The following is a 115,343-nucleotide window of genomic DNA, read 5'->3' on the forward strand; positions in this document are numbered from 1 at the left end:
CGTAATTCTTATCAACGCATTTACCCACCCTGTTACAGGCTATATCGGTTTAGTAAATTTTTATCTCAATGCTTATTCAGTTTTTTTTCAATACGTTCCTGCATCTGTTTTTTTATACTTTTCATCCAGCTTCAGTTCGGTAATCTTTGGCGGATGAAAAAGCTCTCGCACCATCCGGTTAATCAGCGCGCTTTGCTGTTCAAACACCCGGCAAACCGAGCAGCCGGCCAGATGGATCTTCAGTTCCAGTTTTTCACGGAGCGTTAAATGGTCAATCAGCTTCTTCTCAATTAAATGAGTGGCTTTGCGACAGTTGTAGGCTATTTTTGTTAATTCATCCATATTCCTCCTCTTTTAAAGAGTTAGTCGTGCGAAATGGCACTCCCTTACAGTTTTTTTGGAGCAAAGATGTTTGGAACTTTTGGAGCAAGGACTCCTGGAGTAAAGATTTAAGAACAAGAAGCGCAAGATCGAAAATCTTTGTTCCTTGCTCCTTCTATCCTTACTCCTTACAAATCCTCCAAATACCTACCTTTGCAGGCAATGGATTATTTCAAAAAACTCCTCGACCTGCTGAATAAAGAAAAAGAGGAGGATCGTAACGCTTATCTTAAACTAACGGAAAATACATCAGCTGCTGACCGCAGGGCGCAAGGTCTTAGCTGGTACCCTATCGCTATAAGAGGTACCGAGCCTGGCCGGGGCGATTATATCAGCGTGGAAGTTGAACGCACCACGCATAAAGACCTATCGCACCAGTTGCGTTTTGGCGTACCTGCTGCCCTGTTCTCCAATCATGATCCAAAGACCGACCGCGTGGAAGGCACCATCACCTACCAGGGCGGCGACCGCCTAAAGATCACGCTATACACCGATGAACTACCCGATTGGAGCCGCGATGGTAAACTCGGCATCGACCTGCTTTTTGATAACAACAGCTATGACGAGATGCAAAACGCCATTAAACAGGCTTCGGCATTGGCAGCAAAACCGCAGGAAGGGCGATTGATCCATATCCTTACGGGGGATAAAGTGCCAGCGTTTAATACTATTGCGCCTGTTTCCGTTCCACGCTTAAATGTTTCACAGACAGAGGCGGTTCAAAAAATAGTTTCGGCGCAGGATCTGGCTATTGTTCACGGGCCTCCGGGTACGGGTAAAACCACTACGTTGATACAAGCTATTAAGGCGCTCATCCAGCAAAACAGGAAACAAATACTGGTGGTTGCCCCCAGTAATACAGCGGTGGATCTGCTCAGCGAAAAACTGACCGACGAAGGTCTCAATGTATTGCGTATTGGCAACCCGGCCCGAATATCTGAAAAACTATTCTCCTTAACGCTCGACAGTAAAATTGCCGAACATAGCGATAACAAAGAGATCAAAAAACTCAAAAAACAGGCCAGTGCTTATAAAGACATGGCCCATAAATACAAACGCAGCTTTGGTAAAGCGGAGCGCGACCAACGCAAAGCCCTGTTTAACGAAGCACATAAGATCATGAAAGATGTGGCCGCCACCGAGCAGCACATAGTTGATGACCTCGTCGGCAAAGCCCAGGTGATCACGGCTACACTGGTTGGCGCCAATCATTACACCATACGCGATGTGAAATTTGATACCGTAGTTATTGATGAAGCCGGCCAGGCGCTGGAGCCCGCCTGCTGGATCCCTATACTAAAAGCACAAAAAGTAATACTGGCAGGTGATCATTGTCAGCTTCCTCCTACCATTAAATCGGCAGAGGCGGCAAGGAACGGTTTGAACACTACCCTACTCGAAAAATGCGCGGCCCTGCATCCAGAAGCCGTTGTACTGCTGGAAGAACAATACCGTATGCACGAAGCCATCATGGGCTTTTCGTCGGCGGAGTTTTACGGGGGTAAACTGAAAGCGCATGCCTCTGTAGCGCAGCGTTTATTATTTCCCGGCGATATGCCTGTTTCTTTTGTAGATACCGCAGGTTGTGGCTTCGACGAACAACAACAAGGCACCAGCGTAGCCAATCCAGAAGAGGCCGCGTTTTTATTAAAGCACCTGAATAAGTTAGTCAGCAATTTAACTGATACCACTAATTTCCCTTCCATTGCTATTATCGCGCCTTATAAAGAACAGATCAGGACGTTGAATGAATTACTGGCCGCCCACCCCGAATTGCTTCCACACAGCAATCATATTTCGGTAAACACGGTTGATAGTTTCCAGGGGCAGGAACGCGACGTAGTTTATATCAGCATGACGCGCAGCAATCCGGAGGGTGAGATCGGTTTCCTTTCAGACATTCGCCGGATGAACGTAGCCCTGACCCGTGCCCGGAAGAAACTGGTGGTTATCGGCGACAGCTCCACCCTCACCCGACTGCCTTTTTATGCCGACCTGATTGACTACACCGAACGCCTGAATGCCTACGAAAGTGCCTGGACATATGCTGGTGAGTAACACACCATGCTAACACCTTTTAGTAGCCATTTTTACACTATCAAATCGGGTTACGCAATCGTTATCGACGATAAATATTGCCAAATTGTTTCATTTTAGGCTTTTTTATAATTATCTTGTCAGCAAACCAAGGACAAATTAATACGTAAAAAACACACTAAGCCTATGGCACAAGCAAAAACATTAGGACAATTTATCATTGAAAAACAAGCCGATTTTCCTTACGCCAAAGGTGAGCTTTCGCGCCTGCTGCGTGATATAGGCATAGCTGCCAAAATTGTTAACCGCGAGGTGAACAAAGCAGGCTTGATGGATATGCAGGGAGAAGCCGGCAGCACCAATATTCAGGGTGAAAGCCAGCAAAAACTGGATATTTATGCCAATGAGCAGTTTATAACAGCCCTTAAAAGCGGCGGGGAATGCTGTATCGTTGCATCCGAAGAGAATGAAGAGATCGTGATGCTGGATACCGATGTGTCCCTGGATGCTAAATATATTGTAGCTATTGACCCGCTGGATGGATCATCCAATATTGATGTGAATGTATCGGTAGGTACTATATTTTCTATATACCGCAGGCAAAGCACTTCGGGCCGCGCAACCCTAACCGATGTTTTACAAAAAGGCGTGAACCAGGTTGCCGCCGGTTACGTGATCTACGGAACATCAACCATGCTGGTTTATACTACCGGCAAGGGAGTTAACGGCTTTACGCTGGATCCGTCTATAGGTGAGTTCTGCCTGTCGCACCCGGATATGAAAATACCTAAAACAGGGATTATCTATTCTATCAACGAAGGTTACTATGTACATTTCCCGCAAGGGGTAAAATCATATATCAAATATTGCCAGGTGGAGGATGAGGCTACTCATCGCCCTTACAGCTCGCGTTACGTAGGATCTATGATAGCCGACCTGCACCGCAGCATGATCAAGGGTGGTATATTCATTTACCCGGTTACCGCGGCCACCCCTGGTGGTAAATTACGACTGGTTTATGAATGCAACCCCATGTCCTTTGTTATTGAACAGGCTGGCGGTCGTGCCACAGACGGTAAAAACCGCATTATGGAACTGGATGTTAATTCCCTGCATCAACGTACCCCTATTTTTATTGGCTCCGAACAAATGGTGCTTAAAGCCGAAGAGTTTATGGCCGAAGCTGTGGAAGAGGAAATGAGCATGGGTTTGGCGGGGTAAAAAACAGTAAACAGATTATGTCATTGCGAGCGATAGCGTGGCAATCTCTTCGCGTTTATGTACGCGAGGAGATTGCTTCGTCGTTCCTCCTCGCAATGACATATTTTTTATTTTTCTATAAAAATAAGAAAGCCCCGGCAAATTGCCCGGGGCTTTCTTATTTGAAAAACGAACACAATTATTATCTAATATCCCGCCGTTACAACAGTTGGACCAACAGAACATAACATTCCGTCAGAAAAACCTTTGTATTGGCTGCAGTTCTTGCGAAAAAGACTCGCCAGGTGATTGGCCGTTTCTTCGTAATTGTAGGAATTGGTCCAGGTATTGGCCGGGTTCAGCAATTCTGATGGCACCCCAGGGCAGCTTTCCGGTATCATCAGATCAAAAATAGGTAGCTTTTGGTAAGGCACATCATTCAGCTGCCCTTTTAGTGCAGCCTTGATCATGGCGCGGGTATAACTCAACTTGATACGTTCGCCCGTTCCATATGATCCTCCTGTCCAGCCGGTATTCACCAGCCATACATTAAGTGGGTACTTATCCAGTTTTTCGCCCAGCATTTCGGCATATTTGGTCGGATGCAGGGGTAAAAACGCCCTACCGAAGCAAGCCGAGAAAGTAGCTTCGGGCTCGTTAATACCATATTCCGTTCCGGCTATTTTTGCCGTATACCCCGAAAGAAAATAGTACATAGCCTGCGACTTATTCAGCTTAGAAATAGGCGGCAGCACACCAAAGGCATCAGCTGTAAGAAAAAATATATTCTTCGGAACATCGCCAATTGCTGGCTCTATCGCATTGCTGATAAAATGCATTGGGTACGATAAGCGGATATTTTCGGTTTTAGACAAGTTATCAAAATCGACCGTTTTTGACCAGGGCTTAAAACAAATATTTTCCAGAAGAGCTCCCGGCTGCATGGCATGGTATATCTGCGGTTCTTTTTCGGCTGTGAGTCCGGCTATTTTAGCATAACATCCACCTTCAAAGTTAAACACTGAATTTTCGCCCCAGCCATGCTCGTCATCTCCAATCAGTTGTCGGTCCGGATCGGCAGAGAGCGTGGTTTTACCAGTGCCTGATAAGCCAAAAAAGATGGCCGTATCTCCGTCAACGCCTTTATTGGCAGCACAGTGCATGGGCAGGATATCCTGGCGTGGCAAAAGAAAATTCAATACGGTAAATACCGCTTTTTTGATCTCGCCGGTATAGCCTGTCCCTCCTATCAAAATCACCTTACGGGTAAAGTTAATGATCGAAAAATTATGCTGACGAGTACCATCAACTGTGGGATCGGCTTTAAAGCCGGGTGCGGATATAATCGTCCATTCCGGATCGATAATCCCATCGGGACGCAGGAACAGGTTATAGGCAAACAGATTCTGGCTGGCGGTTTCGGTGATCACACGCAGCGTGAGACGACTGCTTTTGTCGGCGCATACCATGGCATCACGTATAAAAATAGACTTACCGTACAGGTAAGCCATCACCTTAGTGTACAGACTATCAAACACTTCCGCATCCACAGGAATATTAATATCACTCCACCAAACAGTATCTTTTGTCACACTATCTAACACAATAAAGCGATCTTTTGGTGAGCGGCCGGTAAACTCGCCGGTGTCGATAGTTAATACATCATGATCTGTTAAATAGCCTTCTTTAAGCTCCAGAGCGGCTTTTATCAGCTCCTCCGGTGTTAATTGATAGTGAATTTCCTGGGCTTTATTGAGTTCAGGAAACTCCGTTTGTAAGCTTGTTTTTTTATTAGTGACTTGTCCCATATCACATTAGTTTTGTTATTGGTTTGGGGCAAAACTAAGACTACAAAAACGCAATTCAAAATATATATCATCTGATAATCAACAACTTGTATTCGATACACTAAGTCAGTTAATCCTACTAATCAGGGGGTTATGATCGAATTTAGCATGGAATTGTTTTTGAAATATTTATAGCTGTAATATTGACGGAAATAAGCTAAAAACGGCCATTTTGGGGTATTTTCATGTATTTTTCATAATTGAATACCCTCCTATTGTCATCTCGAATGATAGTGAGAGATCTTTTGCGTGAGATAAGTCCAGCGCAAAAGATCTCTCCTCGTACCTCGTTCGAGATGACATTTCTGAAAGCTCCGTTTATTGCTTGATGGGTACACTGATAAAACTATCATTATACCATTTAATACGCAGCGGAATTTTCCCGTCGCTTATATTTTCGGTGCTAACATCCTTACCCGTTCCGTAGTTAACCTGGGCGAATGAGTTTTTATTAATATCCAATATTACCAGCAAACGGCTGCCTTTGCTCAATTGACGGCTGACCATGCGACTACGATAAAACGGGATGGTTTCTATTTTACCCGGCTGCAATAAATGCCGGACACTCATATCCCCCGCATAACTGACACGCCCCAAAAAGTACGACAGATCAAAAAGATCGCCATTGGGCATCACCTCATACAAAGCAACCCCGATGTCCATATCCTTTTTATTGATCATAGCCTTCAAATTGCCTCCAAACATCCCGTTTACCTCAACAGGTTTATCAAAAGGCTGGCTCATAAAAAACAAACCGGTACTATGGTCGAGCTCTTTTTTGATGATAGGATAAGGATAGTAATTATTATTGTTTGAAGTTTGATGATCAGCCAGGTTTACTTCCTGGTTAAGCGCAGCCAGTGTGCCGGGCTTTTTATCAGAAAGAAGGTAGTGATCGCCCTCCTTTTTATCAGTGAGGTATAAGTTAAGTGTTGTATTGGCCATTTTGGAGATGGAGGCCGCATGCTCCCATTTGTTGGCACCCATTACCTCAAAATTCACCTTATCCTGTAATATAGCCGGCTTTTTGTCACCTTTTAATATATGATCAAGCCATTGAAAAGTGATATCCCGGGTGTTGATCAAGGCTACAGAATCAACAGCGTAATCGCGCAATATGGGATACCCGCCCCGCTGTGCCCCAAAATGGTCATAAGGGCCAATGATCAGGTAATGCTCGGCCCTGGGATTATATTTTAAATGCTCTTGCAAGTAATGTATAGCCGATATCTGTCCATCGTCATAATAACCGGTAACGGTAAGTATGGGGATGTTGATATTAGCAAAATCTTTTTGATAAGGTATCTGCTCCTGCCAATACCAGTCAAAGCCGGGATGTTTGAGCCAGCGCTGCAATAAAGGATTTGTCGTTCCGTCGACGCTGTCGAGTTTGTTATAAGCCAAGCCACTGTTATACCACCTATCATTCATCGATCGCCAGCGTTGCGGGTTGTAGTAAACCTCATTATCCAGGTATTTATTACTGGTGACATACAGGAACCAGCCATAATTAGCATTGATAAACACATTGTTTTCCATCGGCAGGCCTAAACCCGACATAGCCGCCACATAAGGCACGATGGTTTTGAGCGCCGGGTGATGGTATTTGGCTGCAGCCCATTGGGTAAAACCATTATAGCTGCCGCCGTACATACCTATTTTGCCATTGCACCAGCTTTGTTTGCTGATCCAGTCGATTACCTCATTGGCATCTTTACCATCATACTCATAAGGAATAATCTGATCCGGACTGAAACCTTTACCACGGGTATAGGCCATCACACCGGTATAGCCATGAAGAGCAGGCTCCAATATAGCTGACCATGCCGTACTATCAGCATAAATAGTATACTGCAAAACCACCGGCTGCGGATCTGTAACACCTTTTAAGCGAACAACAACAGCCGCAATGGATGCGCCATCCTTTGTTTTAATGAGTTCATTACGGATGATATATCGCTTGTTAAATTCCTCATTTAATAACTTTTTGGATATAGCCTCAACCTGTTGATAAAAACTAAGCAAGTAGTAATTTTTGCAAAGCGCTACTGCATCTTTTATATCCATGCTATCGTTTTTACCAGCATTGGTAAGTTCCTCCACAAAATCCTTTTTCACTTCACTTATCCCACTGCGGGTAATGAATGCGAGCGAAAAATGCACAGCATCCTTATTATTCAAGCCTGAAAACATATCACGGAACAGTGGTTTATATACTTCGCTAAACGAAAGACCAGCCGATTCTTGTTTGAGCTTTGTCCGCGCAAATAGTTCGTGTTGTTTATATAATAGCTGATCGGCGTTTTTTGCCATCCCACGCAAGGCGGCAATACTTTTCAAAGCATCCGCGTTCCTGCCGGCTAATATCTGCAGCCTGAATACATCATCAAGATAGTTTTTCTGATTGCCGGTATCCTGATATTTTGCCAGCACTTCATTAGCCAGCACGGGTATTTGCCGGGTGATTGCTGCACTATCTGTTTCATTTAGTTTTTGAAAATGAATACGTTGCGCGTGGCAACAAAAGCTTATTAAAAGGCATAGCAATGCCATACAGTGTTTTCTGTTCATGATTTTAATGTTTATTGTTTTTTTACCCCTTCTCCTTTGGAGAAGTTTGGGATGAGGTTTATATACGGCCCATGCTTTTCAACTTTACAGACTGCCGGTCGGAGGCTTCGAGCACCTCTCCTGTTTTCAGACTGATCTGCAGGCGGCCATTCGGAACGATTTGAATGCTTTGAATAAATTGCAGGTTAATGATCTGCGAGCGGTTGATCCTGAAAAAAGTTCCTGCGTCCAATTTCTCCTCTAACTGATTGAGGGAGCTTTTCAGGAATACATTTTTTTCCTCAAAATACAGCCGGGCGTAATTATCCATGGATTCTATCAAATGCACCTTGCTCCATTTGATAAAATGATACTGCTGCCTGTCCTTCACAAATATTTGTGGCTCGATGGTTTGCAATGCCAGTTTTTGTCTCACTTTTTCCATAGCCCGGGCAAAGCGTTCTTCACGGATGGGTTTTGTTAAGTAATCCAGCGCGTTTACCTCAAAGGCTTTCACAGCGTACTCATCAAAAGCCGTGGTAAATATCACTTCCGGTACGTCGTTCAATGATTCCAGCAGATCAAACCCCGAACGTTCGGGCATTTGCACATCCAGAAAAAGCAGGTCGGGATGTTTTTCTGTTATCTGTATCACAGCCTCATCAGCATTTCTGGCCTCTCCTACAATCTCCATATCGGGATAGAGTACCAACAGGCGTTTCACCTCCTGCCGGGCCATACGTTCATCGTCAACTATCAGTACACGCAGTTTTTTCATGAGTTAGGGATCATTATAGTGGCTAAAACAATGCCCGGCATTCGTCCGGTGATGGTAAAAGTGGCTTTACCTTTATACTGTAACTCCAGGCGTTCCTGTAAATTTTTGAGACCAACACCATTGGCAGACTCCTCCATATCCAGATGTCCCGGGTTCTGGACGCTGATATGAATATGTTCCGGAAATTTTTCGACCCGGATGCTGACAAGCCCTCCATCTTTTTGCTTCGAGATGCCATGTTTAATGGCATTTTCAACGAGGGTTTGCACGCTTAGTCGCAGGATAGCTATTTTCAGAAGTTCGTCATCAACCTTAATAGCAAACTGCAATCGCTCCTCAAAGCGCAGTTTTTCCAGTTCGAGGTAATCTTTAACCAGTTCAATTTCATTGTTTATGGATGTCAGCATCATATCGCCACTGTACAGGCTGGTACGCAGAATATCCGACAACAGATCTATACCCCGGCGTGCCGATTCGGGGTTTTCGATCACCAGGGCTTTAATATTATTGAGCGAATTGAACAAAAAATGCGGGTTCAGCTGAGCCGACAGGTTATTCAGCTGCGCCTCACGGGTAATGATGGCTAACCGGGCGTTCTCTTTAGTGACACGGATCTCCCGCTGCTCATATTGATATAAATGATAAGCTAATAACCAGATGGACATGAGCCGCACCCCTGCTACAAAGATCCCCTGCATATTCAGATGCGTAAATTCCTGAAGAGGCTGATGAAACGATGGGATAAACCCATATTTTAAAAGGTATATCTTAAACAGGGTAACAGCGGTATAAATTAAACCTAATATGAAAGCCGCAGGTATAATTCTTTGAAGCAATTGGTCAAGCCCAAGCAATTGCCATTGGTGGCGCAGTGCAAAATTGCGGTATAAATGCGTAATGAGGATATAAAAACCAACATCGGTTATAAACTGCGCCAAACCCAGTAATGGATCAAAACCATCTCCCGTAATGCCCGTGTACCCCCAATACAGCGCGGCCACCGACCAGCCGATGAGTTGACATTTCCAGTAAAGAGAGAGAGATAGCTTCTTTTTCAATTTGGCTTCTTATTTATTACCCAAAGCAACAAAATCTATCCGCAACAAAAAAATAAAGTACAGGAACGGGGTATTTCGGGGATAAACGGCGATAAAACATTCATAACAATCAAGAGATGAAGCAAAATTCAAATACACCTTATTTTATCTTCCATATCCATACTACTTAGTAATAATTATTACAAATACTACCAATAAATTTGATTTATAATGAATTAAGCGCAATGTAAATGTATTTTTTTTGATACAAATCACTATATTAAACCCAAATCTTATTAACTATGAAAATTCTGTACATTAAAACTTCGTTATTATTAGTGTTTATGGCCAGCGCTAATATATTATTTGGGCAGGGAATAAAAGGCAAAATAACGGATGCCGCAAACGGCTCAACCATGCCTGGTGTAAGTGTTTCGGTTGTGGGCACTTCGCAAGGGGCCTCATCAAACGAAAAAGGCGAGTATTCGTTAAAACTATCGCAGGGCAGTTATCAGCTTAAAGTTTCCTTCATTGGCTACGAGACCCAAACCACCAGTGTAACCGTAACCAGCGGCACCCAAACACTTGATTTTAGCTTAAAACCTTTGAGCAACGCGCTTAATGAGGTGGCGGTGATCGGTTCCCGTTCCAAACCACGCACCAATATCGAATCGCCGGTACCGGTTGATGTGATCTCGGCTAAAGAGATGCGCAGTTTTCCGCAAACGGACATTACACAGGTATTAAATTATATAGCCCCCTCCTTCAGTTCCAACCGGCAAACGGTAGCCGATGGTACCGACCACATCGACCCGGCATCATTAAGAGGCCTTGGACCCGACCAGGTATTAGTACTGGTAAATGGCAAACGACGCCATACCACGGCTTTGGTTAATATTAATGGCACCTTTGGTCGTGGTACGGTTGGTACGGATATGAACTCTATACCACTCGCCGCTATTGACCATATCGAGGTGTTACGCGATGGTGCGGCAGCCCAATACGGTTCAGACGCCATTGCCGGGGTGATCAATATTGTATTGAAGAAAGTTACCCCGTTGGTCATATCTAACAGTTACGGGCAATCTGCCACATCAACAAACGGAAATACTTATACCGATGGTAAAACCTACCAGATAGACGGCAGCAAGGGCTGGGACCTGAACGGAAAAGGCTTTGTAAACATCGCGGCCCAGTATTTGGATCGCGGCGCAACCAACCGCGGCGGTTTGGATACCCACCCGCTGATCTATTCGGCATTGCCTACTAAGGGAGCCAATGAATCAGAAGCCGATTTTGAGACCCGTTTTGCCGGCATCAAAGCCGCAGATGACGCCAAAGCAAAAGCCGATGGTTTCAAGCGTGATAATATGATGGTTGGTAACTCCCACTCCAAGAATTTCGGAAGTTTTGGTAATGCCCAGTACAGTGTGGCTGATTGGGCTACCGTTTATCTGGCAACCGGCTATACACATAAAACCGGCTCGGCCGCAGGATTTATTCGGCTGCCTAACCAGTTTACCCAGATCGACGCCACTATTTATCCTGATGGTTTCTTACCTTTTATCAATACTTCTATCAATGATATCTCCGCAAGTGGTGGTGTTAAAGGAAAAATCAGCGACTGGACCTACGACCTGAGCAATACCTTTGGCGAAAATAACCTGAGCTACACCATTGATCATACCCTGAATGCATCGTTGCCGATAGGTACAAGTCCGACCTCTTTTAAGGCCGGCGAGCTCATCTTTAAGCAAAACACGGTTAATCTTGATGTTTCGCGCAAGTATGATTTTACGGGTTTCCTTACTTCGTTGAACATGGCGTATGGTGCTGAATACCGCATTGATAACTACGAAATAAAACCCGGCGAAGAGCTTTCCTATTCTTATGGTCAGCCCTCACAAAATATCCCTGGTAGAGTAGTAGGCACCACACCTGCCGCGGCAGGCTCGCAGGTATTTCCTGGTTTTAAACCCAGCAATGCTATTGATAAATCAAGAAATAACCAGAGTTTATATGCCGATTACGAGGCTGAATTTGGCCCGCGCGTATTGTTAGAAGCTGCTGGTCGTTATGAGCATTTCAGCGATTTTGGGTCAAACTTCTCCTATAAATTTACGGGTAAAGTAAAAGTGATTGATCAACTGGCTATCCGCGGGGCGATCGCGACAGGTTTCAGGGCGCCATCATTAGCTCAACGGTATTTTAACAATGAGAGCACGCAGTTTGTAAGCGGCAACCCTACCCAGGTATTAACCGTTAATAACGATAACCCCATTGTGAGGAAGTTTGGTGTAGGATCATTAAAGCCGGAGAAATCAAAATCATATAGCTTGGGCCTGGCCGGTAAGATTGCATCCTCATTTACATTTACCATAGATGCTTACCAGATAGATATCAAAGACCGTATCGTGTTTTCGAGCCAGTTTACCCGGGCTATTCCCGCAGTGGCCGACATATTGAATACGGTTGATCCCAACGGCCAGATCAACAGCGTACAGTTTTTCACCAATGCCATCTCTACCCGTACCAAAGGGCTGGACATTGTATTGGCCGACAGGATCAGTATCAATTCTGCAAGTAGTTTAACGCTTTCCGCAGCGGCTAATTTTAACCAGACTAAGGTACGCTCGATACAGGGATCCGACATTATAGAAGGCAGCGCTGCATTAAAAGCCAAACTGTTCGACCGTACAGAACGTTCACGTTTTGAATCATCAGTACCGGCCAGCAAGATCAATCTGAGCGCCTTGTACAACATCAAAAAGTTCGACTTTTCGCTAAGGTCGGTTTATTTTGGCAAGGTGACCTACCTCAACCCGGTTGATCCTACTATTCCGGCCAACAACCTGCCGCTGGAGCTCGATCAAACTTACTCAGGCAAATGGGTAACCGATCTGGCAATAAGTTATAAGGTGATCAAGCAATTGGGCGTTACCATCAGTGCCAGCAACCTGTTCGATGTATACCCGGATAAAAACTACATGGATCCACGCAACAATGTAAATAACCTGAGCGGCAACCCAGCTAACAACTACACCACCAACCGCGATAATACTTCAAACGGTCACTTTGTGTATAGCCGTGCGGTGTCGCAATTTGGGTTTAACGGAAGATTCTTATCAGGAAAGATTGTTTATACTTTTTAAGGATTAAAGACACATAAGAGAGACGCAAATATGCGTCTCTACAAGAAAGAAAAAGAGGCTGTATCATAAATCATGATCAGCCTCTTTTTTCTTTGATCTATCCGGATACTCCATTACGAATTGATGTATAGTCCTGGGTTGGATTGACTCAATTAACAAAAAAGTGGGTTTACATGGTTTACACTTTTTATGGTTTACATTGATTTATATATTTGATAATCAATTAATTATTTATTTTTTTTCAAAAAAAGTGTAAACCCACTTTTGTACACATATTATCTACCTCCCTCTGCCGGTTAAGTTTTTGATCAACTCAGTTTCTTCAGTTTTGTAAGGCGAGCCATCCTTGCGGAAAATATCATGAAACCACAGTTTCGGTTCGCTGCCATCAGGTACAGGGGTGTCCCAGGCATAAATGGTATTAGTTTTACCCGATACAAAACCCCAGTTAATAGCGCCTACGTTCTCTTTCTTTAGCATCGGCAATACCGTGCTGAACAAACTATTGCGCGGGCGTGCCATGTATTCGGTACAGATCAAGGGGCGCCCGATCATTTTCAGGAACTGAACCGTTTTTAAATGATCACCCTCGGGTGAATAATCATGATAAGTGATTACATCTGAATTGGCTATCTGGTACTGGTTCAGGGTTTCTAAATTCCAACTCCATACCCCGGCACTTACCGGCTGACTTGGGTTTACTGCCCTTGCCCATCTAAAAACTGATTTTAACAAGGGTAAGGACTTATCGCCTTTACCCGAGTTACCGGGCTCGTTATACAGATCCCACAGCAATATGCGTTTATCAGTGGCAAAGCGCTTCAGTACATCTTTAACATATTTTTCGAGCTCAGGAAAATTGGCGGCATTTTCAGAAGCCGGCTGACCAGGATCCTGCATCCAGCCCGAATTATGGATACCCGGTTTGGGCTCGGGTTGCTTCCCTGTTTTGGGTTCCTTGTTCCAGCAATCATCAAAAAACACAAACATGGTTTGGATGCCGTGTTTACTGGATATAGCCAGGTATTGATCAACCCGTTTTTTAAACCCTTCGGGATCCTGCTGCCAGGCCAGGTGGTGCAAAAACACACGCATTACATTCATGCCTATACCCTGCGCATAACCCAACTCTTTATCTATCGTATTAGGATCGAAGGTATCGGCCTGCCACATCTCTAATTGGTTGATAGCCGTGCTGGGTATAAAATCGCTACCCACCAACCATTGATGTTTGGCATACCACATTTTTGCCTTTTGCGCCGACCATACGGGTGCTTGCGCTTTTTGTTGTGCCGATGCCATCGCACTAAACAGGACGAGGAATGCGATGACCAGTAATTTTAGTTTATTTTGCATATGTAATATGGTTATTTAATAAGTTATTTTTTATTGACTAAATGTCCCTTTATCATCCAGATGGCTGTATAACTGTTATAAGCATCGGTTGAGCTGAGGGCTATGATGGTACCATCTTGAAGTACGCACAATGAATTCCACAAGCCGTGTTTATTTAGCGGAACATTAAAAGGTGTGGCCGTATTTACAAAGTCCTCGCCCTTACTATTACCTACCGCTACCTGCATGCAGGCCAACTCCCAGTTGCCGCTCCTGCCAAAGGTGCTTTGATACGATAATATGGTTTGTCCGCCTGGCAATTGACGTAAGTATGGCGCGCCGGCATAAACAGTATCCGGGAGTTTAGGTGTTAGTGCATAAGTGCGTTCAGGATCATTGGCGCCCACCGTTTTTTGCCAGTTTTGGCTAAAACTATTACGAATGATAGACGGCTTAAACTGCCCGCCGGCATTGTCTTCAATGGAAAACAAGATCTCCTTTGTTCCTTTTAGGATAATGGGTATGGGCATGCCATCGCGATGACCCGGTGTAAAAGAAACTATTTCGGGCTTTGTAGTCCATGTTAACCCATCATCATACGATCTAAAAATGGATATATTTTGCTCGTTGGAGTGGGTATAAACCCCTTCGTTAGAGAAGTATAACTGTATTTCGCCGTTGGGTAGCTGTATTTGTGATGGTTCCCAGCAGCCATCTTCAAACTGATAGCTTGCTTCATATATCAACCGTTCATCGCGCCATGTTTTGCCCTGGTCATAGCTCTTTTTGGTTCTGATGGCAAAATGATTAGTGGTATCCCAACTGCTATTTATTTTATGAGGCCGGGGATTATAGGATACCAGCAGGGAACGATCCCTCAGCTCCAGGATGTCGGGCACAGCCATATTTATGCCAGCAACTGCAGAAGCTATAATCACAGGTTTAAGCCAGGTTTTGCCCAGATCATGGCTTTGGGTACACTCGATACCGCCTCCGCTTTCATACACGCATAACAGACTGCCATTATGTAGCTGCATCATACGGGCATAGTTAGCATCTCTGTTTCCGGATAGTGGCGCGATCTGTTTTAGTGATGATTGATCCCACACGATGGCTGCCTGCCCCATCGACATCAACGGTACAAACAGAAGAATAAACCAGGTAAACGTTTGTTTCATGATCATTATTTAATATCGTCAAGCCAAAAGTTAAATGGTTTATCTCTGTCGCAAACAAGTGTACCGTTACTAAATTCCAGCTCGGCGGCATGTATAGAAGTTCGCTTGGTAGAATAGGAATATGCGCCATCCTTATCTAAACCGCCATCATCCTGATGCGTTTTGCGACCTGGGTGAGTAAAGTAAATAATATAGGCATGATCATTAGATATAACCACATCGGCATGGGCTCCTGTGGGAGTATCCTCCTTGCGATGACCTGGCGTGTCCAGTACCAGTCCCTGACGCTCCCAGGTTTTGGCGTCATTAGAACGATAAACCCGCTGACCGTGCCATTCATCAGTGATCATCCAGTAATAATTTCTGAACCTGAATATTTTTGGACCTTCATGCGCCTTACCATCAATGGCCGGCTTATCAGCAACTTTCCAGTTGATCAGGTCGTTACTTTCGGCAGTCATGGTGATGCTACCCAGTTTCTGATCCTTGTACCACATGTGCCATTTGCCATCGGGCAGTTTGATGAGTGTTGGGTCGATGATGTTATGATCGGGTAGATTTAATGGCCCTACATATTTCCAGTCCCACAGGTTTTTGCTGGTATAATGTACCAGGTGCGAATCGCCGCCCCATTGACTGTAAACCCCGCGGATGTAAACCACAAACATGTGATAAATACCCTTTTCATAAATAATATCAGGTGCCCAAAAGGTATTCTGCCCCTGTTCAAATTCAAGCTTCAGCGCGCCTTTGTAAACCCAGGTATGACCGTGATCTTTAGAAGTGGCAACCCCTATTGCGGAGCCATAACAATATGCCACACCCTGCGACTGAACATTGGCCCTGCGCTGAGTATACATCATTGTCCATTCTTTTTCGGCATGGTTATAAGCCAGTACCGGATCAGCCGCACCGTCATAGATCGGGTCACGATAAAGCGGCGATGGCGGCTGATGTGTTATAGATACTGAATTTTGAGCCTTAAGTTGTGCTACAGACAGCAAAACCAGGGCTAATAATGTTATAAAACCTTTCAATTTCATTAATCTATATTCAATTAATTACTCCACAACCGGGAATGAGGAAATCCTTAACCTTGCCCCTCCCATGGGTACCAATGTAAGCTCCGACACCGGCTTATCCGTTTTTACAGGGCTTTGGGGCAATACACCACAAAGGCCATATTGATCGATAGTCCAGCCGGGAATTTGTTTGCCTTTTGCTTTGAGTTCAATTGGTGTGTTGGTATTGGTAAAAGGGTTATCGTCCTTTGGCCAGCTGCGGTGGATGATCTCGATAGATTTTTCCGGATGCTGCTCGTCTATCACTAAGCCATAGTTCCAGGCAGATGCCGGGTGAATTTCATACGAGGGCCATTTCTGCGGATCGGCAGTAGCTTGCCAGTGCGAATCGCCTTGGGTTGATTTACGACCGTCTTGCTTGGTGTATTGTTCTTCAATTTTTAGCGAAAAAGTAAGCGGACCGTAATTTACGCTCACACTATTCTTATTGGCTGCCCACTGACGCACTTTCAATTGCATGGGTAAATGCAGGGTTATTTTATCACCATTTTTCCAGGTTTTGGCCAGCTTTATATAATCGCCTGTACTGGTATTTACGGGTACAGCGACACCATTTACTTTTACAGTTGCTCCCCTACACCATTCGGGAATGCGCAGATAAAGTGGAAAGTTTACAGATTTTGCTGTATTCACAGTAAAGTTTACATGGTCTTCAAAAGGATATTTAGTAGTCTCTGTGAGATTGACCTGTGTACCAGTACCTACTTTGACATTTACCTGTCCTTGTGTGTACAACTGTACGGCCAGGCCATTATCCGGTGTAGCCATCCAGCTGTTCTCCGCATAGTAAACCCAACCGGCGGCGTGGTTATGCTGGCAGCAGCGGCTACTGAAGGGGTTCATCATTAAAAACGGGCCTTCGTTGGAGATACCAGGGTGATGGTCTTTACTGTCACTTACCACCATATTGGGAGCGGTTAGGTAACGCAGCGAACGGTAGTCGGGCATAAAAGCAGCGGAGAAAGTATTGAAAGCTACATCTTCACAGTTCTCGGCCCAAAAAGTATCGCCGGTTGAGCCCAGCAGCATTTGGTCTGATGTCATTTGCTCCACCATACCGCAGGTTTCAACAGCCTGGCGTGGATCGTCATAGCCTTTACGGGCATTTTCATCAGCGCCAAACATGCCGCCCGGTACCTGTCCGTAGATGGTGCGGATGAGTTTAAAATCGTTGTAAGTAGCAGCCAGGTCTTTTGGATCGTGGCTTTGCAGGTAATAGGTAGCCGGTTCGCGGAAACACTGGGCCACATTTACATTATGCCAGTTGGGTAGGTTGTTGACCTGGCGCCAGTTGGCGGTATTCCTGTCAAGTTTGGTTGCCAAGTCAAGTAAGAACTTATCTCCGGTACGGTTATACAGCCAGTACACACTGAGCATATTATCACCTCCGCGGCTATTTTCCCAATAATCCTCTAAAAAATGATCATCGGGTATAGATAACTCGTATTTAAAATATTTGGTCATGAATGGGATAACCCGTGGATCTTTACTGTATTCATAATACGATTGCAGGCACCACAGCATCGGCATGTTCGTCCACAGATCACGATTGCCCTTGTTCATCCGGGCCGGACCGAAATCACCGTTATCCCGCTGATTATTCAGTACCGCATCTATCCAGAACTTAGCCTCGGTAATCATTTTCTGATCCTTCAGCATATAGCCGATATCGGCATAGCCTTTCAACCAGTACGGCAATTCCTCCCAACCGTATTCGCCTTTACCCTCTTTGTTCAGCCAGGCATTGTTGGTTTTGGAGAGCCAGATGCTGATCTCGCCCAGGTTGCCGGTCAAACCATCACGCTGCAGTTCCAACGCCTTCTTAAGCCAGCCCCCCGCTTTGATACTACCCACAGGCAACTTGGTAAAATATTGCTTTTGTAATGGCGCGCGGTTATTAATATAAAAAGCATTGGCCTGCCCGTTATCAACCTTGCTTACGGTCGTAGCTTTCATGCCTGTTTGGGCAGTTGCCGCGACACCCGAACATACCAGAATTGTGCTGAGATAAAGTCCTTTTTTAACAGCGGTTATTTTGTCTTTAAAGTGCATAATCAGCATTGTTTATTTTACTAAAGATGGATCGTATAGTTTACTATTTACCTTTTGTAGCGATTCAACCGGCATTTTGATCACCTTACGATCGTAGGTCATAAAGCCGTTCACTTCACCTTCCACGTCGGTGGTTTGGGTGTATACAGCCGCCGAAAGACCTAATTTGATCAACTCCTGTAGCTTATCGGTAAACGTGGCATATCTTTTAAACAGGTCGTCGCCATTTTTAAAGTTTTGATAGCCCCAGTTTTTGTTAGCCTGCCAGGTATGGCCTTCTACCGGCCAGCCTAAACCACCAAATTCGCCCAATACTACAGCCTGCGTTTTGCCAAATATCTCGGCGCGTGGCATAGCCGGGTGAGGATAGTTATGCAGATCGACAATATTTCCGGTGGCATAAAAATTACCACCACTGGCGCTATTAACCAGGCGCGATGGATCTTTTTTCATTGTCCACTCGGTGATCTCTACAGTTTTGAACTGGCCCCAGGCCTCGTTAAAGGGCGTCCAAACTACAATGCACGGGTAGTTGTATAAGGCGTTGATGATGGCATTCCATTCCTTACGATAATAACCTTCAGATTCGGGTGTGCGCTGCTGATCTGTTGCCCTGTCATAAACACCCGGGCGGTTTTCCCAATGATTACCTAAGTCGCCGCTGGGCATATCCTGCCAAAGCAGCATCCCGGTTTTATCACAATAAGCGTAGTAACGGGCGGGTTCAACTTTGATGTGCTTGCGGATCATGTTAAAGCCCATGGCTTTCAGCTTGTCAATATCAAAACTCATGGCCTCGTAAGTTGGCGGGGTGTACAAACCGTCGGGCCACCAGCCCTGGTCAAGCGGGCCGTATTCAAATACAAACTTGTTATTCAATAGCATACGCTGTACACCATTGGCATCGGCACCTAATGAGATTTTACGCATAGCGAAATAGCTTTTCACTTCATCAACCGGTTTATTGTTCCTGATAACCGCTACACGCAGATCATACAGGAAAGGATTTGTTGTCGACCATAGCTTTTCATTCTTAATATCCAGCACAGCGGTTGCACCGGCATCAACAATCTTTTCATCAACCTGTGTCTGGCCGTCCCATGCGCTGATCTTCAATTGATCACCGGGCTGGCTATTGGTAACTTCTGCGGAAACCGAGAGTGTATGATCGTCAATATTTGGTGTTTGTTTGGTAGCCTCAATATGCGTTTTGGCTACACCTTCCAACCAAACGGTTTGCCATATGCCGGTAACAGGTGTATACCAGATCCCCTCTGGCTTTTTAACCTGTTTGCCGCGCGGCTGCGGACCATCATCCGTTGGATCCCAAACGCTTACTTTAATTTCCTGCTTTGAGCCTCCTTTTAAATAAGGAGTAATATTGAAGGTAAAGGGGTCGTAACCACCTTCATGAATACCTGCACTTTTACCGTTCACAAATACTTCCGTGCGCCAGTCGACAGCGCCAAAGTGCAGTAAAATATCCTTTCCTTTAACGGCTTTATTGAGCGTGATACTTGTTTTATACCACAACATGCTATCCTTGCCTACTGTTTTTCCTACTCCCGATAATGCCGATTCAACAGCAAAAGGCACCAATATCTTTCCTTCATATCTTGCGGGGCCTGTTGTTGCTTTAGGTACTATAGCATAGTCCCACAGGCCATTCAGGTTTTGCCAGTTGGGGCGTACCAATTGTGGCCTTGGGTATTCCGGCAGGGGCGCTTTGGGGTCAACCTTTTCGGCCCAGGGCGTGGTGATTCGGTCTTTGATCAAATGCCAGTCGCTTTGCTGAGCGCTGGCCGATAGGGAAGCAGAAATTAAAAGAGATAAGCAAAAATTCAGTTTTTTCATCAGGGATGATGTGTAATGGTATATGGAATTAAGATTTATTTGATAAAGATAAGGGGCCATCACTATGTATGGCCCCTTTAAATTGTAATTAATAAGATACTTTAACTACCGGCGAAAATATCATATCCTCAACCCCTGCTATCCGGATACCTACACGGGCATAAACATAGTTTTGCGTTACCGGAAACGAAGGGATAGCCACATTTAAGGACACATTTGCCGGATCGGTAATGGCTCCACCATCCAGATCGGCTTCGGCAGCGTGGTCACCTGGCGATACAAACTGGGTTTTGTTCACAAATAAACTTACCGTTTGTATGTTTTTTGCAGAAGCATCTGTGATCACTTTTTCAATGCCAAAATTGGCCGTGATCTTACCACTGGCAGCCGCTATTTGCGCGTTCCTGATCATATAATAAGGAGTCACTTCGATGCTTACAGTTTGATCACCGTTAAGGGCGATGTTTAGTGTATCTCTTCCACCTGAGGCAAGCTCTTTCCATTGAAAAGGCCCCTGCCCGCCTGGGATAGTGAATTTGTAATTACCGTTGAAGGTTAATACGGAGTAGGTACCATCCTGATCAAATGTACCGCTGATCGGCGTGTTGCCTTTATAACCTGTTTGATAAAGCTGAAAAGGAACCTGGTTATACTCCACCCCAATGGGCGAACCCTTGTACATTAACTGCCCACTCAGTTTTACTGAAGGCGGTTTAACATTATCCAGCTTACAGCCCGCGGCCGAAAGCATGAGGATAAATAGGACTATGTGATGAAATTTGATTTTCATGATCTTTGAATTATAATAATTGACTTATTGATTTGGTTGTCTCTTAATTTTTGGATTGGCAGATATGATACCATCGTTAATTTGTGAATAGTAGTTACCCAGCCTGAAATTAAGAACACCCGTTACCGGTGATGGTAAAACCTCCCTGAATACCCATTTGCCATCATTTGGGCTACCCGGGCTATAATATTTATAAGGATATAGTCCCCATGGCTGCGTATTTCTTTTTGTTGCCGAGCTGATATTGCTGGTTAAGTCGGTTAAACTTTCCGGATTGCCGTCCCAAACTTTGGTGGCTATTCTCCAGCGTTTCATATCAAACAACACGTGCCCTTCAAATGAAAGCTCTGCACGGCGTTCGTGTACTATACGATCAAAGGTGATATCACCGGCCATAAGTGGTGTGGTTAAACCTGCACGGGCCCTTACCTGGTTCATATAAAGCGCGGCATCACTGGTTTGCCCTAATTCGAAGGCAGCTTCCGCAGCATTTAATAGAACCTCGGCATAACGGTAACGGATAAAGTTAACATCGCTCTGACGCCCCCTGCGACCTGATCCAGTTGCCGGATCCAGATACTTACGAACATAAAAGCCGGTTTGAGTACGGAGCGGCTCTCCAGTTGGTGTAGGACCATCTTTACCTACAACCTGTACCTGCGCAGAGCTACCTGGCAGCGCGGCATAGTGTGTAGCATCGTCGCTGCTGATGATGTTACCGTTAGATAACAAATAACCACCCCATATATCGATGTAAGCGGTTTTCCAGAAAAAGTGCGGTAGCATTACTGTACCTGCCAAACGGGCATCTCTGCCAGCGAACGGATCCTGCTGATCTGCATAATAGATCGGGTTTCCTGCCCCGTCTTTAGTAGCTATCGGTGCAAAGGTGTTATCCAGTTTTTCAAATGACTGTACCAGGTTTAAAGAAGGATCTAAACGGCCAGCATCTGAAGCCTCGTCTGATACAGAATAAGGCTGATCATTAGTAGTAAATGAATGTACTTTACCTGCAAGCGCCTTGAAATCTTCCACCCAAATTGATTCCTGGTTTACACTGCTTTTATCTAAAAATATAGCCGCAAAATTGTCGGACAGATTAGGCAGTACCTGGTATAATTTATATGACCCGGCAGAGCCGCTGATGATCTCTTTTGCCGCGGCCAGGGCTTTGGTATAGTAGCCTGAAGCCATGCTTGATGGTATACTTACCTCACCACCCGACAAAGAAACCTGCGGTGTTGTAGCGCCATATTTTGCTATAGATCCAGCATATAAGGCAGCTCTTGCTTCCATAGCCAGGGCAGCTGCTTTGGTTGCTCTTGATTTTTCGGTTGGATCAGAAGGTAACATCCCTTTGATCGCTTCGGCTTCGCTGATCACAAAATCATAGATATCAGATTCTTTGGAGCGTGGAAATTGTAAGCCAATTACATTACCGCTATTATCATAGGTAAGTGTTTGAGTGATCAATGGCACACCGCCCATTCTTTTAACCATTTCAAAGTAGTAACTGGCGCGTAAAAAACGTCCTTCGGCCAGGAAACGGCTTTTATCAGCGGCTAACAGCTTGGTGGAAGCGGTTACATTATCAATAAACAAGTTAAGATCGCGTACATACCCGTAGTCCCAGGTACCCCAGGTACCGTAGTCCCATGATCTGTTTTGAACAAAGCCATATTGTCCATTGTCTGAAGGGAATGATTCTCCAAAATCGGCAAAGGTTGTCCAACCGTTATCCAGACTCGAAAAGTCGAGCACCCGGTTATACAGATCGCCCAATACGGATAATACCAGCGCCGGATCTGAAAAAACCACATCGGTAGTAACCACCGATTTTGGCGGCACATTTAAAAAATCGCTATCTTTTTTGCATGATTCCGCGCTTATCAGTACCGAAATCATTGCTATTGTGAATATCTTTTTCATTGAATATTTTACTTAATGTTTTAATTAAAAGGTTAGGTTAACACCAAAGTTGTAAACCCTGCTTTGCGGCGTTTGCAAACCGTTATCGTCATTAACCTCCGGGTCAACTCCATATTGACGCAGGTTATCTATAGAAAACAGGTTGTATACGTTGGCGTAGAATCTCGCCCTTTTAATTTTCACCTTCGCTAACAGGTCTTTGGGTAATGAGTAACCTATTTCAATTGTCCTTGCCCGTAAATATTTCACATTATGTAACCAGAAAGTAGAGTTTGCAGAGTAGTCATAATGATTAGTGCCCACATTGTTCCGGTTCACCGGGTATTTACCAGACACCCAGGTACTGTTCACATCATTAGGGTTGCTCAGGTGCCAGCTATCCAGGAAAATGGTATTTAAGTTGCCATTATTCTGGAAAGCCCATCTTGATTCCCAGTTTTGGTTCCATGAATAACCGGAACCACCAGAAAAGTCGGCGTGAAAATCAAAACCTTTATAAGCCAAACCCAATGAAAAACCAAAATTCATGTTAGGTTGCGCACCCAGACCATAACCAATGGGGCGGGTATCGTTACCGTCAATTTTACCATCGCCATTTTGATCTTTATAGATCAAATCGCCGGGTAATACGGTGCTGTTACCTTTTCCGTCTTCATTTACTTTATAGGCATTGATCTGGTCGGCTGAGGTAAATTGCCCTATAACCTGGTATCCCCAGAAAATATTAGCGGTACGGTTATTTTGTGAGCGGAAATACTCATCCAAAGAGTTGCTAAAAGGAGTATCAGCAAAAATCCCTGTTTTTTTGCGGCTATAAGAGAAATTTCCGCCAATGTTGTAGCTTACTTCGCCAATTCTGTTGTTATAAGCCAGGGATATTTCAGCGCCGCGTTGCGAGTCGGTATTCTCATTGATGCCGGGTAAACCAAAGCCTACTTCTTGCGGCAGCACTACGCTATAATTGTTTCCAACAATGCCGGTACGTGATCTTTTAAAATACTCAATAGCACCGGTTAACCTGTTATTCAACATACTGAAATCGGCACCTACGTTAAATATTTTACTTTTCATCCAGGATACGTTAGTAACCGGGATACCTTTATTAATAGATGTAGAAACCGGGTTGCCATCCAATATAGCTACGTTGCCGGCAGCACCATTTGCGTAATTATAGCCGGACAGATAAGCATATGGAGTTACAATAGGTGTGTTTCCGCTCGCGTCATAAGGACTCCTGTCATCACCCAATACACCGTATGATGCTCTGAATTTTAAATCATTCAGGAAACTGTTATCACCCAGCAGTTTTTTCATAAAACCTTCATTGGTAATCCTCCATCCTACGGATACACCTGGGAAATAACCTACCCGGTGAGCCGGGTCAAACAGATAGGATGCATCCCGTCTGCCCAATGCTTCTAAATAATACCGGTTATCATAGTTATAATTTAAGCGGGCTACATAACCTATACGAGCCTCTGAATCGTCACTATCCTGATACTGATCCATGGTTGGGAAATAGATCAGGGGCAGATTGTTTGATATGGGGTTAGCATGCAGCCAGTTCCTCAAGTGCTCCTTGTGGATGCGTTCGTTAACCAACGTAGCGCCGATGGTGCTTTTACCAAACGTGTTATTATAGCTTAACTGAAGCTGGGTTGTGGTGCTAAGCTCTTTTCGTTGTTCACGCTCCCGCCATGGGTTGGTAACAGAATGGGTTATATCATAATTACCGGTTTGCTGATTGTAGGTATAGGCGTTGTAAGTATACTCGTGGTTGTTTAGTAACTCATCAGCATAGTAATACGAATAGTCATACTTTGCTGTAAGGCCCTTTATTCCAGGAATAATATACTCGGCCTCAAAATTGGTTTGCAATACCCGCCAGTCCTGGTGCCAAACGCCCGAAAGCTTATCATTTAAAAACGCATAGTTTGCTTCGGTATGCGGACCATTATCCCGCAAATAAGCCGGGTTGTCATTAGCGTAAGGCCTGTCTAAAGGGGTGTTTTCCAATATCCCCAGTTTTGCTAAAAAGTAGTCGTCACCGCCGGGAACACCTGGATTTTCACGTGTTTCTATCCTGCCGTTAATATTCATGCTCACCGAAAGACCGGCTGCTACCCTTGCCTTTACGTTTGATTGAATATTGGTACGCCTGAAAAGGTATTCAGCTCCAGCCGGTGAGTTTTGATATAAACTGGTTCCTGCCACATAGTAGGTCACCCGATCGTTTCCCCCGGTAAAATCGGCATGGAACGAATTTAGCGGCGCTCCGGAATTTGCCAAAACAAATGGTTTCCAGTTAAAGCTTTGGTATCCGGGATCGGTACCTGCTTTATACTTCGCCAGTTCGGCATCGGTTATAGATGTACTACCGTTGGTAATTACCTGTGCGGCGGCCAGGGCTTTCATATAATCATAGGAATTGGTCAATACGTTCGGAAACCTGTCCCATGATTGGAATCCCAGGTAAGAGTCGACATTGATACGACCTTCACCAGAACCTCTTTTTGTAGTTACCACTACAACGCCATTACCGGCACGTACACCATAAATAGCCGCCGATGCATCTTTCAATACAGAAATACTTTCCACATCATTGGGGGCCAGATTATTAAACTGCCCTTCATCCTGTTGGATCCCGTCAATTACATACAGTGGCGTACCCATATTACGGATCTGGACGCTGGCGCTGGCACCTGGTCGCCCTTCTGATTGTCTGAAGGTTACTCCAGGTATTTTGCCTGCTAAACCCGTACTAACGGTAGAACCGCCATGCACGCGTTCAATATCCTTACTGGTTATGCTGGATATAGCACCCGTTATAGAGGCTCTTTTTTGCGTGCCGTAGCCCGTTACTACCACTTCCTGAAGCGATGAATTATTTGATTTAAGACGGATAGCAATAACCGACCTGCCATTGATCGGGATCTCGGCGGATACAAAGCCAATATAACTCACAACCAAAATACTGTTAGCATCGGGAACATTGAGGGTAAATTTCCCTTTAATGTCGGTTGTTGTACCGGCCTGGGTTCCCTGCACGCGGATAGCAACACCAGTAAGCACTTCGCCCGTGGTATCCGCTACCGTACCGCTTACCCTGAACTTATTTTGCGCGGATGCGGAGAACGGGCTAAGCAGGTAAAACATAAAGAAAAAAGCAACTAATGCTAATTTGAGGCCCCATTTACTGGGCGGCCATTGCAAGCGGAAATACCCTACTTGTTTGAGTAGTAAAAATTTTCTCATAAATGATTTATTTAATTGGTTAAGTATTTGATTTAAAAATGTAGGTTTGACAGATTTAAATCATACTGTAAAGAAAAAGCATTTTAGCCCCCACCTATTAACCAAATCATATCAATTATTAGTCAAAACGTATCATTTTTTACCGCAACGAAAACGCTTGCCGAGAATGGTTATATTTGCTTATTGAACGATTTTGAAACCTGTATTTTTAGCTTCTTTATTATTACTCCTGTCATTTAATATCTGCTGTGCACAATCGTACTATTTCAGGCATTACCAGGTAGAACAGGGGTTGTCAAACAATACCGTTTACTGCATTGCGCAGGACAAGCGCGGCTTCCTATGGCTTGGAACCAAGGACGGCCTCAACCGCTTTGACGGCTACACTTTTAAAACTTTCAGACACGAGGCAAAGGATCTAAAAAGCATTTCGGGCAATATGGTGCATACCCTTTGCCTGGATAAAGATGGCAGCTTTTGGGTAGGTACCGACCACGGACTTGACAAATACAACCCTCAAACAGAAAGCTTTATACATCTTACCTCAAACAATAACGCCATCAGGTACATGGTCAGCGATCAGTTTTATAACTGTTGGTTTGTTTCCCGGTCAGCATTGATGAAGTATGATAAAAGGACCGGAAAGATAATCGATTACAAACCATTTCAACATTTTGACGCTACCTCTGTGGCCATAAATGAGTCTGGCGATGTTTGGGTATCATCCACATCTGGCAGCTTAGAGAAACTGGATACCGTAAAATACTCCTTCAGCAGTTATAGCGTATTTAAAAACTCCAAACCCGTCGCTTCAAAATTTATTGAAAAAATATATAGCTCAGATAACAAAATATTCATCGGCACCACCAACCAGGGTATTAAAGAGTTTGATTCTTCTAACGGCACATACCGCGATCTGCTGACCTATAACCCGAATAATACCGAAATATATGTACGCGATTTTGTAAAATATAACGACCATGAATTCTGGATAGCTACCGAATCGGGCATATTCATTTATGACGTACAAAAGGGCACATTCACTAACCTGAAAAAACAGTTTAATGACCCCTACTCCATATCTGATAATGCTGTTTACACGGTTTACAAAGATTCTGAAGGTGGCCTTTGGGCCGGAACCTATTTTGGCGGTGTAAATTATTATCCAAAGCAGTACTCCGCATTTAATAAATTCTATCCGGGATCCGACGAAACCGGTTTGCAGGGCAATGTAGTACGCGAGATATGTAAAGACCAATATGGCAACCTGTGGATGGGCACCGAAGATAATGGACTGAACAAACTCGGCCCGGATAAACATACCTGGACACATTACTATCCCGGTGGTAAAAACACCATTTCAAACACCAATATACACGGCTTAATGGCTAATGGTAATGAATTGTTCATTGGTACATTGGAGCGCGGATTAAATATCCTGGATATTCCCAGCGGTAAAGTGGTTAGATATTACCTGGCAGGCAACGCTAAAAACATGTTGAAAAGTAATTTCATCATTACTTTTTGTAAAACACGTTCGGGACTTATCCTGGTGGGCACAACACAGGGACTTTACAGATACAACACTACGACCAAAGATTTTACGCAGATCACCGGTGTACCAACACATGACTTTATTTATAGCATTACCGAAGATCACAACGGAAAGATCTGGGTAGGTACGGTACATGACGGTGTCTATTTTTACGATCCTGACAAAAATTCGGGTTACAAGTTAAAAGACACACATGGCATAACCAATGCCCTGGATAACAGTACGGTCAACGGCATTTTTGAAGACAGCGATCATCAGCTTTGGTTCGCGACAGAAGGCCTGGGTTTGTGGAACTATAACCTTGAGCAAAAAACCTTTCAATTTTACGATCTCAGCAACGGCTTCCCAAGTAATTATGTCTTCCGGATATTGGAAGATGATCATAAAAACCTGTGGGTAAGCACCACCCGCGGATTGGTATGTTTAAATATTCCCACTAAAAGTATCAAGATATATACCAAAGCCAGCGGTTTGTTGAGCGATCAGTTTAACTATAACTCTGCCTTTAAAGATGCCGATGGTACCATGTATTTTGGCTGCGTAAAGGGTATGGTTAGTTTTAATCCGTCGCAATTTAAAAAGAACGATTTTGTTGCGCCGGTTTATATCACCGGGATACAGGTACATAACCAGGAGATCTCTGTTAATGGCAGCGATTCCTTGCTCCACCGGTCAATCATCTGCACCAAACAGCTCAGCCTGAACCATAACCAATCGTCATTCAGTATTGATTTCGCGGCATTGAGTTATCCCTCGCCCGAGATGACCCAGTATAAATACATAATGAAGGGTCTTGATAAGGGCTGGACTTTCTTAAAAACCAACCGCAAAGTATATTTTACCCAATTACAGCCTGGTCATTACACCTTTATTGTTAAAGCAGCCAATAATAACGGTCAATGGTTATCCAAAGAAACAAGGCTCGATATCACCATAACCCCTCCTTTCTGGGAAAGTATCTGGGCTTATATCGCTTATATGTTATTGATACTGCTTGCCATGTATTATATACTAAGACAATACCATATTAAGACCCGCGACAAGAATAAACGGCTTATCGAGATCCTGGAAAACGATAAAGAAAAGCAGATCTATAATGCCAAAATAGAGTTTTTCACCAATGTGGCCCATGAGATACGTACTCCGCTTACCTTGATAAAAGGTCCGATGGAAAAGGTGATCAAAAAAGCGGGCAGCGTTCCGGAGATACAGCACAACCTGCAGATCATGGAAAAAAACACCAATCGCTTGTTGGAATTAACTAATCAACTGCTTGATTTCAGGAAAACCGAAACCAATGGTTTTAGTCTCAGCTTTGTTAAAACGGATATCACCGAATTGCTTGCCGATACCTTTTTAAGGTTCAAACCCATGGCCGAACAGAAAAATATTCATTACGAATTTAAGCATCCACCCAAAAACTTGTACGCATATGTGGATATTGAGGCTTTCACCAAAATTATCAGCAACCTCATCAACAATGCTATCAAGTATGGCCGCTCGGTGGTTGAGGTAGAATTGCTGGAGCTTCAACCTGATGAGGGTACCTTTTCTATTGAGATCAGGAATAACGGGCACATCGTTCCTTACGAAATGCGCGAGAAAATATTTGAACCTTTCTTCCGTCTCAAAGAGTCTGAAAAACAGATTGGTACCGGCATCGGGCTCTCCCTTTCACGCTCCCTCACCGGGCTGCATAAAGGAGTATTGGTGCTTAGCAAACCTATTGATGATCTGAATACCTTTCTGTTAACCCTACCGGTACACCAGGACGAGGAATTTGATCTGTACAATATACCCGACGATTATGAACTGACTGATAAAACCAAAGAGGAGGATCTTGACTTTATGAAACCAATTATACTTTTAGTGGATGACAACCCCGAAATACTCGATTTTATTTCGGATGACCTGAGCGAAAAATATTCGGTCATTAAAGCCTTGAACGGTCAGGAAGCGCTGGATATGATCGACATTGAGAACATACAGCTCATCATCAGCGATGTGATGATGCCGGTAATGGATGGCTTTGAGCTGTGCAAAAAAATCAAGACCAACTTTGACCATAGCCATATCCCCATTATACTGCTTACGGCCAAAAACACCCTGCAAAGCAAGATAGAAGGACTTGAAGTAGGTGCTGATGCCTATATCGAAAAGCCCTTTTCGCCTGAGCATTTGCAGGTGCAGATAGCCAACCTGTTGATTAACCGTAACAAGATAAGGGAGCACTTTGCCAGTTCGCCATTGGCCGGTATCAATACTATGGCTTACTCTAAACCTGATGAAAGCTTCCTGGATAGGCTAAACGCAGCCATCATCAAAAACATCCAAAATCCCGAGCTTGATGTAGAACAAATTGCCAGCTTAATGAACATGAGCAAACCTACCCTATATCGTAAAGTAAAAGCCATATCCAACCTTACCATTAACGAGTTGATCAACATTACCCGGCTAAAAGCTGCCGCCAAACTACTGGAAGACGGCGATTATAAGATCTATGAAGTGGCAGCCATGGTGGGTTACAGTTCACAGTCGCATCTGGGACGTAACTTCCTGAAACAGTTTGGCACTACCCCTACCGAGTATCAGCAAAACAAAAAAAACCTCAAAACCCGACCGGTTAATTAAACATCCCATACCTCTATAGATGAAAAACTTATCCCTTACTTTTTGCCTTTTCATACTCAGCACCATTGCCTGCATGGCTCAGCGCACTTTTACCAATCCATTGCTGCCATCAGGTGCCGATCCATGGGTTATTTACCACAATGGTTATTATTACTATACCAACTCAACCGGTAGCAACCTGGTGATCTGGAAAACTAAACGGATAACCGATTTGAACAAAGCGGAGAAAAAAGTGATCTGGACACCGCCCGTGAGTACAACACATTCCAAAGAACTATGGGCTCCCGAACTCCATTTTTTGCAGGGTAAATGGTACATGTATTTCGCTGCCGATGACGGCGATAACAACAACCACCGTTTATATGTACTCGAAAATGCCTCTGCCGACCCGCTACAGGGTGAATGGACATTTAAAGGGCAAGTTGGCGACAGCACCAACAAGTGGGCCATTGATGTTTCCGTATTTGAGAACAAGGGCCAGCTTTACCTGATATGGGCCGGCTGGGAAGGTGATACAAACGGTCAACAGAACATTTATATCGCCAAAATGAAAGATCCCTGCACTATAAGCAGTCAACGGGTTAAGATATCAAGCCCCGAGTATCCGTGGGAAAAATATGGCGACCTGCACGACGACAAAAACCCGGCCCATGTCAACGTGAATGAGGGCCCCGAGATACTGAAACATGGTAACAAACTGTTCCTGATATACTCGGCAAGCGGTTGCTGGACAGATTATTATGCTTTGGGAATGCTCAGCTCCACTACCAGCAGCAATTTGCTCGATGCAGCCTCCTGGAAGAAATCGCCAGAACCGATTTTTAAACAATCGCCGGAGAATGGGGTTTATGCGCCAGGGCACAATTCATTTTTTAAATCACCAAATGGTAAGGAAGACTGGATCCTGTACCATGCCAATTCCAAACCGGGCCAGGGTTGCGGACACGACCGCTCGCCACGGGCGCAAAAATTCACCTGGAATAAAGATGGTTCGCCAAATTTTGGTGTGCCCCTGAAAGCGGGAGAACCCCTACCGGTACCGGCAGAGTAAAACTTTTTAAACCTTGAATTTTAACAAATTTCGACCCGAAAATGGCATAAAAATAGGCAAAAACTCATTCAAAAACATCGATTTTAACACTTTTTAACAAATTTCAACGCGATTTTGATGCGTTTTTGAAACTTTAAAAAGTATTAATTTATTGATTATCAAATAACTAAATACAAAAAAGTCTTTTTTTGACCTCATTTTGTCTTAACCAAACAGCCCGGTTCTCTAAATAAAAGAGAACCGGGCTGTTGTTTTATACAATATACGAAAATTATTGGACAGATATGGTGATCCTGTTAAAAGTGCTATCATCCTTCGCTATGCTAACCATGACGTGTACCCTGCATGTCATTGCAAGGAGATTGCCACGCTGCGCTCGCAATGACATATTTTTAAACAGAAGAATTATTAAATCTTCCTCTTCGCTCTTCCTATCGTTATTGAAGTTCCAGAATGCTTTTTTGACACGCACATCATTTTTCTATAAAATTTTATCCTTAAACTGCGGTGCTTTATATTTAAACCGAAACCGTCAATTCCTAAAAACAAACACTCTCCATATGAAAATAATTATTGTTGGTGCCAGTGGCACTATAGGTAAAAAAGTAACCGAGGCTCTTCGAGGCGAAAATGAGATCATTACCGCCGGTTCCAAAAGTGGCGATATACAAGTAGATATCACCAGTACCAAATCTATCGAAGCATTTTATAAACAAACAGGCGGTTTCGACGCCCTGGTGAGCGTTACCGGCAGCGCGCATTTTGGCCCGCTCAACACCATGACCGCCAAAGATTTTAATATCGGCCTGCAAAACAAATTGTTGGGGCAGGTAAACCTGGTACTCATCGGTCAGCATTATATCAACCCCAAAGGGTCGTTCACCCTCACATCAGGTATCCTGTCCGACGACCCTATTGTGCTGGGCTCCAACCTCAGCACCGTGAACGGAGGAATCAACGCGTTTGCCAAAGCTGCTGCTATTGAGTTGGAAAACGGAGTACGTATCAACGCCATCAGCGCGGGTGTAGTAGAAGATGCTCCGGGCTATTTCCCCTACTTCCCGGGTCATATCCCCGTAACTATGGATAAAGTAGCCAATGCTTATTACAAAAGCGTATTTGGCGCTTTAACCGGGCAGGTGATACAGGTTTGGTAAAATAAAAACATGTCATTGCGAGGAGGAACGACGCGGCAATCTCGTAGCTATGCTCTTTGATGAGCTCCCGTTGGTCGGTTGTCCACGCTATCGCTCGCAATGACATATTGAATATAAGAACAGGCTATCCTACCTACCAGCGCTGTTCGAAGTCTCTGACTTCGAACCACTATGCCTGTAGTTTGCAACTACAGGCCATTTAGGTAGTCTAAAGACTACAAGCATAGTCGTCTGAAGTCAGAGACTTCAGACAGCGCACATGTAGCTGCCTGATCCATCACATCAGCACCCTCTACCCTAAACTGGGGATATATACCATTTCATTTTAGTTTTAGGTTTAAAAAACATAAGTTTGATGTCTGTAAATCCTTTTTAATTTAATGAACCAGTTAATTGAATCTTCAACTGTTCCCGGCTTTATACGTAACGTTGTAGCCAATATCCATCCCGATAGTCATACTTTTTTAATGCACAAGGTAAAAGATACCTGGGTTGAAATCACCTATAAACAGGCATTAGAAAAAATTGACGCGATATCGGCCTGGTTCCTGCGCATGGGTGTACAAAAAGGCGACCGTCTTTCGCTCATTATCGAGAACGGTCCGGATTATGTTTACTACGATCAGGCCCTGCAGCAGATCGGCGCCATCAACACTTCCATCTACCCTACGCTTAGCGAAAGTGAGATCGAATATATCCTGAACGATTCGGGCGCTAAAGCCATTTTGGTGGGCAACCCTTTTCTGTTTAGGAAAGTTTTAAAAATTGCCAATAGCTGCGAGTCGCTGATCCGTATTATACCGGCTTTTGACGACTTTGAAAAATATAGCGACAAAGTAAGCCTGAATGCCGGTGTGGTTGGCTTTGACCAGGTGATACAGGAAGGCCTTGCCCTGGTTGAGCAGTATAAACATGCTATTGCCGCCGCCCGCGAAGCTATTTTAACTACCGATATTTCCTGCCTCATTTATACATCAGGTACTACAGGTATCCCGAAGGGGGTTATGCTGACGCATCATAACCTTACCCAAAACGTGATCAATAGTTTGATCCAGATCCCGTATATTGAGAAAACAGATCTGTTCCTGTCGTTCCTGCCGCTGTCGCACGTGTTTGAGCGTACGGCCACGTATCATATTTGCCTGTCGAAGGGTTGTACCATAGCCTTTGCACAAAGCCTGGAGCTATTGGCCAAAAACATGGCCGAGGTTAAACCAACCGTATTGTGCTGCGTACCGCGATTACTGGAACGTATCCACGATAAGGCTATCAAAAACGGAACATCTGCCGGAGGCGTAAAATCAAAAATATTCCTTTGGGCCCTGGAGATTGGTAAAAAATACCGTCTGGTTCAGGAAGCCGGTAAAAAACCAGGCATCATCTTAAAAAATCAGCATAAAATTGCCGAGAAACTGGTATTCAGCAAGATCAAGGAGAAAACCGGCGGTCGCTTAAAGTTCATGGTATCGGGCGGCGGCGCTTTGCCACGCAACATTGGCGAGTTTTTTGGCGATCTGGGTATTGTGATCCTGGAAGGCTTCGGCTTAACAGAAACATCGCCGGTTATGGCCGTTACCGAATATCACCGGGTAATTTATGGCACTGTTGGCCGTATTATTCCGGGTATTGAGGTGGCTATCCAAAATGTGGAAACACAGCATATTTATACCATACAAACGCACGATAACTTTAAGGAAGACCTGCAATCGGAAGAAGGCGAGATCATTGTGCGCGGACATTGCGTAATGAAAGGCTACTGGAACAAACCCGAAGAAACCGCTACTGTGATCGATAAAGATGGTTGGTTCCACACCGGCGATATCGGCAGGTTTTACCGCGGTAACCTGCAAATAACCGACAGGTTGAAGAACATGCTGGTAAATGCCTACGGTAAAAACATATATCCTACCCCGGTAGAGAACACCTATCTTAAAAGCCCTAAAATTGAACAGATATTTTTAGTGGGTGATAAACGCGAATACATTACGGCCATCATCGTACCATCGCGCGAAACCATGCAGGAAACTTTTGGACTTAAAGACGCGTTTTTTGAACAGCCTGATGTATTTATTGAAGATAAAGAACTGGTTGACTGGGTTGGCCAGGATCTGCGCAAACTAAGCCACGAACTGGCCAAATTTGAGCGTATCAAAGCCTTCAAGGTAAAACGCAACCCCTTCAGTATGGACGATGGCGAGATAACCCCTACCATGAAAGCCAAACGCAAAGTGATCGAAAAGAAATACGCTGCCGATATTGACGAAATGTATCTGCAGGAGACGGAGGCTGACTAGACCGTTGATTTTTCTTTTGATTACATTGATTTCGTTGATAGATTTAACTATCTATTTAACCATCACGTCATTGCGAGGTACGAAGCAATCTCTACATAGGCAGGTCAACCATAAAAGTTCACTCTGTATAGTATAGAGATTGCTTCGTACCTCGCAATGACGTGCGGAGAAGAAAAGGCTCAGAAAAATCAACGCAATCAGCGTAATCAAAAAAATCAACGGTCTTTTTTGCTAACTTTGTTAGTATGAAACGATCCGGGAGTGCCGATATGCCCTTACATTATGGTTATGTGCCGCAATGGCTTGCCGAGCGTATGGCTAAGCTGGGCCTGGCCGTGGTGGAGAACATTGTGATAGATTACGGCAAGGATGAAGTACTGCGCCGCCTGAGCGATCCTTTCTGGTTTCAGAGCCTGGGCGCAGTGATGGGGATGGACTGGCATTCGTCGGGTATTACCACTTCGGTGATGGGTGCGCTTAAACGGGCCATTAATCCACATAGCCGCGAGCTGGGGATCTATATCTGCGGCGGCAAAGGCAAATATTCCAAACAAACCCCGGCCGAATTGATGAAGATCAGCGAAACTATAGGGCTCGACGGTAATCACCTGGTTAAATGCAGTAAGTTGAGCGCCAAGGTGGATAATACCGCTATACAGGATGGTTTCCAGCTGTACCTGCATAATTTTATTCTGAGCGATACCGGTAAATGGGCCGTGGTACAGCAAGGCATGAGCGACGCCAGCAGCACGGCACGCAGGTATCACTGGCATTCGGAACAATTAACCTCTTTTGTTAACGATCCGCATACGTTTATTTACGGGCAAAATCATGGCCTTATCCTCAACATGACCGACAAGCAGGCCGATAGTTCCCGTAACGGCGTAATGCAGATAGCCTCCGAAAATCCAGAGCAGATGCTACGGGAAATTAATAAACTGGTGATGCCCAATAATCATCACGTTACGGCGAAGGATGTGGACCTGAAGCGACTGGGCGCTGTACTTTGGCTGGCCCACGAAAAGCAGCCTGCCGATTTTGAAGAGTTGTTATTATTGCAGGGATTAGGACCCCGGACATTGCAGTCGCTGGCGCTGGTAAGCGAAGTGATCCACGGAACACCATCGCGTTTTAAAGACCCGGCCAGGTTTTCGTTCGCACATGGCGGTAAGGATGGTCACCCCTTCCCCGTACCAACCAAAGTTTATGACGAAACTATCAGCACTTTGCAAAACGCCGTTTATAAAGCTAAAATAGGCCAATCGGAAAAGAACGAGGCCATCAAACGCCTGTCGAAAATAGCCGAGAGCGCCGAAAAAGATTTTACACCCAACGCCAATTTTGAGCAGGTGATAGCCCGTGAGCGCGAAGATTCCTGGAAATATGGTGGTCGCACCGTAATGGGCCGGGCCAAACCGCCGGTACAACAACAATTAAAGCTATTTTAATTCAGTCGCAATGGCCTTTGCCGAATCTAATTGTGCCTGCAAAACCGGCAGCTTTTGTTTGGCAAAATCAGCTACATTGGCGTTTGGGTAGCGGCTGGCAAAAGTGTATCGCTTGATCTCCGGTTCGTACGCATCAATTATTTCCTGTAAATAGGCCTTATCAAACTGCTTTGCCTGTTTTTTTCCAAGATCAGTAATTAATTGTTGGTGAGCGGTATTCAGGGAATCTTCTGATGTTACAAAATTATCGGTCGCAAGCTTTTTTAAATCGGCACCAAGCTGGGTGTGCTTATCCATCATCACTTTTGCAAACCGGACAACCTGTCGATCTTTTGAATTAGACATAGCCAGATCCGAAATTTTAACAACAGCCTGACTGGCCTCCGTAGCGTCTTTCAAAAAAGCTTCTTCCCTTGCATTAACGGTAGGTTCGTTGTTATAATTACTGGGGCGTTTATTATCCGTACACCCCTGTATCAAAATCAGGGTAATCAACCCTAATAATATTCCTGGTATCTGCTTCATTTAAAATTTGCATGTATTTTACATAAAGTTTAACAAAAATTAATCCTTTAGGTTTAGTAAAGCATCCGTTTATCAGGTTATCCATCCCAATTGTTACTTATTTAGTTTTTTCATTTTTCTTTTGTGTAACCAAAAGGTTTCATTTATATTTGTAACCTAACGGTTTCAAATTACTATTAACTATGCTTCAAAGAGACGTTTTTAAGGCCATTGCTGATCCTACCCGGCGCGAGATCATCAATTTGATTGCCCACAACAATATGAATTTAAACGCCCTGGCCGATAATTTTGACATCAGTCGCCCCGCGGTATCAAAACATATCAAAATATTAACCGAATGCGGTTTGCTGGTGATTAAACAACAGGGCCGGGAACGTTTTTGCCAGGCCGATCTGCGCCAGCTACAGGAAGTAACCGACTGGGCCGAACAATACCGCCAGTTCTGGATGCAAAAACTGGATGCCCTTGGCAATTTCCTGGATAAAGAAGGAAGCTAAAAGCAGAAGGCATAAAGCTGAAAGCTAAAACACCGCTTTTCAAACTGAGAACATAATTATAAACCTAAAAATGAGAATATATGAGCGCACAACCATTTGTGATCGACCGAATTTATAACGCCCCTGTCGAGCGTGTTTGGCAGGCTATTACCGACAACAACCAAATGAAGGAATGGTATTTTGACATACCTGACTTTAAACCAGAAGTAGGTTTTGAATTTACTTTCAACGGCGGAAGCGAAGATAAAATATACGTTCACCTGTGCCGCGTAATTGAAGTTATTGAAGGCAAAAAACTATCACATACCTGGCGATATAAGGCTTACGAAGGTGATTCGGTAGTTACCTGGGAATTATTCCCCGAAGGTGATAAAACCAGGCTTGTGTTGACCCATACAGGTCTGGAAACCTTCCCGCCGCTAAAAGATTTCGCCAAAGAAAGCTTTACCGCCGGATGGACCGAGATTGTTGGTCGTATGCTGAAGGAATATGTAGAAAAGGCGTAGTATAAAGTAACCTCTGAATATCGGGAGACGCAATTATGCGTCTCTACAAAAAATAAAACGTAGAGACGCATAATTGCGTCTCCCGTACAGGGTGAAGTAATTCTTATTATATTCGGGTTGTAAATTATGCTGAGCAACCTCATCAACCATATCAAAAAATTCGTAGATCTTAGCGAAGCTGATATAGAACTGATTGGCAAGGCTGTAACGGTAAAATCTGTTAAAAAGAAAACTTTCCTGCTGGAGTCAGAACATATTTGTCGCGAGCTGTATTTTGTGAGCAAAGGCTGTTTGCGGACGTATTTCATCAATAAAAAGCTTAACGAACAAATAACCCAGTTTGCTATTGAAAACTGGTGGATGAGCGATCATGGAAGTCTTGAGAGCGGCAAACCATCAAGCTATTATATCCAGGCAGTCCAAAATTCTGAGGTCATCAGCATCAGCAAACTCAAGTTGGAAGAGCTTTTTGAAAAAGTTCCCCGATTGGAGCGTTACTTCCGCATAGTGCAGCAGCGGGCATTTACCGCTTCTCAAAAGCGCATCGAATACATTTACAGCATGAGCGATGAAGAGCGCTATCGTCATTTCAGCAGTCTTTTTCCCGATTTTATACAGCGCATACCACAATATATGCTGGCCTCCTACCTGGGCTTTACACCACAGTTCATGAGTAAAATACGGGCAAAAAAAGTTTAACCAGCCCTGTATTTCTTAATCTTGATTCATTTTTCGGGGCTTGTTTTGTCCGCAACTTTGGATATCACAAAAACACAAAGAAAATGAAAGCAAGAATTTCAATCCCCAAAGCAGATCCTGAAGCATACAAGGCATTAGCTGTTTTAAGCAATTATATTGAACACAGCAGCTTAACCAAAACACATAGAGAATTGATCAAAATACGTGCTTCGCAAATAAACGGCTGTGCTTATTGTATCGACATGCACACCAAAGATGCCCGCAAAGCCGGCGAAACGGAACAACGCATTTATGCCCTGAACGCCTGGCGCGAAACCCCCTTCTTTACCGAAGAAGAGCGTGCTATACTGGCCTTAACCGAAGAAGTTACCCTGATACAAAACCATGTATCTGACAAAACCTATGAAGAAGCCGCCCGCGTTTTGGACGAACACTACCTGGCCCAGGTTATTATGGCCGTCGTGAACATCAGCGCCTGGAACCGGATAGGTATTGCTACTGGTATGCAGCCAGGTTTGTAAGTCTCCAAAAATATTCTTAAACCATTTCAGAGAGTTAATTTTTTTCAGGACATGTGCTCGAAAAAATTAACTCTCTGTTTATTTACAGCAAATAATATCTGTTATATTAGTAGGCCGCTATTTAAAGCGGTTTTTACAATAGTTTATGACCCAACCTTATCTTGCAAAGCTCCTGAAGCCCTTACGTGGCGGGCACTCTTTTCCGGGCATCCTGAAACGATGCGCTATGTTCCTGTTCTTCCTGTTTATTTCCCTGTCAACCGTTATGGCCCAGCAAAAAAACGGCTATACCTTGCTTTGGCGTATCAGTGGGAAAGGTTTAACCAAGCCCTCCTACCTGTTTGGCACTATGCACGTGAAAGATAAACGGGCCTTTGGCTTTAGCGACTCCGTGATGCTGGCTATCCAAAATTCGCAGGCTTTCGCGCTTGAGGTTCACCCGGATACGCTGATCGGTAAAATGTTTGAAACCCTACGTGAAAAAGACAGTACGCGCAGCATCCGTAAACTGCTTAACAAAGATGATTATGCCCGGCTGGCCAAACGTTTCCAGGAAAAGAACGGATATCCTATGGGCAACCTCGACCCCTTGCAGCTGGAATCAATGATGAAACCCGAAAAGAAAAAAGCCGATGACAAAAAAACCTTTGTCGACGCTTATTTATACGGCGTAGCCCGTGGTATGGGCAAAAGCATTTATGGAGTTGAGAACGCCGCCCAACAATTCGACGAACATTTTGGCTCAAAAGCCGATCTGAAATCAAAACTGGAAGATCTGCTTGATGAGGATGAAGATCAAGATCTTGAAAATACCGAACGGATGACCAAAGTATACAGCACCGGCAACCTGGAAAGTATTTTAGCATTCATGGACGAAAACAACATCAGTAATGATGAAATTATTGCCCGTAACAAAGTAATGGCAAACGGCATGATGCTGCATATGAAAGATCAATCGCTGTTTACAGCCGTCGGCGTAGCGCATTTGCCAGGTGAGCATGGTATTATTGCCTTACTCAAAAAAGCAGGTTATACGCTAACACCGGTTAACGCGAGTTTTACAGGTGTGGCCAACAACTATAATACCGATTACTCCAGACTCCCATGGCAAACTTATACGGAAGAAAATAATGGCTATTCTATAGATCTGCCTTTTAAACCCATCAAAACCAATATGCTTTTGGGCGTAAACACAACCCTTTATGCTGATATCGCAAATGATACTTTTTTTGGCGCCTTTGCTCTAAAAAAAGGTTCTGATCAAAAACCTGCAAACCAGGCAGAAGTTATGCAAAGCATGATCAACAGGTTTAAAGCAGATAAGAAAAATCATATCCTGAGTGAAAAACCTGTGGCGGTAAACGGGTTAAAAGGTACCGATATAGTTATGAGATCGAATAATAATGTTTTAAAATACAGGCTTTTATTTGATAACAACTACCTGTATTGCCTGTATGGCGGTAATGATGAGGCAACGGTTAACTCGGCTTATGCCAATCGTTTTTTTAATTCATTTAAAAGCTTTAAGCCGCTTGCTAAGCCTAATCCAGGTTGGATAACTGTAAAAAATGATACCGGTGCATTTACGCTGCATTTGCCCGGACAGTTAAAACTGATCGAAAAAGAAACACCAGACCCCAGTGATATTCACGGCGATCCTTTCCGGATGAAGATCTATTATGTAACCGACACCGTTAACTTAGAGAACTATATTATACGCTATAATGATTACCCTGCGCAAAAGTACCTGGCTTACCAGGGCAAGCTTTTTGACGTACTGGTAAACGAAATAAAAGCAAAAGGGACACCAATCGGCAAGATCAAGCAAATATCTAAAGACGGATATGAAGGCCGAGAGTTTAATTTTATGCTTTCTGATAAATACAACTGCAAGGCACAAATATTTGTGAGGGGAAACCGGATCTATCTTTTAATGAAGCAAAACCTGCAGGAAGGATCAAAGGAGCAGCCGAGTGACGACTTTTTTGAGTCGTTTAAATTTACACCTTATGCAAAACAAACGTTAACGCCATTTAAAATTGACGACGGTACATTTTCGGCAGCGGGCTTTTCAAAAATAAAAACAGCCTTTGATACTGCTCATAGTCATACCTCGTTTTTGAAGGCAGTATCCGACTCTTACTCAACCAACCCTGCATCGGGGGGCTTATATACTTTGGAGCATGATGTCATCAGCAAATACTACAGAATAAAAAATATCGATTCGCTATTCAGTTATCTGATCCCTAAGCTTGTTCATTATACCGATTCTCTTGTTAAAACAGATACGATATTAGTAAACGGGCTTAAAGGCCGTGAATTTGTATCCCAGAAAAAGGGATCCAAAGAAAAATGGCGGTACCGGGTATTTATTGATAATGCCGACCTTTTTTATTTTTTTGGTCGTATGGCCAATGAAGAGCTGTTTGATGAAAACAATAATGCTTTTTACAACTCCTTAATTAAAACGGGCACTACCCCGGCAATTGACTTAAATACTTCAAAAGCCGAATTAATAACTAACGACCTGCTTGCAACCGATACGGGTACCTATAAAGCAGCACTCGGGGCCTTGTCATACTATAAATTTGATAAGGATGAGCTTCCCTTTGTTTATAAGGCACTTGATAAAAAATACGCCGATGATACCAGCGGTAAAGGAGCACGTACAAAATTGATCAAGGCACTGGCTGAAGTAAACGACAGCAAAACCATCGACAAATTAACTTCGCTTTTCAAAAGCCCGGATACGGACGATCAGCTTAAGGTGAACATTCTGGCTACTATCCCCGAGGTAGATAAAAAACAGGGCTATGATATTTACCTCGATCTGTTAACCAATTCGCCTGAGTTAAAAACTGATAATGTTTACCCGGCTTTCAGACCGCTGAGTGATTCTGTTGAATACACGGCTGTTAATTTTAAACGTCTGCTGCCTTTATTAAAATACCCGGATTATCGTAAAAAACTGCTTTCCATTACGCAACAGATGCAGTATACCGACGTTAAGGAGAAATATTTACCATTATTAAAAACCCATTTTACCAACCTAACGCAATATGCCGAGGCAGATCTGGATGCCTATCTTTCAAAAACAGATACGGTTAATAATAAATGGTTCTCCTCAGGCTATTATTATCTCCATCTGATGCAATCCATCAAAAATCAGCCCGTAACAGAACGATTTACAGCAAAGCTTATCCGTGATGACCATGCCGGAAATCAATTGTACGAAGCTGTGACCACTCGTATAGTGAATCATTTGGTTACCGATCAAAAATTGGTAAATCAGCTTTTGGATAGTATAGAGAACCGTTATACTTTAATGGAAACGTTGAGTAATGAAAAACAACTATCGCGGGTACCGCTTAAATACAAAAGCCAGGTTGAATTTGCCAAACTCAGCCTCTACCAGTCCCTGGTTAATACCGAAGATGAAAATGTACCCAAAAACATGAGCCTGCTGGGTACCTTACCGGATAAAGGGGGTATTTACTATGTATTTAAATACAACCTGCCCTACTATGACGAAAACGCGTTATACATCGGTATATGCGGCCCTTACACCCCGGGATCAACCAAATTGGATTTCAGCAGCTATCATGCTTATTTTGATGGTTCGCCCAAGAAAACCAACTGGCAGCAACAGGCCAAAGGCTTGATGTTGAAACTTAAGCAGCAAAATAAAGAGGAGCTTACCAAAGCCGGTAAGTGATCCTCTTAACTACAACAAAAAAGCCGGGTCTTTTTCAAGAACCCGGCTTTTGGATTTGGATTTATAATTCAAATTAGAACACGCTAATTAAAATACTTGGTCAAATTGGTTAACAGCGTCTTTGCTTTCGAGCACGGAGTGCCCCATCAAAAACTCATCAACCTTGCGGGCTGTTTCGCGGCCCTCAGATATGGCCCATACCACCAGCGATTGACCACGGCGCATGTCGCCAGCGGTAAATACTTTGCTTACATTGGTACGGTAAACACCTTCTTTTGCTTTTACGTTTTTACGCTCGTCCAGTTCAATAGCTAATTGTTGGATCATACCCACATGCTGCGGATGTAAAAAGCCCATCGCCAGGAATACACGCTGGCAAGGTATTTCGCGCTCAGAACCCTCTATTATATTGAATTTTACCGGGCGACCCAGGAAATCCTGCTCCCACTCCACATCAACTACTTTAAGCGCTCTCAGGTTACCTTCTTCGTCGCCTAAAAACTCCAGGGTATTTACACCCCAGAAACGCTCGGCGCCTTCTTCGTGTGAGCTGGTGGTTTTCATCACCATAGGGTAAGTTGGCCATGGCATGTGCTTAGTGCGTTGCTCGGGCGGTTGAAACATCACCTCAAACTGTTTAATAGAGCTTGCACCCTGGCGGTTTGATGTACCCACGCAATCAGAACCGGTGTCGCCACCGCCAATCACTACTACATCTTTACCGTTAACCAGGATATCTTCACCCTGAACCTGAATATCGCTTACCCGTTTATTTTGCTGTTTCAAAAAGTCCATCGCGAAGTGGATGCCTTTAAACTCACGGCCCGGGATGTTCAGGTTACGCGGTATGGTTGAACCGCCTGCCAATACTACGGCATCGTTATTCCGCACCAGTTCGTCAGCAGCTACGTTAACACCAACCTCGCTATTGCATTTAAATACAACACCATCTTTCTCCATCACCTCAATACGGCGCTCTACAACCCATTTTTCCAGTTTAAAATCGGGGATGCCATAACGTAACAGGCCTCCTGGTTTATCGTCGCGCTCGTAAACGGTAACCGCGTGCCCTGCTTTGGTCAGCTGGGCTGCTGCTGCCAGTCCTGCCGGACCTGAACCTACTACAGCTACCTTTTTACCGGTTTTAACCAGCGGCGCGGTTTGCTTTACCAGGTTTTTCTGGTAAGCAATCTCGATAATATGTTTCTCAATTTCCTCAATAGCTACAGCGGGTTTGTTAATACCCAGCACACATGCCGACTCACATGGAGCAGGGCATATACGACCTGTAAACTCAGGGAAGTTATTGGTTGACGATAAAATATGGTACGCTTCTTCCCAGTTTTTACGATACACCGCATCGTTAAACTCTGGAATAATGTTTCCCAGCGGGCATCCCGAATGGCAAAACGGAATACCGCAATTCATACACCTGGCCGATTGCTGGTTCAGCTTTTCGTCTGTATATAAATTAACAAACTCTTTATAGTTCTTTACGCGTTCAGCAGCAGGAACCTTGGTTGGTAATTCCCTGTTAAACTCCTGAAATCCTGTTGGTTTTCCCATTGAAATTTAGCCTATTGTTTGATATTGTAATTTCTCTATTGCTTTTTTATACTCTTTCGGATACACTTTTACAAACTGTGTAGATGCTTGCGCCCAGTTGCCCAGGATCTGCTGTGCCAGCTTACTGCCGGTTAGGCTGATGTGCTTGCGTAACAGTGTTTGTATCTGCTCAGCGTCCTGTAACGATAGCGGATCAAGATCAACCATCTCTGTGTTACAGTTCTCGGCAAATGTACCTTCAGGATTATACACCCATGCTATACCACCGCTCATACCAGCTGCGAAGTTGCGACCTGTTTTGCCCAGTATCAGCGCGCGGCCACCAGTCATGTATTCGCAACCGTGATCGCCTATACCTTCCACAACCGTGGTAGCACCTGAGTTACGTACCGCGAAACGCTCACCTGCCATACCGCCGATAAACAACTCGCCGGATGTAGCGCCGTACAGGGCCACGTTACCGATGATGATATTATCCTGTGGTACAAAGGTGGCATTACCCGCCGGGTAAATAGCCAGTTGTGCCCCTGATAAGCCTTTGCCTACATAGTCATTCGCTTCGCCTTCCAACTCAAAGGATAAACCTTTGGTGGCAAACGCGCCGAAACTTTGACCGGCGGAGCCTTTGAATTTATAGTTGATGGTATTATCAGGCAATCCTGCCGATCCGTATTTTTTAGACACCTCGTTTGATAACAAAGTACCAATGGTACGGTTAACGTTGATTACATCAAATGACGCGAATACCGGGGTTTTATCTTCTAAAGCAACTTTTGCACTTTCAACCAGTTTCCAGTCAAGTATATCAGCCATGCCGTGATCCTGGCTTTCGCTGTTATACAGGGTCATGCCTTTGGTATTGGTTACCGGGTGCAGAATGCCGGACAGATCGATCTTTTTAGCTTTCCAGTTATCCAGATGGTCTTTTACTTTCAGGAACTGAACGCGGCCCACCATCTCCAGAATGGTACGGAAACCCAGTTCGGCCATGATCTCACGCAATTCCTCAGCCATAAAGCGGAACAGGTTAACCACATGCTCAGGTTTGCCTGAGAACAGTTTACGCAGTTCAGGATCTTGTGTGGCCACACCTACCGGACAGGTGTTCAGGTGGCATTTGCGCATCATGATACAGCCGCCGGCGACAAGGGCAGCCGTAGCAACACCCCATTCTTCGGCACCCATCAGGGCGGCAATAGCCAAATCACGGCCGGTTTTTAACTGACCATCTGTTTGCAATACCACACGGCTGCGTAGTTTGTTGCGTACCAATGTTTGATGAGCCTCTGTTAAGCCAAGCTCCCATGGTAAGCCCGCATGTTTTACAGAACTTATTGGCGATGCGCCAGTACCGCCATCATATCCGGCAATCAGGATCACATCGGCGTGTGCTTTGGCAACACCCGCGGCAATAGTACCAACACCGGCTTTTGAAACCAGTTTTACGTTGATACGCGCGGCACGGTTAGCATTCTTTAAGTCGAATATCAATTGGGCCAAATCCTCGATAGAATAAATATCGTGGTGCGGCGGCGGAGATATCAAACCTACACCCGGTGTAGAGTGACGGGTTTTAGCGATCCAGTCATCCACTTTATGACCAGGTAATTGTCCGCCCTCGCCCGGTTTTGCACCCTGGGCCATTTTTATCTGTAGCTCATCGGCGTTGGTCAAATAGTTGGAAGTTACTCCAAAACGTGCCGAAGCGATCTGTTTGATAGCCGAACGCATAGAATCGCCATTTGGCAATACTTCGTAGCGCATTTCGTCCTCACCACCTTCGCCGGTATTACTTTTACCGCCTATACGGTTCATGGCGATGGCCATGGTGCTGTGCGCCTCATGCGAGATAGAACCGAATGACATGGCGCCTGTAGCAAAGCGTTTCATGATGTTTTCGGCCGGTTCAACCTCATCAATGCTGATGGCTTCACGGTGGTGGGCAAAATCAAGCAAACCACGGATGGTGAAATGCTTTTCGGTTTGCTCGTTGATTTCCTTAGCGTACTTTTTATATACCTCGTAATCATTGCTACGGGTAGCATGCTGTAATAAGTGTACGGTAGTTGGGTTAAACAAATGAGCCTCGCCCCTGCGTTTCCACTGATAGATACCACCTTCGGGCAGTAAATTATCCGCAGCTTTAGCGCTAAAGCCGATGCGGTGTTTGCAAAGTGCCTCGCGTGCAATTTCATCCAGTCCTAAACCACCGATACGGGTAACGGCGCCAGAGAAATAACGATCGACTACTGATTGGTTTAAACCTAATATTTCAAACACCTGCGAACCGTGGTATGACTGTAATGTAGAGATCCCCATTTTTGAGAAAATCTTCAACAAACCATCATTAACCGATTTCACATAGTTTTTAAGCAGGTATTTGATATCCAGGCTAGTTTCCAGACTGCCATTATTTTTAACCGTTTCAATGGTTGATAGGGCCAGGTAAGGATTAATAGCGGTAGCACCAAAGGCCAGCAAACAAGCGAAGTGGTGTACTTCCCAGGCATCGCCGGTTTCTACAACCAAACCTACGGCGCCACGGCGACCTTTTTTGATGAGGTGGTGATGCACAGCAGATACCGCCAGTAACGATGGTATAGGCGCGTGCTCAGAATCAATAGCACGATCTGACAGGATCAATACCTCAAAACCGTCATCAACGGCATCTTCGGCATAGCGACAAAGCCTGGCTATACCTTTTTCCAGCGAACCCGGCATGCCATCGGCATTAAAGTAAGTTTGCAGGGTTTTGGCATGGAACAGGCCGGTATCAATACTGCGCAGTTTCTCTAACTGGTGATTTTTTAATATTGGGTGTTTCAGCACTACGCAATGGCAGTGCATTTTATCTTCATCCAACAGGTTGCCGTTGTTACCGATGAAAGTAGCCAGGCTCATCACCAAACGCTCGCGAATAGGGTCTATCGGCGGGTTGGTAACCTGGGCAAAAAATTGTTTAAAATAGCTCGACAGGTGTTGAGGTTTATCTGACAGGATAGCCAAAGGCACATCGGTACCCATAGAACCCACTGGTTCTTTACCATCAAGAGCCATCGGTTTAATGATGGTATCAAGGTCCTCACGGCTGTAACCAAACACCTGTTGGTAGCGGAACACAGCCGGCTCAGACAATGGCGCAAATGCCAAACGCGGTTCGGCCAGTTCGCTCAGGTTTATTTTATAATTCTCCAACCAACGGCCATAAGGCTGCTGTGAGGCAATCTGTTGTTTAATTTCTTCGTCGGTAATAATGCGTGCCTGCTCAGTATCGATCAGCAGCATTTTGCCTGGCTGTAAACGGCCTTTACGTAATACAGTGCTTTCGTCAATAGCCAAAGTACCTGCTTCGGAAGCGGCAATTACACGACCATCAGTGGTGATCACATAACGCAGCGGACGCAGACCATTACGGTCAAGCACAGCGCCTACCAGTTTGCCATCGGTAAAGCTGATGGCCGCAGGACCATCCCAAGGCTCCATTAAAGTAGCGTGGTATTCGTAGAAGGCTTTTTTAACCGGATCCATCTGCTCGTTGCCGTCCCATGCTTCAGGGATCAGCATCATCATTACATGTGGTAATGAACGACCAGAGTGTAGCAAGATCTCGATGATGTTATCCAGGCAGGCAGAGTCTGACTGGTTATTATCGATCACCGGCATGATCATTTCCATCTCTTCGGCACTAAAATAGGTCGAAGCATAGGATTTTAAGCCGGAGTAGAACCAGTTTAAGTTACCGGTAAGGGTATTGATCTCGCCGTTATGGGCAATCAGGCGGAATGGTTGCGCCAGTTTCCATGACGGGAAAGTATTGGTTGAGAAACGCGAATGGATCATGGCAAAGCCAGATGCGATACGCGGATCGTTCAGGTCTGAATAGTATTTACGCAGTTGATAGGTGGTAACCTGTCCTTTGTAAACAATGGTTTTACATGATAACGATGTAAAATAAAAATGCTCACCAGCGCCGGGAATAGTTTCAACGATGGTTTTGTTAATATATCTTCTTAGTATAAACAGTTTACGTTCAAAATCATCGGCATTGGTAATACTGCCCGGTCTGGCAATAAATATTTGCTCAACATCCGGTTCGGCCTGGCGGGCGGTTTCGCCAACAGCCATAGAATCAACAGTAAGCTTACGGTAACCTAGTTTGATCAAACCCAACTTTTCAATAGCATTGGTGATCACATTACGGCAGGATTTCTTTTGTGCCGAATCCTTCGGAAAAAATATCATCCCCACACCATACTCACCGGGTTCAGGCAGGCTGATCTCCAGGTTTGAGCATTCTTCCATCAAAAATTCATGTGGTAATTGTATCAGTATACCCGCGCCGTCGCCGGTTTCAGGGTCGCATCCGCAGGCGCCGCGGTGTTCCATATTTTCCAACATGGTTAGCGCGTCGTCAATTATCTGGTAAGATTTATGACCATTAATATTGGTTATAAACCCAGTTCCGCAGGAGTCGTGTTCAAATTCTGGCCGGTAAAGGCCCTGGTGGCTCTCAGTTTGATTCATCGTAAAATTTAAACCAGTTTTATAAAAAGGGTGTAACTACGAAATTACTAAATCCAACATAAATTATAAAATTATCGGTTATTTTTTAAAATATCTAAAAAATCCATTACCGAAGTAATGTTTATTTAACAAATCCATAACAAAAAATACAGAATATTATGATTAAGAAAATGAAACACTAAATTTTCTTATTTAGAATCGATATAAAGTTGCACAAACAAAGCAATATTCAATTATAGCAGCGGTAATTTTTGTTATAACAGAATTAAATTTTGTGCGATTTATCTATGTATTCTATAGGATAACACTCCATTTAAATTAATGTACTATTTACATTAAGGCATAATTCAACCTAAATTTTAGAATTGTTAACTTCGCACAAAATTTAAAACTGATGCCAGCAAAAAATAAAGCCGTTTTTTTAGATCGTGATGGGGTACTTAACCAGGAAATGGGCGACTACGTGCGCCGCCTGGAAGATTTTCATATACTGGACAATTTTGAAGCCCTGAAAACCCTTCAAGATCGCGGTTACCTGTTACTGGTAGCCACCAACCAGGGCGGCCTGGCTAAAGGCTGGTATACCGAAGGGGAGTTGGCCAAAATGCATGCTCTCCTGAAACAAACCTACCACGAACATGGTGTGGAGATAACCGACTTTTTTTATTGCCCGCATCACCCGCTGTATACCGGCGATTGTGATTGCCGCAAACCCAAACCGGGTTTATTACTACAAGGCATTGCCAAATATGATATCGATCCGACAAAATCATACTTTATCGGTGACCGTGAGCGTGACGTAGAAGCCGGAACCGCCGCCGGTGTTAAAGGTATATTAATAGACAGCGACCAGCCTATAAGTACGGTGCTGGATCAAATAAAATAAGAGTCCAATTATATATAAAACCACGTCATTGCGAGCGTAGCGTGGCAATCCCCGATTAGCAGGGCAAATATGCAAAGTTGCTCTGTAGAGTTAGGGATTGCCACGCTACGCTCGCAATGACGTGTTTATGAAATACATATTTTTAAAACATTTTCCCTTCATACAACTTTTATCCCTATTAACCAGTAAAACATCACATGCAACTAAACCGCTATTTAAAAAATTACGACACTTTTATAGCCGCGCTGCTTGGTTTTTTTGCCGTGCGTATATTTTGTAGTTATAGCGGAATAGGTATCTCGCCCGATTCTATCATGTATGTGAGCGCCGCCCGGAGCTTAAATACCAACGGCACGCTGCAAACCTTTAATCATATCCCCATCGTTGATTTCCCGGTGTTCTACCCTATTTTCCTGGGCTGTATCAAATTCATTACCCGTATTGATCCGGTCATTTACGGATCGGTGTTGAATGGTTTGATGTTTGCCGGTTTAATATATACCAGCGGATGGATCATGCACCGCTTTGTACCCACATCACGCATTTATAAATGGTTGATGCTGGTGGCCATCGTGCTAAGTCCGGCGCTGCTACAGGTGTACTCTTATTTATGGTCTGAGACCTTATTCATTTTCGAAACGCTTTTGTTCCTGGTCGCTTTCAGGCAATATCTTTTAAAACATACCCTTAAACCGCTGTTAGTAGCTGCCATTATAGCGGCTATAGGCTGTGTTACCCGGTATGCTGCGGTTACTATTGTGGGTACCGGCGGCTTGCTGCTTCTGCTGGATAGGGTATTGCCACTTAAAAAGAAGATCGTACATATTATTATATACGGCTTTGTTTGTATATCGCTGTTGGTGAGCAACCTCCTGTTCAATGCGTTCATGTCAGGTACTACCACCGGCCCCCGCGAGCCTTCTATTACCTCCTTCGGGAAAAACCTGTACTATTTCGGTACCGTAATGTGCGACTGGATGGGTTTTACTCCCAACCAATACTACCTGGCCACACCAATTGCTACCATCATGTTATTGGGTTTTATAGCGGCGCTGGCTTACAATTACTATCGCCGCAGGCTGGATAGTTTTGAGAATCTGGCTATTACATTTGCTTTGGTATATGGCTTGTTCATTCTCGTTTCCTCCACCTTTTCGCGTTACGAACGGATCAATCACCGTTTGCTGGCGCCTATTTTTATTCCGGCGCTTTGGGGCTATACCAGCTGGGGTTTGCTGATACTGAAGAAGATCAGCAACATAACCACCCGCCGCATTGTAGCCGCCGTATTTATAGTGATGATGCTGGGCTTTGTAACCAAGGAGTTTTTTATAGATAAACAGCGCTATAGCGAGCAGATAGCTGATAGTTACGGTGTCCCCGGCTATACTTCTGACGATTGGCTGGAGTCGCCCTTTGCGGCTTATTTAAAACATATTGATAAAAGCATGTTTAAGCCCAAGGTGACCATTTATACCGATGCACACGAGGCCGTTTATTTCTTCTCGGGCATGTCGTCATACCTGGTACCGCACCGCTTCTTCAAAAAAGATATTGCCAGTTTCTATAAGAAGAAACACTTTTACCTCATCTGGTTCAACGTATTGGAAAACCCAGAACTGATCAACCTAAAAGATATCCAAAAAGTAAAATCACTGAAGCTGATCAAAGATTTTGGTGAAGAAGGTGGTATTTATGAATGCGAGGAGCAGTAGAACGGATTATAATTTTGAAATGGTCAACCGTACGGAATTTACAGAATTGTAAAATAGCTAAAGTTTGAGGTCAATTATTTTGAAAATCCTAAAATTCGGTAAATTCTGATTCAAACATTTTGATTTAAAAAACATCTGTCTATATTTGCGACAGCTAATCCATAGTTTTACTATATAAAAATGAACGGTATCGCACTACATCATCTTCATCTGCATCACCACCATGTGGTGATCAGCTAATATGTATGTTTCTACGCGAAATAACAACCTCCGTTTATACTCTTTTTTATCATAGTTTCTTAAATTCAATCTTTTGAAAACACTTAAAATAGCGATCCAGAAATCTGGTCGTCTCAACGAAAAATCCGTTGAATTACTAAAAAATTGCGGCTTAAATTTCGAAAATTACAAAAGCTCGCTTATCTCCCCAGTTTCCAACTTCCCTTTAGAGATCCTTTTTTTGCGCGATGATGACATCCCCGAATACGTTCAGGATGGCATTGCCGATCTGGGTATTGTAGGTGAAAATGTGATACAGGAAACCGAAGTGGAGGTGAGCTACCTGCAACGCCTTGGTTTTGGCAAATGCTCGCTGAAAATAGCCGTGCCCAACAACAACGATATTCAAAACCTCAGCGACCTGAACGGTAAAGCCATCGCCACCACCTACCCGGTTATTTTAGGTAAATTCCTCAAACAACAAGGGATCCAGTCAGATATCCGTACTATTTCGGGTTCCGTGGAAATTTCTCCGGGCCTCGGCCTGAGCGATGCTATCTGCGATTTGGTTTCAACAGGCGGTACCCTCAAAAGTAACGGATTGAAGCCATTTGCCGATGTCATGTCGTCAGAAGCCGTGCTTATCGGTTGCAAAACTATCGAAGACAATCACCTGGTACAGGAGCTGATTCAGCGTATCCAGTCTGTTTTACGTGCCAAAGAAACTAAGTACGTGGTACTTAACGTTCATGTAGGTAACCTTGAAGCAGTAACCGCTTTATTACCAGGCGTAAAAAGTCCGTCGGTAGTGCCATTGGCCGAGCCTGAGTGGGTTGCAGTACACACCGTGATCCCTGAGCGTGATTTCTGGGACAGGATAAGTCAGCTGAAACAAGCCGGCGCACAAGGCATTGTGGTAATGCCTATTGAGAAGATAATTTTATAGTTAGTGTGCAGTTGGCGGTTTGCAGTTAGCATTTTGAAACTGTAAATAAAGCAAACTGCCAACTCAAAACTGAAAAATGAAGACATACAATTATTCAGATTTAAGTAGCACCGATATCCAGAAACTGGTTCAGCGTAATGTTGATCCGGCTAATGAGATCCGCACCATTGTTGAAGAAGTTATTGATAACGTGCAGCAACATGGCGACAGTGCCCTGTACGAATATGCCAGGAAATTTGACAAGGTTGAATTAAGTAACCTGTACCTGGACAAAACCGATCTGGAAGAACTGGCCGAATCGGTATCTGCAGAACAAAAAGCCGCGTTGGAAACCGCCTATAATAATATCTATAAATTTCACCGGGCACAGGTAAAACCCGAGGATAAAGTGGAAACCATGCCCGGCGTTACCTGCTGGCGCGAGTTAAGACCGATTGAAAAAGTGGGTCTATACATACCCGGCGGAACGGCCGTTTTGCCAAGCACTTTTTTGATGCTGGGTATCCCGGCCCGTATAGCGGGTTGCCGTGAAATTGTGGTGTGTTCGCCGCCGCAAAAAAACGGTAAGGTGAATACATTTATAGCCTATGTGGCGCTGCTATTGGGTATCGATAAAATATACCTGGTTGGTGGTTCACAGGCTATTGCGGCCATGGCTTATGGTACCGAAAGCATCACTAAAGTTGATAAGATATTTGGCCCTGGTAATCAATTTGTTACCAAAGCAAAAACCATCATCCAATCAACTACAACAACGGCTATTGATATGCCCGCGGGCCCGTCAGAAGTATTGGTAATTGCCGATGAAACCGCTACCCCGGCCTACATCGCTGCCGACCTGCTGGCACAGGCCGAACATGGTATCGACAGTCAGTCGGTACTGGTTTGTACCTCTGCTAAAATAGCAAAGGAAGCATTGGCCGAAGTGGAGAAACAATTACCAACCTTGCCCCGTGCCGAGATAGCTAAACTGGCTATTGATAACTCTTATATCGTAGTTACTTCCAATCTGGAGGAAGCTATGGATTTCAGCAATCAGTACGCGCCGGAACATTTGATACTGGCTACCGAAAGGTGGAAGGAGATCACCGGTTATATCATCAACGCAGGCTCGGTATTCCTGGGTAATTTAACCCCGGAAAGTGCCGGCGATTATGCCTCAGGAACCAACCATACCCTGCCAACCAGCAGCTATGCCCGGGCTTATTCGGGTGTATCGGTTGATTCATTTGTCAAGAAGATTACCTTTCAGCATATCACCCGTGAGGGCATTAACAATATTGGCCCCACAGTGCAAACGCTGGCCGAATTAGAGGGCTTACATGCACATGCTAATGCGGTATCAATAAGGAATAAAAATTAAAATATAATTAAAGAACAACGTTTCTCTATCAAATATGTCATTGCGAGGAGGAACGACGAAGCAATCTCGTAGCTATTCTTACCAGCTCTATATGCAACGAGATTGCCACGCTACGCTCGCAATGACATGATTAATATTACAATGTATAATATCAACAATATACTCAGAGAAAACATCAAAAACCTGACCCCCTACTCTTCCGCACGTGATGAGTACCAGGGTGAGGCCAGTGTTTTTCTGGATGCTAATGAAAACGCGTTCGGGTCGCCGTTGAACCAGCAGTTTAACCGCTACCCCGACCCTTTACAGTACCAGTTAAAAAAACGCATCACCGAAATTAAGGGCGTACCACCCCGCAATATTTTCATAGGCAACGGTAGCGACGAAGCTATCGACATCCTTTTTCGCAGTTTTTGCAATCCAGGTGTTGATAATGTGATCATCGTGCCCCCGACTTACGGCATGTACCAGGTATCGGCCAATATTAATGATGTGGAGGCCCGCAAGGTTTTGCTTACCCAAGATTACCAGCTTAACCTGGAAGGCATAGCTGAAGCTATCGACGAGCACACCAAACTGATATTCATCTGTTCACCCAACAACCCTACCGGCAACTCCATTAACCGCGAGGATGTGGAAACCCTGCTGGCTAATTTTAACGGTTTGGTGATTGTTGACGAAGCTTATATCAATTTTAGTCGCCAAAAAACTTTCATACAGGAGTTAACCGAATATGCCAACCTGGTGGTTTTACAAACCTTATCCAAAGCCTGGGGTTTGGCCGGTTTACGCGTAGGTATGGCCTTTGCCAGCGAGGAGATCATAGAGGTGATGAACAAGGTTAAACCGCCCTATAACGTGAACGAGGCCTCGCAACAGCTGGCTTTGGAGGCCCTGGCTAATATCGACCAGGTAAACGGCTGGATCAAAGAAACTTTGTTACAGCGCGACAGGCTAGTGCTTGAACTCAAGAATTTTGATTTTGTGCTGGATATTTACCCATCGGATGCTAACTTTATCCTCGTGAAAACAACCGATGCCAACAAGATCTACGACTATCTGGTGAACAAAGGCATTATTATACGCAACCGCTCCAAAGTGGAGCTTTGCGAAGGCTGTCTCCGCATTACCGTTGGCACGCCCGATGAAAACACCACTTTACTCCAAACTCTACAAAACTTCAAATGAGTAATTTAAAAAAAATATTGTTTGTTGACCGCGACGGCACCCTGATCAAAGAACCTGCCGATGAGCAGATAGATTCTTTTGAGAAGCTGGAGTTTTATCCGGGCGCGCTAACCTATTTGCCTAAAATTGCCAAAGAGCTTGATTTTGAATTGGTAATGATCACCAACCAGGATGGTTTGGGTACGGCATCTTATCCGGAAGATACTTTTTGGCCGGTGCAGAATTTTGTGCTAAAAACATTTGAGGCAGAAGGCGTAAAGTTTGATAACATTGTGATCGACCGTACCTTTCCTGCCGAAAAAGCGCCAACCCGCAAACCGGGTACTGCACTGCTTACCCAATACTTCGATACCGAAAAGTATGATCTGCAGGGTTCTTTTACTATTGGCGATCGTAAAAACGATGTGCTGTTGGCCCGCAACCTGAACGCGAAAGCCATCTGGCTTAACAATAATTCGGGATTGGGTGGTGCTGAATTTACCGAGGCCGATCATATCGGCGATACCATCGCCCTGGAAACTACCGACTGGCAAAAGATCTATGAGTTCCTGAAACTGGGCCAGCGTGTGGTTGAACACCGCCGCGCTACTAAAGAAACCGACATCTACATCAAAATAAACCTGGATGGTACCGGCGAAGCCAAAGTATCAACCGGTCTGCATTTTTTTGATCACATGTTGGATCAGATAGCCCGTCACGGCAGTATCGACCTGGAAGTAATTGCCAAAGGCGATCTTCATATCGACGAGCACCACACCATTGAAGACACCGGCATAGCTTTAGGCGAGGTTTTTGCAGAAGCTTTAGGTAATAAAAAAGGCATTGAACGATACGGCTTTTGTCTGCCCATGGACGACTGTCTGGCGCAAGCAGCTATTGATTTCGGCGGACGCAACTGGATAGTTTGGGAAGCTGAATTTAACCGCGAAAAAGTAGGCGATGTACCGACAGAGATGTTTTATCATTTCTTTAAATCATTCTCAGACGCGGCCAAATGCAACCTGAACATCAAAGCTGAAGGACAAAATGAGCATCATAAAATTGAGGCTATATTTAAAGTCTTTGCCAAGGCAATAAAAATGGCCGTAAAACGTGATGTAGATAAGATGGTTTTACCAAGTACTAAAGGGGTACTATAAGAGAGGCAAGAGATTAGAATCAAGAGACAAGATTTTTTTTCTTTCCTGATTCTTGACTCTTATATCTTGACTCTAAATAAAAAAATGACAGGCATTATTCTATACGGCGCAGGTAATATATTTTCTTTAACGGCTGCTTTGGAGCGGCTGGGCATCCCTTATGGCTTTATTAATAGCCAGGAGGATTTTGAAAAGTTCGACCGTTATATTATTCCCGGGGTTGGGCACGCCGGCGCGGCTATGCACAAGCTGGAGAAAACTGGACTAGTACCTGCTATTAAGGCGCTTAAAAAGCCTACATTAGGTATTTGCGTGGGTATGCAGTTGCTTACCTCCTACTCTGAAGAAGGCGATTCTGATCTGTTAAATATCTTCCCGATCAAAACATTAAGGTTTCAGGATAGTTCTGAATATAAAGTGCCTCATACTGGCTGGAACCAGGTGTATCCTGAAAAAGACAACCCTCTATTTAAAAATATACCGTCAGGTTCACATTTTTACTTTGTACATTCATACTTTATTGAGTATGATAAAGCATACACTTTACTATCAGCCAATTACAGTACCGAATTTTCGGCATCAATTTGGCATGATAACTTTTATGGCGTACAATTTCACCCCGAAAAATCAGGGGTATACGGCGAAACTCTATTAACTAACTTTTCAAAATTATAAAAGACATGTACATTATCCCTGCTATTGACATATTGAACAAAAAGGTGGTGCGTTTGCGTGAAGGCGATTACGGTCAGGTAACAGAATATGATGTTACATTGGAAGAAATGATTGAGCGCTACCAAAGTAATGGTACCCATTTCATCCACATCATTGATCTTAATGGAGCTAAAAACGACTTCAGCAACCAGCAATACCTGTTTGATGTGATCCGTAAAACCGATATGAAGGTGCAATACGGTGGAGGGATCCGCAGCATTGATAAAGTGAAAGAACTGATAGATGCCGGTGTTCACCGCGTTATTGTGGGTACACAAGCCCTTACCAATCCCAGCTTTTTACCCGAACTGGGTTCTTCTATTTGCGGTCGCGATAAATGTTCAGACCAGGTGGTTATTGCCATTGATGTGTTAGACGAGGTGATCAAATACTCGGGCTGGATGGAAAGCTCGCCCATTAAACTGATGGATTACGTTGATAAATGTCTGGCACTGGGCTTTTTCCGCTTTCTGTGTACCGATATTAATAAAGACGGTAAACTAGGCGGTGCTGGTATTGAGCTGTATGAAAAACTGCTTGACCATTCACCTTTTATCAAGCTTATTGCTTCGGGTGGTGTAAGTTCTATGAAAGATATTGAACAGCTTAACCGTCTTAAAGTAGAATCATGTGTAGTTGGCAAAGCCATTTACGAAGGTCACATCACTATCGAAGACGTTAAAAACTGGAATTTGGAATCTTTAATATCGATATAAGAAGCCCCCTAGCCCCCTAAAGGGGGAACTATTTGCATATGAAAAAGCGGATGTTTTTAGGTGCTGATCCATTGATATTTATAAATGCAGAGGCACTCCGTTATAGAATGACCGCAGCTGAAGATTTATTATGGGATTATTTAAAGGGTAAGCAGCTAGGTGCAAAGTTTAGAAGACAACATCCCCTGGGAATTTACATAGCTGATTTTTATTGTCATCAACATAAATTGATTATTGAATTGGATGGCAGCATCCATAATTTACCTAATATAATCCAAAATGATATTGAACGCCAAGCCAATTTAGAATTGGATGGACTAAAAGTATTGCGATTCACCAATGATCAAATATTCAACAACTTAAATAAAGTATTGGAAGAGATAAATACGCAAATCAAAAGCACCCCCTTTAGGGGGCGGGGGGGGCTCTCTAAACGCATCATCCCCTGTCTTGACGTTAAAGACGGTCGTACGGTAAAAGGTGTAAACTTTGTTGACCTGCGCGATGCCGGCGACCCAGTTGAACTGGCCTGGAACTACTCGCGCCAGGGTGCCGACGAACTGGTTTTCCTGGATATTACCGCGACCGTGGAGCGCCGTAAAACCATGGTAGAACTGGTAAAATCCGTTGCCCGGCAGATCAATATACCCTTTACCATAGGCGGTGGCATCAACGAAATTGCCGATGCCGACGCCCTGTTAAATGCCGGTGCCGACAAAATATCCATCAACTCGGCCGCGGTACGTAACCCTGCCCTCATTGATGAACTGGCCAAAGCATTTGGCGTTCAGTTTGTGGTGATAGCTGTGGATACCCGTAGTATTGATGATAAAAATATAGTGCATTTGAATGGCGGCCGACTGCCAACAGAACGCCAAACGCTAGAATGGATAAAAGAAGCCGAAAGCCGTGGTGCAGGCGAAATACTGCTCACGTCCATGGATCATGACGGCACCAAGAACGGTTTCGACAACGGATTACTAAAAATAGTTAATGATGCCGTGCATATCCCGGTCATAGCCTCTGGCGGTGCAGGCTCGGTGCAGCATTTTGTTGATGTTTTTGAAAAAACAAATGTCGACGCGGCACTGGCGGCATCCGTATTTCACTATGGCGAAATATTGATACCTGATTTGAAAGCGGTATTAAAAAGTAATAATATTGAGGTAAGGATATAAACTATAAAAGCACGGGAACGCGCGATTCCCCTCTTGAGAGGGGTGTAGGGGTGTGTTTTTACTGATGAACACACCCCTGCCAACACACAGCCCATAGCTCCCCCTCTCAAGAGGGGAATTAAAAATTGAAAATGAATATAGATTTCAACAAAACCGACGGACTGGTTCCGGTGATCATACAGGATGAGCAAACGCTTGAAGTGCTGATGCTGGGTTATATGAACCAGGAAGCCTATGATAAAACCGTACAGGAAAACATAGTAACCTTCTTTTCCCGCTCCAAACAACGCTTGTGGACAAAAGGCGAAACCAGCAGCAACTTTCTGCATGTAAAAAACATCAGCATCGATTGTGATAATGATACCATCCTGATCAAAGTTAAAGCCGACGGCCCAACCTGTCATACAGGTTCGCGCAGTTGCTTTAAAACCGAGTTTAACCAAAACTTTATCCTGGAGTTGGAGAATATCATTGCCGACAGGTACGAAAACCCGGTTGAAGGCTCATACGTCAATAAACTACGCAACAAGGGCCTCAACAAAATAGCTCAGAAAGTAGGCGAAGAAGGCGTGGAAACCGTAATAGCAGCCCTGGCCGAAACCGAAACAGACCTGATCAATGAGTCATCCGATCTGGTATTTCATTTATTGGTGCTACTACGCGAAAAAGGCCTCGACCTGAAAACAATAGCTAAGAATTTAGAAGGAAGACATAAATAGTTGGCAGTTGACGGTTAGCAGTTTGCAGTTGATAATTAAATTTATCTGCAAATTGATGGCTGCAAACTGCAAACAGAGAACTGCAAACTAAAAAAATGACCGTAGATAAAATAGCAGAGCTAACCGGACATGGCAATCCCATTTTTACGCTGGAACTTTCGCAAAAACCGGGTATTTTATTTACCGGCGGCAACGATAAGGGCCTGGTGGAATGGAGCTTGCTTGACCACGCTTTTATAAAAGTAATGTTCCCGGTGAGGGCCTCTATTTATGCTATACATGGCCCAGCAGGCTATCCTTTGTTGTTTACCGGTTTACGCAGCGGCGAGGTTTTGGTATTTGATTTTATACAGCAAAAGATCATTAAATCGCTACAACATCATCAGAAACCTGTCTTTGATATCAAGTCCGTCGCTCATAAAAAAGAGCTGCTGGTGGCCTCGGAAGATGGTACAGTTTCGGTATGGAGCCTGGATACGTTGGAGATGGTACATAGCATCAAAGCATCAGCCGATACTATCCGGCATATAGCCGTTGCTCCCGATGAAAAACAGGTAGCTTTTGCCTGCCGCGACAATACCATCAAAATTTATGATCTGGAAGATTATGCCCTGCTAAAATCATTACACGGTCATACCATGTCGGTTTTTACGCTTGCTTACAGTCCCGATGGTACCTACCTGGCATCAGGCGGCCGCGACGCGCAGATCAAGATCTGGGACAGCGTTACTTATCAACCTATCAAAAATATCCCCGCACATTTATTTGCCATAAACCATATCCTGTTTCACCCCAGCAAGCCCTATTTTGCCACAGCCAGTATGGATAAAGGCATCAAGATCTGGGGAGCCGACGATTTCAAGCTATACAAGGTCATCAGTCGCGAAAAAGGGCACCCGGGTCATGTATTATCAGTTAACAAACTGGCCTGGAACGGTGATCAGCTGATTTCTGTTAGTGACGATAAAAAGGTGGTAGTATGGGATATTAAATTTGATTGAGCAACTCCTATACATCATGTCATTGCGAGGAGGAACGACGAAGCAATCTCCTCGCATGTATTTACGCGTGATGAGATTGCCACGCTATCGCTCGCAAAGACATAGTTTTTCTTCACATAAACCTCTTAATACTATGCAGCTTATGCGTATAGCGTTTCTGCTCCTGGGAATAGATACCTTCTTTATCTATCGTGTCAATTTTAACTTTTCCCGAAGCATGGATAATGTATTCATTGTTCAGCATAATACCCACGTGGGTTACTTTACCGGCTTCATTGTTAAAAAAGGCCAGATCGCCTAAACGGGCCTGCTCCATACCGTCAACCAGGATGCCTTCCTGCACCTGCTGACTGGCATCGCGTTTGATCTTTATATTGTTCAGGTTAAATACTACCTGTGTAAATCCGGAACAATCAATACCAAAATGGGTACGGCCGCCCCACAGATATGGCGAGTTTAAAAATGATTTGGCCGTAGTGGCAATATCTTCCCGCTCACCAATTTCACCTATGATCTCAAAACGTTCGGTTCCTATACGGCAGGTGGTGCCTTCCAAAAAGGCTAAAGAACTACCCGCAGGCAAATAAACAACGCTGTTGTCGGCAATTTTCCAGGCTTGTGTTACAGCCCGATAGGTTAACGGTGGTTTTATATGCTTAAAGCTTTTGTAAGCAATATGACCGAGCATAACAAATTGCAGGCGACCTATCCAGCCTTCATAGCCATCACTTTCGGTGATGATCCTCACCCAGCGTTCGCTCCATTCCATGATCTCAAATGCTTCGCCAAACAATACCTGCGAAACCTGTTCGCTTCGATCATTGGGCTCAGCACGCAGCGGGATAACCGCCAGATTACAAATACCGTATTCCATTTATAATAGTGAAAAACAAATATAGAAATAAAAACAATTTATATATTTGTAAGTACTTACGTAACCATTATGAGTTTAATAGATGAATTAGAAGAACTGGCTGTTGGAGCAAGGCTCAAACGCTTGTATGAATACTTTGCAAAGGATGTTGTTTTGATATATAAAGATGAACAACTGAATTTTGAACCTAAATATTTTACCCTTTACTACCTGATCAGCAAACAGGGCGAGGCTGGTGTAACCGAAATTGCCGAAGAATTGGGCTGCACCCATCCGGGTGTTATTCACCTGGCAAAAGAGCTGGAAGAGCTGGGCTTTATTGAATCGGTAAAATCTGCCTCAGATAGCCGTAAGCGTATGTTGCGCCTATCAGAAAAGGGCAAAGCCTCCCTACCCAAATTTGAACGGGTATGGGCCAAGATCCTGGCCCTCAATAAATCTTTATTTAATAGTCAACAGAATAATTTACTAAGCGCCATTATGGAAACAGAAGCACAACTCAACGAAAAACCGTACTACCAGCGTTTTCAGGAAATGTTTAATCCACAGGGTAATAACCCGGTAACAGTTACTACCTATGAGCCCCAATATGCCCGCCATTTTAAAAACCTCAATATAGAATGGATCAACACCTATTTCACGGTAGAGGAGCACGACCTGGAGCAATTAAACCACCCCGAAGATCATATATTGGCCGATGGTGGCGAGATCCTTTTCGCGCACATTGATGACGATGTTGTTGGTACTTGCGCGGTCATCAAAACCAGCCCTACAGAATACGAGTTGGCCAAAATGGCTGTAAGTCCTAAATACCAGGGCCGTAAAATTGGCAACGCTCTGATGGATGCGGCTATAGCCAAAATCAAAGAATTGGGTGGTACCCGCATCTGGCTGGGTTCAAACACCAAACTTACGCCTGCCATTACCTTATATAAAAAATACGGCTTTAAGGAGTTCCAGGCGGCGGCATCACCCTATACCCGTGCCAATATCCATATGGAAATGGATCTGTAATAGATGCGAGGCTTGGCTCACCTCGTAGCTATTTCTATCCGTTAGAACGCGAGGAGATTGCCACGCTATCGCTCGCAATGACATGGGTGAAGTTATAAAGCACAAAAAAAGAGATAGCAAGCTATCTCCTTTTTAATATCATTAAAAATTAATACTATTCATTAATGTGCAGCCAGTCTTTTTTGGCTAACAATTCTTCTTTGCTTTCGCGGATATCCTCATCATCCACACAACAATCTACAGGGCATACTGCAGCACATTGTGGTTCGTCATGAAAACCAACACATTCGGTACATTTATCAGGTACAATGTAATATATATCATCAGACAGGGCAGCCTGTGATTCTTCGGCATTTAATGTATTACCATCGCCAAAATCAATAACTCCTTTAAGTCCCGTACCGTCGCTAAAGCGCCATGCCGCGCCGGCATCATAAATGGCATTATTGGGGCACTCCGGTTCGCAGGCTCCGCAGTTTATGCATTCATCGGTGATTTTAATCGCCATATTTCTAAATATCTAATATTCTCAATTAACTTTGCCTGAAATTACCAAGCGCACAAATATAACAAAAAAAGGGTTTCGGGGTTTAAAACCTTACCATATATATGTCAAAAATTAATATAAAAAACGCAATAAATTCATTTTCAGCCTTAGGAAAGCAGTTAGCTGAGCCAGATGAGCAGTTAATGGCCATTATCAACGACGAACAGTACCACAATGCCTGGTTTACACCCGAAAGTGTTTTACGCGCCGTTACCGCCATTGGCAAAATGCTTAATGAGGCCGATTTAACTACCTGGCTCTCCAAATATGACCTCTCCGGCGAGGCCCAACCCAAAAAAGTGGGACTCATACTGGCGGGCAACATCCCACTGGTGGGTTTTCATGATGTACTTTGCGTGCTGGTCACAGGCAATCACGCGCTCATCAAAACATCATCGCAGGATGCCTATCTGATCAAGCATGTACTGCACCGATTGGTTGATATCGATGGCAGCTTTGCCGATCAATTCAGCTTTATAGAGCGATTGACCGATTTTGATGCCATTATAGCTACAGGCAGTAATAACAGCTCGCGGTATTTCGATTATTATTTTGGCAAAGTACCCAACATTATCCGTAAAAATCGCAACAGCATAGCCTTGCTTACCGGCAACGAAACTGCTGAAGACCTGTTCGATCTGGGTCATGATATATTTGATTATTATGGTTTAGGCTGCCGCAATGTGTCAAAGTTACTGGTACCCGAGGGGTATATTTTCAATTTCTTTTTTGAATCGATAGAGGAATTTAAAACCATCATTCATCACCACAAATACAGCAACAATTACGATTACAACAAATCCATTTACCTGGTAAACAGCGACAAGCATTTTGACAACGGCTTTTTGATGGCTAAGGAAGACGAGCGCATAGCATCGCCCCTGGCCGTGGTATATTACAGCCATTATACCGATCTGCAAGCGGCCCAGCAATTGCTGACAGATCAAAGCGAAAACCTGCAATGTATAGTTACCAAAGCGCCTATTGACGTACAAAGCCAGGTGGTAGGTTTTGGCCAGAGCCAACAACCCGCTTTATGGGATTATGCCGACGGGATTGATACAATGGATTTCTTGGCAAATCTTTAAAATAACAATACCTTTGGGGGAAGCTGAAAGCTTAAGGCTAAAAGCTGAAAGCACAGAGCTCTTTTAAATAAGAATGATTGCTTTAGGCTTTTTGTTTTTAGCACTAAGCCCCAAAAGTTGCTTTTAGCTTTGTGCTTTAAGCCTTAAGCTTAAAAAATGTATATTATAAAAGTAAAAGGCGTTGCCAAAATACCCGATTATGTACAGCTGCGTGATGATAAGTTTACGCTGCTGGCTTATTTTAGGGTCGACAGGCCTGATAAATCACTGGATAAGGTTGGGCTGGCTGATAAGGCCGAATATATTATGAATATAATCAAGGATCTGCCTTTTGGACAGATCTTAAAATTAGAGCTATAAAAAAAGATGATCGGAAATTCTATTATTAAGCTAAACAATGTTGATATTTTTCAGCAGTCGCACCTGGTACTGTCAAACGTTAACCTGCATATTGATAAAGGCGATTTTGTATGGCTCATAGGCCAAACCGGATCGGGCAAGAGCAGTTTGCTTAAAGTAATTTATGGCGATCTGATCCCTAAGGTTGGTACCGGTCATGCCTGCGGCTACGAGCTGAGCAAATTGCCAAGTCGGGAAGTTCCCTATCTGCGTCGTAAGCTGGGCATTGTTTTCCAGGATTTCCAGTTGCTTACCGATCGCTCCATCGAACAAAACCTGTTATTTGTAATGCGCGCCACCGGCTGGACGGATAAAAAACTGATTGCCGACCGTACCCTGGATGTATTGGAAAAAGTAGGCTTGCGTTCCAAATTAAAGAAAATGCCGCATGAACTATCAGGCGGTGAGCAGCAACGCGTGGTAATTGCCCGCGCCCTGTTGAATGATCCAGAAATTATACTGGCCGATGAGCCAACCGGTAACCTTGACCCCGAAACATCCGAAGAAATTGTGCTGCTGTTAAAACAGATCAGCCAGTCGGGCACCGCGGTATTGGTGGCTACGCACGATTATCATATCATCCGTGCTTTCCCATCGCGCATTATCAAATGCGAAAACGGTAAAGTTCTGGAAGACGCGGAAATATAACCGCTGATTTTTGATGATTGCGTTGATGACGCTGATTTTTTTTTGTAGAGACACATACTTGTGTCTCTTTACGGTTATGGCTGGAGACACATGTGATGTGCCTACAACAGAAAAGCGATCAACGAAATCTGCGTAATCAAAAAAATCAACAGTCAACCTGTCACCCCTGCACAAAACGTGTCACTCCTTCCTGATATTAAAACATACCACTGACAGCTTGTCGGCTTTATGCTAATGGCAGGATACTTGATTGGCACTATCAGCTATGAAATTTAACGATATGTTGAAGAAAAAGAAGAAAGAAAATACGGACACCCCAGATATGAATACGGCAGACCAGGAAAACTTACAAGAGAACGGGCAGGAACAAGCCCAGACCGAAACTACTGAAGCAACAACAGCAGAAGTTGTATCTGCCGAAGACAAATTGAAAGAAGAATTGGCACAGGCAAACGACAAGTACCTGCGCTTATACGCCGAATTTGATAACTTCAGAAGACGTACCATCAAAGAGCGCGCAGAAGCCCGTGAAACAGAAGGTAAAGAGCTGCTAGTGGCTTTGCTGCCTGTTCTGGACGATTTTGAGCGCGCACAACGTTCTATGGAAAACGCTGTTGATGTTGCCCCTGTTAAAGAGGGCGTTACGCTGATACAGAACAAATTAAAAAACATATTGGCTCAAAAAGGCCTGAAGGAAATGACAGCAATTGGCGAGCCTTTTGATGCCGACCTGCATGAGGCCATTACCAATATACCCGCCCCTACCGATGATTTGAAAGGTAAAGTGATGGATGAAATGGAAAAAGGTTATTACCTGAAAGACAGAGTAATACGTTTTGCCAAAGTAATTGTAGGAGCGTAATAATTATTGATTTATTGAGGGATTGAATTATTGAATTTTTCTTTCCTTTTTGATAATCAAATAATTATGAAAGTTCACAAGTAATATTAAAATTGAATTATCGGGTTATGTATTCCTTTTAAAATCAATAATTCAATAACTCAATAATTCAACATTAAAAATATATGGCTAAAAGAGATTATTACGATATCCTGGGAATTGCCAAAGGTGCCGATGCCGACGAGATAAAAAAGGCATATCGTAAAATGGCTATTAAATATCACCCGGATAAAAACCAGGGCGATAAAGAGGCTGAAGAAAAATTCAAGGAAGCTGCTGAAGCCTATGAAGTATTGAGCAGTCCTGAAAAGCGCCAGCGTTATGATCAGTTTGGTCATGCGGCCAATGCCTCATCGCCAAATGGCGGTGGTTATGGCGGTCAGGGCATGAATATGGACGACATATTTAGCCAGTTTGGTGATATTTTTGGCGGTGGCAGTCCGTTTGAAGGATTTTTTGGCGGAGGCCGTCAAGGTGGCGGTGCTGGCAGACGTGTAGCACGTGGCAGCAACCTGCGCATTAAAGTGCGTTTAACTCTTGAAGAAATAGCTAATGGCGCCGAAAAGAAGATCAAAGTTAACAAACAGATAGTTTGTAAAACCTGCGATGGTTCGGGCGCTAAGGATAAATCATCATTCCAAACCTGTAAAACATGTGGTGGCTCTGGCGCGGTGCGCAGGGTAACCAATACTATACTGGGCCAGATGCAAACTACCAGCACCTGCCCTACCTGTAACGGCGAAGGCTCAACCATACTGTCAAAATGTACCGTTTGTCATGGCGATGGCGTAGTTCGCGGCGAAGAGCTGATCACTATTAACGTACCTGCCGGTGTAAGCGAAGGCATGCAGCTGAGCATGAGCGGCAAAGGTAACGCTGCCCCACGCGGCGGTGTACCGGGCGATCTGATCATCCTGATCGAGGAAGTTCCGCACGAAACACTGAAACGCGATGGCAACAATGTAATATATGACCTGCACGTAAACTTTGTTGATGCCACCTTAGGTACCACTGTTGAAGTGCCTACCATTGACGGCAAAGCCAAGATTAAAATTGATCCGGGAACCCAGGGTGGTAAAATCCTGCGCCTGAAAGGTAAAGGTGTGCCTGAGGTAAACTCTTATCACCGAGGCGACCAGCTGGTTCACATCAACATCTGGACACCAAAGGCCCTGAGCCGTGAAGAACGTGAACTGTTAGAAAAATTACAATCGTCACCAAACTTTAAACCCAACCCCGGCAAAAACGAAAAAAGCTTCTTCGACCGGATGAAGGAATATTTTGAATAAAAGCTAAAAGCAGAAGGCTTAAAGCCGAAAGCGTATATTTAAAAGCCTGGAGTTTATACTTCGGGCTTTTTTGTTTGTGCCGATTTACTCTTAAATTTAATGCGGATCATAAACACATGAAAGTAAATCAAAAGACTACCAACTACGTTATTACTGTAGCACTTATTCATTTAATACTAATTGCTTTTGTAGGCCTTTTTAAGATATCAAAGCCATTCCAAATACCCCTTACAGTCAGTTACATTTTGAATATCTTGATAGAAAGTACTTATCTTATTGTAATAATTTATTTGAGTTACGTTTTAAAGTACTTAAACGAAAAAAGATCCATCACAATAGCTTTCCACGTCTATATAGGATTTGATCTATTTGCATTTTTTTTCAGGTTATTTTTAGGACCATCGCTTAGTGGATCTTATTTTCTAATAAGTACTATTACATTTGCTGTAGCTATATATCTTATCATGCAACTATTCAGGATTAAAAACCCTGTATTAGTTCCATATTTTAAATTATTAGCTGTAATAATGCTATTTTCAAAGCTATTTATATCAATAGGTACAATTTTTATGATCCAACATTACGTTGGACGTAGTATAATCCCTTACATTGTATTTTTAGAACTGCTCCCTCCTGCCATTATAGTTCTAATCCTATACAAAACATCAATATATCTTGGCGATCAACAAATCCTATTTAAACAAACAAATATCAATGAATCCAACTGATTTATTTAACATCAAAAAATGTCTTTAAAGTCTTTCACCTTATTTTTTCTTTCGATTTTCTATTGCAGCTTTTGCTGTGCCCAAACCCCATCCATCCGCAATAACTACCAAACCGAAGCCGGTGTGCCCCGTTTAAAAATTGAGCGGAGCATGATCTACTCGCCCGATAAGGAATGGCTGTATAACCACCACCCTTCTATTATTCATTTTAAGGATCAGTTTATAGCGGTATGGAGCAATGGGCTCATCGATGAAGATTCACCGGGCCAGCGCGTGGTTTATGCTACTTCTACCGATTTTGTGCACTGGTCGAAACCCGAAGTACTGGCATCCCCGGTAAAAGTAAATGACACTTTAACCGTACTTACCGCCGCGGGATTATATCAATACAAAGGGGCTTTAGTTGCCTATTATGGCGAATACACCAAACACCGCCAAAACACGCATCTGTGGGCTAAAACCAGTACCGATGGCATCCATTGGAGCAATGCCATAGATATGCATGTGCCGCTGATCCCCAATCATGGCCCCGAGGCTACCAAAAGCGGACGGCTCATTATCAGCGGTAATTTTATGTTTCCTTATACCGATGATCCTAAGGGTATTTCGGGTTGGAAACTAAGCAGCTTTTACCCCGACTCGTTATATACCCAGGATAACTCTGCCGCCTTTTACGCTCCTGCAGCCAAACTGGGCCTTCCTCCGTTATGTGAGGGCTCATTTTTTGAAACGGACGACCACATACTGCACATGCTGCTACGCGTTACCGGCAAGGGCTGGAAAGGCCGCTTATGGCTTACCGAAAGCAGGGATAATGGCCAAAGCTGGTCGCGCCCAGTGGAAACTGCCTTTTCTGATAACGACAGCAAATTTCATTTCGGTCGCGTACCCGATAAACGCTTTTATTATGCAGGCATCCCGGATACGCTGCATCATTATGACCGTAACCCATTAGTACTATCACTCTCCAAAAACGGCGAAGCATTCGACAAAAATTACATTATTGCCGATGAGCTGTATCACCTGAAAAAAGAAGGTTTATGGAAAGGCGGCCAATATGGTTACCCGCACACCATCATTTATAAAGGCTATATGTATGTGATCATCTCCCGGCAAAAAGAGGCTATTGAAACATTGCGGTTTAGTTTAAATCAGCTACACTAATAGTACAGTATGAAGCACAGGATCGTTATTGGCTTTTTGTTCGCATGCATTTAGTTTATAAATTGCCATTAAAACCATAACCTGATGATAAACCTTAAATCAGTCCGCTTTATTACTTTAATTGTTTTTTTTAAGATTATTTTGTCAATACTTTGCCTCTATTTAGATGTAAATGATAAGATAACTGGAAGTGCACGATATTTTTTAAGCGGTTTATCCCTGGCTACTTACATAGCTGTTATAGTTTACCTGCTTGGTATTCTGAAATTTCTGAGAGAAAACAATTCCATAATTATTGCATTTAAGGTTTTTATTGGTTTTGAGCTGGGCTATATTGTATTATCCTGGGTATTGGGTTTCTTACTTAAATCCTATTACTCCAGTTTCTATCATTATTACCTTTACTGTTCCTTGATCTTGGGTACGGCCCACTTTTTTGTGTTATTATATTTAGCTATCCAATTAACTACAATACAAGATCCCATCCTTAAGTCTTCATTTGCATTTTTTGGTATTGCATCGCTCACAATCTGGATGCTCACAGCCGTTACACCATTTTATGTTGGATATGCAGTAAAATCCATGATTGTTAAACCGCCTGAGCGTACTATACATCATATATACACCTATGTAGGCATGACTGATATACTTGTATTTATAGCAGTAATTATCATCTTAAATCAAGTGCGGGAACGGCTAAACTATGCAGCAAGAATAGCTAACAAAGATTCTTTTTAACTGAATACGAAGACAACTCAGAGGAGAAATAGGCCTTTCAGCACTTATGAGGTATAAGTTTCTAATACTCTGCATTCCTGTAACATTTTGAAATTACCCGTATCTAAAGCGTACTATTAACATCATAAACCAATTAAATGTTAAGCATACGCCATATTGTTAAGCAGTACGCCGGCCACCGGGCCCTGGACGATGTAAGTCTGGAAGTGGAAAGCGGGCAAATCTTCGGGCTTTTAGGGCCGAATGGTGCGGGTAAAACTTCCCTCATCCGCATTGTGAACCAGATCACGGCACCCGATTCGGGCGAAATTTATTTCGACGGTCAAAAGCTCAATCAATCGCATATCGAGCGCATCGGTTACCTGCCCGAAGAACGCGGCTTGTACAAAAAAATGGAGATCGGCGAGCAAATGATCTACCTGGCCCGGTTGAAAGGCCTGAGCCGCGATGAAGCCAATAAACGCCTCAAATTCTGGTTCAAAAAACTGGATATGGAGAGCTGGTGGAAAAAGAAAATAGAGGAGCTATCCAAAGGGATGCAGCAAAAAGCCCAGTTTGTGGCCACTGTACTGCATGAGCCGGACCTGATCATCCTGGATGAACCATTCAGCGGGTTCGACCCTGTGAATGCCGAAGTGATCAAGGATGAGATCCTGGAGCTTAATCGTAAGGGCGCTACCATCCTGTTCTCTACCCACCGCATGGAATCGGTCGAGGAGCTTTGCGATTCGATAGCGCTTATCCATAAATCGCACAAAATACTGGATGGCAAGGTTAAACACATCCGCAACTCCTACCGCAATGATGTTTACCTTGTTGAATATTCGGGTGATCAGTTAAACTTTGAAGGCACACAACCCTTTGATCAGATCGGCGAAACCATCAGTGATGACGACAGGCATACCATCAGGATTAAACTCCATGATGGCCGTACTTCCAATGATGTGCTGCAATACCTCATCCCTCAAACCCGCATCAACATGTTGCAGGAGGTAATACCCAGCATGAACGAGATATTTATTGAAAAAGTAAACTTAATACCTTAACCATGAATAAAGTTTTGCTCATTATACAACGAGAGTACCTGACCAGGGTAAGGAAGAAGTCGTTTATCATCATGATATTCGTGGTGCCTCTGCTCATCCTGGTAATGGGTGCCGTTATTGCCATGATAGCCAAAAGCAGCGATCAGTTAACCAATCTGCAAGTGGTTAACGTGGTTGACAATACCGGCGTTTTCGCGAAAAAGCTGCATGATGTTCCCAATATAAAATTCACCATCACCAATCAGGATATTAATACGGCCAAGGCCTTGTCAAAGAAAGATGAGAATATCTCTACTTTATACATCCCTGCTGGTTATCCTCAAAAAGGGGGCATCCAAATATTTGCCAAAAAGAAATCGCCGCTACAGCTTACGGATGAGATCCAGAAGCAGATGAACGATATCGATTTCAACAACAGGATGATCCAGCATCATATTGATACCGCGGCGATCCATTCTATCAAAAAAGCCGACATCTCTGTAAATGCTGTTGAAATTACCGACAAAGGCGATAAGGATGCCAACATAGGCCCCAACATAGCCGTAAGTATTGCCTGTGCCATATTTATTTACCTGGCGCTTTTCATTTACGGCGGACAGGTAATGCGTGGTGTTATTGAAGAAAAAACCAGTCGCATTATCGAAGTGGTGATATCTTCAGTGAAGCCATTTCAATTAATGCTGGGTAAAATTATCGGTGTGGGACTGGTGGGCTTAACGCAATTTAGCGCCTGGATCATTTTATCTATTATATCATCAAAAATAGCCGGGCACGTTTTTAATACGCCGCAAAGCCCTATGGTGAGTGCCATGGCCGTAATTCAAATCATCCCTTTTGGGTATATACTGGGTTGCTTCCTGTTCTACTTTTTAACCGGATATTTGCTGTACAGCGCCTTATTTGCCGCAGTAGGTTCGGCGGTGGACAGCGAAACAGAAACACAGCAGTTCATGTTCCCGATCACTATGCCGCTATTATTCACCTATATTTTATCGGTATCGGTGTTATTCAGGGCTCCTGATAGCGCGCTGGCAGTTTGGCTCTCCATTATACCATTCACCGCCCCTGTGGCCATGATGGTACGGTTACCTTTTGATCCGCCGGTATGGCAATTAGCTTTATCTATGTGTTTAATGGTGGTTGGTTTCATGTTCACCACCTACGTAGCTGCCCGCATATACCGCGTTGGTATTTTGATGTACGGCAAAAAAGTAAGCTTTAAAGAACTGGGCAAATGGTTTTTTTATAAAGAGTAAATACTTTCAACCTTCACTTATATGTAATAAATCCCCGGAATGGCTAAACAATTTCGGGGATTATTTATTTTAGCTTCATGAGTAAACGCGTTGCCGTAATGGATTTAGGTACCAATACCTTTCACCTGTTAATTGCCGAAGGCACAGTAAATAATTACCACGAGATTGCACATGACCAGGAGCCCGTAAAACTGGGCGAAGGCGGTATCAACAAAGGTTATATTTTACCCGAGGCATTTGCCCGCGGCATAAAAACCATGCAGCAATTTCAGCAGCAGATCAGTGCTAACGGAGTACAGCAGGTACGGGCTCTGGCTACATCGGCACTGCGCAGTGCGTCAAACGGTAAAGATTTTATTAACGAAGTAAAAGCAAAAACAGGCATCAGCATCGAGATCATTAACGGCGAACAGGAAGCCGGCTTTATTTATGATGGCGTAAAGATCAGCGGTTGCTTATCCACCCAAAACTCCCTCATTATGGATATCGGTGGTGGCAGCGTGGAATTTATCCTGGGCAATGCCGATCATATTATCTGGAAACAAAGTTTTGAAATTGGCGCGGCGCGACTGATGGATCTTTTCCACCGTACCGACCCTATCCCGCCCGCATCTATCGAGGCGCTGGATGTTTACCTGCAGGATAATCTCAGCGATCTGTTTGCAGCAGTCGACGGTCATGAACTGGATACCCTGATCGGTTCATCGGGTGTATTTGAATCATTCGCCGCAATCATCGAAACAGAAAAAGGCCATTCCTTTGATCTCAAAACCACCCCAACCTACAACTTTGATCATGAAGAACTCCTGATCGAAACCAATAAAATTGTGCAATCAACTCACCTGCAAAGGGCAGCTAATAAAAACATTATCCCCGTACGGGTAGACATGATCGTGGTGGCATCGCTTATTACCCGGTTCATTATACACAAACTGGCTATTCAAAAAGTATTGATGTGCACCAACTCCCTGAAAGAGGGCGTTTTGGCCGGGATGCTGGATTAAAAAATGTGTTTTATTTTATTCCAGGTTCTTTTGGTGAACGATGGGCGTTTAAATACAACCACATCCCCCAACAGGTATTGTCGCATCATAATATCACAGGTTTGAGTTGTAGACGTATTAACTGCTATTTCTTGCGTGCTATAGCCAACAAAACTAATATTTAATAGATCACCCAACTTGGCTCCATTTAAAGTAAACTGGCCATCGGCATTGGTTACTGTACTTATGTTTGCCCCCTTAATCTTCACCATTACAGCAGGCATAGGCTGATGATTTTCATCTGTAATTTGTCCGCTCACCTTTACATGCTTAGTGGTATCTGGTGGTGCGGCTACTTTGCCCAATAATATCTTGTTATGAGGCACTGGCTTAGTCTGTTGGGTAACCACCTCTGAGGGTTTGGTTTGTGCCACGGCTTTATAAAACATGGTTTGGCTTAATAAGCCAATGACCATTACCCATCTTCGCCAGCTGTTCGGCTGCAGATTTTCTATATCAAGCCGATTGTTAAGGCTACTCAGTTGCTCCCGATCAAACCTGCCACAAACATCGTGAGTTGTTGCCAGGTAATTAGTGATCTCCTGATTGGTCATTACCGTAAAATCGGTAACGGTTTTACAACATTGCTGGCAGTGCCTGCCCTGATCAACCGGGGTCATTTGCTGCCATGATTCGTGGCAGGCTTCGGGTATGCTGATACTTTGAATTGGTGTCATAGCATTTATTTTATACTATGATGCATTCATCAGCCGGTTTCCATAAAACAGATTAAATTATAATAAAACGCGAAATCTATAGGGTATTTTTGGCAGGGATGTTGGATTAATGAGTATTAGTAAAAACAATCCAACAAGACGAAAAGCCGATGAGCAGCACCAGTCCGGCGCTTAATAAAAACTCTTTGCGGTAAACAAAAATGGCCAGTATAAGGCATAGTACTACCTGTAACCCAATAAAAACGGCCTCTCCCAATATGATCAGTTCCTCATAAGCGAATACTCTGAAATAGATGGTGTACGCCACAAGCACCGCGAGGTTAATACCCACAACAATCATTTTACGATTAGGAGCTATGTCCTTTTCCTTTAATTCCTCCATATCATTAATGCATCTACCCTATACTCCCCAGAAGCCCCACACAGGTTGAAAAACCAATAACCAGCACCAATATACCTGACAGCAGCCATACCCAGCTCCTACTGCCAACAGCCATAATGATACAAACAAACACATGTATGGCTATGATAAATGCGTCGAAAAGACCGCCACCGTCAGTAGCTGTAAACCTGCTTAACAGCGTATATATGATCAAGGCCAGTATATTGTAGCCAACTATTTTCATACCGGCATTCTGGCGTTTAGGTTGATCTGGAGGTGGATTACTCCCCCCTGCTGCAGAATCTTTATCTATATTTTCTTCTTCTGTCATATTGCCATTTCATTTCTTAATTGTTCCAGGTACTCCCGTTTATCGTCCCGGTAAAAAATGTTCATGGTTTCAAAGGGGATGATCTGCATGTCCTTATTCACAATGTGTACGCATGATTTTTTGATGGCGCGCACATCAAAGTTCTGCGCGTCGATAAACTGCATAATAATCACCCTGAACAAATTATCATAGCTCAAACTTGGTGCGTCAATCTCCGGCAGGCAGCACAGCAGCGAATGTAAATGCTCCTTAGCCTTATCTACCGAGTTACCGGTACTGAACATATTGAGCAAATGCCCCTTCAAACGTTCGTCCTGTTCGTAAACGATGGTATTTTTGGAGTTATCCAGCAGATCGTCCGGGTTGATCATCCTGGTGAGCGGTATTACTTCGCCGCCGAGTTTCAGTGCGTAGCCCATCACCAGCGCATCTGGGTTGCAGGGTACTGGGATCAGATCGTTATGGTTAAATACCTTGGTTTGCTCCAATATGGCGCTGCGTACTTCGGTCAGGGTATAACGGTCGGTTTTTTCATTAAAGTTCTCCAGGCGGCCTGCCTGCTGTGTTGGCTGAAAGGTTACACCGCGTACGCAAGGTTGTTGCAGGGCGTATTCTATAATTTTACCTATCTCATCGGTATTCAATCCTTTTTGCAGGGTTACTACCAGGGTGGTCGATAGGTTATATTTGTTCAGGTGTTCAAGCGCTTTGAGCCTTACCTCGCGCAGGTCTTCACCACGGAGTTGCTCCAGCGCTTCTTTTTTGAACGAATCAAATTGCAGGTAAATTTCAAAATCGGGCATGTATGTTGCCAGGCGTTTTACAAATTGTTCGTCCTTAGCTATGCGGATGCCATTGGTATTCACCATCAGGTGTTTGATGGGTTTGGTTTTGGCAATATCCAATATCTCGAAAAACTGCGGGTGCACGGTAGGCTCGCCCCCGCTTATCTGCACCACATCGGGATTACCCTCATTAGCCACCACCACATCCAGCATCTGCTCAATCTCTTCCAATGTACGGTGCCGGCCATAACTTGGCGAGGACATGGCATAGCAGGTTGGGCAACTTAAATTACAACGGTCGGTAACTTCTATCACTGTAAGGCAGGAATGCTGCTCATGATCCTGGCAAAGGCCACAATCGTACGGACAACCATAATGGGTTTTGGTATTAAACTTCAGCGGCATTTCGCTGCGTTTGGCATAATTGCGGCAGTTTTTATAATAAGCTATATCTGTGGCTATCAATACCTTTTCAAAACCATGCTGACGGCAGTTTTTAAGCATGTACACCTTGTCGTCCTCAAAAACTATCTTGGCATCAACCCTGCGCAAACAGGTGGAGCAAATGCTCAGCGTAAAATCATAATAAATATACGGGCGTTCAGGCATGGTTTTTCAGGAGTTTGGTTGGATATAGAAATACTTTATAATAATACAAAATCCCGCCGATACAAACTAACTGAATTACCGATAAACCAAAGCTAAAGAAGTAGTCGGGTTTAATAAACTCCACCAGCAGCCTGAACAGCAGATAGCTTACCATAAATAATTTAAAACGGGCACCATCGGCAAAGGGGTATTTTTTTTCAACCAGCTGCAGTACGATCCAAAGCAGCAGCCAAAAAATGATCTCGTATAAATTGGTAGGGTGTCTGCGGATGCCGTCGCCAAAATTAATGGCCCAGGGCAGGTTGGAGGCAATGCCATAGGTACCATCCTCCAGTCCGGCCAGGAAACAGCCGGTACGTCCGATGACCATGGCCAGTATAAGCGGATACACCATCATATCGCCGGAGGATACGGTTACCCCTATTTGTTTTTTGGTAAGCTCCACGCCTATCAATCCGCCCAGCATACCGCCAACAATGGTTTTATTACCCATAAAATAAATCAACCCAAAGTGCGACAGTAACGTAGGGTTCTCCAATACACCCACCACATGCGAACCGATAAAAGCCCCGAATGCAGCGCCTATAAATATCAGTAGCCGGTTATGGTCGCTGATCTGGTCGACCGTGTGGCGGCGCAGATACACATAATACCGGTAACCCACAAAATAGCTCAGGGTTTCGCACACAAAATGTACGGGGATGGACGATGAATGACCTATGGGAATGTTGACAGGGAAGTGCAAGATGTGTAAATGTTATAGCAAGAGCAATGTACCAATTCGTGGTATCATTTTAAAACGCTCTTATGATTTTATTGTATTGAAACGACTCAGCCCGGCATCACGCTTAAACTTATCCCATCATGTCATTGCGAGCGCAGCGTGGCAATCTCATCATTAGTAGAGGAGCGCGAGGAGATTGCTTCGTCGTTCCTCCTCGCAATGACATGGAGAGGAAACATGCAGATCGGGTGAGTCTTCGGCACCTTTTTAAAACTCCCTCAAAAAATACCCCTATCCTTTGTATATTGTGGCCTTAAAATCCCTACATGAAATTAAAATTTACCGGCTTTGCCTTATTGGCCCTGCTTGCTGTTTCGGCACAGGCCCAGCAAAGAAAGATCAACCCTAACGATACCACTTCCAACTATAACCCTGCCGACGCATTTTCGCCGCAGTTTTATACCGATAAGGGTAATGACTTTCATTCGGCCAATGGTAATCCGGGGCCACGATACTGGCAAAACCGGGCTAATTATACACTGAACGTTAAACTGGATACCGCTGCCAAAACCATCGGCGGTACCGAAACTATCGATTATATCAACAACAGTCCAGATGCTTTGCCATTTCTATGGTTGCAACTGGATCAAAACACTTATAAAAAAGACGCCCGCTCTAACTTCGTGACCGGCTTTGCACCCAAACCGGCCGACCATACCGATGGCTACCAGATTGAATCTGTTGCCGTAGAAGAAGCCGGTGTAAGCAAAGAAGTAAAATACGTGATCACCGACACGCGTATGCAGATCCGCCTGCCTAAAGCCGTATTGCCTAATAAAGGCAGTATCCGCATCAAGATCAAATACCATTATACCATTCCTGGCGCTTTTGGCGGTCGTACCGATTATACCGATACCAAAAACGGCAAGATCTTTGAAATTGCCCAGTGGTTCCCGCGCATGTGCGTGTACGATGATAGCCGCGGCTGGGATACCCTGCCATTTTTGGGCAGCGGCGAATTTTACCTGGATTATGGCGATATCGACTACAGCGTAAACGTGCCCTGGGACATGATCGTGGCCGGCTCGGGCGAACTACAGAACCCCAAAGAAGTATTGACCGCCAAACAAATAGCGCGACTGGAAACCGCCCGTAACAGCGACAAAACCATCATGATCCGTGATCTGGCCGAGGTGAACGATCCGGCAAGTCGCCCGGTGCAAAAGGGTACACTTACCTGGCACTTTAAAATGCTCAATACCCGCGATGTGGCCTTTGGCGCATCCAAAGCTTTCATTTGGGATGCCGCAAGAGTGAACCTGCCCGAAGGCAAAAAATCCCTGGCCATGAGCGTTTACCCTGCCGAAAGCTATGGTAACGATGCCTGGGGTCGCGCTACTGAATACCTTAAAAAATCAATAGAATATTTTTCGGAGAAATGGTTTGTGTACCCATACCCTGTAGCTGTTAACGAAGCCGGTATTGCTGGCGGCATGGAATACCCGGGTATTGTGTTTGATGGTATTACCGATAAAGGATCGGTATTGTATTGGGTAACTGCACACGAGATCGGCCATAACTGGTTCCCGATGATCGTAGGATCTGACGAGCGCCGTTTTGGCTGGATGGATGAAGGTCTGAACACCTTCATTGACATCTACGCTTCTGACGCCTTTAACAAGGGCGAATTTGCCCCTAAGCGCGACAGTGAGTATGCCGAAAAAGGCGGTAACCCTGCCGATGAGATCATTCCCTTTATCACCGCTCCCGGATCGCCCAGTATCATGACCGCGGCCGATGGTCTTGCCGAAAAATACCGTCACCCCCTCACCTATTTTAAACCGGCATTTGGCCTGGTGTTGCTGCGCGAGCAGATCCTGGGGAAAGATAAGTTTGATTACGCTTTCCGCAATTACATCCATCAGTGGGCCTACAAACACCCGCAACCCGATGATTTTTTCCGCTCCATCGAAAATGGTGCAGGCGAAGATTTGAGCTGGTTTTGGAAAGGTTGGTTCTATAACAACTGGACGCTCGATCTGGCCCTGATTGATGCCAAACAGGTAAATAACAAAGGCGTCAACATCACCGTAGTGAACAAAGAAAAACTGCCGATGCCATTCACTATCGAAGTAAAATATAAAGATGGCAGCAAAAAACGCACCTACCTGCCGGTTGAAACCTGGCTGCAAAACAAACAGATCACCCTTACCCTACCCGGCACCCAGGAAGCCGAAAGCGTAACCCTTGATCCGGATAACGCCCTGCCCGATTTGAACAGGAATAATAATACTTTGAAAGTGAAATAGTGAGTAGTCAGTTTTGAGTGGTGAGTTTTAAATTTTAATGTCATCTCGAACGAGGTACGAGGAGAGATCTTATACATGAGATAAACTAACAGCTTAAAGACCTACTTGCGCTCGTTTGCAACGAGTGCTTATTGTGGAGCGGCGATTGCATCGCCCTTGCGTTTTAAACGCAAACTCATGTTAAGCACTCGTTGCAAACGAGCGCAGGGGGTGGGACAAACAAGCAGACCAGCCATAAAATCATGAGAATTCTTCTAACAAATTGGATTAATGTTTTAGGCGTATTTTTGGTCGTATTTGCATTATCTTTTGTATTGACTTTAACTGATACGAACCTACCTTATAATATATTTCAGTCAATAATTGCAGCCTTGTTCTTAGTTTGTGGATTTGGGATGATGTTTTGGGCGCTGTTTATAGTTTCGTTAGTTGTTTTAGACCTACTAATCATAATTCCAAACAGAAACAATCTTAAAAAGAGGTTACTAATAGAATGGCTTATTATAAGTAGCCCATTCACTTATTGGGCAATTAAATATCAGGAATGGATATTTATAATTGCTATAATAGCTTTTTTTATAACACAGCTATTGCGCGAAAAACGCATAAAAAAATTAAGTAAATAACGTGCGCAGTATAAAGAATGAAAATAATCTCCTCTACTTGCGCTCGTTTGCAACGAGCGCTTATTGTGGCTAGGCGATTGCATCGCCCTTGCGTTTTAAACGCAAACCCATTTTAAGCACTCGTTACAAACGAGCGCAAGGTTGACAGAAAGAGGGGATTTTTAGTTCCCTCCCCACGGGAGGGGTGCGGCTGCCAGAGCGATAGCAGGGAGGGGTTTATCTAACTGTTGTTTTCCTAGTACTTATTATAGAATGATAAAGAGAAGTGTATTCTGTTTCATTATATTTCTTACCTCATGCAGGTTTGCAGAGAAAGAAAAATATTTAATTTCTGCCAATTACACTGGTAACAAATACATCTTTAGCAATCTAAAAAACGGAACGCCCAGGCAATATGATGAAAAGGGCTACAGAATTTATTCGATCCCGGAATCTGGTATATTGATCACACAGTTTAAAGAAACATACGGTATAATCAACAAGGTATTCTTCTATAAGGCTAAGGATGGAAAGCAGATTGAATTGAAAGGCATTTACTTTCAGGATGATAAAACATCCTTAGATCACAATATGATCTATGCGTTTTATGGAAACGACATGACCATCAACTTCCCGAAATCCAAAGATGCTATCGGTATACAGATCATTACCATTTGTAAACCCCAGGATTTTAATAGTCTGAATGAAGAACCATTTATGAAAGAAATAATAGCCACTCATATCACGGCCGAAGACTTTACTTATCAAAAATTGATTAACATGCGGGCTAAGTGTAATATAAATCAGCGGGTAAAATAAGGCCCCCGCCGGTTCAAGCGTCCACGCTTGAACCCATGCTTAAGTAAGCGTCCACGCTTACAGTTATCAATAGTAAGCGTGGACGCTTACCTAAAACAATATCCAGGCGTGGACGCCTGGATAGGCGGAGGTTACAAACGAGCGCAAGGTTGGTTTACCTTCGTCGAAAAGCGGGGATTCTTTAGTTCCCTTCCAACGAGAGGGGTGCGGCTGCCGGAGCAGTAGCAGGGAGGGGTTTATCGAACTGTTGTTTTCCTAATACCCATTATAGAATGCTAAAGAGAAGTGTATTCTGTTTCATTGTATTTCTTACCTCATGCCAATTTGCAGAGAAAGAAAAATATTTAATTTCTGCCAATTACCCTGGTAACAAATACATCTTTAGCAATCTAAAAAATGGAACGCCCAGGCAATACGATGAAAAGGGCTACAGAATTTATTCGATCCCGGAATCTGGTATATTGATCACGAAGTTTAAGGAAACATATGGTATAATCAACAAAACATTCTTCTATAAGGCTAAAAATGGGAAACTAATTGAAATTACAGGCATCCCCTTTCAGGATGATAAAACATCCTTAGATCACAATATGATCTATGCGTTTTATGGAAACGGCATGACCATCAACTTCCCGAAATCCAAAGATACTATAGGTATACAGATCATTACCATTTGTAAACCCCAGGATTTTAATAGTCTAAATGAAGAACCATTTATGAAAGAAATAATAGCCACTCATATCACGGCCGAAGACTTTACTTATCAAAAATTGATTAACATGCGGGCTAAGTGTAATATAAATCAGCGAGTAAAATAAGCAACGATTGCAAAAGCCAACTCACCCGACCATCACTGCGCTTGGTCACCCTCTCTTTTCCTTCGGCGGAAAGAGGGGATTTTTTAGTTCCCTCCCCCACGGGAGGGGTGCGGCTGTAAGAGTGGTGGCAGGGAGGAGGTTATTGAACTGTTGTTTCCTGCTGCAAAGATTTCGCACCTATATCACCAAATCTTCCTCAAAATTTTCGTATATTGTATAAAATAACAGCCCGATTCTCCAATCCAAGAGAACCGGGCTGTTTAGTTAAGGATAAAAAGGCAACAAAAATAGGCCATTTTACATTCAGTTATTTGACAATCAATCATTTAATACTTTTTAAAGTTTCAAAAACACATCAAAACCGTGTTAAAATTTGTTAAAAAGTGTTAAAATCGATGGTTTTGAATGAATTTTGAGCCGTTTTCAGGTTGTTTTTGAGTCGAAAAGTGTTAAAATTAGAGGTTTAAAAAGGTTTCTTTTGAGTAAATTTATTTAAGAGGTTAAGGATCTTAAAAATTCTTTTCAAAAACAGCAAACTCATTAATTTGTCAATCTTACAATCCACATGAAACTATTCATCATCTAAAACTTTATCTTTGTTAAATGAACACAGCCGATCTGTTGCAACGCGCTTTGCGGTTTGAATTTTTAACCCAGGACGAAGGGGTTTACCTGTATAACAATGCCTCTACCGCCGATTTGATGTACACCGCCAACGAACTGCGTAAAAAACAGGTTCCGCATGGTAAGGTTACCTGGCAGATTGACCGTAATGTGAACACGACCAATGTTTGTATAGCCAATTGTAAGTTCTGTAACTTTTTCCGCAGGCCTGGCCATGAGGATAGTTACATCACTGATATTGAGACTTATAAAAAGAAGATCGAGGAAACTTTCCGCTATGGCGGCGATCAATTGTTGCTGCAGGGCGGTCATCACCCCGATCTGGGTCTTCAATTTTATACCGACTTATTCAGGGAATTGAAACAGCTGTATCCTAAGCTAAAACTGCATTCCTTAGGTCCGCCGGAGATCGCTCACGTAGCCAAACTGGAAGGTATGGCTCATATTGATGTACTGAGAGCCATGAAGGAAGCCGGCCTGGATTCATTGCCTGGAGCCGGTGCCGAGATACTGAACGATCGGGTTCGCCGCCTGATATCTAAAGGCAAATGCGGCGGTAAGGAGTGGCTGGATGTAATGCGTGCGGCCCATCAGCTTAACCTACCTACATCAGCTACCATGATGTTTGGGCACATTGAAACTATCGAAGAGCGTTTTGAACACCTGGTTTGGATCCGCGAGGTACAAGCCGAAAAACCAGAAGGTGCCCATGGTTTTGTGGCCTTTATCCCCTGGCCTTTCCAGGATGATGGCACATTATTACGTAAAGTACGTGGCATCACCAATAACGTAACCGGCGACGAATATATCCGCATGATAGCGCTGAGCCGTATTATGCTGCCTAATATCAAGAATATACAGGCCTCATGGCTTACCGTAGGTAAACAGGTGGCGCAGATCTGTTTACATGCCGGCGCCAACGACTTTGGATCTATCATGATCGAAGAAAATGTGGTATCTGCTGCGGGTGCGCCACACCGGTTTACAGCCAAAGGCATCCAGGATTCGATCAAAGAAGCTGGTTTTGAGCCACAACTGCGTACACAAAAATACGATTGGCGCGACGTTCCCGCCGAAATTGAAGAACAGGTTATAAATTATTAGTAGGCGGTTGGCAGTATTCAGTTTGCAGTTAGCAATTATAGTATATATCCCGCAAATTGATCACTGCAAACCGCAAACTGAATACTGCTAACTGCAAAACTGAACACTGCAAACTGAACAAATGGAGCATCATATAGAGGCATTAATTTTCGCGTCGGAACAGGGTATTCGTATGGAGGAGATCATGTACTGCCTTCAGGCTGCGTTTGAGCGCGATTTTACTACCGATGAAGTCAATGAAAGTTTAACCGCTATCAAAAACAAATACAGTGCTGATAGTCTGGCTATTGAGTTGGTCAAAATTAACAATGGGTACCAGTTTCTGACCAAAAAGCAATATCACCCGGTTATTAATTTGCTACAGTTACAGCGTTCCAAAAAAAGATTAAGTCAGGCCGCTTTAGAAACACTGGCCATTATTGCCTACAAGCAGCCGGTAACCAAAACTGATGTTGAACAGATACGCGGTGTAAATTGCGATTACTCGATTCAAAAATTGCTGGAAAAAGAACTGATTGCCATCATTGGGAAGTCAGAAGGCGTTGGAAAACCGATTTTATATGGCACCAGCAACATGTTTATGGACTATTTTGGCATAAATAGCATTGATGAATTACCTCAAATTAAGGATTTTACGACTAATACCGCAACCATAGGCGAACAAACAGAATAATTTTAAAAGATATTTTTAATAAAAATGATTTTAATTATTTTTACTACTGAATTAGCCGCCAGAAGTAAAAAAGTAACCTAAGGCCAATTTAAATTATATTGATAAAGTTTTACTAAAAAAATCCGTTACAATGGGAACGCCAAAAAAACCGAGCACTAAAAAGATCGACAACTCAGAAGACGAAAATGATGACGATGATGATCAATCGCTTACCCCGAAAAAGAAAAAGGTGATTGACGAGGATGAGGACGATTATGACCAACCCCTAGATGATGATTTGGGCAGAGGAGGGTACGAATCTTTTGACGACGACGACGACGACGACTTTTAATTTTTAAGATACAAATTTTAAAAAAGCATTCAGAGGCATGCCCTGGATGCTTTTTTTTATATTTGGCCGTCAGCAACATCCCTATGACTATTACAGAAGTAAAAGACACAAGCACAAAAAAAGCATTCTTAAACGTAGCCCGCATTATTTATAAAGATGATAAAACCTGGGTTTGTCCACTTGATAATGATATAGAGGCCGTATTTGATCCGGCAAAAAACAATTTTCATCAGGATGGAAAATGTACCCGCTGGATACTTACCGATGATAATAACCAGTTAATTGGTCGCGTTGCGGCATTTATCAATAACAAAAAAGCTTATCATTATGAACAGCCGACAGGCGGCATGGGCTTTTTTGAATGTATTGATAACCAGGATGCTGCCTTTTTACTATTTGATACCGCTAAAAAATGGCTACAGGATAACGGTATGCAAGCCATGGACGGCCCTATTAATTTTGGAGAGAACGATAATTTCTGGGGTTTACTGGTTGAGGGTTTTACCCATCCTTCATATGGGATGAATTATAATCCCCCCTACTATAAGGCTTTTTTTGAATCATATGGTTTTAAAACACTCTATGAGCAGATCACCAATCATTTAGATGTACACAAACCATTTTCAGAAAGATTTACCAAAATTGCCAATTGGGTGATCAAAAAAACAGGTTATGATTTCAGGCATTTCAAGGTAAAGGAAATGGAGAAATTTGCCGCCGATTTTATAGAGATATATAACGATGCTTGGCGTGATTTTGAAAATTTTGTTCCTATAACACACGCTACCATAGCCGAAAGTTTTGAGAAAATGAAACCCTTGATGGACGAAAAACTGATATGGTTTGCTTACATCGATGATGAACCAGCATCATTTATCATCATTTTGCCAGACGCTAATCAGATGCTCAAACCACTTAACGGAAAGTTAAATTTTATAGGCAAACTCAAATTTTTGTATTACCGGTGGAAGGGTGTATCCCGCATGCGAGCCATCGTAATGGGCACCAAACAAAAATTTCAGAAGCATGGTTTGGAGTCGGCCATATTTATCAAATTAAAGGAATATGTTTTACCCTTAAAGCAATATGACGAACTGGAATTATCCTGGGTTGGAGATTTTAATGAGAAAATGATTGCCATACACAGTGCAGTTGGGGCTACATTTGGCAAAAAGCATTTAACAATGCGTTACATTTTTTAACTAAGCCCGGCATTACACCGGGCCTTAAATTATGCAGTAGCTTTTGAATGTCTTAGTTCTTCAAATAGTTCAATCACCTTTTTTTGCAGATCGATAACTTCTGTTTCCCGATCCATCAACCGTTTATTAACGGTTTCAAGTTCATTAACAAATTTTTGATCCTGCTCGGCATCATTAAATGTAAGAAGCTGTACTACAGACATTTCGAATAAAGTTGCAATTTGTTCAAGCCTCGATAAATTGATGTCAGTTATTCCGGTTTCAATCTTCGAAAAGGCCGGAATAGAGATATCCAATCGTTTTGCAACATCTTCCTGGCTCCACCCTTTTTGATGACGTAACAGTCTGATTTTTTTCCCAAGTGTTTTCATGTGAGTTTAATAATAGTAATAGTTAGGTTTCGTGAAAGTTAATTACTTTGCAATAGTATTTATTATTACGCTAATTATCAACTAATTTGCATTTTTTTTTATTTATAAGTGAAACTTTTTCAAACAGTATTCGTTTAAGGCCATTTCGTCTCACAAAAGTGCATTCTTAACAATCATCAAATCAGCACATTAATTCTTAATTAAGTTATTATTTATCAGCACAACGTAATTTAACGTTAATATAATCAAAAATCCTTATCAATTAAAATATAAGTTCTACATTTGTACTGTAATATTTTTAATTACAGATGAACGGACAATTTCAGATAGCCATCCACATTCTCACCCTGCTTGATCACGCCAATGGTGAGCTTTTATCGTCTGAATATATCGCTGGCAGTATCAACATTAATCCGGCATTGGTACGTAAAGAGATACGTAACCTGCGCAATTACGGCTTGATTAACAGTAAAGAAGGAAAAACTGGTGGCTACAGCCTAGGGAAAGCTCCGCATAACATTGCCTTGGCTGATGTATATAAGGCTGTAAAAAGCCATCCGGCATTGGGCCACGCTAAAAACCTCCCCAACCCTGCTTGCGCTGTTGGCCGACAGATCAATCAGCACCTGGATGCTTTAGCGGCTGAAGTAGATACGGCCATCATCAGTAAATTAACAAAAATTACCCTGGCTGATTTCAGTCAAAAATTTAAATAATTTTTTTTAAACAAAACTGTAACAAATTTAATTACATATAAAAACAAAACCATTATGAAATTAGCACTGATAGGCGCCACCGGTAACGTAGGCAAAACCATTTTAAACGAGGCGTTATTACGCGGCTATGAAGTAACCGCTATTGCCCGCGATCCGCAAAAACTGGATATAACCAATGATAAACTAACACTAAAGGCCGTTGATATATTCAATATTGATGCCCTGGCAGAAGTACTTAAAGGTCATGACGCGGTAGTAAGCGCCTACAACTCCGGTTGGGCAAACCCCAACATTTATGATGATTTTATTGCTGGTTCTAAGGCTATTCAACAGGCGGTAAAACAATCAGGCGTTAAACGTTTGTTGGTTATCGGTGGAGCCGGAAGCCTGGAAATCACTCCCGGTGTTCAATTGGTTGATTCTCCAAACTTTCCTGCAGCCTACAAACCCGGCGCATCGGCAGCCCGTGATTATCTGAACATCATCCGTAAAGAAGAAGATCTGGACTGGACATTTTTAAGTCCGGCAATAAATATGCATCCCGATGCACATGGCGAACCCACCCGGAAATTCCGTTTAGGTACCGATCAGCCTGTTTTTAATGAAAAGGGAGAAAATAATATTCTTATTGAAGACCTTGCAGTAGCTGTTATTAACGAACTGGAAAACAATCAGTTTATAAAACGCAGGTTTACTTTAGGTTACTAATAATTCTTTTTTATCTGTCATCCTGGGTGCAACGAGGTATCAGCCGGTTCGCTAATAGATCCTTTACTACGTTCAGGATGACAAATTAAAAAGAATAAAAATCTATTTTACAAACTTGGCGGCTACCCAATCATTTGTTTTTTTATGGGTGATATATTTTAAGCCATGTTTCCGTGCCTCGTCGGTAATGATCTCCAAATCCGGCGATTCATAAAAACCGCTGAAATAAATTTCGCCTCCCGGCTTTAATACCTGGGCGTAGCGCTCCATTTGATCAAGCAGGATATTACGGTTTATATTGGCCAGGATAGTATCATACTGTTCATTGGGGATAGCTTCTTTTGAGCCACACAATGGGATGATATTGCTTACATGGTTAAGGGCCGAGTTTTCAATAGTGCTATCGTAGCATACCGGGTCATAATCAATAGCCGTAATTTCGGCAGCATTCAGTTTCGCGGCCATTATAGCGAGGATACCTGTACCACAACCCATATCCAGCACTTTTTTACCTGCAAAATCATTTTCCAATATCAACTCCAGCATCATAGATGTGGTTTGATGATGCCCTGTTCCAAAAGCCATCTTCGGATCGATCACGATCTCATAAGGAAACTCAGGCCTTGCCGGGTGAAAAGTAGCGCGTACATATATCTTATCCCCTATCTCTATCGGCTCAAAATTACTTTCCCATACTTCATTCCAGTTTTTTTGCGGAATCAGGGTTATTTCATAGCTAAAAGTGAACATTTCCTGATAGGGCAACAAGTGCTCCTTCAGTTGTTGTTCATCAAAATCGTCAGTAGGAATATATGCCTTGAAACCAAATTCCAGCTCTTCAAAAGTATCAAAACCAATCTCGCCCAAAGCGTTGATCAGCAGATCCTGCTGATAATCTTCGGTAGTGATGGTCGTAAAAAGTAATTCGTAATAGTTCATGATAGTTAATTGGATAAATGGTTATCCTGATGGGTCTTTATGCAGGACTTTCAATTTCTGCTGGTGTTACTGTTTTAACAAACTTACGCCGGTCGATCAAAAACAGGATCACAAAGGTAAAAACCCAGTAAAAAAGCTGGATCTCTGAAAGATACCACCAAAAGCTATAAAAAGGCGCTGTTCCTTCGGCCTGATCCCATATAATATAGCTGATGGAACCCGCGAAAGCAATGCAAACCACTGAGATACATATCCCGATTATTAAGCGCGCTTTAAAGCTTTTTACAGCATGGTTATCCCATAAGGGCACAACGATCAGGTATTGGGTTAAAACACCAACAGCCAGCAACAAAGGCCAGAAAAGATGAAAGTAAGCCATTAAGCTGTATAAATTACCGTCTCCAATCTCGATCAGTTTCATGGGATGAGTGGGCATATTATACTCCATTATCGCCCAGAAAATTCCGAAATCAATTAAAACCGGTAATAAAACTTTTAATAGCTTTCTCATTTAGATTTAAGTATGGAGATATGAGATTGAGATATCAAATTTCCTATTTTGATCTAACATTACATATTTATTTATGTTTGAGATCAAGACATTCGATTTCACGCTCCATACCCATATCTCACCCCCCTTTATCTAAATATTAATTGAATACTTTTACAATATCCACAAAATCACGCGATTTAAGAGAAGCGCCGCCTATCAAACCACCATCAATATCTGGTTGAGCAAACAATTCCGGCGCGTTTTTAGGGTTACAGCTACCGCCGTACAAAATAGTGGTATTATCAGCTACTTCCTGGTTGTATTGAGCAGCGATCTCCTTGCGGATAAAAGCATGAATTTCCTGCGCTTGTTCTGATGATGCTGTTACACCTGTACCGATAGCCCAAACAGGTTCGTAGGCAATAACCAATTTTGAAAATTGTGCGGCATCCAAATGAAATACACCTTCAACAAGTTGGCTTTTAATGATATCAAAATACTGATTGGCTTCGCGCTCTTGAAGGGTTTCACCAATACAAAATATCGGGCGCAGATCATTTGCTAATACGGTATCTGTTTTTTTAGCAAGCAATTCATTGTTTTCGCCAAAATACTGGCGGCGTTCTGAGTGACCAAGAATCACATAAGCTGCACCTATTGATTTGATCATTTTGGCAGATATTTCGCCGGTATAAGCTCCAGACTCGGCCTGATGAGCATTTTGAGCGCCTAAAGAAACTTTGTTATACCCTTTTGCCAATTGTACCAGGCTATGTAAGTGGATAAAAGGACTACAGATAACCGCTTCCTGTGTACCGGTTACTTCATCTTTTACCATGTTGATGATCTCAGAAAATACGCCTAAACCTTCGTTGTAGTCAAGATTCATTTTCCAGTTACCGGCAACAATTTTTTTTCTCATGATGGTGTTTTTTTGATTGTTTTATTGAGTTGAGTTGGAGAGTTTAAATTAAAAGACGCAAATATGCATCTTTACAAATATATCCTCTTAAAATATTCTGTATTCTTCGGTTAATTCAAATATTCGCTTCAATAGGTCTTGTTCAGTTTGATCAAACGTGCGGTGCTCACGGCGTTCAAAAACTTTCTGAGCGGTTTCGAGCATTTTATGGAGCATATAAACCTCAAAACCCGCTGCTCCCCCCCATGAAAAATCGGCTATGAAATTGTGCGGAAAACCCGCGCCAAAAACATTAGCCCCCACACCTACTACGCTACCCGTATTAAACATGGTATTGATACCGCATTTGGCATGGTCGGCCATGATTAAGCCGCAAAACTGTAACCCGGTTTTACGGAAACGTTGTGTGCTATAATCCCAGAGCTTAACCTCCGCATAGTTGTTTTTTAAATTGGAATTATTGGAATCGGCTCCAATATTGCACCACTCACCCAGTACTGAATTGCCCAGGTACCCCTCATGCCCTTTGGACGAATAACCCCAGATCACCGCATTGTTAATCTCGCCTCCTACACGCGAATATGGCCCTACCGTTGTGGCGCCGTAGATCTTTGTGCCCATTTTTATCTGTGAGTGTTCGCAAATGGCAAAAGCGCCGCGAATGTGAGTACCTTCCCAAACTTCAGTATCGTTTGATAAGTATATGGGTCCGTTGGTGGTATTAAATGTAGAACATTCGGCAACTGCACCTTCTTCAGCAAAAAAATCGTTACCAATAATGACGTTTGTGGCACTTATGGTAGCGCTTGTGCGACCTTTGGTAAGCAATTGAAAATCCTTTCGCAGTTCAATATCATTTTTCCGGAAAATATCTTCAGGATAACGGATAGCGACAAAAAGATTTGGGTAGTTGACAATATTGTCAAATTTGGCTTCCGGGTTGAAGTTAATCGCATCGGTTTGGTTTAACCTTACCGCCAGCAATTGCTCGTTATATTGAAGTACCTGGCCTGTTTGCAGCTTATCAACAGCCTCCAGCAGGTTTTCATCCGGACAAACAGCACCGTTTATAAATAAATTATCAGCTTCGATCTTAACAGGATACTTGGCCTGTAAATAATCAGCGGTATGAAAAGAATGATCTGTATTTAAATGCTTTGCCCATTTTTCGGCTATGGTTAATATACCTATCCGCAGATCGGCCACAGGCCGGGTATAAGTAAGGGGCAGTAGCGTTTGGCGTGCGTTATCGTCAAAAAAGATAATAGACATGGCACAAAAATAAAAAAGTCGCCCGATACATCGGGCGACTTGAAAATATTTAATTCAACAAGTAATTATTTCTTGTTGTAACGTGTGCGGAATTTATCAATACGACCTGCAGTATCAACCAGTTTCATTTTACCGGTGTAGAAAGGGTGCGAAGTGTGAGAAATTTCTAATTTCACTAATGGATACTCGTTACCGTCTTCCCATTTTACGGATTCACGGGTATCGATGCAAGATTTAGTTATGAAAGAATAGTCATTTGACATGTCTTTGAATACAACTAATCTATAGTTTGATGGATGCAGATCTTTTTTCATTATATATAAACTTATACCTTCTGTACTTTTTAAAAGAGGCGCAAATGTAATTTTTTTTTCGGAATTAACAAAATGGTATTTAAAATAGTGAGCCAGTTTGCAGTGAGCGGTTTGCATTTAAAAAAAGCTCCGTTCATATCTGCTTTAAAACTTATTGAAAGTGAGCATTTTACATTAGCACTTAAACTGCAAACTGATAACAGCCCAAGCTACTAAATACTTTGGCACAATTCAATCAATACCCCTCCTGCGCTTTTTGGATGCACAAAGCATACCAGTTTATTATCAGCACCCGGTTTTGGTTTATCGCTTAACAGTATAAAACCTTCATTTTTTAAACGCAGCATTTCGGCTTCAATATCATCCACCTCAAACGCAATATGGTGTATCCCTTCTCCTTTTTTTGCTATAAATTTAGCTATCGGGCTATCAGCATGTGTAGCCTGCAACAGCTCTATCTTATTGGGGCCGATTTTCAGAAAAGCGGTCTCTACACCCTCCTGTTCCACCAGTTCTGTTTTATAAACGCCTGTATTTAGTAGCTTTTCATATATATTCCCTGCTATTTTAATATCATTTACCGCAATACCTATATGCTCCACTTTGTTCATGTCCAAATATTGTAAATTAATGGTCAGGATTAATAATTTGCCGTTTATTTTGAATGAATTTAACTAAAAACTTGCGTATCTTTGTTCTTGTTAATATACTTAAGATATGAATATCCCAATTTATTTAGATAATAATGCAACAACTCCGATGGATCCTCGGGTCCTGGAAGCTATGTTACCTTATTTTAACGAAAAATTCGGTAATGCAGCAAGCCGTAACCATGCCTTTGGCTGGGTGGCTGAAGAGGGTGTTGATTATGCACGTGAGCAGGTGGCCAAATTAATTGGCGCATCAGACAAGGAGATTATTTTTACATCGGGCGCTACTGAATCAGATAACCTTGCTATTAAAGGTGTATTTGAAATGTATAAAGATAAAGGTAACCACATTATCACTACTGTTACAGAACATAAAGCTGTGCTTGATGCCTGCAAACACGTAGAAAAATTGGGAGGAAAGGTTACTTATCTTCCGGTAAAAGAAGACGGGTTAATTGATCTGGCAGAGTTGGAAAGTAACATGACCCCCGAAACCATCCTGGTATCGATCATGTATGGTAATAATGAGATCGGCGTAATACAGCCGGTTAAAGAAATTGCTGCTATTGCCCACAAACACGGTGCTTTGTTCATGACAGATGCTACCCAGGCTGTTGGTAAAATACCGGTTGATGTTAATGCTGATGGTATTGACCTGCTGGCTTTATCGGCACATAAAATATACGGCCCTAAAGGTGTTGGCGCTTTATACGTACGCCGTAAAGGCCCGCGTGTTAAAGTAACCGCTCAAATGGACGGTGGTGGCCACGAACGCGGTATGCGTTCAGGTACCTTGAACGTTCCCGGTATTGTTGGTTTAGGTAAAGCTTGTGAGCTTTGCGGTTTAGAAATGGAAAGCGAAGCAAAACGCCTTTCAGCTTTACGCGATAAATTGCAAAAAGAATTAACCGTGCTGGAAGAAAGCTATGTAAACGGTAACGTTGAACACCGCTTGCCACATGTAGCTAACATATCATTTAAATATGTAGAAGGTGAAGGTTTAATGATGGCTATGAAAGATCTTGCCGTATCATCAGGATCTGCCTGTACATCAGCATCACTGGAGCCATCATACGTACTGAAAAGCTTAGGCTTATCAGATGACCTGGCGCACTCGTCTATCCGTTTCGGTTTAGGCAGGTTTACAACCGAAGAAGAAGTTGATTACGCTATTGAAGTAACCAAAAAAGCGGTTACCCACCTGCGTGAACTATCACCACTTTGGGAAATGTTTAAAGAAGGTATCGACCTTAACTCTATTGAGTGGGCAGAACACTAATAAAAAGTTATACGTATTACGTTTAACGTGATACGTTTTGAAAATAAAATTAAACGTTAAAAACAACGTAGTACGTAAAACGTATTACGTATAACAACATAAAGAAATGGCATATTCAGATAAAGTAATCGATCACTATACTAACCCCCGCAATGTGGGCACTTTGGATAAAAGCAGTCACAAAGTAGGTACCGGTTTAGTAGGTGCACCTGAGTGCGGCGACGTAATGCGTTTGCAAATACAGGTTGATGATAACAATGTTATCACCGATGCAAAATTTAAAACTTTCGGATGCGGTTCGGCTATCGCTTCTTCATCATTAGCTACAGAGTGGCTAAAAGGCAAAAGCATTGACGATGCCATGAAGATCGATAACATGGATATCGTTGAAGAATTGGCATTGCCGCCGGTAAAAATTCACTGCTCAGTTTTGGCAGAGGATGCTATCAAAGCGGCAATCAATGATTTCCGCGTAAAAAACGGCTTAGCGCCAATTGCAAGCGAAAAAGTACATCATTAATTGGTAGCAAGTAGTTAGTATCAGGTATCACGATTTTTGGTATTGACTGACTAACTACTTGAAATAAAAAATGGTAAGGTATTTGCAGGACATCTGTCTTGATACACGATACTACTTACTTGATACTAAAAAGAATAAAATGGTAACAATAACTGAAAAAGCAAAAAGCAAAATAGATCACCTGATGCAGGATGGAGGACTTGATGCCTCTTACTTTCTGCGTGTTTCTGTTCAGGGTGGTGGCTGTTCAGGTTTATCTTATAATCTTGATTTTGATAATGAAGAGAAAAAAGGCGACCAGTTTTTTGAAGACCAGGGTATCCGTTTTGCGCTTGACATGAAATCATTCCTTTACCTTGCCGGTACAGAACTTGATTTTTCTGACGGACTTAACGGAAAAGGCTTTGCATTCAATAACCCTAACGCCAGTCGTACCTGCGGTTGCGGCGAAAGCTTCTCTGTATAATTTTAATATCCCACAATATTAAAAGAGGCCCCAAATGGGGCCTCTTTTGTTTTTACAGTCTTGTGCTTCGTTTTATATTCTTGATTAATATGTCATTGAGATCCGCCGAATGGCGGAGTGGCAATCGCATATTTTACAGAGAAGCATCCATTATTCGCGATTGCTTCGTCGTTCCTCCTCGCAATGACATGTTTCTGGGTTTAGCCGCCCATCAAAACATCGCGGCAGGCTCCACCTCATCCGGAATAGCTTGCTCCACGCTCCAGTGCTCTACTATTTTACTATGCTCAACCCTGAGTATTTCATAAAGGGCAAATGACTTATCCCCTCTTTTAAATTCTGATTGAACGGCTACAAAATCTCCTTCAGCAATAATGCGGTGTACTTTGATTTCCCGGTTGATATCTTCCCTTAAATAAGCATCAAGACTTTTGCCGCTATGAATTACCGCGGGATCATGCTCTATATAGTCCGATTTTATAACATCAGTAGTAGATACTTTTTGAATAACAGCCTTATAAAATTGCTCAACTATTTGTTTATTTTTAATAGCAGATGCGTTTTCGTCAATTTCAAAAGTGCCATTGGTGGCCGTGATGGCCATACCGGTTTGATCGGGCATCTGCTGTAACACATCCCAGTGTTCGGCCAGCATACCATCCTTTAGTTTAAACAGGTCGATAACCACCATACGTTTGCCCATAAACTCAATATCCAAATGTGTAACCACCAGGTCACCTTCCTGAATGGCCCTGATGATGGGTGATTTTACACCTACTGGTGGCGGAGGCAAGGTTTTCAGATAATTGATCACGTCTGTGATACCCGCTCTTCCCTGTTTAACTGTGGGATTATGCTGAATATAATCTTCACGTACAAATTCAGGGATCAATTCGGCCCGGCGCTGGCCAACAATTAATTTATAAAATGACAGTACTCTTTGTTTATTGGTTATAGAATCCATAATTGTATTTGCTTTGCCAGGCAAGCTCGTGCACATTAAAATGCAGAATATAGCCAATGCCTGTAGTTTGGTAATTTTCATTACTTGTAATAAAAAAATGATGTAAAATTAGTTCGTGCGAAACACTGACGTTAAAAGCTCAGCGTTTTTGATAACCTGTTTAGCAGGCCGGATTTTTGGCAATCCTGATTTGATATGTGGTAAAAGTAATTATGAACTAAAGGTAGGAATATTTTCTATATAGAGATAAAATGGGTGCAATTCAAATATGAGCAATTCCTTTGCTTTAAGTCGGTTAACATAAATCCATAATATTATGACAATTACAACATTCAACTACTTGATTATGAAATAATTAAACTAATGTTAACCATAAAATGTGTAAACCATGTAAACCCACTTTTTAACAGGCAAATCGCAGATTGGGCAAGTCTAAATATCCTGTGGGATGCCGAAATAAATTCGGCATGACATGCTGCATTTTTTTAACGGGATTTCCCTGCTTATTCCTCTGCCGGGGCGGCATAAAACCGGCCATCAAAATTAACCAGGAAAAGCTCGGTAGTAGCACGAGTCACGGCAGTATAAAACCAGCGCAGAAAATCCATATTGATCATTTCGTCGGTCACGTAACCCTGGTCAACAAATACTGCATCCCACTGCCCGCCCTGGGCCTTGTGGCAGGTAATGGCATAGGCAAATTTGATCTGTAGCGCATTATAGTAGGGGTTTTGCTTTAATTCATTATGCATGGCGCGTTTGTTGGCCATACCCTCATAATCCTTCATCACCTCCTCGTAAAACCGTTTCTGATCCGCCTGTGATAAAGCCGGGGAATCAGCATATAAGGTATCCAACAATACTTTACAATCCAGCACCGGGTCTTCGGCGTAATCAATGAACTCTATTTGCACATCAGCAAACCTGAAACCGTACATATCTTCTATCCTGCGCACCTTTCTGATGCGGGCAATATCACCATTGGCAATGAAATTGGTACTGCTTTCGTCCTGTTCCTGCAGCCAGAAGTAATTATTTTTCACCACCATGATCTGGTCGCCGCCGGTAAGCTCTTCCTCGCGGTATAATATCCGGTTCCTGATCTGCCCATTGTACAGATTGGCGTTTTTATTAGATCGGCAGATGATCAGCGTACGATCATAACCATATTTCCGGTAAGCGTACTCTAGCCCCTCAGAAAGTCGCTCACCCGTCATCCTGAACACATCTTTATATCCTTTGGTAATAACCTTTGGCGTGCTGATTTCTTTTACCCTGATAATATCACGTATGCGGGTGGCATTGTACAATATCCCGGAATTTTTCCCCTGGCGCAATACGTCGGTCAGTTCATAGCTAAACACGGTTAGCCCAAACTTATCTTTCATAAAGCCCGCATCGAGCGCAGGGCTGTTTTCAGAGCCTACAGGAGGCAATTGGGCCGTATCGCCCACTAATACCAACTTACAGTTTTTGGTGTTGTATACGTACTTTAACAGGTCGTACAGCAACGATGCGCGGTTGAAGCCTCCCGGCTCGTCAGATATCATAGATGCCTCGTCCACTATAAAAAGTGTATCGCTGGCCAGATTATCAGCTATAGCAAAGCCATCATCCAGATTCAAAGCAGATTTTTTTCGGTAGATGCGTTTATGTATGGTAAACGCCTTACGACCGGAATAATTCGTGATCACTTTGGCGGCACGCCCCGTTGGCGCCAGCAAAACGGCTTTATACTTATACTCGCGCAATGCTTTTACCAAAGCACCTAATACCGTGGTTTTACCTGTACCAGCATAACCTTTTAATATAAAACACTCATCGCCATCATCGCTCAACAAGAACTCATGTAAACGATTGAACAACTCCAACTGCTGCCCTGTGGGTTGATGTGGAAAGGCCTTGCGTATATGATCAATTTCAGTCACTTTACAAAAATGATGATAAGTTAATTACTTAACATCATTTTTATAAATTTGACCATGGAATTTGATGAAAATAAAGACGACGAAATAGAAGACAAATATTCCGAAGATGATTATGTAGATATATACTCTAAAAGGGCCATATTCTGGTTTGCTGTATTCAGCCCATTGTATGCGGGTATACTGCTCATCATCAATTTATGGGTAGCCGGATACAAGTGGGTAGTAAGCCAGGTGATCCTGTTTTTATTGCTTGGCTATTATCTTCCTTTGTCTTTTACCGCCAGGGCGCTAAATATTAAACCTGATCTGGAAGCACTCCGTAAACTTGCATCCGGCAGCACCCAGCTATCGTCCTTTAGCCAGATAATGCCTTTCTTTCAATTATTCTGTTTAACCCTGTTTTTCAACATTTTAGCGGGCATTGTTTTGACAAGATACTTTTTTAAGAAATATTTCCCTGATAACGATTACTATCCCAAATCTGTTTTATGGCCGGTTCTGATCTACATCTTGCTGGCACTGTTTTTGGGAGGCACTGGCTTTTAACTCAACCCTGCATTTATAATTACGGCATCTATAGTATTAGTATCTGCCAAAAAATACTACTTTTGTTAAACTGGCATGAGCGAATACAATTATAACTACCATGATGATAACTTTAGCCTTGATGAGGCCGAACGTTATAATTTATTGATACAGATTGATAAAGCTACATTTTCGTACGCGATCACCGATCAGGACAAACTGGTTGCCTGTGCAGATATGCATCCGCTGGATGAGTTAACTAATCCGCAGGAATTACTCGACCTTTTATCGGCCAAATACAAACAGGTAGTGGTAGGTTTGCCCGCTAATGGCTTTACCCTGGTTCCGCAAAGTTTGTTTAGCCCTGATCACGTTACCGATTTTGCCCGCTTTTTGGATGTCCAATCAGGCGAAAAAGTATCCGCTCAATCATTAGATAGCAGCAATACCATCATTTACAAAACCGACAACGCGATCATTAACGCGGCTGAAGAATTTGGCCTGCGGAACAGCGTGTTTTCATCAAAGGGCTGGATAACTGCCATTGCCCAAAGTAACCCTCCTGATCATGATCTGTACCTGAATTTAAATGGTTCACATGTCGAGATCGTAACCTTTAAAGGTGGGGCTTTACGTTTCTATAACCGCTTTGAATTTCAAAATAACGACGAGCTTATCTACTTTATAGCCCTCACAACCAATGAACTGGGCTTGCAACCTGCTGATGTGCATGTTTACATAAATGGTGATATTGACGCCGGCGATAAAAGCATCAGCCATTTAGCCGACTTTTTTGGCCAGGTACAGCTTAATCAACTGCAGATAGTACAGGTTCCGGCCGAAATACCTGCACACCAAATATTGTCACTCGCTGCTTTATCGTTATGCGCATCATCGGAGGCAGTTTAAAGGGGCTGCGACTTAACCCACCCAAAAATCTTCCGGTACGCCCTACAACTGATCTGGCTAAGGAAGCCTTGTTCAATATCCTGCAAAATCAAATCGAATTTGAGGACATCAAAGTGCTCGATCTGTTTAGCGGTACGGGTAACATCTCCATGGAATTTGCCTCCAGGGGCGCCACGCAGGTGATCTCTGTTGACCGCAGCATCCATTGCATAAACTATTTGAAAGACATTTCCCGCCAGCACAAGCTGGGGCAGATAAAGGCCTATAAAGAGGATGTTTTCAAGTACCTCCAAATGGAAACAGAGCAGTACGACCTCATTTTTGCCGACCCACCTTACGACCTTAACAGGATCCCCGAAATTTCAAAAATAGTTTTTGAACGCAACATCCTGGCACCTGATGGACTGCTGATCGTGGAGCACCAATCCATGCAAAATTTGAACAATCATCCTACTTTTGTGGAGCAACGAAAGTATGGTCATTCCTCCTTTTCATTTTTCAGACATCCTGCTGAGTAATGCCTCTAAAAACTTTTTAAACCTTTAATTTTAACACTTTTCTGTCCGAAAATGGGTTAAAAACAGTCAAAATTTCATTCAAAACCATCGATTTTAACAAATTTTAACAAATTTTAACGCAGTTTTGAGCAGTTTTTAAAACTTTAAAAAGTATTAATTTATTGACTATCAAATAACTACATAAAAAACGGTCGATTTTTGCCCCTTTTTATCCCTTAACAAAACAGCCCGGTTCTCTGTTAAAAAGAGAATCGGGCTGCTATTGATATAAATATACGAAAATCAGGTGAGATTCCGTAATGCAATTTAGATTTATCTGATGATCTCTTTCACACTTTGGATGAAAACATCTATTTCTTCTATCGTGTTATAATAATGCGGTGATGCTCTTAAAGCCCATTCTACACCCTTTTCATCAAAATCAATTATACCAAATGCCCGGTAACTGGGTACTACGTTAATTTTTCTTTTCAGTAATTCATCTGTAATATACTTTGAATTGGAGCCCTGTACATGAAAAGTAACCAAACCGCATACCTCGGGTCCTTGGTCTAGCACCCTAACTTTATCTATTTGCGCAAGTTGATTTCTCATCATACCGGATAATAATTCAACCTGCCGCCATATTTTATCTTCACCAATGTTGAGACAATATTCAATAGCCTCCGCCGTACCCAATACGGTTGAATATGCAAACTCCCAATCTTCAAACCGTATAGCCGTTGCTTGTTGTTGATACTCATCTTTCTGTTTCCATTCTGCACCCCTCATATCAATAAACAGGGGTTCTAATCCTGCTTCCAGTGCCTTATCCGAGATGTATAAGGCACCAGTACCACGCGGGCCCCTTAAAAACTTACGACAAGTAATGCTCAAAAAATCGCAATGCAAATCTGCTACATCCAGTTTCATCTGTCCGGCCGACTGGCAAGCATCCAAAATATACCAGGTTTTGCCGGCGTGTTGTTTGATATAGCTCTGATAAATTTTTCCAATTTCCAGCACCGGTTGTACCAGGCCCGAGTTGGTTGGAATATGGGTAATTGCTAAAAGCCGGGGCTGGTATTTTTTGAGTTTTGCATCCAGGTCGTTTAAATCAACACCACCAATTGCATCATTATTGACCCTGACTATTTTTATTCCGAATCTTTTCTGGAGTGATAGAAATTGTATTTGATTGGAAACAAAATCATCATTATCAGTTAAAATAATATCATCCTTTTTAAAGGGAATAGAAGATAGGGCCCTGGTATAAGCATCGGTGGCGCTGGCAGCAAAAGCAATATTTGAAGGCTTGCAATTAAACAGTTTCGCGGCTTGTACATAAAAATTTTGAATAGCCGATGCGCTCATAGCTGCTGCCTCATAACCCCCAATTTGTGATTCAAGTTTAATGTGGTTGATCTGGGCCTGGGTTACAACATTGGGCATTAAGCCCGCTCCTGCATTATTTAAGTGAATTACATTTTTGCAACCATCTGTTTCATTTCTAAATTCAAGCACTTCCTCGACGCTAAAAACACTATTTAATGGTGCTTTTGCAGATTTGATAAATTCCATTTTTTTTCTTTAATGTTACAATGTAAAGTTATGGTCAGCCTAATGCTTAATTTGTGCAAATACAGGTAACTGATGCCTATCCTGACTAATTTTGGGCGCTTAAACGGGTAAAATATGCAAGAGCTTGATGAGTATGATAAAAAGCTGCTTCGGCAGCTGCAACAAAACAATAAAATAACTGCAGAAGAGCTTGGCTTATTGGTGAGCCTGAGTACAAGCGCTGTACAGCGAAGACTTAAAAGGCTTCGGGACGATAAAATGATAGAAGCAGACGTTTCTATCATCTCTCCCAAGGCGGCGGGTATCGGTATTACCTGTGTGGTAGATGTAATTTTGGAAGTAGGTAATTCAAAAGCTATTGACAACTTTAAAACGGCCATGCAAGCCTGTACCGAGGTAATGCAATGCTATTATGTAACCGGTACCTATGATTTTGTTTTGATTGTAAATACTGTAGATATGCAGCACTACGATGATTTTTCCAAAAAACAGATTATGGATAATCCCAACGTTAAGCACTTTTATACCCATGTAGTGATGGATAAAGTAAAAGTGGGTTATGGTATTAATATATAGTTGCTTGTATGAAGCCTTTACAACCTACTAAAGCTACCGATGCCCGCTAAATTACCGCACCATGGATCCAGCCGCTGTCCGTTTCCCCGGAGAAATAACAGGTACATTCATCGTTATCTTTTTTTTATTAATATCCTATTTCTGCCTGGTGATTAAATATCTTTGATAAATGAGAATAAAACTAACCTTAACCTATTGTCTCTTTCTAAGTGCATTTTTGGGTACCGGCTGTAACATGGGCACATCCGGCACCTGGAAGGATGAAAACATCAATAAAGATTTCCGGAATCAGATCTCTACGCTTAATCATGAGTTGTTTAATAGCATCATGACTAAAAATATACCTGAAGTTAAAAAGCTATTGTCACCTGTCCTGATCAGTGCGGCAGGCAATTCAACAGACTCATTAATTAATAAAGTAGCTGGGGTTTTAAGCCCGGCGGGGTATAGCATTGTTAATGAATTTTACGTAAAAAACACAGCGATCGATATTCCAAACACCGTATTTTCAGGGCTTGGCAGCGACAGAAATGATTATGCCATTACCTACAAAGCTTTAAATAAAGAAATGTATGTATCGGTTATAAAGACAAAGACAAGCCCCGCAAGTATTTTGATATTAGCCATATATGGAAGATACGGCAATGATTGGAAGATAAATATTTTACGCATAGGCGAATATTCCATGCTGGGGAAAACAGCGCCGGATTATTACGAAGAAGCTGTTAAACTCAATAACAGCGGAGATATTCTTGATGCTGCTAACAAAATGCTCCTGGTAGACCAACTGGGGGCACCAGGTGGCGATCAGATGAAATACCAAAATAGTGATAAAATGAAAGATTTTTATTCAAAGGTATTGAAAACAGCAAATACAAACTACAAGTTTCCTTTAACCGTTAGCCAGGTAAAAACTCATCCACAGATCTTTTTTGTTTATCCTCAATATATAGGCGAGCCAGGCCATGAAGGAATATACCCGGCGCTCCGATACAAATCAACCATTAAACTCGGGGATACAGTAGCATTAAAAGCTGAAAATGATGCCCTGCAAAAAAACATCGGTCAGGTTTTTAAGGGGATTGATCAAAATAACAATGCCATTTTATATCAGGCGTATAACGAATTTCCAAACAATGCCAATATGAGAACCATTCATCACTATGGTTTTATACAAAAAATAAAGTAAAGATCATTTTCATGAGCGCCTCATGGAAATCGCATTTGAGAAAACGCACCGTGTCATGCCGAATTTATTTCGGCATCCCACAGGATATTCACGCCTACCAGATCTGTGATTTGCCTGTTGCAGATACGTCCTGAGTTTACCTGCAGGTGGGATGCCGAAATAAATTCGGCATGACTCCCGCTTTTTAAATTCTTCTTCCTTTGGCAATGGAAAAACATGATGATTTTCAGACGCGATTTTCCCGATGAGAGACTACTTCACCTGCAAAATGGTAAGCGCCGTATCCTTAAAGCCTGCCAGCTTTTGGTTATCCGCATTGGTTATGATGGCTTCCACCTGGTTGATGTCAGCAAATTTCAGGTAGGTCTCCTTCCCTACTTTGCTATCGTCACATAACACATAGGTGTAGGCGCTTTGATGGATATACATCGATGTAATTTCGGCCTCCAGTTCGCTGTTGGCAAACAAACCATTGGCTGATATACCATCCACGCCTAAAAAAGCTTTACCGGCGCGGTACCTGGCTATATGCTCATTGGCTATTTTACCATGCGTGGCCTGCCGCTCGTTATTAAACTCGCCGCCAATGATATTGATGGATACCGAACAATTTTGCAGTTCATAAATAACCGGCAGGGAGTTGGTGATCACTTTGATCTTTTTATGCTTAATAAACTGGCAAAGCCTGAAAACCGTGCTGCCGCAATCCATAAAAATAATATCTCCATCGTTAACATGCTCGGCCGCTTTGCGGCAGATATGGTCTTTTACATCAGCGTTTTGCGCAGCCTTATTGGCAAAATCCTTCGGTTTGGCTAATGGATCAACTTTCATAGCGCCGCCGTGGGTACGATAAAGCAGGCCGTCATTAGCCAGTTGGTTCAGATCGCGCCGGGCGGTGATCTCCGAAATATCCAAGCCGGCAGCCAGCTCTTTGATGTCAACCTCACCGGTACGGTCCAGCTGCTCCATTATTTTTTGCTTTCTTTTTTGAAAGTTCATTTAAATAGTTTTATATTCGATCAAAAATAATCATAATCGATCATTTTTAATCAATTTATATATGACTGATATCAGAATACTAAAAACAGAGGTACTATCAGACAATTGGTACATCCTCCGGAAAATAATTTTTGAAGCTACAAAAAAAGATGGTTCTGTACACCGGCTCACCCGCGAAGCGTACGATCGGGGCAATGGCGCTACGATACTTTTATATAACCGCGACACTAAAACGGTGATACTGACCAAACAATTCCGGGTGGCTACTTACATCAATGGTAACAACGATGGGATGCTGATAGAATGCTGTGCCGGTTTGCTGGATCAAAACAATGCCGAAGATTGCATCAGGCGGGAAACCGAAGAGGAAACTGGTTACCAGATCAGGAATGTAAAAAAGGTGTTCGAAGCGTATATGTCGCCGGGCTCGGTAACGGAGATCTTATATTTTTTTGTGGCGGAATATACCAAAGACATGAAGATAAGCGATGGCGGCGGCCTGGAAGAAGAACACGAAAATATTGAAGTGCTGGAATTGCCATTTGCTACGGCCCTGCAAATGGTACAAACCGGTGAAATAAAAGATGGTAAAACCATTATGCTTTTACAATACGCAAAACTTAATCAGTTAATATCATGAAGAACACACCCTTGGTAATTTTAATTGCAGGCCCATACCGCTCGGGCACCAACGATGATCCAAACCTGATGGCTCAAAACCTAAAGAAACTGGAAGAAATGGCGCTGCCGATATTCAGGGCCGGGCATATCCCGGTAATTGGCGAATGGTTTGCTTTACCCCTGCTGGAGCAAGCAGGTTCAAAACGCCCGGGCGATGCCGCTTATGAGGAGATCCTGTACCCCGTGGCCCAGCGCCTGCTCACCAAATGCGACGCCGTTTTAAGGATCCCCGGCGCCTCAAAAGGAGCGGATGAAGATGTACGGATAGCGCAGGAACGTGGCTTGAAGGTTTATTACCGGCTGGAAGATATTATTGGTGGGTAAAGAACGCCGGTCGACTCACCCCGGCATCGTTGCACTCGCCGACCCTCTCTTCAGCTTCGCTGGAAAGAGGGTTTGAAAAACACTTCCTCCACGCGTCATTGCGAGCGTAGCGTGGACAACCGACCAAAGGGAGCTCATTAATACCGATAAAAAACAATCAAAAGATTAATAATCCCCTACTTACAGAGCGGAACCTGTTTATCGGAGATTGCATCATGCCTCGCAATGACGTTCTCTCTTAATATTCCCTACATCAGCTAACACCCCACATCCTTATATCATTTCTGTATCATCCTTTGCTTTTTAATAGGAGATGTTGTAAAAATTCGCTTAGTATTACCATTAGTTACTATCACACAACAACCTTCAAAAGCATGAACACGATACCTGAAATTGCCAATCGCTTAGCTTCATTATGTAATGAGCTTAAATTTGTAGAGGCTTATACCGAGTTATACGCTGATAATGCAGTAAGCATTGATCCTAATAATAACAATGAGCCGATAACCGGCCTTCATAACCTGCTTGAGCGCGAAAAACAATTTTTAGCCATAGTAGAGATCTATGACGTTAAAGTGTCCGAGGCAACTTTTGCCGGGAGTTACTTCAGTGTAATTCTTTCCATGCATTTCACCATTAAGGGCCAGGGCGCTAAAATGCTTGAAGAGATCTGCGTTTATAAAGTTGAAAACGGAAAAATTGTTAGTCAGCAGTTTTTTATAGGTTGATGGAGGGTGGAAAAAACTCTCCTGCGTCATTGCGAGGAGGAACGACGAAGCAATCTCTACATAGGCAGGTCAGCCATAAAAGTTCACTCTGTATAGCATAGAGATTGCTTCGTTCCTCGCAATGACGTTACGTTTCGATATCATTAATTAGTTAAAAAAAGCGACAGATTTTCCTATCCTGATTCCTGGCTCTTAATTCTTGATTCTTCCTTCTAAAAAACCTACTTTTGGTGAAAGCATTAACATCAGCCTAAAATGAAGATCGCTCTTTTCCCTGGTTCTTTTGATCCGGTTACCAAAGCCCACGTTGATATTGTAAAACGTTCCGTTGGTTTGTTTGACAAGGTTTATATTGGCATAGGCGCCAACAGTAGCAAACAGGGCTTGCTCAGTATCGAAACACGCGAGCAGATGCTCCGGGCAGTTTTTAAACATGACGAGCGGATACATATTGTGGCCTATGAAGGATTGACGGTAAACTTTTGCAAAAGTATTGGCGCAACCTATATGATCAGGGGCATACGTACCGTATCCGACTTTGAATACGAAAAAGCTATAGCCCAGATGAACCACGCCCTGGTGCCCGATATTGAAAGCATCTTTATTGTAAGCAAACCAGGTTATTCGTCCATCAGCTCAACCATTGTGCGCGAAATTATGCGTCACCATGGCGATGTGGCACAGTTTATCCCCGCAGAGGCATTAGCTTATTTGTAACCAGCTTTTCTTTATGCAATACATCCATAATGGATGGAAAGGTATTTTCAACAATAGGCTCAATATGCTCTTTTTTAAACCAGCGCACATCGGTAATGCCTTCTTCTTTTTGCGGCTTTAGCTTGTCTTTACCCTTGCTATCCATGGCAAACCAGTGTGTTTTTTTAAGCACCACCTCGCCCCTGCTAATGTAAACATGATAGGTTTTGCATATTTTTTCGTTCAGCTTGCTCACTTTTATACCACATTCTTCTTCCACTTCGCGCACGGCAGCTTCTTTTACCTTCTCGTCTTTTTCTATTTTACCTTTGGGCAGATCCCATTTATCGTTACGATAAATAAACAGATAATCGCCAGCCGTATTCATCACCAAGCCGCCGGCAGCCTCAATAAGTGTTATGTTTTTAATAACCGATTTTAAGAAAAGCTTGGCATTGCCGCAGGGCACATAGAACAACTTTTTAGGGTTTGCCAGTATCCAGGTGTAAATTATTCTGAGGTCAAATGTCTCTGCGTCAATCCTTTCGTAACTTTCTACGTGCGATGGTTCCGATTCAGTTAGCAGGATAACCTTTTCGTTGATATAAATTCTGTATTTTTGAGCCATGTTTAATAATAATGAGATCGAGCAGCAAGTTGCTGAATTTCTGCTGCAAATTAAAGCAATTAAATTACAACCTAACAATCCTTTTACATGGGCGTCGGGATGGAAATCGCCAATTTATTGTGATAACCGAGTAACACTTTCTCATCCATCTATCCGTACTTATATCCGTCAGCAATTGACCGTTGCTATACAGGAAAAATTTGGCAGCGTGGGTTGCATAGCCGGTGTAGCAACCGCCGGTATACCGCAAGGAGCCCTGGTAGCCCAGGAATTGGGATTGCCTTTTATTTACGTACGTTCCAAACCGAAAGATCATGGAACCGGCAGCCTTATTGAAGGTGATGCCTCCACAACTACCGGCAAACGCGTAGTAGTTATTGAAGATCTGATATCAACCGGCAAAAGCAGCTTGCAAGCTGTTGAAGCTTTACGCGCCGCCGGTTTCGAAGTAGCGGGTCTTGCAGCCATATTCAGCTATGGCTTTGATATAGCCACCGAAAACTTTAAACAAGCCGGTTGCCCCTTTGTTACCCTATCAAACTATAACGCTTTGATAAAATATGCCGAAGAGCATCAATATATTATTGATAAAGATGTGGCTATTTTAAAACAATGGCGCGAAAATCCGGCCGCCTGGGGACAGATAGCTTCCAGTTAGTTGCCAGTCTTTAGCCTTAAGTTCGAAGTCTTAAGTTAAAGACCACCTTCCAGATTCTTGACCCAGGACTTCAGACTCCAAACTTAAGACTAAAGACTAAAACATGAGCACATTCACCAGCAATATCAGCATTAATAAACCCATCAGCGAGGTTTACGCTTTTTTGGCCGATTTTAACAATCACCAGAAACTAATGCCGGAAAACATACAGGAATGGGTTTCAACCGCCGACGAAGCTCATTTCAGCATCCAGAATATGGCCAAGCTTTCCTTAAAGATAGAAAGCCGTATACCTGACCAGGAAATTATCATTGTGCCGGCAGCTAAGCCGCCGTTTGATCTGAAATTAAAATGGTCGTTATCTTTCGATAACGACCATACAGATGTTATTTTTACTATTGATGCAGATCTGAACATGATGATGAAGATGCTTGCCTCAGGTCCGCTGCAAAAACTGGCGGATCATGAAACAAATAGCTTAACCGAAATATTGAGTTAAGCTCATCGTCTGCCTATCAATATACTTTTCTTTTCTGTGTATTGTTAATGGCTATTATGATATTGATAATAACCAATGTGATGATTAATGCTCCCATGACCGGTAATTTTTAATAATGTATAAACTTGTTGAGTCAAAGGTTGTTCCATTTTTTGTAATTGGTTAATTTATAACTATATAACGCTCAAATGAGCTCTTAGTTTTAAAGTTACCCATAATATGGGCAAATATGTACACGGCAATGTCAATTAATTGTGACGGTATAGCCATTAAAATCCACAAAACTCCCCATTTAATATCCGCCTGCATACCAAAAAAATGAACTATTTACCGTATTTTTGCGCCAAATTACAGGTGCAGCATGATCACGGTATCCAATCTATCATTACGTTACGGAAAACGGACTTTATTTGAAGACGTTAACCTTAAATTTTCACAGGGCAATTGTTATGGCATTATAGGTGCCAATGGTGCCGGTAAATCAACATTTTTAAAGATCCTTTCGGGCGATATTGATCCTACAAGCGGTTCAGTAAGCTTTACACCTGGCGAGCGTATGGCTGTTTTAAGCCAAAACCACTACGCCTTTGATGAGTTTACAGTTATCGAAACCGTGATGATGGGCTACAAAGAGATGTATGCCGTGATGAAGGAAAAGGATGCCATTTACCTGAAAGAGGATTTTACAGATGCCGATGGTGAACGTGCAGGTGAACTGGAAAACCTATTTGCCGAAATGGATGGCTGGAATGCCGAAAGCAATGCCGCTACCCTATTGAGTAACCTGGGTATTAAAGAAGAATTTCATTACAACCTGGTAAAAGACCTGGACAATACCCAAAAAGTACGTGTGTTATTAGCGCAGGCCCTTTTTGGTAAACCTGATATTTTATTACTGGATGAGCCTACCAATGATCTGGACATCCATACCGTAAGCTGGCTGGAAGACTTTTTAGCATCATATGAAGCTATCGTTTTAGTTGTATCGCACGACAGGCACTTCCTGGATACGGTTTGTACCCACGTGGTGGATATCGACTTCTCCAAAATGACCATCTATACAGGTAACTACACTTTCTGGTATGAGTCAAGTCAGTTGGCTCTGAAACAACGCTCTGATCAGAATAAAAAGACAGAAGATCGTGTTAAGGAATTACAGGAGTTTATCCGTCGTTTCAGCGCTAATGCATCCAAATCAAAACAAGCTACCAGTCGTAAAAAAGCACTGGATAAGATCAATATCGACGAGATACAGCCCTCAAACCGTAAATACCCCGGAATTATATTCAATAACCTGGGCCGTGAAGCAGGCGACCAGATATTACAGATTGAAAATTTAAGCAAAACACTTAACGGCGAGCTTTTATTTAACAACATCAGTCTTACGGTAAACAAAGGCGATAAAATTGCTGTACTGTCACAAAACAGTTTAGCTACTACCGCGTTTTATAATATTTTAACCGGCAGGGATACCGACTTTAAGGGCTCATTTAAATGGGGTGTTACCATTAACCCGGCCGATATTCCTATCGATAATGCCGAATATTTTAAAGGTAAGGATGATAACCTGATAGACTGGCTGCGCGAATACTCACCGGGCGAAAAGGACGATCAGTTTATCCGCGGCTTTTTGGGCAGGATGCTGTTCTCTGGCGAAGAGGTATTGAAAAAAAGCAATGTACTGTCTGGTGGTGAAAAAATGCGCTGCATGTTTAGCCGCATGATGCTGCAACAAGCCAATTTGCTGATGTTTGACGAACCTACCAACCACCTCGACCTGGAATCGATCACAGCGCTTAATAATGGCATGAAAGACTTCAGGGGGACTATCTTGTTCACCTCACGAGATCATGAGTTGGTTGAAACCGTGGCCAACCGCATATTTGAACTAACACCAGGTGGCTACATCGATAAGCTGATGACCTACGACGAATACATCAACAGCGATGTTGTAGAAAAGCAACGGAGCGATCTGTACGCTTTGGCGTAACTAATTGGCAGGTAAATAGTCATACAGGCATGAAAAATTTAGTGCTTTTTACCCTATTCAGCATTTGGGTTCTATTTGCTCATGCCCAGGTAGTTGATGGTGTGGTTAAAGATGCCAAAACCAATTTGCCCTTACCCTATGTAAATGTAGGTATTATTGATAAAGGTGTAGGCACAGTTACAGATAATGCCGGCCGCTTCAAGCTTAATTTAACCGGCCACGATACCGATAGCCTGAAACTATCCATGATAGGCTACCAATCGCTCACCTACCGGGTGGCTGGTTTTATTAAGGATACAGAAGCTCATAAAATACTGCTTTTACAGCCAACTGTTACCCAGCTAAAAGAAGTAAAGGTTAACAACCATAAATGGAAACAGGTAGTATTAGGAAACACCTCACAATCTAAATCCACCAACGCGGGTTTCACCGACAACAAACTTGGATATGAGATAGGCGCCATTATCAAGATCAAAAAATCGCCTACTTTTATAAAGCAGTTTAACGCCAATATAGCAACCGAAGTAACGGATTCCGTAAAACTTCGCCTTAATTTTTACAGCGTTAAAGACGGCATGCCCGACCAGCTTTTGCAAAATGAAAATATATTTGTGACCGTTAAAAAAGGCCAGCAAAGGATAAATGTAAGCCTGGAACCCTACAATATTGTTGCCGACGACAAATTTTATGTTAGTCTGGAGTGGATACAAAATACAGAAGGCCATGGCGTAATGTTTTCTGCAAGTTTCTTAGGTGGCTCCATCATCTCGCGCGAAACCAGCCAGGCAAAATGGGAAAAAGTAGGTATAGCAGGTATTGGCTTCAATGTACTGGCCGAATATTAATTTTTTACCTAACACCTCAATGTTAAGAAGAACGGCCTTAGGGTTTTAATCAAAAAAATATCCAAAATCAAATATCCTGAACCTAAAATCAAAAATAAATCAGCATATTTGCAACCCCAATAAAAAATGACTTGGTAGCTCAGCCGGTAGAGCAACTGACTCTTAATCAGTGGGTCGAGAGTTCGATCCTCTCCCAGGTCACAAAAGCACAGTAGTACTCAATATTACTGTGCTTTTTGTTTATCTACATAATAACAACAGTTTTAATTCAGATAGAATTAGTTTTTTGATATTCATTCAAGTTAGCTTTTATCAAGTCTTCAAGATCATCAAAATTGAATTTTATAGAATTTGATATAATAGATAAGGGAGTACCATACATTTTCATATTGGCATACAAAAGCTTTCGTTTCAATCCTTTTGCGCGGTTTAGGTAATTTTCAGGATTTTTAATAAAAATGAGCAAAAACCTTGTAGACATAACGTTTTGGGTTTCGATTGACAAAATATCTGCCCAGTTTATTAAGCCAATACTTGAAGCATTTGTATTATCGATGATACCCTCTCTGTCAATTATCAAACCATATTTCTTGTCGAAAATTTTGATCATTCCATAAATAGCACATGCACCAAAAAACACAACACTTAACATTCCCACTAATCTTATTAAAGCTATATTTTGATGAAACTGCGAAGTGAAATTTTCCGGCCTGACAACAAACAAAACTCCCAGTACAACGAATATTGCCGCTCCCAGCAGCATTAACAAATTTTTTTTCTTGCTTAATGGAATTTTAATCTCAGTCATTCGAGTTTTTTATAATTGCTTTAACTTCTTAAAGCTACAATTTTCTTACAATCCTCAATAAAAGAGTTCGACATCCGTACTTTTTCGACTAAAGGAAACATTCCGTTATGGACGTTTCCTTTTTTTATGCCCATACGAAAATGATAGCCAGACCGTTAGGCCGCCACAAAAAAGAGTTCGAAATTTCCCGGTAAGACTTTATACTATTTTTAGATTCGGTCTATCTTTATTCAAATTATTGAGCAATGACGTTTTTTTTGAAGTTCGATTTCCTGTTCAGGTTATTTAACTCGGAGGCTACTTTGTGCAACTGAGTAGATTTCGCAATAACGTACCTATCAATTAATTGAATTCCGGTATTCATTGGGTGAATGCCCAACATGCTGTTTAAAGAAACGGGTAAAATGCGAGGGGTACTTGAAGCCAAGCTTATAAGCAACCTCGCTTACCGACTTTCTTATATCAAGTATCTGTTCTTTTGCGGCATCAATCAGTTTTAGCTGAATGTACTCCTGCGCTGATTTTCCAGTTTCTTTTTTCACTAGGTCTCCAAAATATTTTGGAGACAGGTTGAGTTGTGCTGCACAATAAGAAACTGAAGGCAATCCCAGGTTTTGCAGTTTTTCCGATTGAAAGTAATCGTTCAGTAATCCCTCAAATCCAGTCAATACATCCTTATGGATATGTTCTCTTGTGAGAAACTGCCGGTCATAAAACCGAACGGAATAATTAAGGAACATTTCGATGTTACTTACGATCAATGTCCTGCTGTGTTTATCAATTGGGTGAGCTAATTCATATCGGATCTTATTAAAACACTCCAGCACTATTTCTCTTTCCGCATCCGAAACGTGAAGCGCTTCATTGACATCGTAAGAGAAAAAGCTGTATTCGTTGATGCATTTACCAAGATGGGTCCCACGGATCAAATCGGGATGAAAGAATAATCCCCAGCCTGTCGGCTGTATCGTGTTTTCACTTTCGTCAAAACCAAATACCTGCCCTGGTGCAATAAAAAGCAGTGTTCCCTCTTCGTAATCATAATGACTGCGGCCATATTTTACCTCCCCGCACTTCTCGTCTTTTAAAAAGATCATATATACGTCCGAAATATAACGTGCCTCTTTTACGGGCTTCGACAGTGACTGGTCAAGAACACTAACTAATGGATGCAGGGTCTTCTGCCCCCGGTCGTTATTGATCTGGGTCACACTTTCAATTCTGAGGGGATTTCCCATGACTTCGGTTATTTGAAGTGAAATTAGATTAAGTATTGCAAACAATCTAACAGAAATACTCCTGACCAGAAATAATGGTAAGAGAAACAGGAATCTGTATAACTATCTGATGCAAAAGTATAAAGAACTTCGCCCCTTAGAATGATCTATTGAATCATTTGATATAGTTCTGCAAATAACTGTAAAAACGACAAATATTAGTACAATTTAACCCATTATTACCCCTTATATGGGAGAGGCGGAACTACAACAACTTATTGCGGGCTGTTTGCAGCAAAACCGAAAGGATCAGAAAGTGCTTTATAGGGTGTTTTATGGTTTCGCTATGAGCATATGTCTGCGATATGCAGGTAACCGCTATGAGGCATCTGAGATTATGAATCAGGGGTTTTTAAAAGTATTCACTAATTTGCATACATATGATACGGGTCGTCCGTTCATTGCCTGGATTGGCCGTATTATGATGAATACCTCGGTTGACTATTACAGGAACAACCTGAAACTACCCCTTAATGATGATCTGGATGACGCCGAAGATATAGGCCATGATGAACTAACCAACCAGAAATTAAATTATGATGACCTGCTGAGCATGATCCAGCAGTTGCCAAATGCCTATCGTACCGTGTTTAACTTATTTGCTATTGAAGGTTTCTCGTACGAAGAAATAGCTGCCCAGTTGGGTATCAGTACCCGTACGTCAAAATCAAATTTATTTAAGGCGAGAGAAAAACTAAAAACGATGGTGCTTAACTCCGGCCCTTTGCCGGACGATGGTTCTGAGGATATCAGGCACAAAATTATTGCCATAGGTGCAATCAGCATTGGAATATCACACTTGATTGAATTAATAATGCGATGAAAGGGAAAAACGAAAATAAAGTCACTTCGCAAAATGTTGTTTAGTCTTGTTCGAATTACCTGATACGTTAATCTATCCTGAATTTATTTGACTGGACGGATAGAGCGGTAGATCACAATTTTGTACTAATTTTGGATCTAAACAGTATGAGATGCTTTTGGATGGATGATGTACACAGCCATCCTCTTGCCAAAGTTGATAAACGTCAACGACGGCCATACAAAACAGAACTTCGTCAGATCTGAGTTTATTATCATTTTTTATGTTAAATTGCTGTAGAAAAATGCTGGTGCATCAACCCTATCCTATTGCAATAGCTATTTTACAACCGTTTTATTTTATTTTGCGTATTGCTATTTTCAATTAAAATGAACACTGATATACTTTATACGCATATCTGCTCTTACGTTCAAATATCCAGAGATGAGTTTGAGCTCTTTTTTAACTTGTTTAAACCGGTTTATTTAAAAAAGGGTGAGTTCCATTACGTAGCCGGTAAAGTTCCCAAGTATTGGTCGTTTACTTTAAAAGGCTGCTTGCGTGAATATTGGATCGATACTGAGGGTAACGAGAAAGTTTCCCAATTTTATGAAGAAAATGCATGGGTTGGTCAGATCCAAAGTATGATAACGCAAAAGCCCACGGACATGAACCTGCAGGCATTGGAGGATTGCGAGTTATTGTGTATAACAGGCGATGATATGTGTAACGCTGTAAAAACACCATGGATTCAGAACTTTACAATGCATAAGAGTTTTTCTGATAACGCCTCCATAATGGAAAACTCAAACCGAATTAAATCGGCCTCACCTGAAGAGCTGTATTTGGAAATCCTTAAGGAAAGACCATCCTTATTGCTACGTGTTCCACAGCACTATATTGCAAACTTTCTTGGCATTCGGAAAGAAACCCTAAGCAGGGTTAGAAGAAGAGTTGCCCACCTATGATTTGTTGATCCAAGTCAACGACATTCAATTTCCGTTCCGGTAATTTTACAGCGAAAAACGATCACCTCCATGTTATCGAAGTTTTTGCGCTTTATAAGTGCGGCCTCATAAAGCATTGAGTGACTGACCATTTTTTCGAACAACAAATTTTTAAGAAAGAATTAAATCAATGAAAAAAATAATCTATGACCAATACGGCAGTGTCGACGTTTTACATTCTGTGGAGGTAAATAAGCCAATTCCCAATACGCAACAAATTTTGGTTAAGGTAAAGGCAGTTTCTATTAATCCTATTGACTGGAAGATTTTAATGGGTGAGGTCAAACTGATGTCAGGCAAGAAATTCCCAAAATCTGTTGGCTGCGACTTCTCCGGAACAATAGAAAGCACAGGTACGGGTATCCAAAAATTTAAAGCCGGGGATGACGTGTTTGGCGTAACAAATCCTTTTAAAGAGGGAGTCCTTGGAGAATACATCCTGGTGAATGAAAAAGAAATTGCTAAGAAGCCTGCGGATCTGACATTTGAGCAGGCTGCTGCAATACCAACGGTCGGCCAGTCAGCTTTACAGATGCTTACTAAAAACCTTAATAACATCAAAGGGAAGGAAATTTTGATAAATGGTGCGTCTGCCGGAGTAGGTATGCTTGCTATTCAGATCGCTAAAAGCCACGGAGCGATTGTAACCGCTGTTTCAAGTGCAAAAGGACATCATTTGTTAAAAAAATGGGGTAGTGATTATGTGATTGACTACAACAAAGAAAAATTGACGGATTTAAGGAAGAAGTTTGATGTTATCATTGAACTCTCTGCAAAATTATCTTTCAGCCAGGCTAAAAAGTTGATGAAGCCTGAATCAACATATTTTACCGTAACCCCTTCGCTATGGAATTTTGTGCACTCTTTTTTAAATAACATGGTATCTAAAAAGAAATATGAAGTTCTTTTAATGAAATCAGA

The 115,343-nt window shown here is 42.8% G+C and carries 103 protein-coding genes, 1 tRNA gene and 1 pseudogene (1 of these 105 cut by a window edge); 67 read left to right on the forward strand and 38 right to left on the reverse strand.

The genetic code is table 11. The annotated features are described in order from the left end of the window. Positions 1 to 87 precede the first annotated feature (87 nt). Complete coding sequence (locus AC57BQ_RS10575) at positions 88 to 342, reverse strand: hypothetical protein (RefSeq protein WP_496406248.1); 255 nt, start codon at positions 340 to 342, stop codon at positions 88 to 90. Positions 343 to 543: 201 nt separating this feature from the next. Here AC57BQ_RS10575 and AC57BQ_RS10580 point away from each other — a divergent pair, with 201 nt between their 5' ends. Continuing rightward, positions 544 to 2,439 carry an AAA domain-containing protein gene (locus AC57BQ_RS10580; RefSeq protein ID WP_496406249.1) on the forward strand — a complete coding sequence of 632 codons (1,896 nt, stop codon included), beginning with the start codon at positions 544 to 546 and terminating at the stop codon, positions 2,437 to 2,439. Positions 2,440 to 2,604: 165 nt separating this feature from the next. Continuing rightward, the gene (fbp, locus tag AC57BQ_RS10585; RefSeq protein WP_496406250.1) at positions 2,605 to 3,639 is read left to right on the forward strand and encodes a class 1 fructose-bisphosphatase; all 1,035 of its coding nucleotides are present in this window, start codon (positions 2,605 to 2,607) and stop codon (positions 3,637 to 3,639) included. A gap of 185 nt (positions 3,640 to 3,824) precedes the next feature. Here fbp and pckA read toward each other — a convergent pair whose 3' ends face one another. From pckA to AC57BQ_RS10605, 4 genes are all read right to left on the reverse strand, one after another. Then, complete coding sequence (gene pckA, locus AC57BQ_RS10590) at positions 3,825 to 5,426, reverse strand: phosphoenolpyruvate carboxykinase (ATP) (protein WP_496406251.1); 1,602 nt, start codon at positions 5,424 to 5,426, stop codon at positions 3,825 to 3,827. 357 nt (positions 5,427 to 5,783) lie between these two features. Further along, positions 5,784 to 8,036, reverse strand: a complete 2,253-nt coding sequence (locus AC57BQ_RS10595; protein ID WP_496406252.1) for a CocE/NonD family hydrolase — start codon at positions 8,034 to 8,036, stop codon at positions 5,784 to 5,786. Positions 8,037 to 8,094: 58 nt separating this feature from the next. After that, a complete protein-coding gene (locus AC57BQ_RS10600; protein ID WP_496406253.1) occupies positions 8,095 to 8,793 on the reverse strand; it encodes a LytR/AlgR family response regulator transcription factor in 699 nt (232 codons plus the stop codon). After that, positions 8,790 to 9,851: a sensor histidine kinase gene (locus AC57BQ_RS10605; protein WP_496406254.1), complete on the reverse strand. Its 1,062-nt coding sequence runs from the start codon at positions 9,849 to 9,851 to the stop codon at positions 8,790 to 8,792. Before AC57BQ_RS10605 ends, AC57BQ_RS10600 begins: the two co-directional genes overlap by 4 nt. 281 nt (positions 9,852 to 10,132) lie before the next feature. Between AC57BQ_RS10605 and AC57BQ_RS10610 the strand changes: the two genes are divergently transcribed. After that, positions 10,133 to 12,982 carry a TonB-dependent receptor gene (locus AC57BQ_RS10610; protein WP_496406255.1) on the forward strand — a complete coding sequence of 950 codons (2,850 nt, stop codon included), beginning with the start codon at positions 10,133 to 10,135 and terminating at the stop codon, positions 12,980 to 12,982. Between the two features lie 279 nt (positions 12,983 to 13,261). Here the strand turns inward: AC57BQ_RS10610 and AC57BQ_RS10615 are convergent, their stop codons facing one another. The 8 genes from AC57BQ_RS10615 to AC57BQ_RS10650 all read right to left on the reverse strand — a co-directional run bounded on the left by AC57BQ_RS10615 (position 13,262) and on the right by AC57BQ_RS10650 (position 26,457). Next, complete coding sequence (locus tag AC57BQ_RS10615; protein ID WP_496406256.1) at positions 13,262 to 14,338, reverse strand: cellulase family glycosylhydrolase; 1,077 nt, start codon at positions 14,336 to 14,338, stop codon at positions 13,262 to 13,264. A gap of 23 nt (positions 14,339 to 14,361) precedes the next feature. Beyond that, positions 14,362 to 15,495: a sialidase family protein gene (locus tag AC57BQ_RS10620; RefSeq protein WP_496406257.1), complete on the reverse strand. Its 1,134-nt coding sequence runs from the start codon at positions 15,493 to 15,495 to the stop codon at positions 14,362 to 14,364. 5 nt (positions 15,496 to 15,500) lie between these two features. Continuing rightward, a complete protein-coding gene (locus tag AC57BQ_RS10625; protein WP_496406258.1) occupies positions 15,501 to 16,538 on the reverse strand; it encodes a family 43 glycosylhydrolase in 1,038 nt (345 codons plus the stop codon). Between the two features lie 18 nt (positions 16,539 to 16,556). After that, positions 16,557 to 18,629 carry a beta-L-arabinofuranosidase domain-containing protein gene (locus tag AC57BQ_RS10630; RefSeq protein ID WP_496406259.1) on the reverse strand — a complete coding sequence of 691 codons (2,073 nt, stop codon included), beginning with the start codon at positions 18,627 to 18,629 and terminating at the stop codon, positions 16,557 to 16,559. Positions 18,630 to 18,641: 12 nt separating this feature from the next. Next, positions 18,642 to 20,483, reverse strand: coding sequence for a glycoside hydrolase family 2 protein (locus AC57BQ_RS10635; protein ID WP_496406260.1), 1,842 nt, complete (start codon positions 20,481 to 20,483; stop codon positions 18,642 to 18,644). Positions 20,484 to 20,571: 88 nt separating this feature from the next. Beyond that, on the reverse strand, positions 20,572 to 21,273 hold the full coding sequence (locus AC57BQ_RS10640; RefSeq protein WP_496406261.1) for a DUF3823 domain-containing protein: 702 nt from the start codon (positions 21,271 to 21,273) through the stop codon (positions 20,572 to 20,574). Between the two features lie 24 nt (positions 21,274 to 21,297). After that, positions 21,298 to 23,202, reverse strand: a complete 1,905-nt coding sequence (locus AC57BQ_RS10645) for a RagB/SusD family nutrient uptake outer membrane protein (RefSeq protein WP_496406262.1) — start codon at positions 23,200 to 23,202, stop codon at positions 21,298 to 21,300. Positions 23,203 to 23,226: 24 nt separating this feature from the next. Beyond that, on the reverse strand, positions 23,227 to 26,457 hold the full coding sequence (locus AC57BQ_RS10650) for a SusC/RagA family TonB-linked outer membrane protein (RefSeq protein ID WP_496406263.1): 3,231 nt from the start codon (positions 26,455 to 26,457) through the stop codon (positions 23,227 to 23,229). Between the two features lie 193 nt (positions 26,458 to 26,650). Here AC57BQ_RS10650 and AC57BQ_RS10655 point away from each other — a divergent pair, with 193 nt between their 5' ends. The 5 genes from AC57BQ_RS10655 (at position 26,651) to AC57BQ_RS10675 (ending at position 36,593) form a co-directional block, all read left to right on the forward strand. After that, positions 26,651 to 30,643 (forward strand): hybrid sensor histidine kinase/response regulator transcription factor, encoded by a 3,993-nt coding sequence (locus AC57BQ_RS10655; RefSeq protein ID WP_496406264.1) that lies wholly within the window; start codon positions 26,651 to 26,653, stop codon positions 30,641 to 30,643. Between the two features lie 19 nt (positions 30,644 to 30,662). Continuing rightward, on the forward strand, positions 30,663 to 31,694 hold the full coding sequence (locus tag AC57BQ_RS10660) for a glycoside hydrolase family 43 protein (RefSeq protein WP_496406265.1): 1,032 nt from the start codon (positions 30,663 to 30,665) through the stop codon (positions 31,692 to 31,694). A gap of 560 nt (positions 31,695 to 32,254) precedes the next feature. Continuing rightward, positions 32,255 to 32,851 (forward strand): short chain dehydrogenase, encoded by a 597-nt coding sequence (locus tag AC57BQ_RS10665; protein WP_496406266.1) that lies wholly within the window; start codon positions 32,255 to 32,257, stop codon positions 32,849 to 32,851. 380 nt (positions 32,852 to 33,231) lie between these two features. After that, positions 33,232 to 35,145, forward strand: coding sequence for an AMP-dependent synthetase/ligase (locus tag AC57BQ_RS10670; RefSeq protein ID WP_496406267.1), 1,914 nt, complete (start codon positions 33,232 to 33,234; stop codon positions 35,143 to 35,145). 245 nt (positions 35,146 to 35,390) lie between these two features. Then, positions 35,391 to 36,593: a DUF763 domain-containing protein gene (locus AC57BQ_RS10675; protein ID WP_496406268.1), complete on the forward strand. Its 1,203-nt coding sequence runs from the start codon at positions 35,391 to 35,393 to the stop codon at positions 36,591 to 36,593. Here the strand turns inward: AC57BQ_RS10675 and AC57BQ_RS10680 are convergent. Beyond that, the gene (locus AC57BQ_RS10680; RefSeq protein ID WP_496406269.1) at positions 36,585 to 37,118 is read right to left on the reverse strand and encodes a DUF4142 domain-containing protein; all 534 of its coding nucleotides are present in this window, start codon (positions 37,116 to 37,118) and stop codon (positions 36,585 to 36,587) included. The two genes, AC57BQ_RS10675 and AC57BQ_RS10680, sit on opposite strands and share 9 nt — an antisense overlap. A gap of 182 nt (positions 37,119 to 37,300) precedes the next feature. Here AC57BQ_RS10680 and AC57BQ_RS10685 point away from each other — a divergent pair, with 182 nt between their 5' ends. The 5 genes from AC57BQ_RS10685 (at position 37,301) to AC57BQ_RS10705 (ending at position 43,056) form a co-directional block, all read left to right on the forward strand. Beyond that, complete coding sequence (locus tag AC57BQ_RS10685; protein WP_496406270.1) at positions 37,301 to 37,615, forward strand: ArsR/SmtB family transcription factor; 315 nt, start codon at positions 37,301 to 37,303, stop codon at positions 37,613 to 37,615. Positions 37,616 to 37,695: 80 nt separating this feature from the next. After that, entirely contained in the window at positions 37,696 to 38,121 is a 426-nt protein-coding gene (locus tag AC57BQ_RS10690) for an SRPBCC family protein (protein ID WP_496406271.1), read from the forward strand. 126 nt (positions 38,122 to 38,247) lie between these two features. Then, entirely contained in the window at positions 38,248 to 38,820 is a 573-nt protein-coding gene (locus AC57BQ_RS10695) for a Crp/Fnr family transcriptional regulator (RefSeq protein ID WP_496406272.1), read from the forward strand. A gap of 83 nt (positions 38,821 to 38,903) precedes the next feature. Beyond that, positions 38,904 to 39,341 (forward strand): carboxymuconolactone decarboxylase family protein, encoded by a 438-nt coding sequence (locus AC57BQ_RS10700; RefSeq protein WP_496406273.1) that lies wholly within the window; start codon positions 38,904 to 38,906, stop codon positions 39,339 to 39,341. A 145-nt stretch (positions 39,342 to 39,486) separates the two neighbouring features. Next, positions 39,487 to 43,056, forward strand: coding sequence for a TraB/GumN family protein (locus tag AC57BQ_RS10705; RefSeq protein ID WP_496406274.1), 3,570 nt, complete (start codon positions 39,487 to 39,489; stop codon positions 43,054 to 43,056). An 87-nt stretch (positions 43,057 to 43,143) separates the two neighbouring features. Here AC57BQ_RS10705 and AC57BQ_RS10710 read toward each other — a convergent pair whose 3' ends face one another. Together AC57BQ_RS10710 and gltB are read right to left on the reverse strand one after the other, a co-directional pair. Continuing rightward, positions 43,144 to 44,622, reverse strand: coding sequence for a glutamate synthase subunit beta (locus AC57BQ_RS10710; RefSeq protein WP_496406275.1), 1,479 nt, complete (start codon positions 44,620 to 44,622; stop codon positions 43,144 to 43,146). Between the two features lie 6 nt (positions 44,623 to 44,628). Next, positions 44,629 to 49,146 (reverse strand): glutamate synthase large subunit, encoded by a 4,518-nt coding sequence (gltB, locus tag AC57BQ_RS10715; protein WP_496406276.1) that lies wholly within the window; start codon positions 49,144 to 49,146, stop codon positions 44,629 to 44,631. Positions 49,147 to 49,540: 394 nt separating this feature from the next. On the opposite strand from gltB, the gene AC57BQ_RS10720 reads away from it, so the two are divergent. The 12 genes and pseudogenes from AC57BQ_RS10720 to AC57BQ_RS10775 all read left to right on the forward strand — a co-directional run bounded on the left by AC57BQ_RS10720 (position 49,541) and on the right by AC57BQ_RS10775 (position 60,930). Next, positions 49,541 to 50,032: a D-glycero-alpha-D-manno-heptose-1,7-bisphosphate 7-phosphatase gene (locus AC57BQ_RS10720; RefSeq protein ID WP_496406277.1), complete on the forward strand. Its 492-nt coding sequence runs from the start codon at positions 49,541 to 49,543 to the stop codon at positions 50,030 to 50,032. Between the two features lie 197 nt (positions 50,033 to 50,229). Then, the gene (locus tag AC57BQ_RS10725) at positions 50,230 to 51,747 is read left to right on the forward strand and encodes a hypothetical protein (protein WP_496406278.1); all 1,518 of its coding nucleotides are present in this window, start codon (positions 50,230 to 50,232) and stop codon (positions 51,745 to 51,747) included. A 313-nt stretch (positions 51,748 to 52,060) separates the two neighbouring features. Further along, on the forward strand, positions 52,061 to 52,912 hold the full coding sequence (gene hisG / locus AC57BQ_RS10730; protein WP_090468242.1) for an ATP phosphoribosyltransferase: 852 nt from the start codon (positions 52,061 to 52,063) through the stop codon (positions 52,910 to 52,912). A gap of 76 nt (positions 52,913 to 52,988) precedes the next feature. Continuing rightward, a complete protein-coding gene (gene hisD / locus AC57BQ_RS10735) occupies positions 52,989 to 54,275 on the forward strand; it encodes a histidinol dehydrogenase (protein ID WP_496406279.1) in 1,287 nt (428 codons plus the stop codon). Positions 54,276 to 54,416: 141 nt separating this feature from the next. Next, on the forward strand, positions 54,417 to 55,463 hold the full coding sequence (gene hisC, locus AC57BQ_RS10740; protein WP_496406280.1) for a histidinol-phosphate transaminase: 1,047 nt from the start codon (positions 54,417 to 54,419) through the stop codon (positions 55,461 to 55,463). Beyond that, positions 55,460 to 56,602 (forward strand): bifunctional histidinol-phosphatase/imidazoleglycerol-phosphate dehydratase HisB, encoded by a 1,143-nt coding sequence (hisB, locus tag AC57BQ_RS10745; protein WP_496406281.1) that lies wholly within the window; start codon positions 55,460 to 55,462, stop codon positions 56,600 to 56,602. Before hisC ends, hisB begins: the two co-directional genes overlap by 4 nt. A gap of 84 nt (positions 56,603 to 56,686) precedes the next feature. Next, positions 56,687 to 57,277 (forward strand): imidazole glycerol phosphate synthase subunit HisH, encoded by a 591-nt coding sequence (gene hisH / locus AC57BQ_RS10750; RefSeq protein ID WP_496406282.1) that lies wholly within the window; start codon positions 56,687 to 56,689, stop codon positions 57,275 to 57,277. Between the two features lie 5 nt (positions 57,278 to 57,282). Then, positions 57,283 to 58,032: a 1-(5-phosphoribosyl)-5-[(5-phosphoribosylamino)methylideneamino]imidazole-4-carboxamide isomerase gene (locus AC57BQ_RS10755; RefSeq protein ID WP_496406283.1), complete on the forward strand. Its 750-nt coding sequence runs from the start codon at positions 57,283 to 57,285 to the stop codon at positions 58,030 to 58,032. 50 nt (positions 58,033 to 58,082) lie between these two features. After that, positions 58,083 to 58,415 (forward strand): annotated as a pseudogene (locus tag AC57BQ_RS10760) (endonuclease domain-containing protein); the annotation flags it as partial. Positions 58,416 to 58,424: 9 nt separating this feature from the next. After that, positions 58,425 to 59,210 carry an imidazole glycerol phosphate synthase subunit HisF gene (hisF, locus tag AC57BQ_RS10765; RefSeq protein WP_496409471.1) on the forward strand — a complete coding sequence of 262 codons (786 nt, stop codon included), beginning with the start codon at positions 58,425 to 58,427 and terminating at the stop codon, positions 59,208 to 59,210. A gap of 131 nt (positions 59,211 to 59,341) precedes the next feature. After that, positions 59,342 to 59,929 carry a bifunctional phosphoribosyl-AMP cyclohydrolase/phosphoribosyl-ATP diphosphatase HisIE gene (gene hisIE, locus AC57BQ_RS10770; protein WP_496406284.1) on the forward strand — a complete coding sequence of 196 codons (588 nt, stop codon included), beginning with the start codon at positions 59,342 to 59,344 and terminating at the stop codon, positions 59,927 to 59,929. A 95-nt stretch (positions 59,930 to 60,024) separates the two neighbouring features. Next, positions 60,025 to 60,930 (forward strand): WD40 repeat domain-containing protein, encoded by a 906-nt coding sequence (locus AC57BQ_RS10775; protein ID WP_496406285.1) that lies wholly within the window; start codon positions 60,025 to 60,027, stop codon positions 60,928 to 60,930. Between the two features lie 112 nt (positions 60,931 to 61,042). Here AC57BQ_RS10775 and AC57BQ_RS10780 read toward each other — a convergent pair whose 3' ends face one another. Then, positions 61,043 to 61,804, reverse strand: a complete 762-nt coding sequence (locus AC57BQ_RS10780; RefSeq protein WP_496406286.1) for a C40 family peptidase — start codon at positions 61,802 to 61,804, stop codon at positions 61,043 to 61,045. A 69-nt stretch (positions 61,805 to 61,873) separates the two neighbouring features. On the opposite strand from AC57BQ_RS10780, the gene AC57BQ_RS10785 reads away from it, so the two are divergent. Continuing rightward, entirely contained in the window at positions 61,874 to 62,818 is a 945-nt protein-coding gene (locus AC57BQ_RS10785) for a bifunctional helix-turn-helix transcriptional regulator/GNAT family N-acetyltransferase (RefSeq protein ID WP_496406287.1), read from the forward strand. Between the two features lie 154 nt (positions 62,819 to 62,972). Here AC57BQ_RS10785 and AC57BQ_RS10790 read toward each other — a convergent pair whose 3' ends face one another. Beyond that, a complete protein-coding gene (locus AC57BQ_RS10790; RefSeq protein WP_076378133.1) occupies positions 62,973 to 63,326 on the reverse strand; it encodes a 4Fe-4S dicluster domain-containing protein in 354 nt (117 codons plus the stop codon). A 101-nt stretch (positions 63,327 to 63,427) separates the two neighbouring features. Here AC57BQ_RS10790 and AC57BQ_RS10795 point away from each other — a divergent pair, with 101 nt between their 5' ends. From AC57BQ_RS10795 to AC57BQ_RS10840, 10 genes are all read left to right on the forward strand, one after another. Beyond that, entirely contained in the window at positions 63,428 to 64,453 is a 1,026-nt protein-coding gene (locus AC57BQ_RS10795) for an acyl-CoA reductase (protein ID WP_496406288.1), read from the forward strand. A gap of 156 nt (positions 64,454 to 64,609) precedes the next feature. Next, entirely contained in the window at positions 64,610 to 64,813 is a 204-nt protein-coding gene (locus tag AC57BQ_RS10800; RefSeq protein ID WP_076378137.1) for a fructose-6-phosphate aldolase, read from the forward strand. 6 nt (positions 64,814 to 64,819) lie between these two features. After that, entirely contained in the window at positions 64,820 to 65,500 is a 681-nt protein-coding gene (locus AC57BQ_RS10805; RefSeq protein ID WP_496406289.1) for a cell division ATP-binding protein FtsE, read from the forward strand. Positions 65,501 to 65,765: 265 nt separating this feature from the next. Next, positions 65,766 to 66,362: a nucleotide exchange factor GrpE gene (locus tag AC57BQ_RS10810; RefSeq protein ID WP_496406290.1), complete on the forward strand. Its 597-nt coding sequence runs from the start codon at positions 65,766 to 65,768 to the stop codon at positions 66,360 to 66,362. Positions 66,363 to 66,526: 164 nt separating this feature from the next. Next, positions 66,527 to 67,690 (forward strand): molecular chaperone DnaJ, encoded by a 1,164-nt coding sequence (gene dnaJ / locus AC57BQ_RS10815; protein ID WP_496406291.1) that lies wholly within the window; start codon positions 66,527 to 66,529, stop codon positions 67,688 to 67,690. Positions 67,691 to 68,436: 746 nt separating this feature from the next. Further along, positions 68,437 to 69,582 carry an exo-alpha-sialidase gene (locus AC57BQ_RS10820; protein ID WP_496406292.1) on the forward strand — a complete coding sequence of 382 codons (1,146 nt, stop codon included), beginning with the start codon at positions 68,437 to 68,439 and terminating at the stop codon, positions 69,580 to 69,582. Positions 69,583 to 69,666: 84 nt separating this feature from the next. Then, entirely contained in the window at positions 69,667 to 70,320 is a 654-nt protein-coding gene (locus AC57BQ_RS10825; protein WP_496406293.1) for a hypothetical protein, read from the forward strand. A gap of 137 nt (positions 70,321 to 70,457) precedes the next feature. Beyond that, entirely contained in the window at positions 70,458 to 71,366 is a 909-nt protein-coding gene (locus AC57BQ_RS10830; protein WP_496406294.1) for an ABC transporter ATP-binding protein, read from the forward strand. A gap of 2 nt (positions 71,367 to 71,368) precedes the next feature. Then, positions 71,369 to 72,622: an ABC transporter permease gene (locus AC57BQ_RS10835; RefSeq protein WP_496406295.1), complete on the forward strand. Its 1,254-nt coding sequence runs from the start codon at positions 71,369 to 71,371 to the stop codon at positions 72,620 to 72,622. Between the two features lie 77 nt (positions 72,623 to 72,699). Next, the gene (locus AC57BQ_RS10840) at positions 72,700 to 73,626 is read left to right on the forward strand and encodes a Ppx/GppA phosphatase family protein (RefSeq protein WP_496406296.1); all 927 of its coding nucleotides are present in this window, start codon (positions 72,700 to 72,702) and stop codon (positions 73,624 to 73,626) included. Here the strand turns inward: AC57BQ_RS10840 and AC57BQ_RS10845 are convergent. The 5 genes from AC57BQ_RS10845 to AC57BQ_RS10865 form a co-directional block, all read right to left on the reverse strand. Then, the gene (locus AC57BQ_RS10845; protein ID WP_496406297.1) at positions 73,623 to 74,342 is read right to left on the reverse strand and encodes a carboxypeptidase-like regulatory domain-containing protein; all 720 of its coding nucleotides are present in this window, start codon (positions 74,340 to 74,342) and stop codon (positions 73,623 to 73,625) included. The two genes, AC57BQ_RS10840 and AC57BQ_RS10845, sit on opposite strands and share 4 nt — an antisense overlap. Before the next feature lie 106 nt (positions 74,343 to 74,448). Further along, the gene (locus tag AC57BQ_RS10850; RefSeq protein ID WP_496406298.1) at positions 74,449 to 74,724 is read right to left on the reverse strand and encodes a hypothetical protein; all 276 of its coding nucleotides are present in this window, start codon (positions 74,722 to 74,724) and stop codon (positions 74,449 to 74,451) included. Positions 74,725 to 74,737: 13 nt separating this feature from the next. Further along, the gene (locus AC57BQ_RS10855; RefSeq protein WP_496406299.1) at positions 74,738 to 75,055 is read right to left on the reverse strand and encodes a hypothetical protein; all 318 of its coding nucleotides are present in this window, start codon (positions 75,053 to 75,055) and stop codon (positions 74,738 to 74,740) included. Beyond that, positions 75,052 to 76,449, reverse strand: coding sequence for a radical SAM protein (locus AC57BQ_RS10860; RefSeq protein ID WP_496406300.1), 1,398 nt, complete (start codon positions 76,447 to 76,449; stop codon positions 75,052 to 75,054). Before AC57BQ_RS10860 ends, AC57BQ_RS10855 begins: the two co-directional genes overlap by 4 nt. Next, a complete protein-coding gene (locus tag AC57BQ_RS10865) occupies positions 76,442 to 77,194 on the reverse strand; it encodes a prolipoprotein diacylglyceryl transferase (RefSeq protein WP_496406301.1) in 753 nt (250 codons plus the stop codon). The genes AC57BQ_RS10860 and AC57BQ_RS10865 overlap by 8 nt, the downstream gene beginning before the upstream one ends. A gap of 305 nt (positions 77,195 to 77,499) precedes the next feature. Here AC57BQ_RS10865 and AC57BQ_RS10870 point away from each other — a divergent pair, with 305 nt between their 5' ends. The 8 genes from AC57BQ_RS10870 (at position 77,500) to AC57BQ_RS10905 (ending at position 85,658) form a co-directional block, all read left to right on the forward strand. Next, positions 77,500 to 79,482 (forward strand): M1 family metallopeptidase, encoded by a 1,983-nt coding sequence (locus tag AC57BQ_RS10870; RefSeq protein ID WP_496406302.1) that lies wholly within the window; start codon positions 77,500 to 77,502, stop codon positions 79,480 to 79,482. Between the two features lie 242 nt (positions 79,483 to 79,724). Next, positions 79,725 to 80,108, forward strand: a complete 384-nt coding sequence (locus AC57BQ_RS10875) for a hypothetical protein (RefSeq protein WP_496406303.1) — start codon at positions 79,725 to 79,727, stop codon at positions 80,106 to 80,108. 252 nt (positions 80,109 to 80,360) lie between these two features. After that, positions 80,361 to 80,906 carry a DUF6843 domain-containing protein gene (locus tag AC57BQ_RS10880; RefSeq protein ID WP_496406304.1) on the forward strand — a complete coding sequence of 182 codons (546 nt, stop codon included), beginning with the start codon at positions 80,361 to 80,363 and terminating at the stop codon, positions 80,904 to 80,906. Between the two features lie 272 nt (positions 80,907 to 81,178). Further along, on the forward strand, positions 81,179 to 81,724 hold the full coding sequence (locus AC57BQ_RS10885; RefSeq protein WP_496406305.1) for a DUF6843 domain-containing protein: 546 nt from the start codon (positions 81,179 to 81,181) through the stop codon (positions 81,722 to 81,724). A gap of 603 nt (positions 81,725 to 82,327) precedes the next feature. Then, positions 82,328 to 83,452, forward strand: a complete 1,125-nt coding sequence (gene mqnC, locus AC57BQ_RS10890) for a cyclic dehypoxanthinyl futalosine synthase (RefSeq protein WP_496406306.1) — start codon at positions 82,328 to 82,330, stop codon at positions 83,450 to 83,452. A 121-nt stretch (positions 83,453 to 83,573) separates the two neighbouring features. Next, the gene (scpB, locus tag AC57BQ_RS10895; protein ID WP_496406307.1) at positions 83,574 to 84,125 is read left to right on the forward strand and encodes an SMC-Scp complex subunit ScpB; all 552 of its coding nucleotides are present in this window, start codon (positions 83,574 to 83,576) and stop codon (positions 84,123 to 84,125) included. A 130-nt stretch (positions 84,126 to 84,255) separates the two neighbouring features. After that, positions 84,256 to 84,456 (forward strand): hypothetical protein, encoded by a 201-nt coding sequence (locus AC57BQ_RS10900; RefSeq protein WP_090468302.1) that lies wholly within the window; start codon positions 84,256 to 84,258, stop codon positions 84,454 to 84,456. Positions 84,457 to 84,539: 83 nt separating this feature from the next. Further along, complete coding sequence (locus AC57BQ_RS10905; RefSeq protein WP_496406308.1) at positions 84,540 to 85,658, forward strand: GNAT family N-acetyltransferase; 1,119 nt, start codon at positions 84,540 to 84,542, stop codon at positions 85,656 to 85,658. A gap of 29 nt (positions 85,659 to 85,687) precedes the next feature. Here the strand turns inward: AC57BQ_RS10905 and AC57BQ_RS10910 are convergent, their stop codons facing one another. Next, the gene (locus AC57BQ_RS10910) at positions 85,688 to 86,029 is read right to left on the reverse strand and encodes a helix-turn-helix domain-containing protein (RefSeq protein ID WP_076378169.1); all 342 of its coding nucleotides are present in this window, start codon (positions 86,027 to 86,029) and stop codon (positions 85,688 to 85,690) included. 308 nt (positions 86,030 to 86,337) lie between these two features. Here AC57BQ_RS10910 and AC57BQ_RS10915 point away from each other — a divergent pair, with 308 nt between their 5' ends. After that, the gene (locus tag AC57BQ_RS10915; protein WP_496406309.1) at positions 86,338 to 86,745 is read left to right on the forward strand and encodes an Rrf2 family transcriptional regulator; all 408 of its coding nucleotides are present in this window, start codon (positions 86,338 to 86,340) and stop codon (positions 86,743 to 86,745) included. A 54-nt stretch (positions 86,746 to 86,799) separates the two neighbouring features. After that, on the forward strand, positions 86,800 to 87,453 hold the full coding sequence (locus AC57BQ_RS10920) for an NAD(P)-dependent oxidoreductase (protein WP_496406310.1): 654 nt from the start codon (positions 86,800 to 86,802) through the stop codon (positions 87,451 to 87,453). A gap of 102 nt (positions 87,454 to 87,555) precedes the next feature. Here AC57BQ_RS10920 and prmA read toward each other — a convergent pair whose 3' ends face one another. The 5 genes from prmA to AC57BQ_RS10945 form a co-directional block, all read right to left on the reverse strand. Beyond that, on the reverse strand, positions 87,556 to 88,392 hold the full coding sequence (gene prmA, locus AC57BQ_RS10925) for a 50S ribosomal protein L11 methyltransferase (RefSeq protein ID WP_496406311.1): 837 nt from the start codon (positions 88,390 to 88,392) through the stop codon (positions 87,556 to 87,558). A 37-nt stretch (positions 88,393 to 88,429) separates the two neighbouring features. After that, positions 88,430 to 88,903 (reverse strand): hypothetical protein, encoded by a 474-nt coding sequence (locus AC57BQ_RS10930; RefSeq protein WP_496406312.1) that lies wholly within the window; start codon positions 88,901 to 88,903, stop codon positions 88,430 to 88,432. Positions 88,904 to 89,042: 139 nt separating this feature from the next. Beyond that, entirely contained in the window at positions 89,043 to 89,807 is a 765-nt protein-coding gene (gene tpiA / locus AC57BQ_RS10935) for a triose-phosphate isomerase (protein ID WP_496406313.1), read from the reverse strand. A gap of 87 nt (positions 89,808 to 89,894) precedes the next feature. Next, positions 89,895 to 91,079: a GlmU family protein gene (locus tag AC57BQ_RS10940; RefSeq protein ID WP_496406314.1), complete on the reverse strand. Its 1,185-nt coding sequence runs from the start codon at positions 91,077 to 91,079 to the stop codon at positions 89,895 to 89,897. Positions 91,080 to 91,144: 65 nt separating this feature from the next. After that, positions 91,145 to 91,393: a type B 50S ribosomal protein L31 gene (locus AC57BQ_RS10945; RefSeq protein WP_076378181.1), complete on the reverse strand. Its 249-nt coding sequence runs from the start codon at positions 91,391 to 91,393 to the stop codon at positions 91,145 to 91,147. Between the two features lie 72 nt (positions 91,394 to 91,465). Between AC57BQ_RS10945 and AC57BQ_RS10950 the strand changes: the two genes are divergently transcribed. Continuing rightward, the gene (locus AC57BQ_RS10950; protein ID WP_496406315.1) at positions 91,466 to 91,609 is read left to right on the forward strand and encodes a hypothetical protein; all 144 of its coding nucleotides are present in this window, start codon (positions 91,466 to 91,468) and stop codon (positions 91,607 to 91,609) included. On the opposite strand, the gene mce is transcribed toward AC57BQ_RS10950, so the two are convergent. Next, the gene (gene mce / locus AC57BQ_RS10955) at positions 91,606 to 92,004 is read right to left on the reverse strand and encodes a methylmalonyl-CoA epimerase (RefSeq protein WP_496406316.1); all 399 of its coding nucleotides are present in this window, start codon (positions 92,002 to 92,004) and stop codon (positions 91,606 to 91,608) included. The genes AC57BQ_RS10950 and mce overlap by 4 nt on opposite strands. A 106-nt stretch (positions 92,005 to 92,110) precedes the next feature. On the opposite strand from mce, the gene AC57BQ_RS10960 reads away from it, so the two are divergent. The 3 genes from AC57BQ_RS10960 to AC57BQ_RS10970 all read left to right on the forward strand — a co-directional run bounded on the left by AC57BQ_RS10960 (position 92,111) and on the right by AC57BQ_RS10970 (position 94,308). Further along, entirely contained in the window at positions 92,111 to 93,322 is a 1,212-nt protein-coding gene (locus tag AC57BQ_RS10960) for an IscS subfamily cysteine desulfurase (protein ID WP_496406317.1), read from the forward strand. Between the two features lie 106 nt (positions 93,323 to 93,428). Next, a complete protein-coding gene (iscU, locus tag AC57BQ_RS10965; RefSeq protein ID WP_090468322.1) occupies positions 93,429 to 93,842 on the forward strand; it encodes a Fe-S cluster assembly scaffold IscU in 414 nt (137 codons plus the stop codon). A 139-nt stretch (positions 93,843 to 93,981) separates the two neighbouring features. Then, entirely contained in the window at positions 93,982 to 94,308 is a 327-nt protein-coding gene (locus tag AC57BQ_RS10970; protein ID WP_076378187.1) for a HesB/IscA family protein, read from the forward strand. 211 nt (positions 94,309 to 94,519) lie between these two features. On the opposite strand, the gene AC57BQ_RS10975 is transcribed toward AC57BQ_RS10970, so the two are convergent. After that, complete coding sequence (locus tag AC57BQ_RS10975) at positions 94,520 to 95,353, reverse strand: nuclear transport factor 2 family protein (RefSeq protein WP_496406318.1); 834 nt, start codon at positions 95,351 to 95,353, stop codon at positions 94,520 to 94,522. A 422-nt stretch (positions 95,354 to 95,775) separates the two neighbouring features. Next, the gene (locus tag AC57BQ_RS10980; RefSeq protein WP_496406319.1) at positions 95,776 to 97,200 is read right to left on the reverse strand and encodes an ATP-dependent DNA helicase; all 1,425 of its coding nucleotides are present in this window, start codon (positions 97,198 to 97,200) and stop codon (positions 95,776 to 95,778) included. 54 nt (positions 97,201 to 97,254) lie between these two features. Here AC57BQ_RS10980 and AC57BQ_RS10985 point away from each other — a divergent pair, with 54 nt between their 5' ends. From AC57BQ_RS10985 to rsmD, 3 genes are all read left to right on the forward strand, one after another. Further along, positions 97,255 to 97,746: a hypothetical protein gene (locus AC57BQ_RS10985; RefSeq protein ID WP_496406320.1), complete on the forward strand. Its 492-nt coding sequence runs from the start codon at positions 97,255 to 97,257 to the stop codon at positions 97,744 to 97,746. Between the two features lie 75 nt (positions 97,747 to 97,821). Then, a complete protein-coding gene (locus AC57BQ_RS10990) occupies positions 97,822 to 98,634 on the forward strand; it encodes a DUF3822 family protein (RefSeq protein ID WP_496406321.1) in 813 nt (270 codons plus the stop codon). Further along, entirely contained in the window at positions 98,610 to 99,152 is a 543-nt protein-coding gene (gene rsmD / locus AC57BQ_RS10995) for a 16S rRNA (guanine(966)-N(2))-methyltransferase RsmD (protein WP_496406322.1), read from the forward strand. Before AC57BQ_RS10990 ends, rsmD begins: the two co-directional genes overlap by 25 nt. A 312-nt stretch (positions 99,153 to 99,464) precedes the next feature. Here rsmD and AC57BQ_RS11000 read toward each other — a convergent pair whose 3' ends face one another. Then, on the reverse strand, positions 99,465 to 100,712 hold the full coding sequence (locus tag AC57BQ_RS11000) for an aminotransferase class V-fold PLP-dependent enzyme (RefSeq protein ID WP_496406323.1): 1,248 nt from the start codon (positions 100,710 to 100,712) through the stop codon (positions 99,465 to 99,467). Positions 100,713 to 100,826: 114 nt separating this feature from the next. Here AC57BQ_RS11000 and AC57BQ_RS11005 point away from each other — a divergent pair, with 114 nt between their 5' ends. Together AC57BQ_RS11005 and AC57BQ_RS11010 are read left to right on the forward strand one after the other, a co-directional pair. Further along, on the forward strand, positions 100,827 to 101,288 hold the full coding sequence (locus AC57BQ_RS11005) for an Lrp/AsnC family transcriptional regulator (protein WP_496406324.1): 462 nt from the start codon (positions 100,827 to 100,829) through the stop codon (positions 101,286 to 101,288). Positions 101,289 to 101,457: 169 nt separating this feature from the next. Further along, positions 101,458 to 102,477 carry a hypothetical protein gene (locus tag AC57BQ_RS11010; protein WP_496406325.1) on the forward strand — a complete coding sequence of 340 codons (1,020 nt, stop codon included), beginning with the start codon at positions 101,458 to 101,460 and terminating at the stop codon, positions 102,475 to 102,477. Positions 102,478 to 102,530: 53 nt separating this feature from the next. On the opposite strand, the gene AC57BQ_RS11015 is transcribed toward AC57BQ_RS11010, so the two are convergent. Continuing rightward, positions 102,531 to 102,695: a hypothetical protein gene (locus AC57BQ_RS11015; protein WP_496406326.1), complete on the reverse strand. Its 165-nt coding sequence runs from the start codon at positions 102,693 to 102,695 to the stop codon at positions 102,531 to 102,533. Positions 102,696 to 102,729: 34 nt separating this feature from the next. Beyond that, positions 102,730 to 103,479 carry a DeoR/GlpR family DNA-binding transcription regulator gene (locus AC57BQ_RS11020; RefSeq protein WP_496406327.1) on the reverse strand — a complete coding sequence of 250 codons (750 nt, stop codon included), beginning with the start codon at positions 103,477 to 103,479 and terminating at the stop codon, positions 102,730 to 102,732. A gap of 61 nt (positions 103,480 to 103,540) precedes the next feature. On the opposite strand from AC57BQ_RS11020, the gene nudK reads away from it, so the two are divergent. From nudK to coaD, 4 genes are all read left to right on the forward strand, one after another. After that, a complete protein-coding gene (gene nudK / locus AC57BQ_RS11025; RefSeq protein WP_496406328.1) occupies positions 103,541 to 104,119 on the forward strand; it encodes a GDP-mannose pyrophosphatase NudK in 579 nt (192 codons plus the stop codon). After that, on the forward strand, positions 104,116 to 104,484 hold the full coding sequence (locus AC57BQ_RS11030; protein WP_496406329.1) for a DUF4406 domain-containing protein: 369 nt from the start codon (positions 104,116 to 104,118) through the stop codon (positions 104,482 to 104,484). Before nudK ends, AC57BQ_RS11030 begins: the two co-directional genes overlap by 4 nt. A 374-nt stretch (positions 104,485 to 104,858) precedes the next feature. Continuing rightward, the gene (locus AC57BQ_RS11035) at positions 104,859 to 105,212 is read left to right on the forward strand and encodes a SnoaL-like domain-containing protein (RefSeq protein ID WP_496406330.1); all 354 of its coding nucleotides are present in this window, start codon (positions 104,859 to 104,861) and stop codon (positions 105,210 to 105,212) included. A gap of 255 nt (positions 105,213 to 105,467) precedes the next feature. Next, entirely contained in the window at positions 105,468 to 105,929 is a 462-nt protein-coding gene (gene coaD / locus AC57BQ_RS11040) for a pantetheine-phosphate adenylyltransferase (RefSeq protein ID WP_090468340.1), read from the forward strand. Here coaD and AC57BQ_RS11045 read toward each other — a convergent pair. Further along, a complete protein-coding gene (locus tag AC57BQ_RS11045; RefSeq protein ID WP_496406331.1) occupies positions 105,898 to 106,536 on the reverse strand; it encodes an NUDIX hydrolase in 639 nt (212 codons plus the stop codon). The two genes, coaD and AC57BQ_RS11045, sit on opposite strands and share 32 nt — an antisense overlap. On the opposite strand from AC57BQ_RS11045, the gene pyrE reads away from it, so the two are divergent. The 5 genes from pyrE (at position 106,535) to AC57BQ_RS11070 (ending at position 110,729) form a co-directional block, all read left to right on the forward strand. Beyond that, entirely contained in the window at positions 106,535 to 107,194 is a 660-nt protein-coding gene (gene pyrE, locus AC57BQ_RS11050; RefSeq protein WP_496406332.1) for an orotate phosphoribosyltransferase, read from the forward strand. The genes AC57BQ_RS11045 and pyrE overlap by 2 nt on opposite strands. A 103-nt stretch (positions 107,195 to 107,297) precedes the next feature. Continuing rightward, on the forward strand, positions 107,298 to 107,693 hold the full coding sequence (locus tag AC57BQ_RS11055) for an SRPBCC family protein (protein ID WP_496406333.1): 396 nt from the start codon (positions 107,298 to 107,300) through the stop codon (positions 107,691 to 107,693). 361 nt (positions 107,694 to 108,054) lie between these two features. After that, entirely contained in the window at positions 108,055 to 109,683 is a 1,629-nt protein-coding gene (locus AC57BQ_RS11060) for an ABC-F family ATP-binding cassette domain-containing protein (protein WP_496406334.1), read from the forward strand. 29 nt (positions 109,684 to 109,712) lie between these two features. Beyond that, positions 109,713 to 110,528 carry a carboxypeptidase-like regulatory domain-containing protein gene (locus AC57BQ_RS11065; protein ID WP_496406335.1) on the forward strand — a complete coding sequence of 272 codons (816 nt, stop codon included), beginning with the start codon at positions 109,713 to 109,715 and terminating at the stop codon, positions 110,526 to 110,528. A 128-nt stretch (positions 110,529 to 110,656) separates the two neighbouring features. Then, positions 110,657 to 110,729, forward strand: a tRNA-Lys gene (locus AC57BQ_RS11070). 67 nt (positions 110,730 to 110,796) lie between these two features. On the opposite strand, the gene AC57BQ_RS11075 is transcribed toward AC57BQ_RS11070, so the two are convergent. Both AC57BQ_RS11075 and AC57BQ_RS11080 read right to left on the reverse strand, forming a co-directional pair. Further along, positions 110,797 to 111,336, reverse strand: a complete 540-nt coding sequence (locus AC57BQ_RS11075; RefSeq protein ID WP_496406336.1) for an STM3941 family protein — start codon at positions 111,334 to 111,336, stop codon at positions 110,797 to 110,799. 338 nt (positions 111,337 to 111,674) lie between these two features. Further along, positions 111,675 to 112,574, reverse strand: a complete 900-nt coding sequence (locus AC57BQ_RS11080) for a helix-turn-helix domain-containing protein (RefSeq protein ID WP_496406337.1) — start codon at positions 112,572 to 112,574, stop codon at positions 111,675 to 111,677. A 229-nt stretch (positions 112,575 to 112,803) separates the two neighbouring features. Here AC57BQ_RS11080 and AC57BQ_RS11085 point away from each other — a divergent pair, with 229 nt between their 5' ends. The 3 genes from AC57BQ_RS11085 to AC57BQ_RS11095 form a co-directional block, all read left to right on the forward strand. After that, positions 112,804 to 113,436, forward strand: a complete 633-nt coding sequence (locus tag AC57BQ_RS11085) for an RNA polymerase sigma factor (protein ID WP_496406338.1) — start codon at positions 112,804 to 112,806, stop codon at positions 113,434 to 113,436. A 368-nt stretch (positions 113,437 to 113,804) separates the two neighbouring features. Continuing rightward, positions 113,805 to 114,383: a Crp/Fnr family transcriptional regulator gene (locus AC57BQ_RS11090; RefSeq protein WP_496406339.1), complete on the forward strand. Its 579-nt coding sequence runs from the start codon at positions 113,805 to 113,807 to the stop codon at positions 114,381 to 114,383. 169 nt (positions 114,384 to 114,552) lie between these two features. After that, a protein-coding gene (locus AC57BQ_RS11095; protein ID WP_496406340.1) for an NAD(P)-dependent alcohol dehydrogenase crosses the window boundary here: on the forward strand, positions 114,553 to 115,343 show its 5' portion. Its footprint extends 154 nt past the window's final position; 791 of the gene's 945 nt are visible here — the first part of the coding sequence; the start codon lies at positions 114,553 to 114,555; its stop codon lies beyond the right edge, outside the window.

The sequence above is a fragment of the Mucilaginibacter sp. BGA-UO-ETr-C110 genome (genome assembly GCF_059567985.1).

Bases quoted from the DNA above. Each gene is read 5' to 3' on its own strand.
- AC57BQ_RS10575 (WP_496406248.1), bottom strand. From the start codon at position 342: ATGGATGAATTAACAAAAATAGCCTACAACTGTCGCAAAGCCACTCAT.
- AC57BQ_RS10580 (WP_496406249.1), top strand. From the start codon at position 544: ATGGATTATTTCAAAAAACTCCTCGACCTGCTGAATAAAGAAAAAGAG.
- fbp (WP_496406250.1), top strand. From the start codon at position 2,605: ATGGCACAAGCAAAAACATTAGGACAATTTATCATTGAAAAACAAGCC.
- pckA (WP_496406251.1), bottom strand. From the start codon at position 5,426: ATGGGACAAGTCACTAATAAAAAAACAAGCTTACAAACGGAGTTTCCT.
- AC57BQ_RS10595 (WP_496406252.1), bottom strand. From the start codon at position 8,036: ATGAACAGAAAACACTGTATGGCATTGCTATGCCTTTTAATAAGCTTT.
- AC57BQ_RS10600 (WP_496406253.1), bottom strand. From the start codon at position 8,793: ATGAAAAAACTGCGTGTACTGATAGTTGACGATGAACGTATGGCCCGG.
- AC57BQ_RS10610 (WP_496406255.1), top strand. From the start codon at position 10,133: ATGAAAATTCTGTACATTAAAACTTCGTTATTATTAGTGTTTATGGCC.
- AC57BQ_RS10615 (WP_496406256.1), bottom strand. From the start codon at position 14,338: ATGCAAAATAAACTAAAATTACTGGTCATCGCATTCCTCGTCCTGTTT.
- AC57BQ_RS10620 (WP_496406257.1), bottom strand. From the start codon at position 15,495: ATGAAACAAACGTTTACCTGGTTTATTCTTCTGTTTGTACCGTTGATG.
- AC57BQ_RS10625 (WP_496406258.1), bottom strand. From the start codon at position 16,538: ATGAAATTGAAAGGTTTTATAACATTATTAGCCCTGGTTTTGCTGTCT.
- AC57BQ_RS10630 (WP_496406259.1), bottom strand. From the start codon at position 18,629: ATGCACTTTAAAGACAAAATAACCGCTGTTAAAAAAGGACTTTATCTC.
- AC57BQ_RS10635 (WP_496406260.1), bottom strand. From the start codon at position 20,483: ATGAAAAAACTGAATTTTTGCTTATCTCTTTTAATTTCTGCTTCCCTA.
- AC57BQ_RS10640 (WP_496406261.1), bottom strand. From the start codon at position 21,273: ATGAAAATCAAATTTCATCACATAGTCCTATTTATCCTCATGCTTTCG.
- AC57BQ_RS10645 (WP_496406262.1), bottom strand. From the start codon at position 23,202: ATGAAAAAGATATTCACAATAGCAATGATTTCGGTACTGATAAGCGCG.
- AC57BQ_RS10650 (WP_496406263.1), bottom strand. From the start codon at position 26,457: ATGAGAAAATTTTTACTACTCAAACAAGTAGGGTATTTCCGCTTGCAA.
- AC57BQ_RS10660 (WP_496406265.1), top strand. From the start codon at position 30,663: ATGAAAAACTTATCCCTTACTTTTTGCCTTTTCATACTCAGCACCATT.
- AC57BQ_RS10665 (WP_496406266.1), top strand. From the start codon at position 32,255: ATGAAAATAATTATTGTTGGTGCCAGTGGCACTATAGGTAAAAAAGTA.
- AC57BQ_RS10670 (WP_496406267.1), top strand. From the start codon at position 33,232: ATGAACCAGTTAATTGAATCTTCAACTGTTCCCGGCTTTATACGTAAC.
- AC57BQ_RS10675 (WP_496406268.1), top strand. From the start codon at position 35,391: ATGAAACGATCCGGGAGTGCCGATATGCCCTTACATTATGGTTATGTG.
- AC57BQ_RS10680 (WP_496406269.1), bottom strand. From the start codon at position 37,118: ATGAAGCAGATACCAGGAATATTATTAGGGTTGATTACCCTGATTTTG.
- AC57BQ_RS10685 (WP_496406270.1), top strand. From the start codon at position 37,301: ATGCTTCAAAGAGACGTTTTTAAGGCCATTGCTGATCCTACCCGGCGC.
- AC57BQ_RS10690 (WP_496406271.1), top strand. From the start codon at position 37,696: ATGAGCGCACAACCATTTGTGATCGACCGAATTTATAACGCCCCTGTC.
- AC57BQ_RS10695 (WP_496406272.1), top strand. From the start codon at position 38,248: ATGCTGAGCAACCTCATCAACCATATCAAAAAATTCGTAGATCTTAGC.
- AC57BQ_RS10700 (WP_496406273.1), top strand. From the start codon at position 38,904: ATGAAAGCAAGAATTTCAATCCCCAAAGCAGATCCTGAAGCATACAAG.
- AC57BQ_RS10705 (WP_496406274.1), top strand. From the start codon at position 39,487: ATGACCCAACCTTATCTTGCAAAGCTCCTGAAGCCCTTACGTGGCGGG.
- AC57BQ_RS10710 (WP_496406275.1), bottom strand. From the start codon at position 44,622: ATGGGAAAACCAACAGGATTTCAGGAGTTTAACAGGGAATTACCAACC.
- gltB (WP_496406276.1), bottom strand. From the start codon at position 49,146: ATGAATCAAACTGAGAGCCACCAGGGCCTTTACCGGCCAGAATTTGAA.
- AC57BQ_RS10720 (WP_496406277.1), top strand. From the start codon at position 49,541: ATGCCAGCAAAAAATAAAGCCGTTTTTTTAGATCGTGATGGGGTACTT.
- AC57BQ_RS10725 (WP_496406278.1), top strand. From the start codon at position 50,230: ATGCAACTAAACCGCTATTTAAAAAATTACGACACTTTTATAGCCGCG.
- hisD (WP_496406279.1), top strand. From the start codon at position 52,989: ATGAAGACATACAATTATTCAGATTTAAGTAGCACCGATATCCAGAAA.
- hisC (WP_496406280.1), top strand. From the start codon at position 54,417: ATGTATAATATCAACAATATACTCAGAGAAAACATCAAAAACCTGACC.
- hisB (WP_496406281.1), top strand. From the start codon at position 55,460: ATGAGTAATTTAAAAAAAATATTGTTTGTTGACCGCGACGGCACCCTG.
- hisH (WP_496406282.1), top strand. From the start codon at position 56,687: ATGACAGGCATTATTCTATACGGCGCAGGTAATATATTTTCTTTAACG.
- AC57BQ_RS10755 (WP_496406283.1), top strand. From the start codon at position 57,283: ATGTACATTATCCCTGCTATTGACATATTGAACAAAAAGGTGGTGCGT.
- hisIE (WP_496406284.1), top strand. From the start codon at position 59,342: ATGAATATAGATTTCAACAAAACCGACGGACTGGTTCCGGTGATCATA.
- AC57BQ_RS10775 (WP_496406285.1), top strand. From the start codon at position 60,025: ATGACCGTAGATAAAATAGCAGAGCTAACCGGACATGGCAATCCCATT.
- AC57BQ_RS10780 (WP_496406286.1), bottom strand. From the start codon at position 61,804: ATGGAATACGGTATTTGTAATCTGGCGGTTATCCCGCTGCGTGCTGAG.
- AC57BQ_RS10785 (WP_496406287.1), top strand. From the start codon at position 61,874: ATGAGTTTAATAGATGAATTAGAAGAACTGGCTGTTGGAGCAAGGCTC.
- AC57BQ_RS10790 (WP_076378133.1), bottom strand. From the start codon at position 63,326: ATGGCGATTAAAATCACCGATGAATGCATAAACTGCGGAGCCTGCGAA.
- AC57BQ_RS10795 (WP_496406288.1), top strand. From the start codon at position 63,428: ATGTCAAAAATTAATATAAAAAACGCAATAAATTCATTTTCAGCCTTA.
- AC57BQ_RS10800 (WP_076378137.1), top strand. From the start codon at position 64,610: ATGTATATTATAAAAGTAAAAGGCGTTGCCAAAATACCCGATTATGTA.
- AC57BQ_RS10805 (WP_496406289.1), top strand. From the start codon at position 64,820: ATGATCGGAAATTCTATTATTAAGCTAAACAATGTTGATATTTTTCAG.
- AC57BQ_RS10810 (WP_496406290.1), top strand. From the start codon at position 65,766: ATGAAATTTAACGATATGTTGAAGAAAAAGAAGAAAGAAAATACGGAC.
- dnaJ (WP_496406291.1), top strand. From the start codon at position 66,527: ATGGCTAAAAGAGATTATTACGATATCCTGGGAATTGCCAAAGGTGCC.
- AC57BQ_RS10820 (WP_496406292.1), top strand. From the start codon at position 68,437: ATGTCTTTAAAGTCTTTCACCTTATTTTTTCTTTCGATTTTCTATTGC.
- AC57BQ_RS10825 (WP_496406293.1), top strand. From the start codon at position 69,667: ATGATAAACCTTAAATCAGTCCGCTTTATTACTTTAATTGTTTTTTTT.
- AC57BQ_RS10830 (WP_496406294.1), top strand. From the start codon at position 70,458: ATGTTAAGCATACGCCATATTGTTAAGCAGTACGCCGGCCACCGGGCC.
- AC57BQ_RS10835 (WP_496406295.1), top strand. From the start codon at position 71,369: ATGAATAAAGTTTTGCTCATTATACAACGAGAGTACCTGACCAGGGTA.
- AC57BQ_RS10840 (WP_496406296.1), top strand. From the start codon at position 72,700: ATGAGTAAACGCGTTGCCGTAATGGATTTAGGTACCAATACCTTTCAC.
- AC57BQ_RS10845 (WP_496406297.1), bottom strand. From the start codon at position 74,342: ATGACACCAATTCAAAGTATCAGCATACCCGAAGCCTGCCACGAATCA.
- AC57BQ_RS10850 (WP_496406298.1), bottom strand. From the start codon at position 74,724: ATGGAGGAATTAAAGGAAAAGGACATAGCTCCTAATCGTAAAATGATT.
- AC57BQ_RS10855 (WP_496406299.1), bottom strand. From the start codon at position 75,055: ATGACAGAAGAAGAAAATATAGATAAAGATTCTGCAGCAGGGGGGAGT.
- AC57BQ_RS10860 (WP_496406300.1), bottom strand. From the start codon at position 76,449: ATGCCTGAACGCCCGTATATTTATTATGATTTTACGCTGAGCATTTGC.
- AC57BQ_RS10870 (WP_496406302.1), top strand. From the start codon at position 77,500: ATGAAATTAAAATTTACCGGCTTTGCCTTATTGGCCCTGCTTGCTGTT.
- AC57BQ_RS10875 (WP_496406303.1), top strand. From the start codon at position 79,725: ATGAGAATTCTTCTAACAAATTGGATTAATGTTTTAGGCGTATTTTTG.
- AC57BQ_RS10880 (WP_496406304.1), top strand. From the start codon at position 80,361: ATGATAAAGAGAAGTGTATTCTGTTTCATTATATTTCTTACCTCATGC.
- AC57BQ_RS10885 (WP_496406305.1), top strand. From the start codon at position 81,179: ATGCTAAAGAGAAGTGTATTCTGTTTCATTGTATTTCTTACCTCATGC.
- mqnC (WP_496406306.1), top strand. From the start codon at position 82,328: ATGAACACAGCCGATCTGTTGCAACGCGCTTTGCGGTTTGAATTTTTA.
- scpB (WP_496406307.1), top strand. From the start codon at position 83,574: ATGGAGCATCATATAGAGGCATTAATTTTCGCGTCGGAACAGGGTATT.
- AC57BQ_RS10900 (WP_090468302.1), top strand. From the start codon at position 84,256: ATGGGAACGCCAAAAAAACCGAGCACTAAAAAGATCGACAACTCAGAA.
- AC57BQ_RS10905 (WP_496406308.1), top strand. From the start codon at position 84,540: ATGACTATTACAGAAGTAAAAGACACAAGCACAAAAAAAGCATTCTTA.
- AC57BQ_RS10910 (WP_076378169.1), bottom strand. From the start codon at position 86,029: ATGAAAACACTTGGGAAAAAAATCAGACTGTTACGTCATCAAAAAGGG.
- AC57BQ_RS10915 (WP_496406309.1), top strand. From the start codon at position 86,338: ATGAACGGACAATTTCAGATAGCCATCCACATTCTCACCCTGCTTGAT.
- AC57BQ_RS10920 (WP_496406310.1), top strand. From the start codon at position 86,800: ATGAAATTAGCACTGATAGGCGCCACCGGTAACGTAGGCAAAACCATT.
- prmA (WP_496406311.1), bottom strand. From the start codon at position 88,392: ATGAACTATTACGAATTACTTTTTACGACCATCACTACCGAAGATTAT.
- AC57BQ_RS10930 (WP_496406312.1), bottom strand. From the start codon at position 88,903: ATGAGAAAGCTATTAAAAGTTTTATTACCGGTTTTAATTGATTTCGGA.
- tpiA (WP_496406313.1), bottom strand. From the start codon at position 89,807: ATGAGAAAAAAAATTGTTGCCGGTAACTGGAAAATGAATCTTGACTAC.
- AC57BQ_RS10940 (WP_496406314.1), bottom strand. From the start codon at position 91,079: ATGTCTATTATCTTTTTTGACGATAACGCACGCCAAACGCTACTGCCC.
- AC57BQ_RS10945 (WP_076378181.1), bottom strand. From the start codon at position 91,393: ATGAAAAAAGATCTGCATCCATCAAACTATAGATTAGTTGTATTCAAA.
- AC57BQ_RS10950 (WP_496406315.1), top strand. From the start codon at position 91,466: ATGGTATTTAAAATAGTGAGCCAGTTTGCAGTGAGCGGTTTGCATTTA.
- mce (WP_496406316.1), bottom strand. From the start codon at position 92,004: ATGAACAAAGTGGAGCATATAGGTATTGCGGTAAATGATATTAAAATA.
- AC57BQ_RS10960 (WP_496406317.1), top strand. From the start codon at position 92,111: ATGAATATCCCAATTTATTTAGATAATAATGCAACAACTCCGATGGAT.
- iscU (WP_090468322.1), top strand. From the start codon at position 93,429: ATGGCATATTCAGATAAAGTAATCGATCACTATACTAACCCCCGCAAT.
- AC57BQ_RS10970 (WP_076378187.1), top strand. From the start codon at position 93,982: ATGGTAACAATAACTGAAAAAGCAAAAAGCAAAATAGATCACCTGATG.
- AC57BQ_RS10975 (WP_496406318.1), bottom strand. From the start codon at position 95,353: ATGAAAATTACCAAACTACAGGCATTGGCTATATTCTGCATTTTAATG.
- AC57BQ_RS10985 (WP_496406320.1), top strand. From the start codon at position 97,255: ATGGAATTTGATGAAAATAAAGACGACGAAATAGAAGACAAATATTCC.
- AC57BQ_RS10990 (WP_496406321.1), top strand. From the start codon at position 97,822: ATGAGCGAATACAATTATAACTACCATGATGATAACTTTAGCCTTGAT.
- rsmD (WP_496406322.1), top strand. From the start codon at position 98,610: ATGCGCATCATCGGAGGCAGTTTAAAGGGGCTGCGACTTAACCCACCC.
- AC57BQ_RS11000 (WP_496406323.1), bottom strand. From the start codon at position 100,712: ATGGAATTTATCAAATCTGCAAAAGCACCATTAAATAGTGTTTTTAGC.
- AC57BQ_RS11005 (WP_496406324.1), top strand. From the start codon at position 100,827: ATGCAAGAGCTTGATGAGTATGATAAAAAGCTGCTTCGGCAGCTGCAA.
- AC57BQ_RS11010 (WP_496406325.1), top strand. From the start codon at position 101,458: ATGAGAATAAAACTAACCTTAACCTATTGTCTCTTTCTAAGTGCATTT.
- AC57BQ_RS11015 (WP_496406326.1), bottom strand. From the start codon at position 102,695: ATGTTTTTCCATTGCCAAAGGAAGAAGAATTTAAAAAGCGGGAGTCAT.
- AC57BQ_RS11020 (WP_496406327.1), bottom strand. From the start codon at position 103,479: ATGAACTTTCAAAAAAGAAAGCAAAAAATAATGGAGCAGCTGGACCGT.
- nudK (WP_496406328.1), top strand. From the start codon at position 103,541: ATGACTGATATCAGAATACTAAAAACAGAGGTACTATCAGACAATTGG.
- AC57BQ_RS11030 (WP_496406329.1), top strand. From the start codon at position 104,116: ATGAAGAACACACCCTTGGTAATTTTAATTGCAGGCCCATACCGCTCG.
- AC57BQ_RS11035 (WP_496406330.1), top strand. From the start codon at position 104,859: ATGAACACGATACCTGAAATTGCCAATCGCTTAGCTTCATTATGTAAT.
- coaD (WP_090468340.1), top strand. From the start codon at position 105,468: ATGAAGATCGCTCTTTTCCCTGGTTCTTTTGATCCGGTTACCAAAGCC.
- pyrE (WP_496406332.1), top strand. From the start codon at position 106,535: ATGTTTAATAATAATGAGATCGAGCAGCAAGTTGCTGAATTTCTGCTG.
- AC57BQ_RS11045 (WP_496406331.1), bottom strand. From the start codon at position 106,536: ATGGCTCAAAAATACAGAATTTATATCAACGAAAAGGTTATCCTGCTA.
- AC57BQ_RS11055 (WP_496406333.1), top strand. From the start codon at position 107,298: ATGAGCACATTCACCAGCAATATCAGCATTAATAAACCCATCAGCGAG.
- AC57BQ_RS11060 (WP_496406334.1), top strand. From the start codon at position 108,055: ATGATCACGGTATCCAATCTATCATTACGTTACGGAAAACGGACTTTA.
- AC57BQ_RS11065 (WP_496406335.1), top strand. From the start codon at position 109,713: ATGAAAAATTTAGTGCTTTTTACCCTATTCAGCATTTGGGTTCTATTT.
- AC57BQ_RS11075 (WP_496406336.1), bottom strand. From the start codon at position 111,336: ATGACTGAGATTAAAATTCCATTAAGCAAGAAAAAAAATTTGTTAATG.
- AC57BQ_RS11080 (WP_496406337.1), bottom strand. From the start codon at position 112,574: ATGGGAAATCCCCTCAGAATTGAAAGTGTGACCCAGATCAATAACGAC.
- AC57BQ_RS11085 (WP_496406338.1), top strand. From the start codon at position 112,804: ATGGGAGAGGCGGAACTACAACAACTTATTGCGGGCTGTTTGCAGCAA.
- AC57BQ_RS11090 (WP_496406339.1), top strand. From the start codon at position 113,805: ATGAACACTGATATACTTTATACGCATATCTGCTCTTACGTTCAAATA.